The 114,022-nt window shown below is 74.1% G+C and carries 106 protein-coding genes and 1 pseudogene (2 of these 107 cut by a window edge); 57 read left to right on the top strand and 50 right to left on the bottom strand.

Features of this window, described 5'->3' with window-relative positions; genetic code table 11:
- From OIE12_RS03980 to OIE12_RS03965, 4 genes are all read right to left on the bottom strand, one after another.
- A protein-coding gene (locus OIE12_RS03980; protein WP_329141721.1) for a right-handed parallel beta-helix repeat-containing protein crosses the window boundary here: on the bottom strand, positions 1–171 show its 5' end (the start). 2,271 nt of this gene lie to the left of the window's left edge; 171 of the gene's 2,442 nt are visible here — the first part of the coding sequence; the start codon lies at positions 169–171; its stop codon lies beyond the left edge, outside the window.
- A gap of 107 nt (positions 172–278) precedes the next feature.
- Positions 279–884 carry an Rv1733c family protein gene (locus OIE12_RS03975; protein WP_329131772.1) on the bottom strand — a complete coding sequence of 202 codons (606 nt, stop codon included), beginning with the start codon at positions 882–884 and terminating at the stop codon, positions 279–281.
- 247 nt (positions 885–1,131) lie between these two features.
- Positions 1,132–1,959, bottom strand: coding sequence for an MOSC domain-containing protein (locus OIE12_RS03970; protein WP_329131770.1), 828 nt, complete (start codon positions 1,957–1,959; stop codon positions 1,132–1,134).
- Positions 1,960–2,091: 132 nt separating this feature from the next.
- Entirely contained in the window at positions 2,092–2,535 is a 444-nt protein-coding gene (locus OIE12_RS03965) for a DUF6643 family protein (RefSeq protein WP_329131768.1), read from the bottom strand.
- A gap of 298 nt (positions 2,536–2,833) precedes the next feature.
- Between OIE12_RS03965 and OIE12_RS03960 the strand changes: the two are divergent.
- Positions 2,834–4,190, top strand: a pseudogene (locus OIE12_RS03960) (TerD family protein).
- 4 nt (positions 4,191–4,194) lie between these two features.
- On the opposite strand, the gene OIE12_RS03955 reads toward OIE12_RS03960, so the two are convergent.
- The gene (locus OIE12_RS03955) at positions 4,195–5,376 is read right to left on the bottom strand and encodes a glycosyltransferase (protein ID WP_329131765.1); all 1,182 of its coding nucleotides are present in this window, start codon (positions 5,374–5,376) and stop codon (positions 4,195–4,197) included.
- A gap of 58 nt (positions 5,377–5,434) precedes the next feature.
- On the opposite strand from OIE12_RS03955, the gene OIE12_RS03950 reads away from it, so the two are divergent.
- Both OIE12_RS03950 and OIE12_RS03945 read left to right on the top strand, forming a co-directional pair.
- Positions 5,435–6,220, top strand: a complete 786-nt coding sequence (locus tag OIE12_RS03950) for a glutamate racemase (RefSeq protein WP_329131763.1) — start codon at positions 5,435–5,437, stop codon at positions 6,218–6,220.
- A 71-nt stretch (positions 6,221–6,291) separates the two neighbouring features.
- Positions 6,292–6,834: a hypothetical protein gene (locus OIE12_RS03945; protein WP_329131761.1), complete on the top strand. Its 543-nt coding sequence runs from the start codon at positions 6,292–6,294 to the stop codon at positions 6,832–6,834.
- Between the two features lie 75 nt (positions 6,835–6,909).
- Here OIE12_RS03945 and OIE12_RS03940 read toward each other — a convergent pair whose 3' ends face one another.
- A complete protein-coding gene (locus OIE12_RS03940; RefSeq protein WP_443053757.1) occupies positions 6,910–7,965 on the bottom strand; it encodes an O-antigen ligase family protein in 1,056 nt (351 codons plus the stop codon).
- 239 nt (positions 7,966–8,204) lie between these two features.
- On the opposite strand from OIE12_RS03940, the gene lnt reads away from it, so the two are divergent.
- From lnt to OIE12_RS03915, 5 genes are all read left to right on the top strand, one after another.
- On the top strand, positions 8,205–9,851 hold the full coding sequence (lnt, locus tag OIE12_RS03935; protein ID WP_329131759.1) for an apolipoprotein N-acyltransferase: 1,647 nt from the start codon (positions 8,205–8,207) through the stop codon (positions 9,849–9,851).
- Positions 9,852–9,876: 25 nt separating this feature from the next.
- Positions 9,877–10,353, top strand: coding sequence for an NUDIX hydrolase (locus tag OIE12_RS03930; protein WP_329131757.1), 477 nt, complete (start codon positions 9,877–9,879; stop codon positions 10,351–10,353).
- 132 nt (positions 10,354–10,485) lie between these two features.
- Complete coding sequence (locus tag OIE12_RS03925) at positions 10,486–11,154, top strand: hypothetical protein (protein ID WP_329131755.1); 669 nt, start codon at positions 10,486–10,488, stop codon at positions 11,152–11,154.
- Between the two features lie 203 nt (positions 11,155–11,357).
- Complete coding sequence (locus tag OIE12_RS03920) at positions 11,358–12,023, top strand: sigma-70 family RNA polymerase sigma factor (RefSeq protein ID WP_443053756.1); 666 nt, start codon at positions 11,358–11,360, stop codon at positions 12,021–12,023.
- Between the two features lie 149 nt (positions 12,024–12,172).
- On the top strand, positions 12,173–12,574 hold the full coding sequence (locus OIE12_RS03915) for an SseB family protein (protein WP_329131753.1): 402 nt from the start codon (positions 12,173–12,175) through the stop codon (positions 12,572–12,574).
- Positions 12,575–12,682: 108 nt separating this feature from the next.
- On the opposite strand, the gene OIE12_RS03910 is transcribed toward OIE12_RS03915, so the two are convergent.
- Positions 12,683–13,072 (bottom strand): MarR family winged helix-turn-helix transcriptional regulator, encoded by a 390-nt coding sequence (locus tag OIE12_RS03910; protein ID WP_329131751.1) that lies wholly within the window; start codon positions 13,070–13,072, stop codon positions 12,683–12,685.
- A gap of 58 nt (positions 13,073–13,130) precedes the next feature.
- Positions 13,131–13,484: a VOC family protein gene (locus tag OIE12_RS03905; protein WP_329131749.1), complete on the bottom strand. Its 354-nt coding sequence runs from the start codon at positions 13,482–13,484 to the stop codon at positions 13,131–13,133.
- A gap of 218 nt (positions 13,485–13,702) precedes the next feature.
- Between OIE12_RS03905 and OIE12_RS03900 the strand changes: the two genes are divergently transcribed.
- From OIE12_RS03900 to OIE12_RS03870, 7 genes are all read left to right on the top strand, one after another.
- Positions 13,703–13,954 (top strand): winged helix-turn-helix domain-containing protein, encoded by a 252-nt coding sequence (locus OIE12_RS03900; RefSeq protein WP_329131748.1) that lies wholly within the window; start codon positions 13,703–13,705, stop codon positions 13,952–13,954.
- A 287-nt stretch (positions 13,955–14,241) separates the two neighbouring features.
- The gene (gene crcB / locus OIE12_RS03895; protein WP_329131746.1) at positions 14,242–14,730 is read left to right on the top strand and encodes a fluoride efflux transporter CrcB; all 489 of its coding nucleotides are present in this window, start codon (positions 14,242–14,244) and stop codon (positions 14,728–14,730) included.
- On the top strand, positions 14,727–15,137 hold the full coding sequence (locus tag OIE12_RS03890) for a DUF190 domain-containing protein (RefSeq protein WP_329131744.1): 411 nt from the start codon (positions 14,727–14,729) through the stop codon (positions 15,135–15,137). The genes crcB (OIE12_RS03895) and OIE12_RS03890 overlap by 4 nt, the downstream gene beginning before the upstream one ends.
- Positions 15,134–15,505, top strand: coding sequence for a fluoride efflux transporter CrcB (gene crcB / locus OIE12_RS03885; RefSeq protein ID WP_329131742.1), 372 nt, complete (start codon positions 15,134–15,136; stop codon positions 15,503–15,505). Before OIE12_RS03890 ends, crcB (OIE12_RS03885) begins: the two co-directional genes overlap by 4 nt.
- A 214-nt stretch (positions 15,506–15,719) precedes the next feature.
- A complete protein-coding gene (locus OIE12_RS03880; protein ID WP_329131740.1) occupies positions 15,720–16,556 on the top strand; it encodes an undecaprenyl-diphosphate phosphatase in 837 nt (278 codons plus the stop codon).
- Between the two features lie 162 nt (positions 16,557–16,718).
- The gene (locus tag OIE12_RS03875) at positions 16,719–17,378 is read left to right on the top strand and encodes a FadR/GntR family transcriptional regulator (RefSeq protein ID WP_329141718.1); all 660 of its coding nucleotides are present in this window, start codon (positions 16,719–16,721) and stop codon (positions 17,376–17,378) included.
- A gap of 116 nt (positions 17,379–17,494) precedes the next feature.
- A complete protein-coding gene (locus OIE12_RS03870; RefSeq protein ID WP_329131738.1) occupies positions 17,495–18,469 on the top strand; it encodes an asparaginase in 975 nt (324 codons plus the stop codon).
- Positions 18,470–18,612: 143 nt separating this feature from the next.
- On the opposite strand, the gene OIE12_RS03865 is transcribed toward OIE12_RS03870, so the two are convergent.
- Positions 18,613–19,830, bottom strand: coding sequence for a D-alanyl-D-alanine carboxypeptidase family protein (locus tag OIE12_RS03865; protein WP_329131736.1), 1,218 nt, complete (start codon positions 19,828–19,830; stop codon positions 18,613–18,615).
- A gap of 159 nt (positions 19,831–19,989) precedes the next feature.
- Positions 19,990–21,162: a transcription termination factor Rho gene (gene rho, locus OIE12_RS03860; protein WP_329131734.1), complete on the bottom strand. Its 1,173-nt coding sequence runs from the start codon at positions 21,160–21,162 to the stop codon at positions 19,990–19,992.
- A gap of 504 nt (positions 21,163–21,666) precedes the next feature.
- On the opposite strand from rho, the gene OIE12_RS03855 reads away from it, so the two are divergent.
- From OIE12_RS03855 to OIE12_RS03845, 3 genes are read left to right on the top strand one after another with little or no spacing between them, the layout of a single operon-like run.
- On the top strand, positions 21,667–22,437 hold the full coding sequence (locus OIE12_RS03855; RefSeq protein WP_329131732.1) for an SDR family NAD(P)-dependent oxidoreductase: 771 nt from the start codon (positions 21,667–21,669) through the stop codon (positions 22,435–22,437).
- 3 nt (positions 22,438–22,440) lie between these two features.
- Complete coding sequence (locus tag OIE12_RS03850) at positions 22,441–22,905, top strand: VOC family protein (RefSeq protein ID WP_329131730.1); 465 nt, start codon at positions 22,441–22,443, stop codon at positions 22,903–22,905.
- Positions 22,906–22,916: 11 nt separating this feature from the next.
- Positions 22,917–24,449, top strand: a complete 1,533-nt coding sequence (locus tag OIE12_RS03845; RefSeq protein ID WP_329131728.1) for an MFS transporter — start codon at positions 22,917–22,919, stop codon at positions 24,447–24,449.
- Between the two features lie 183 nt (positions 24,450–24,632).
- Here OIE12_RS03845 and OIE12_RS03840 read toward each other — a convergent pair whose 3' ends face one another.
- The 8 genes from OIE12_RS03840 to OIE12_RS03805 form a co-directional block, all read right to left on the bottom strand.
- Positions 24,633–25,403: an SDR family NAD(P)-dependent oxidoreductase gene (locus OIE12_RS03840; protein WP_329131726.1), complete on the bottom strand. Its 771-nt coding sequence runs from the start codon at positions 25,401–25,403 to the stop codon at positions 24,633–24,635.
- An 81-nt stretch (positions 25,404–25,484) separates the two neighbouring features.
- Entirely contained in the window at positions 25,485–26,483 is a 999-nt protein-coding gene (locus OIE12_RS03835; protein WP_329131724.1) for a LysR family transcriptional regulator, read from the bottom strand.
- A 200-nt stretch (positions 26,484–26,683) separates the two neighbouring features.
- The gene (locus tag OIE12_RS03830; protein ID WP_329131722.1) at positions 26,684–27,649 is read right to left on the bottom strand and encodes a fumarylacetoacetate hydrolase family protein; all 966 of its coding nucleotides are present in this window, start codon (positions 27,647–27,649) and stop codon (positions 26,684–26,686) included.
- A gap of 3 nt (positions 27,650–27,652) precedes the next feature.
- Positions 27,653–29,041, bottom strand: a complete 1,389-nt coding sequence (locus OIE12_RS03825) for an FAD-binding oxidoreductase (protein ID WP_329131720.1) — start codon at positions 29,039–29,041, stop codon at positions 27,653–27,655.
- Between the two features lie 8 nt (positions 29,042–29,049).
- Positions 29,050–30,027 (bottom strand): cyclase family protein, encoded by a 978-nt coding sequence (locus tag OIE12_RS03820; protein WP_443054024.1) that lies wholly within the window; start codon positions 30,025–30,027, stop codon positions 29,050–29,052.
- Between the two features lie 8 nt (positions 30,028–30,035).
- Positions 30,036–31,085 carry an amidohydrolase family protein gene (locus OIE12_RS03815; protein ID WP_329131715.1) on the bottom strand — a complete coding sequence of 350 codons (1,050 nt, stop codon included), beginning with the start codon at positions 31,083–31,085 and terminating at the stop codon, positions 30,036–30,038.
- Positions 31,082–32,209, bottom strand: coding sequence for an FAD-dependent monooxygenase (locus OIE12_RS03810; protein ID WP_329131712.1), 1,128 nt, complete (start codon positions 32,207–32,209; stop codon positions 31,082–31,084). Before OIE12_RS03810 ends, OIE12_RS03815 begins: the two co-directional genes overlap by 4 nt.
- A gap of 51 nt (positions 32,210–32,260) precedes the next feature.
- Entirely contained in the window at positions 32,261–32,584 is a 324-nt protein-coding gene (locus tag OIE12_RS03805; RefSeq protein ID WP_329131711.1) for an antibiotic biosynthesis monooxygenase family protein, read from the bottom strand.
- 235 nt (positions 32,585–32,819) lie between these two features.
- On the opposite strand from OIE12_RS03805, the gene OIE12_RS03800 reads away from it, so the two are divergent.
- From OIE12_RS03800 to OIE12_RS03780, 5 genes are all read left to right on the top strand, one after another.
- Positions 32,820–33,794 carry a fumarylacetoacetate hydrolase family protein gene (locus tag OIE12_RS03800; protein ID WP_329131710.1) on the top strand — a complete coding sequence of 325 codons (975 nt, stop codon included), beginning with the start codon at positions 32,820–32,822 and terminating at the stop codon, positions 33,792–33,794.
- On the top strand, positions 33,791–34,726 hold the full coding sequence (locus OIE12_RS03795; protein ID WP_329131709.1) for a VOC family protein: 936 nt from the start codon (positions 33,791–33,793) through the stop codon (positions 34,724–34,726). The genes OIE12_RS03800 and OIE12_RS03795 overlap by 4 nt, the downstream gene beginning before the upstream one ends.
- 32 nt (positions 34,727–34,758) lie before the next feature.
- Positions 34,759–36,060 carry a histidinol dehydrogenase gene (gene hisD, locus OIE12_RS03790; protein WP_329131708.1) on the top strand — a complete coding sequence of 434 codons (1,302 nt, stop codon included), beginning with the start codon at positions 34,759–34,761 and terminating at the stop codon, positions 36,058–36,060.
- Positions 36,057–36,833: an SDR family NAD(P)-dependent oxidoreductase gene (locus tag OIE12_RS03785; protein WP_329131706.1), complete on the top strand. Its 777-nt coding sequence runs from the start codon at positions 36,057–36,059 to the stop codon at positions 36,831–36,833. Before hisD ends, OIE12_RS03785 begins: the two co-directional genes overlap by 4 nt.
- Before the next feature lie 110 nt (positions 36,834–36,943).
- Complete coding sequence (locus OIE12_RS03780) at positions 36,944–37,684, top strand: class I SAM-dependent methyltransferase (RefSeq protein ID WP_329131704.1); 741 nt, start codon at positions 36,944–36,946, stop codon at positions 37,682–37,684.
- A gap of 17 nt (positions 37,685–37,701) precedes the next feature.
- On the opposite strand, the gene OIE12_RS03775 is transcribed toward OIE12_RS03780, so the two are convergent.
- The 3 genes from OIE12_RS03775 to OIE12_RS03765 form a co-directional block, all read right to left on the bottom strand.
- Positions 37,702–38,670: an acetylxylan esterase gene (locus OIE12_RS03775; RefSeq protein ID WP_329131702.1), complete on the bottom strand. Its 969-nt coding sequence runs from the start codon at positions 38,668–38,670 to the stop codon at positions 37,702–37,704.
- A 140-nt stretch (positions 38,671–38,810) separates the two neighbouring features.
- Positions 38,811–39,398 carry an Rv1733c family protein gene (locus tag OIE12_RS03770; RefSeq protein ID WP_329131699.1) on the bottom strand — a complete coding sequence of 196 codons (588 nt, stop codon included), beginning with the start codon at positions 39,396–39,398 and terminating at the stop codon, positions 38,811–38,813.
- 370 nt (positions 39,399–39,768) lie between these two features.
- Positions 39,769–40,215, bottom strand: a complete 447-nt coding sequence (locus OIE12_RS03765; protein WP_329131695.1) for a MarR family winged helix-turn-helix transcriptional regulator — start codon at positions 40,213–40,215, stop codon at positions 39,769–39,771.
- A gap of 257 nt (positions 40,216–40,472) precedes the next feature.
- Here OIE12_RS03765 and OIE12_RS03760 point away from each other — a divergent pair, with 257 nt between their 5' ends.
- The 3 genes from OIE12_RS03760 to OIE12_RS03750 all read left to right on the top strand — a co-directional run bounded on the left by OIE12_RS03760 (position 40,473) and on the right by OIE12_RS03750 (position 43,941).
- Positions 40,473–41,249: a putative protein N(5)-glutamine methyltransferase gene (locus OIE12_RS03760; RefSeq protein ID WP_329131692.1), complete on the top strand. Its 777-nt coding sequence runs from the start codon at positions 40,473–40,475 to the stop codon at positions 41,247–41,249.
- Positions 41,250–41,337: 88 nt separating this feature from the next.
- Entirely contained in the window at positions 41,338–43,353 is a 2,016-nt protein-coding gene (locus OIE12_RS03755) for an NADPH-dependent 2,4-dienoyl-CoA reductase (protein ID WP_329131690.1), read from the top strand.
- A 42-nt stretch (positions 43,354–43,395) separates the two neighbouring features.
- A complete protein-coding gene (locus OIE12_RS03750; RefSeq protein ID WP_329131688.1) occupies positions 43,396–43,941 on the top strand; it encodes a PadR family transcriptional regulator in 546 nt (181 codons plus the stop codon).
- 24 nt (positions 43,942–43,965) lie between these two features.
- Here the strand turns inward: OIE12_RS03750 and OIE12_RS03745 are convergent, their stop codons facing one another.
- Complete coding sequence (locus tag OIE12_RS03745) at positions 43,966–44,520, bottom strand: hypothetical protein (protein ID WP_329131686.1); 555 nt, start codon at positions 44,518–44,520, stop codon at positions 43,966–43,968.
- 466 nt (positions 44,521–44,986) lie between these two features.
- Between OIE12_RS03745 and OIE12_RS03740 the strand changes: the two genes are divergently transcribed.
- Complete coding sequence (locus OIE12_RS03740) at positions 44,987–45,892, top strand: glycoside hydrolase family 75 protein (protein ID WP_329131684.1); 906 nt, start codon at positions 44,987–44,989, stop codon at positions 45,890–45,892.
- Between the two features lie 399 nt (positions 45,893–46,291).
- Here the strand turns inward: OIE12_RS03740 and OIE12_RS03735 are convergent, their stop codons facing one another.
- The 5 genes from OIE12_RS03735 to OIE12_RS03715 form a co-directional block, all read right to left on the bottom strand.
- Complete coding sequence (locus OIE12_RS03735) at positions 46,292–46,720, bottom strand: PTS-dependent dihydroxyacetone kinase phosphotransferase subunit DhaM (protein WP_329131682.1); 429 nt, start codon at positions 46,718–46,720, stop codon at positions 46,292–46,294.
- Complete coding sequence (dhaL, locus tag OIE12_RS03730; protein WP_329131680.1) at positions 46,713–47,312, bottom strand: dihydroxyacetone kinase subunit DhaL; 600 nt, start codon at positions 47,310–47,312, stop codon at positions 46,713–46,715. The genes OIE12_RS03735 and dhaL overlap by 8 nt, the downstream gene beginning before the upstream one ends.
- Before the next feature lie 47 nt (positions 47,313–47,359).
- Complete coding sequence (gene dhaK / locus OIE12_RS03725) at positions 47,360–48,352, bottom strand: dihydroxyacetone kinase subunit DhaK (protein ID WP_329131678.1); 993 nt, start codon at positions 48,350–48,352, stop codon at positions 47,360–47,362.
- 277 nt (positions 48,353–48,629) lie between these two features.
- Positions 48,630–50,243 (bottom strand): MFS transporter, encoded by a 1,614-nt coding sequence (locus OIE12_RS03720; RefSeq protein WP_329131676.1) that lies wholly within the window; start codon positions 50,241–50,243, stop codon positions 48,630–48,632.
- Positions 50,244–50,522: 279 nt separating this feature from the next.
- Positions 50,523–50,957: a MarR family winged helix-turn-helix transcriptional regulator gene (locus OIE12_RS03715; protein WP_443054022.1), complete on the bottom strand. Its 435-nt coding sequence runs from the start codon at positions 50,955–50,957 to the stop codon at positions 50,523–50,525.
- A 974-nt stretch (positions 50,958–51,931) separates the two neighbouring features.
- Between OIE12_RS03715 and OIE12_RS03710 the strand changes: the two genes are divergently transcribed.
- The 11 genes from OIE12_RS03710 to OIE12_RS03660 all read left to right on the top strand — a co-directional run bounded on the left by OIE12_RS03710 (position 51,932) and on the right by OIE12_RS03660 (position 65,149).
- Positions 51,932–53,770, top strand: coding sequence for an acyl-CoA dehydrogenase family protein (locus OIE12_RS03710; protein ID WP_329131671.1), 1,839 nt, complete (start codon positions 51,932–51,934; stop codon positions 53,768–53,770).
- 46 nt (positions 53,771–53,816) lie between these two features.
- Entirely contained in the window at positions 53,817–54,128 is a 312-nt protein-coding gene (locus OIE12_RS03705) for an acyl carrier protein (RefSeq protein WP_033224716.1), read from the top strand.
- Complete coding sequence (locus OIE12_RS03700; RefSeq protein WP_329131664.1) at positions 54,128–58,123, top strand: non-ribosomal peptide synthetase; 3,996 nt, start codon at positions 54,128–54,130, stop codon at positions 58,121–58,123. The genes OIE12_RS03705 and OIE12_RS03700 overlap by 1 nt, the downstream gene beginning before the upstream one ends.
- Positions 58,110–58,574, top strand: a complete 465-nt coding sequence (locus OIE12_RS03695; protein ID WP_329131662.1) for an SRPBCC family protein — start codon at positions 58,110–58,112, stop codon at positions 58,572–58,574. Before OIE12_RS03700 ends, OIE12_RS03695 begins: the two co-directional genes overlap by 14 nt.
- On the top strand, positions 58,571–59,872 hold the full coding sequence (locus OIE12_RS03690; protein WP_329131660.1) for a beta-ketoacyl-[acyl-carrier-protein] synthase family protein: 1,302 nt from the start codon (positions 58,571–58,573) through the stop codon (positions 59,870–59,872). Before OIE12_RS03695 ends, OIE12_RS03690 begins: the two co-directional genes overlap by 4 nt.
- Positions 59,869–61,086 carry a beta-ketoacyl-[acyl-carrier-protein] synthase family protein gene (locus tag OIE12_RS03685; protein ID WP_329131657.1) on the top strand — a complete coding sequence of 406 codons (1,218 nt, stop codon included), beginning with the start codon at positions 59,869–59,871 and terminating at the stop codon, positions 61,084–61,086. Before OIE12_RS03690 ends, OIE12_RS03685 begins: the two co-directional genes overlap by 4 nt.
- A gap of 144 nt (positions 61,087–61,230) precedes the next feature.
- Entirely contained in the window at positions 61,231–61,599 is a 369-nt protein-coding gene (locus OIE12_RS03680; protein WP_329131655.1) for a DUF6479 family protein, read from the top strand.
- 72 nt (positions 61,600–61,671) lie between these two features.
- Positions 61,672–62,022, top strand: coding sequence for a hypothetical protein (locus tag OIE12_RS03675; RefSeq protein WP_329131653.1), 351 nt, complete (start codon positions 61,672–61,674; stop codon positions 62,020–62,022).
- 121 nt (positions 62,023–62,143) lie between these two features.
- On the top strand, positions 62,144–62,530 hold the full coding sequence (locus OIE12_RS03670) for a ferredoxin (protein WP_329131651.1): 387 nt from the start codon (positions 62,144–62,146) through the stop codon (positions 62,528–62,530).
- Between the two features lie 137 nt (positions 62,531–62,667).
- A complete protein-coding gene (locus OIE12_RS03665) occupies positions 62,668–63,513 on the top strand; it encodes an oxygenase MpaB family protein (RefSeq protein ID WP_329131649.1) in 846 nt (281 codons plus the stop codon).
- A gap of 61 nt (positions 63,514–63,574) precedes the next feature.
- A complete protein-coding gene (locus tag OIE12_RS03660; protein WP_329131647.1) occupies positions 63,575–65,149 on the top strand; it encodes a phytoene desaturase family protein in 1,575 nt (524 codons plus the stop codon).
- Between the two features lie 55 nt (positions 65,150–65,204).
- Here the strand turns inward: OIE12_RS03660 and OIE12_RS03655 are convergent, their stop codons facing one another.
- On the bottom strand, positions 65,205–67,613 hold the full coding sequence (locus tag OIE12_RS03655) for a penicillin acylase family protein (RefSeq protein ID WP_443053755.1): 2,409 nt from the start codon (positions 67,611–67,613) through the stop codon (positions 65,205–65,207).
- Between the two features lie 213 nt (positions 67,614–67,826).
- On the opposite strand from OIE12_RS03655, the gene OIE12_RS03650 reads away from it, so the two are divergent.
- Positions 67,827–69,395, top strand: coding sequence for an acyl-CoA synthetase (locus OIE12_RS03650; protein WP_329131643.1), 1,569 nt, complete (start codon positions 67,827–67,829; stop codon positions 69,393–69,395).
- 93 nt (positions 69,396–69,488) lie between these two features.
- Positions 69,489–70,244: a nucleotidyltransferase domain-containing protein gene (locus OIE12_RS03645; RefSeq protein ID WP_329131641.1), complete on the top strand. Its 756-nt coding sequence runs from the start codon at positions 69,489–69,491 to the stop codon at positions 70,242–70,244.
- 57 nt (positions 70,245–70,301) lie between these two features.
- Here the strand turns inward: OIE12_RS03645 and OIE12_RS03640 are convergent, their stop codons facing one another.
- A complete protein-coding gene (locus tag OIE12_RS03640; protein ID WP_329131639.1) occupies positions 70,302–72,551 on the bottom strand; it encodes an MMPL family transporter in 2,250 nt (749 codons plus the stop codon).
- Between the two features lie 256 nt (positions 72,552–72,807).
- On the opposite strand from OIE12_RS03640, the gene OIE12_RS03635 reads away from it, so the two are divergent.
- Together OIE12_RS03635 and OIE12_RS03630 are read left to right on the top strand one after the other, a co-directional pair.
- On the top strand, positions 72,808–73,050 hold the full coding sequence (locus OIE12_RS03635) for a DUF397 domain-containing protein (protein WP_329131637.1): 243 nt from the start codon (positions 72,808–72,810) through the stop codon (positions 73,048–73,050).
- 47 nt (positions 73,051–73,097) lie between these two features.
- A complete protein-coding gene (locus OIE12_RS03630) occupies positions 73,098–73,595 on the top strand; it encodes a hypothetical protein (protein WP_329131635.1) in 498 nt (165 codons plus the stop codon).
- An 87-nt stretch (positions 73,596–73,682) separates the two neighbouring features.
- Here the strand turns inward: OIE12_RS03630 and OIE12_RS03625 are convergent, their stop codons facing one another.
- Together OIE12_RS03625 and OIE12_RS03620 are read right to left on the bottom strand one after the other, a co-directional pair.
- Positions 73,683–75,698: an N-acetylmuramoyl-L-alanine amidase gene (locus OIE12_RS03625; RefSeq protein WP_329131633.1), complete on the bottom strand. Its 2,016-nt coding sequence runs from the start codon at positions 75,696–75,698 to the stop codon at positions 73,683–73,685.
- A gap of 313 nt (positions 75,699–76,011) precedes the next feature.
- Positions 76,012–77,142 (bottom strand): aminoglycoside phosphotransferase family protein, encoded by a 1,131-nt coding sequence (locus OIE12_RS03620; RefSeq protein WP_329131631.1) that lies wholly within the window; start codon positions 77,140–77,142, stop codon positions 76,012–76,014.
- A 234-nt stretch (positions 77,143–77,376) separates the two neighbouring features.
- Here OIE12_RS03620 and OIE12_RS03615 point away from each other — a divergent pair, with 234 nt between their 5' ends.
- Positions 77,377–78,876: a DNA-binding protein NsdB gene (locus OIE12_RS03615; protein WP_329131628.1), complete on the top strand. Its 1,500-nt coding sequence runs from the start codon at positions 77,377–77,379 to the stop codon at positions 78,874–78,876.
- Between the two features lie 36 nt (positions 78,877–78,912).
- On the opposite strand, the gene OIE12_RS03610 is transcribed toward OIE12_RS03615, so the two are convergent.
- From OIE12_RS03610 to OIE12_RS03570, 9 genes are all read right to left on the bottom strand, one after another.
- Complete coding sequence (locus OIE12_RS03610) at positions 78,913–80,349, bottom strand: PP2C family protein-serine/threonine phosphatase (protein WP_329131626.1); 1,437 nt, start codon at positions 80,347–80,349, stop codon at positions 78,913–78,915.
- A 279-nt stretch (positions 80,350–80,628) separates the two neighbouring features.
- On the bottom strand, positions 80,629–81,642 hold the full coding sequence (locus tag OIE12_RS03605) for a Gfo/Idh/MocA family protein (RefSeq protein ID WP_329131624.1): 1,014 nt from the start codon (positions 81,640–81,642) through the stop codon (positions 80,629–80,631).
- Positions 81,643–81,708: 66 nt separating this feature from the next.
- Positions 81,709–83,493 carry an alpha/beta hydrolase gene (locus tag OIE12_RS03600; RefSeq protein ID WP_329131622.1) on the bottom strand — a complete coding sequence of 595 codons (1,785 nt, stop codon included), beginning with the start codon at positions 83,491–83,493 and terminating at the stop codon, positions 81,709–81,711.
- 146 nt (positions 83,494–83,639) lie between these two features.
- Entirely contained in the window at positions 83,640–84,836 is a 1,197-nt protein-coding gene (locus OIE12_RS03595; RefSeq protein ID WP_443053754.1) for an acyltransferase family protein, read from the bottom strand.
- Between the two features lie 227 nt (positions 84,837–85,063).
- Positions 85,064–85,327 carry a GlsB/YeaQ/YmgE family stress response membrane protein gene (locus OIE12_RS03590; RefSeq protein WP_329131618.1) on the bottom strand — a complete coding sequence of 88 codons (264 nt, stop codon included), beginning with the start codon at positions 85,325–85,327 and terminating at the stop codon, positions 85,064–85,066.
- Entirely contained in the window at positions 85,294–86,952 is a 1,659-nt protein-coding gene (locus OIE12_RS03585) for an NAD(P)/FAD-dependent oxidoreductase (RefSeq protein ID WP_329131616.1), read from the bottom strand. Before OIE12_RS03585 ends, OIE12_RS03590 begins: the two co-directional genes overlap by 34 nt.
- Positions 86,949–87,659, bottom strand: coding sequence for a class I SAM-dependent methyltransferase (locus OIE12_RS03580; RefSeq protein WP_329131614.1), 711 nt, complete (start codon positions 87,657–87,659; stop codon positions 86,949–86,951). The genes OIE12_RS03585 and OIE12_RS03580 overlap by 4 nt, the downstream gene beginning before the upstream one ends.
- Before the next feature lie 30 nt (positions 87,660–87,689).
- Positions 87,690–88,886, bottom strand: coding sequence for a lycopene cyclase family protein (locus OIE12_RS03575; protein WP_329131611.1), 1,197 nt, complete (start codon positions 88,884–88,886; stop codon positions 87,690–87,692).
- Positions 88,887–89,007: 121 nt separating this feature from the next.
- Positions 89,008–89,598, bottom strand: coding sequence for a sigma-70 family RNA polymerase sigma factor (locus tag OIE12_RS03570; RefSeq protein WP_329131608.1), 591 nt, complete (start codon positions 89,596–89,598; stop codon positions 89,008–89,010).
- A 353-nt stretch (positions 89,599–89,951) separates the two neighbouring features.
- Here OIE12_RS03570 and OIE12_RS03565 point away from each other — a divergent pair, with 353 nt between their 5' ends.
- Positions 89,952–91,211, top strand: a complete 1,260-nt coding sequence (locus tag OIE12_RS03565) for an NAD(P)/FAD-dependent oxidoreductase (RefSeq protein WP_329131606.1) — start codon at positions 89,952–89,954, stop codon at positions 91,209–91,211.
- A gap of 28 nt (positions 91,212–91,239) precedes the next feature.
- Here the strand turns inward: OIE12_RS03565 and OIE12_RS03560 are convergent, their stop codons facing one another.
- Both OIE12_RS03560 and OIE12_RS03555 read right to left on the bottom strand, forming a co-directional pair.
- Positions 91,240–92,610 carry a cryptochrome/photolyase family protein gene (locus OIE12_RS03560; protein WP_329131604.1) on the bottom strand — a complete coding sequence of 457 codons (1,371 nt, stop codon included), beginning with the start codon at positions 92,608–92,610 and terminating at the stop codon, positions 91,240–91,242.
- 44 nt (positions 92,611–92,654) lie between these two features.
- Entirely contained in the window at positions 92,655–94,235 is a 1,581-nt protein-coding gene (locus tag OIE12_RS03555; RefSeq protein WP_329131601.1) for an SDR family oxidoreductase, read from the bottom strand.
- Positions 94,236–94,562: 327 nt separating this feature from the next.
- Here OIE12_RS03555 and OIE12_RS03550 point away from each other — a divergent pair, with 327 nt between their 5' ends.
- From OIE12_RS03550 to OIE12_RS03525, 6 genes are all read left to right on the top strand, one after another.
- Positions 94,563–96,668 (top strand): MMPL family transporter, encoded by a 2,106-nt coding sequence (locus tag OIE12_RS03550; RefSeq protein WP_329131599.1) that lies wholly within the window; start codon positions 94,563–94,565, stop codon positions 96,666–96,668.
- 158 nt (positions 96,669–96,826) lie between these two features.
- Positions 96,827–98,395 carry a phytoene desaturase family protein gene (gene crtI / locus OIE12_RS03545; protein WP_329131598.1) on the top strand — a complete coding sequence of 523 codons (1,569 nt, stop codon included), beginning with the start codon at positions 96,827–96,829 and terminating at the stop codon, positions 98,393–98,395.
- Positions 98,392–99,420 carry a phytoene/squalene synthase family protein gene (locus tag OIE12_RS03540; protein WP_329131596.1) on the top strand — a complete coding sequence of 343 codons (1,029 nt, stop codon included), beginning with the start codon at positions 98,392–98,394 and terminating at the stop codon, positions 99,418–99,420. The genes crtI and OIE12_RS03540 overlap by 4 nt, the downstream gene beginning before the upstream one ends.
- A complete protein-coding gene (locus OIE12_RS03535; protein WP_329131594.1) occupies positions 99,417–100,448 on the top strand; it encodes a DUF5914 domain-containing protein in 1,032 nt (343 codons plus the stop codon). Before OIE12_RS03540 ends, OIE12_RS03535 begins: the two co-directional genes overlap by 4 nt.
- A 146-nt stretch (positions 100,449–100,594) precedes the next feature.
- Positions 100,595–100,774: a hypothetical protein gene (locus OIE12_RS03530; RefSeq protein WP_030377973.1), complete on the top strand. Its 180-nt coding sequence runs from the start codon at positions 100,595–100,597 to the stop codon at positions 100,772–100,774.
- A gap of 170 nt (positions 100,775–100,944) precedes the next feature.
- Positions 100,945–102,330: a phospholipase gene (locus OIE12_RS03525; RefSeq protein ID WP_329131591.1), complete on the top strand. Its 1,386-nt coding sequence runs from the start codon at positions 100,945–100,947 to the stop codon at positions 102,328–102,330.
- Between the two features lie 196 nt (positions 102,331–102,526).
- On the opposite strand, the gene OIE12_RS03520 is transcribed toward OIE12_RS03525, so the two are convergent.
- Positions 102,527–103,237 (bottom strand): dienelactone hydrolase family protein, encoded by a 711-nt coding sequence (locus tag OIE12_RS03520; protein ID WP_329141717.1) that lies wholly within the window; start codon positions 103,235–103,237, stop codon positions 102,527–102,529.
- 125 nt (positions 103,238–103,362) lie between these two features.
- Here OIE12_RS03520 and OIE12_RS03515 point away from each other — a divergent pair, with 125 nt between their 5' ends.
- Complete coding sequence (locus OIE12_RS03515; protein WP_329131589.1) at positions 103,363–103,767, top strand: VOC family protein; 405 nt, start codon at positions 103,363–103,365, stop codon at positions 103,765–103,767.
- A gap of 45 nt (positions 103,768–103,812) precedes the next feature.
- Entirely contained in the window at positions 103,813–104,901 is a 1,089-nt protein-coding gene (locus tag OIE12_RS03510) for an adenosine deaminase (protein WP_329131587.1), read from the top strand.
- 5 nt (positions 104,902–104,906) lie between these two features.
- On the opposite strand, the gene OIE12_RS03505 is transcribed toward OIE12_RS03510, so the two are convergent.
- Positions 104,907–105,422, bottom strand: coding sequence for a mycothiol transferase (locus OIE12_RS03505; RefSeq protein WP_329131585.1), 516 nt, complete (start codon positions 105,420–105,422; stop codon positions 104,907–104,909).
- A gap of 210 nt (positions 105,423–105,632) precedes the next feature.
- A complete protein-coding gene (locus OIE12_RS03500; RefSeq protein WP_329131582.1) occupies positions 105,633–106,541 on the bottom strand; it encodes a LysR family transcriptional regulator in 909 nt (302 codons plus the stop codon).
- A 138-nt stretch (positions 106,542–106,679) separates the two neighbouring features.
- Here OIE12_RS03500 and mgrA point away from each other — a divergent pair, with 138 nt between their 5' ends.
- Both mgrA and OIE12_RS03490 read left to right on the top strand, forming a co-directional pair.
- Entirely contained in the window at positions 106,680–107,672 is a 993-nt protein-coding gene (gene mgrA, locus OIE12_RS03495) for an L-glyceraldehyde 3-phosphate reductase (RefSeq protein ID WP_329131581.1), read from the top strand.
- Positions 107,673–107,964: 292 nt separating this feature from the next.
- Positions 107,965–108,375: a hypothetical protein gene (locus tag OIE12_RS03490; RefSeq protein WP_329131579.1), complete on the top strand. Its 411-nt coding sequence runs from the start codon at positions 107,965–107,967 to the stop codon at positions 108,373–108,375.
- Positions 108,376–108,390: 15 nt separating this feature from the next.
- On the opposite strand, the gene OIE12_RS03485 is transcribed toward OIE12_RS03490, so the two are convergent.
- The 4 genes from OIE12_RS03485 to OIE12_RS03470 form a co-directional block, all read right to left on the bottom strand.
- Positions 108,391–109,596 carry a streptophobe family protein gene (locus tag OIE12_RS03485; RefSeq protein WP_329131577.1) on the bottom strand — a complete coding sequence of 402 codons (1,206 nt, stop codon included), beginning with the start codon at positions 109,594–109,596 and terminating at the stop codon, positions 108,391–108,393.
- A gap of 61 nt (positions 109,597–109,657) precedes the next feature.
- Positions 109,658–110,080: a PRC-barrel domain-containing protein gene (locus OIE12_RS03480; protein ID WP_329131575.1), complete on the bottom strand. Its 423-nt coding sequence runs from the start codon at positions 110,078–110,080 to the stop codon at positions 109,658–109,660.
- Positions 110,077–110,664 carry a PRC-barrel domain-containing protein gene (locus tag OIE12_RS03475; protein WP_329131573.1) on the bottom strand — a complete coding sequence of 196 codons (588 nt, stop codon included), beginning with the start codon at positions 110,662–110,664 and terminating at the stop codon, positions 110,077–110,079. Before OIE12_RS03475 ends, OIE12_RS03480 begins: the two co-directional genes overlap by 4 nt.
- Entirely contained in the window at positions 110,661–110,807 is a 147-nt protein-coding gene (locus OIE12_RS03470; protein WP_329131572.1) for a hypothetical protein, read from the bottom strand. The genes OIE12_RS03475 and OIE12_RS03470 overlap by 4 nt, the downstream gene beginning before the upstream one ends.
- 230 nt (positions 110,808–111,037) lie before the next feature.
- Here OIE12_RS03470 and OIE12_RS03465 point away from each other — a divergent pair, with 230 nt between their 5' ends.
- The 3 genes from OIE12_RS03465 to OIE12_RS03455 all read left to right on the top strand — a co-directional run bounded on the left by OIE12_RS03465 (position 111,038) and on the right by OIE12_RS03455 (position 113,252).
- Positions 111,038–111,490, top strand: coding sequence for an ATP-binding protein (locus OIE12_RS03465; RefSeq protein WP_030377985.1), 453 nt, complete (start codon positions 111,038–111,040; stop codon positions 111,488–111,490).
- Between the two features lie 86 nt (positions 111,491–111,576).
- Entirely contained in the window at positions 111,577–112,815 is a 1,239-nt protein-coding gene (locus tag OIE12_RS03460; RefSeq protein WP_329131567.1) for a PP2C family protein-serine/threonine phosphatase, read from the top strand.
- On the top strand, positions 112,812–113,252 hold the full coding sequence (locus OIE12_RS03455; protein WP_329131565.1) for a response regulator: 441 nt from the start codon (positions 112,812–112,814) through the stop codon (positions 113,250–113,252). The genes OIE12_RS03460 and OIE12_RS03455 overlap by 4 nt, the downstream gene beginning before the upstream one ends.
- Positions 113,253–113,363: 111 nt before the next feature.
- Here the strand turns inward: OIE12_RS03455 and OIE12_RS03450 are convergent, their stop codons facing one another.
- A protein-coding gene (locus OIE12_RS03450) for an RNA polymerase sigma factor SigF (protein ID WP_329131563.1) crosses the window boundary here: on the bottom strand, positions 113,364–114,022 show its 3' portion. It continues 229 nt past the right edge of the window; the window shows 659 of its 888 coding nt (coding positions 230–888); its start codon lies beyond the right edge, outside the window; the stop codon is at positions 113,364–113,366.

The following is a 114,022-nucleotide window of genomic DNA, read 5'->3' as shown; positions in this document are numbered from 1 at the left end:
CGTCACCGCCCGCTGGACGACGAGGTTCTCCCGGTAGGTGCCCGGGGCGACGGTGAGGACGTCGCCGTCGCCCGCGGCCTCCAGCGCGGCGGCGAGGGACGCGTACTCACCCGTGCGGCGCCGCCACCGCGATGTACCGGTGTGCGTCACCTGGACCGTGCCCTGTGCCATGGCGTTGCCGTGCCCCCACCTCGTCGTACGCGGGTCGTTGCCGAAGAGTTCGGCCGGTCCACCGTAGCGTGCGCTGACCCGGTGGGCGGACCGGAGCGGAAGGCCGGTCAGGCGCCGGTGCCGGTCCGGCCCCAGTCCGGGCCCGCCTTCTCCCATGCCCGGTCCAGACGGGCGTACCTGCGGCGGACCATGCGCCACACCAGCAGCCGTCTGCCGCCCTCGACGAGCCCCGCCGCCGCGGCGGCCGAGCCGAAGCCCGCCAGGACGGCGTGGGTGGTGGCGGTGAGCGTGTCCAGCGGACGGGCCACGAGGTGGCCGTGGGAGTCCGTCCAGAGGGTGAAGTGGTCGCCGGGGCGCGGCTGTTCCAGGTCGGCCAGGACGGCGCCGTGGTGGGCCGTGCCGTCCGGGCCGGCCCAGTTCGCCAGGACGTGACTGTGCGCGTCCCGGGCCGTGGCGGTCTCCGGATCGGGGTCCAGGGGGCTGCGGTTGAGCCGTCTGACCACCGTGGCCACCACCTCGTGACGGGTGTGCCGCTGTTCGCGCACCGACCGCTGCAGCGCGCCCTCCGTGGCCGCCCCCACGGCGGCGCCGATCAGCGGCGCCACGACGAGGACCAGCACGAGGGCGACCAGCGCCAGCCATGCCTCGACCAGATCGGTCGTACGACGCAGTGGATTGCCCCGCCAGCGCCAGAGTCCGCGAACCGCTCGCACCGCGCCACCCCCTTCCGCTCCGTGATAACTCCGCGCACGGGCCGAATGCGCCCGGGCGCGGAGAAGAGAGAGCGACATCACGCCGCGGCGCTCCACGGATCTCCGGACATGTCTCACGGGTCCCAACGACCACGGACCCGGCGGGGGTTCCCTCCCCATGTCTTCCTCGTCCCGGGTTTCCCCGGCGGACCTCGCTCGCCGGGGCACTGACGCTGCCGGTCTTCGCCCGGCAGCCGGGTGGCGGGCTCTAGTCCAGCACCTCGACGGGGTCCCCCACCCGTATCGTCCCCGTGGTCAGCGGGACCAGGTTCTGGCCGAAGATCAGCCGGCCGGCGAACCGCCGGTGGCGCCCCAGTGTGCGCAGCGGTTCCTTGCCGCGGGCCCCGGTGGTCTGGTCCGTGGTCGTCACCACGCAGCGTCCGGACATCTTCGCTGCGCGGAGGACGACCTCGCCGATCGCCAGTTCCGTCCAGTCGTCCTCGGCCCAGGGTTCGGTCCCCGCGACGACGACGCTCGGCCGGAACCTGTCCATCGGCAGCGGCCCCTCGACCGCGTGATCCCCCTGTGCGATCAGCGAGTTGAGGGAGTCGAGGGAGGCGAGCGTCGTGAGCAGCAGGGGGTAGCGGTCGGCGAGGCCGACCATCTCGCCGGGGGAGGTGTACGGCGGATCGTCGATGGGGCGGCGCACGGCGGGATCGTCCAGATGGACCAGGTGTACGGCGTACCCCAGATGGGTGCTGAGCCAGTCGTCGGCCCCGGCGTCGGCGGGCACCAGCTCCACCTTGGTGCCGAAGATCCGTGCCGTCGTGGTGACGCCCGGCTCGGGCACGGCGACCGCGAGCGGTTCCAGGCCGGGCGCGGACAGCAGAACGCCGCCGCCGGGCAGTGCCTCGGCGGCGGCCGTCGCCAGACGCGGTTCCTCGCGCTGGGTGAGCACCTTGCCGGTGCCGTCCGTCACCGCCCAGCGCCGGTCCCCGGCCAGCCCCCATGGCTCGACCACGGCCGTGGGAAGCGTCTGGGCCCGCAGCGCCTTGACCGGGTGGATGTGCAGCGAGTGCAGCGCTGGTGTCGGCATGGACCCATCGTGTCAGCAACCACCGACGGCGCGGCCCGCCGAAGGGACCGTGACGGCCCGGACAGCCGTGACGGTCCCGACGGCCGCCGGGTCCGGTGTGCTCCGGAACCCGACGGCCTCGTGCCGGTGTGCTCAGTAGCCCCGGTACTGCTGCCCGTTCTGGTACGGGTCCTGGTACGGCGTCGGGGCCGGGCGCGGGGCCGCGGGGCGCATCGCCTCGTACCCCGTGCCGCCCATCATCGGGCGGGGCGGCTGCGGTGCCTGGGGGCCCGGGTAGCCGCGGGGGCCCGCCTGCTGCGGGATGTACGCGGTGGGCGCCGCCTGCTGCAGGGGTGTGGGCTGCTGGGTCTGCGGGTAGCCGTACGCGGGGCCCTGGGGAGAGGGACCGGCCGGCAGGGCGGGGAGCGCCGAGGGAAGCGCGGGCAGGTTGTTGCTCGGCTCGTAGGCCGAGGGAACCCGGATCGGGGCGATCTGCGGGGTGCCCCGCTCGGCCACGAGCGAGTCGTAGATCGGGGTGTCCGGGAAAGGCGACGCGGAGTAGTAACCGCCGCCATAGGTGGAGCGGGGGGAGGTCATGGCACATAAGTTAAGCCCACGATGTGCTGGTTGGGGAGACCGATAAGAGGGTTGTTTTCCGTGTCGGCTGGTGACGTCGGATCCCCAATCCGAGCGAACTCGGCAAAAAGGGGCGGCAACTGGCGCGCACATGCGCTATAGACCGAGCTGCGGGGCTGGTTACCGGTGGTCCGGCCCCGTTTTCCCGGGAAAGTGTCGCGGGGGGAGTTCCCGGACGGCGGCGCCGTAGATTTGGCTGGAAACTTCCGACGGACCCGCCTGTGGGCGGGCCGGTGCCGAGTGTGTGAGGGGGAGCTGCATGTCCATGCTCAAGGGGGCGAACGTTCCGGTGCCGACGGCGGCGCTGCGGATCGAACTCGGCCGGCGGTCCGGGCCCGGGGTGCCCGACGCGGACGCCTCGGCGCTGCTGCTGGTCTCCGGGAGAGTGCGCACCGACGCCGACTTCGTCTTCTACAACCAGCCCGCGCACTCCTCCGGCGCGGTGCGTCACGAGGGCAAGCGGACCACCGGCGGCGAGGTGACCGACGCGCTCCTCGTCGACCTCGCGCGCGTGGAGAGCGTCATCGACCGGATCGTCCTCGCGGCCTCCGCCGACGGCGGCACGTTCGGACAGGTGCCGGGGCTGTACATCCGCGTACTGGACACCCGCAGCGGCGAGGAGGTCGCACGCTTCGACGCCACCGCGACCGTCGAGACGGCCTTCGTCCTCGGGGAGCTGTACCGCCGTCAGGGCGCCTGGAAGTTCCGTGCCGTCGGCCAGGGCTACAGCAGCGGACTGGAAGGGCTCGCCACGGACTTCGGCATCACCGTGGACGAACCGCAGCAGCCGGCGCCCGCCGCCCCCGCGCACCGGCCGCCCGCCGCGCCCCCGGCCGCCCCGCGCGTCGACTGGCCGAGCCGCGCCCGTCACCGCACCCCCGCCCACCGGCGCCCCCGTGCCGCTGCCGCCCCCGGTGGGCGCGGCCCCGGCGGCACCACCCCCGCCGGCCGCGCCGCCCGCCGTGCCGTCCGCCCCCGTCCGGCTCAGCAAGGTGACGCTGACCAAGGAGGCCCCCTCGGTCTCCCTCACCAAGCAGGGCGGCACCTCCGGCGCCCTGCGCGTCAACCTCAACTGGGAGGTGCGCAAGCAGTTCTCCGGCTGGGGCAGCAAGCGCGGCCGGGCCGTCGCCCACCACCGCGACCTCGACCTGGACCTGTGCGCCCTGTTCGAACTCGCCGACGGCCGCAAGGGGGTCGTCCAGGCCCTCGGCAACGCCTTCGGCGCCCTGGACCGGCCGCCGTACATCCACCTCGACGGCGACGACCGCACCGGCGCCGTCGCCACCGGCGAGAACCTCACCGTCAACCTCGACCACCGGCAGGACTTCCGCCGCATCCTCGTCTTCGTGACCATCTACGAGGGCGCCCGCTCCTTCGCCGACCTGCACGCCACCGTCACCCTGCGGCCGCAGCACGGCGCGCCCGTGGACTTCTCCCTCGACGAGTGCACGGTCCCCTCCACCGTGTGCGCGCTCGCCCTGATCACCAACACCGGCGGCGACCTCGTCGTCCAGCGCGAGGCCCGCTATCTGATCCCGGACCGCGGGGTCAGCCCGCAGCGCACCGTCGACCGCGCCTACGGCTGGGGCATGAACTGGACCCCCGGCCGCAAGTGACCGCTCAGCCCTCCTCGGGCGCGGCCGCCGCATCGGGCCGGGCGTAGGTCCGGCCCTTCCAGGCGGCGCCGCGCCCCCGGTAGTGCCGCACCGCCGAGTCCACCGTCATCAGCAGGTACAGGAACGCGGTGAACGGCAGCAGCGGAGCGAGCCACGGCGGCCGGCCGTAGTAGCGCAGCATCGGCAGGTACGTCGCCGTCATCACCAGCCACGCGAGCCCGCCGGCCACCGCCGCCGCCCAGGACCCGGCGGCGAGGCCGGCGAGGAACGCCGCCGGCGGCACCAGATACACCAGGGCCAGTCCCAGGACGGTGCCGAGCAGCAGCAGCGGGTTGTGCCGCAGCTGCGCGTACGCGCTGCGCGCCACCATGCGCCACAGGTCGTGCAGGCGCGGATAGGGGCGGACGCTGTCGACCCGGTCGGCCAGGCCGAGCCAGATGTGCCCGCCGGTGCCCTTGACCGCCCGCGCCAGCGCCACGTCGTCGATGACCGCCTGCCGGATCGCGTCCGGGATCCGCGCCCGCTCGGCCGCCTCCGCGCGCAGCAGCACACAGCCGCCGGCCGCCGCGGCCGTGCGCCCGCCGCGCACCCCGATCCACCGGAAGGGATACAGCTGCGCGAAGAAGTAGACGAAGGCCGGGACGACCAGTTGCTCCCACAGGCTCTCCACCCGCAGCCGCGCCATCTGGGACACCAGGTCGTAGTTCCCGGCGCCGGCCGCCGCGACCAGGGAGCGCAGGCTGTCCGGGGCGTGCGCGATGTCGGCGTCCGTCAGCAGCAGGAACGCGGGCTCGCGGGTGCGGGCGAGGCCGATGCCGTGCCGTACCGCCCACAGCTTGCCCGTCCAGCCGGCGGGCGGCTCGCCGGGCGAGGCCACGGTCAGCGGCAGCCCGCCGTGGCGCCGGGACAGCTCCGCGGCCAGCTCCCCGGTGCCGTCGGTGCTGCCGTCGTCGACGAGGAAGACCTCGGCCCGCCCCGGATACTCCTGCGCCAGCAGCGTCGGCAGGCTCCGGGGGAGCACCTCCGCCTCGTCCCGGGCCGGGACGACCACGCACACCGGGGGCCACGCCTCCGGGTCCCGGCGCGGCGGCAGCCGGACGTCCGTGCGCCAGAAGAAGCCCTGGCCGAGCAGCAGCCACAGCCAGGCGAGAAGCGATCCCAGGGCGATCCACACAACGGCACTCACTCGTCGCAGTCTGCCCCACACCGGCGGCCGTACGACACGGATCGTCTAGGGTGACCGGGTGAAGATCGCGCTCATGGACTCAGGAATCGGACTGCTTCCGGCCGCCGCCGCGGTACGCCGACTGCGACCGGACGCCGATCTCGTACTGTCCTCCGACCCCGACGGCATGCCCTGGGGCCCGCGCACCCCCGAGGACCTCACCGCACACGCCGTGGCCGTCGCCGAGGTTGCCGCCGCGCAGCGCCCCGACGCCCTGGTCGTCGCCTGCAACACCGCCTCCGTGCACGCCCTGCCCACGCTGCGGGCCCGCCTCGAACCCGGGCTGCCGGTCATCGGCACCGTCCCCGCGATCAAGCCGGCCGCGGCGGGCGGCGCGCCCTTCGCCATCTGGGCCACCCCCGCCACCACCGGCAGCCCCTACCAGCGCGGCCTCATCGAGGAGTTCGCCGACGGCATGGCCGTCACCGAGGTCGCCTGCCCCGGCCTCGCCGAGGCCGTGCAGCACGCCGACGACGCCGCCATCGACGCCGCGATCGCCGACGCCGCCGCCCGCACACCGGACGAGGTGACGACCGTCGTCCTGGGCTGCACCCATTACGAACTGGTCGCCGAACGCATCCGGGCCGCCCTGCGCGGCCCCCGCCGCTCCCCGCTGGTCCTGCACGGTTCCGCCACGGCCGTCGCCGCGCAGGCGCTGCGCCGCATCGGCGCGCTCCCGGACCCGGAGGCCCCCGTACGGGGAGCGCTCACGGTGCTCCTGAGCGGACGCGAGGCCCCGCTGCCCCGCGAGGCCGGCGCCTACGAGGAGGGCCGCCTGCTGGACACGGTCAGCCCCGCGCGCTGAACCCACCCGCCGCCGGGGCAACCCTGCGCGAGCGACTGCCCGCGGAGCGGAATCGGGCTACCCTCTTGGACATGAGGGACCACCCCCACGGTGACCACAGGCACCCGGACATCTGGACCGGACGCGCCACCAACCGCGTCCAGTGGCTCGCGGCCCTCGCCGGCGCCGCCTGCCTCGCGCTCGGCATCCAACTGGCCATCGACTCCGCCTGGACGTCCGGCGTCGCCGCGCTGGCGATGTCCGTCGTGGGCTGCATCGCCGCCGGGCTGCTCATCCTCTTCGGCACCCTCGCCTTCGTGCACGTCGCCGTGAAGGTCGACGCGGAGTGCCTGGAGGTGCGCTGCGGCCACATCGGGCTGCCGCGCCGCCGCATCCCGCTGGCCCATGTGGCCGGCGCCGAGTTCGCACCCCGGGTCACCCCGCGCCAGTGGGGCGGCTGGGGTTACCGCTGGCGGCCCGAGAAGGGCACCGCCGTGGTCGTACGGCGGGGCGAGGGGCTCGTACTGCGGCTGTGGGACGGGCACGTGTTCACGATCACCGTCGACAACGCGGAGACCGCGGTGCGCGTCATCCGGGCCCGGCTGCGGCCGCCGGTGGCGGACACGACGGGCTGAACGGCCCCGGGCCGCGACCGGTTCACGTGTCGCCCCCACGCACTCCCCGTCACCCCTTCACGCCCTGTCGCCCCCTCACTCCCCGTCCCCGAACGGCCGTGCCGTCGCCACGCCCGCGAGTGCCCCGATCCCCGCGGTCACCGTCGTGAAGCTCAGCGCGTTGCCCGCCGTCGCCAGGACGCCGACCGCCGCCAGCGACACGGCCGCGCTGAGCACCACCGGCGTACCGCGCGGCGAACGCCACAGCGCGTACAGCACCCAGCCACCCGCGGCCGCCAGCAGCGCCAGCCCCACCAGCCCCTGCTCCGCCGCCTGCTGGAGGGCCGCCGAGTGCGGCCGGCCGTCGGAGGCGAGCGTCTGCGCGGCGGCCGGACTCAGCTCGCCGAACCGGCCCGGCCCCGCGCCGAGCAGGGGGTCACGGCCGGCCAGCGCCACCGCGTCCCGCCACAGCAGGACCCGGTACGCGCCCAACTGCCCCTCGGCCGACGCGGACAGCCCCTCCGGCAGGACGTCCTCGGCGAGCGCCCAGGCCAGGCCGCCCGCCGCCGCCACCGCGGCCGCGGGACCGGCGAGGCCCAGCCCCCGGTGCCGCATCCGCGTGGCGGCCAGCGAACAGAGCAGCACCCCGGCACACGCCGCGCACCCCGCCACCGACCCCTGCACGGCGGCGGCCACGGCGGTGCCGCCGGCCAGCAGCCACAGCGCGCACCGCAGGAACGGGGCCGCGGCGGCCCAGGCCGCACAGCAGGCGGCGCCCGCCGACAGCGTCAGCAGCGCGGCCGTGGCACCGGCGTGCCCGAGCGGCGCGGCGAGCCGGGGACCGGCCGTGGCGTCCGGGGCGCCGAGCGCCAGCCCGAGCCCGGCCAGCGCACCGACGGCGGGCGCGGTCACCGGCAGCAGGGCACCGGCGATCCGGCCCGTGGCGTACCCGGCGGCGACGGCGAGCACCGCGAGCAGCACCCCTTCGGGCCTGCCGTCCCGTCCGGCCGCCGTGACCAGCGCCCACGCCGCACAGGCGCCGAGCACCGCGACGCCCCACGCGTCCGCGCTGCCGCGCCGCTCGCGGACGGCCGTTCCGGTGGCCGCGGGGTCCGGCCCCGCGGCATCCACCTCGTCTCCTGCGGTCTCCACCCGTCGCCCCCGCCCTGTCGCGCGCGCCCCGGCCCATGACCGGTGCCCCGCCGCCCCTGAATGGCGGCCGGACGCGGCGGGCGACCCTCTGGACTGGGGCACACCGTAACGGCCGGAGACCGTTTTGTGTACGAGCTGTGCAGAAACGGTCCAGCCGGGGTGACGGCCGGCGCCGCGGACGCGGGGGACGGACCGGACCGAACTGTCGGCCCGCAGGTCACGCCCCGTAGACTCCCGGAGTGACCGCCACCGCCACCTCCGTGGACCGGCCCGACCGGCCCGACCGGCTCGCCCCCCGGGACACGCCGGCCACGCGCCCCCTGCGCCTGCTGCGCCGGCTCCTGCCGGCCGCCGCCGCGGCGCTCTGCGGAGTGCTCCTCTACGTCAGCTTCCCGCCCCGCACCCTGTCCTGGCTGGCCCTCCCCGCCTTTGCCGGGTTCGGCCTGCTGCTGCGCGGCCGTACCTGGAAGTCAGGGCTCGGCCTCGGCTATCTGTTCGGGCTCGGGTTCCTGCTGCCACTCCTGGTGTGGACCGGCGTCGAGGTCGGCCCCGGGCCGTGGCTGGCGCTCGTCGCCGCCGAGGCGGCCTTCGTCGCCCTGGTCGGCGCGGGCATCACCGTCGTCTCCCGGCTGCCCGCCTGGCCGCTGTGGGCGACCGCCCTGTGGATCGCAGGCGAGGCGGCACGCGCGCGCGTGCCGTTCGGCGGCTTCCCCTGGGGCAAGATCGCCTTCGGCCAGGCCGACGGCATCTTCCTGCCCCTCGCCGCGGCCGGCGGCACCCCGGTGCTCGGCTTCGCGGTCGTCCTGTGCGGCTTCGGCCTCGGCGAAGCCGTCCGCCTGGCCGTCGGCATGCGGCGCACCGGCGGGCTCCGGCGCGGGGCCGCCGCCGTCGCCCTGCTGAGCGTGGCCGTCCCCGTGGCAGGCGCGTTCGCCGCCCGGCTGCTGGTGAGCGACAAGGCCGAGAACGGCACCACCACGGTCGCCGTCATCCAGGGCAACGTGCCGCGCGCGGGCCTGGACTTCAACTCCCAGCGCCGGGCTGTCCTCGACTACCACGCGCGCGAGACCCGGCGGCTGGCCGCCGAGGTCGACGCCGGCAAGAAAGCCCGCCCCGACCTCGTGCTGTGGCCGGAGAACAGCTCCGACATCGACCCCTACACCAACGCCGACGCCTACGCCGTCATCGACGGCGCCGCCAAGGCGATCAAGGCCCCCATCTCGGTCGGCGCGGTCATCGAACGCGACGGCAAGCTCTACAACGAACAGATCCTCTGGGACCCGGAGAAGGGCCCCCAGGACACCTACGACAAACGGCAGATCCAGCCGTTCGGCGAGTTCCTCCCGCTGCGCGGCATGATCGGCGCGATCAACAAGACGTGGACGTCGATGGTGCGCCAGGACTTCAGCCGGGGTCACGAACCGGGCGTCTTCACCATGGCGGGCGCCCGCGTCGGCCTCGTCACCTGCTACGAGGCGGCCTTCGACTGGACCGTCCGCTCCACCGTCACCGACGGCGCCCAGCTGATATCCGTGCCCAGCAACAACGCCACCTTCGACCGCAGCGAGATGACGTACCAGCAGCTCGCCATGTCCCGGGTCCGCGCCGTGGAGCACAGCCGCACCGTCACCGTGCCGGTGACCAGCGGCGTCAGCGCGGTGATCATGCCCGACGGCCGGATCACCCGGAAGACCGGCATGTTCGTCGCGGACTCCCTGGTGCAGAAGGTGCCGCTGCGCTCCTCGCAGACGCCCGCGACCCGGCTCGGCACCCTGCCCGAACTGGCGCTCGTCCTCGTCGCGGCCGGCGGCCTCGGCTGGGCGGCCACCGTGAGGGTCCGCGCGCGGCGGGCCGACGGCACCCCGGCGCGGGCGGCCGACCAGGGCTGACAGCCGCAGCCCTTAGGGTCGCGGCATGGCCACTCCTGATTTCATCCGCACCCTCCGGGCCTCCGCGGGCCACCAGTTGCTCTGGATCCCGGGCGTCAGCGCCGTCGTCCTGGACGACGCGAACCGGGTCCTGCTCGGCCAGCGCGCCGACAACCGCGAGTGGGCGGTGATCGGCGGCATCCCGGACCCCGGGGAGCAGCCCGCGGAGTGCGCCGTGCGCGAGGTGTACGAGGAGACGGCGGTGCGCTGCGTCGCCGAGCGGGTCGTGTCGGTCGGCGCGAGCCGCGAGGTCACCTACGCCAACGGCGACATCTGCCAGTTCATGGACATCACCTTCCGCTGCCGGGCCGTGGCGGGCGAACCCCGGGTGAACGACGACGAGTCGCTCGCGGTCGGCTGGTTCGAGCTGGACGCGCTGCCGCCGCTGCGCGAGGGGCACCGCTTCCGGATCAAGCAGGCGCTCACCGACGAGCCGACCTGGTTCGGGACCACCGCGGAGTGAACCCGCGCCCCTGAGGGGCGCAGAAAACCGCGCGCAGTGGCCCGGATCACACCGCCCGGCTTGAGTGCCGGGTGGGGGCGCACGACGTACCCACTCCTGAGGACCGATGCCCGGATGCGACGATGGGGCGCCATGACGGCAGGGTGGGGTGCGCGCACGGTGCGGGCCGCGATGTTCGCGGCCGTCTGTGTGCTGCTCGCCGCCCTCGGACACGTCCTGATGTCCGGCCGCTCCGTCCCCTGGTGGGCGCTCCTCGCCGGCGCGGCACTGACCGCGGCCGCCGGGTGGTGCCTCGCGGGGCGCGAACGCGGGCTCAGGACGGTCGTGACGGCCGTCGTCGTGGCGCAGACGGCCCTGCACACGGCGTTCACCCTGGCGCAGATGCCGGGGTCCGGGACGACGGCGTCCCTGCCGACGCACGCCATGCACACCCCTCACCCGCACGGGGCGTCCGCGCACACGGGCATGGGAATGGGGATGGACATGGGCGCGGGGCCGGCGCCGCACGCCCTCGTGCCCCTCCCGGACGCCGCCACCTTCGGCATGTTCGCCGCCCACCTGGTGGCCGCACTGCTGTGCGGCCTGTGGCTCGCGTACGGCGAGCGCGCCGCCTTCCGTCTGCTGCGCGCCATGGCCGCGCGGCTCGCGGCACCGCTGCGGCTGCTGCGCGCGCTGCCCGCGCCGCCCGACCGCCCCCGCGTCCGGCCGTGCCGCCGCCGCTCGGGCCGGGCGCCGCGGCCGGACCCGCTCGTCCACACGATCACCACCCGGGGTCCGCCCGCGGGGACCGCTGTCGCCTGACGACAGCCGGAAACACCCGGGGCGCCCCTGTGCGCCCCGGGTCCGGGCCGCACGCCCCGGCGCCCGTGCACCGCACGCGCCCCGACGTACGGCCGTTCCCGCCCACCGGCTCCGTACCGCGGTGCGCCGTCGCGCGCCGTCACGCCCTCGCTCGGCCCGCGCACCCGCGGTCCGGACGCCGGACGACCCGAGAAGGACCTCCGGTGATCATTCCTGCCCTGCTCCCTGCGCCCACGACGGCGGCACCCTCCTGCGACCACGCGAGGACCGACCACGCGAGGACCGACCACGTCCACGCGGCGAACGACGAGTCGACGACCGCCTGGGCGCTGGCCGCCCGCACCGGCGACCCGGACGCCGTGGACCGTTTCGTCCGCGCCCTCCACCGTGACGTGCTGCGCTTCGTCGCCCATCTGTGCGCCGATCCGCAGGCCGTCGACGACCTCGCCCAGGACACGTTCCTGCGGGCGCTCGGCAGTCTGCACCGTTTCGAGGGCCGTTCCTCGGCCCGCAGCTGGCTGCTGTCCATCGCCCGCCGTGCGGTGGCCGACAGTTTCCGCCACGCGGCCGCCCGCCCCAGGCTCAGCGACGTCCCGGACTGGCGGCCGGTCGTCGAGCGGGCCCAGCCGCGCGGCCTGCCCGGCTTCGACGACGGCGTCGCGCTCCTCGACCTCCTCGCCACGCTCCCCGCCGAGCGCCGCGAGGCGTTCGTGCTCACCCAGCTCCTCGGACTGCCCTACGCGGAGGTGGCCGAGGTCAGCGACTGCCCGGTGGGCACGGTCCGCTCCCGCGTGGCCCGCGCCCGGGCGGCCCTCCTGGACCTGCTCGCCGCGGCCGAGAGCACCTCTGTGGCCCTGACCGCCGCCTGATGCCCGCGGCCTGATTTCCGCCGCCGGTGCGCACCGTGAAGGGCACGCACCGGCGGCGCATGGTCCGGTAGCGCCTGGGTAGGCGCCCCGGGTCCGATCGGGCTGTTCGAACACCGGACGGCCCGACCGCCACGACCTGGGAATTCGCCATGACCACACCCGAGAACCCCCGCACGACCACCGCCGTCCACAACGCGCTCAGCACGCTGCTGGTGGACGCGCAGGACACCGACGCGCTGGACACGCTGGCCGGGAGCGAGGTCCTGATCCCCGTGCCGGACGACGCCGCCGACCAGGACGCCACCGATCCGGGCACGGTGGCGCTGCCCGTGCTCGAACAACCGGGCGGGGAACCGACCGTGCCGGTGTTCACCTCGGAGGGGGAGATGGCGGACCTGCTGCCGTCCGTCTCCCGCTACCGCCTGGTCCCGCTCGGGGCGCTGGCGGCCCAGTGGCCGACCGACGAGCTGTCCCTCACCATCGACGCCGCCTCACCGCACGGCCTCACCCTCGACTCGCAGGGGGTACGGAGCCGGCTGGCCCGGCCCTGAGCCGGCGGCCACGGCCCCGGGCCGGTGGGCCGGCACGGCCTTGAGTCGGTGCCGGCCGGCACCGGTTCAGCCGGTACCGGCCACCCGCAGCCCCCTTGCGCCGTACCGTCAGCCGCTCAGCGTCCGCTCCAGCGCCGCCCGCTGGAGCGGACGCACCTCCGCGTACAGCGCCCGGCCCTTCTCGGTCAGGGCGACCCAGACCCCGCGCCGGTCGTGCTCGCAGACGGAGCGCGTCACCAGACCGTCCTTCTCCAGCCGGCCGATGAGCCGGGACAGCGCGCTCTGGCTGAGATGGACCCGGCCGACGAGGTTCTGCACCCGGCACTGCTCGCCCTCCCGCGGCGCCTGCGAGGCGAGCAGGTCGAGCACCTCGAAATCGCTGGCCCCCAGGCCGTGCGGGTGCAGCACACGGTCGATCTCGCACATCGTGCGCGCATGCACCGACAGGATGTCCCGCCACCGCTCCTCGAGCGGGGATGCGGCCGTCTTCGCTGACATACCCGAACGGTAACAGAATCCGGCCATTCGTTGACTATGCAACTAACTCTGGGTGCAACTAACTCTGGGTCGCGTCCTCGGTGAGGCCCAGCAGGTTGCCGTCCGCGTCCTTCAGGAAGGCGATCAGCTTCCCGCCGCCGACGTCCTGCACGTCCTGCAACACCTCGGCGCCGGCCTCGCGCAGCGCGGCGACGCGGGCCCGGATGTCGCTCACGTGCCAGTAGGGGACCGGGCCGGTCATCCCCCTGGCGTGCCCGTTGGGGTCGAGTCCGATGTCCTGACCGGCGTCCTTGAACCCCACGTAGTAGGACTCGTCGGCGTACGGCTCCGTCTCCAGCAGCGCCCTGAACACCGCCTTCGCCCGCTCGAGGTCCTTGACGGGGTAGATCACGGTCTGCACTCCACCGGTCATGGCGGCGACTCCTCGGTTCTCGTACGGTCCGCGGCCGTCCGGCCCCGGTGATTCCACGCTAGGCGGGGGAGCCGTCCAGCGGCTTCTCGAAAACTGACCGGTTCCGGGACCCGGGCCCACACCCGCCGCCCCTGGGCGACTTCGGCCCGTTACCCCCTCTGCGCGAACCCCCGCCCCACGTCACAGTGGGCAGCGCGAGGTCGTCGGGAAGGGGCGCCGTGCTGAAGTCACCCATGGGCAGCGGCGGGATCCGCCGTCGCATCCTGGAGCTGTTGGTGGACCACGACGGCGCCACCGCCCGCGGCGTCGCCGCGCGGCTCGGCATACCCCCCGACCTCGCCCGCGCCCATCTCGACCTCCTCACCGCCGCCCGTCTGCTGCGCACCGAGCGCGCCGGCGGGCGGACGCGCTACCACCGCGACGAGGCACGCATCGCTGAGGCCCGCGATCTGTTCGAAGCAGGGTGGTAGCCGCCCCCCGGCACCGGCGCCCCCCCGCCCCCGGCACTGGCGCCCCCCTTGCCCCCGGCACCGGCGCCCCCCCTTGCCCCCGGCACCGGCGCCCCGCGGCCCGGTCTCCCGGCGGCCGTTCGCACACCCTCCGCCCCGCGCGATAGCCTTGCGACCGGCCGCGATCCCGTGTCGCGGCGCGGCGGTGGGGCCCGCCGTACCCGAACCGCGGCACGGTCGCCGCCAACGGTCCCTACTTGCACCCGAGCGTGCCCGGCGGACCGGGCCCCGGCGAGTAGGAGCTGCCCATGACGGTCCCGCACCCCGACCGCGTCGACGACGAAGCCCCCGCGCCCACCGCCCCCACGCCCGTGCGCCGCCCGCCCGTGTGGCGCGGCCAGGGCCGCGCGGTGGCCGCCGTCGCGCTCGGCGGCGGCCTCGGCGCCACCGCCCGCTACGCCGCCGGCCTGCTGTGGCCGACCGCCACGGACGGCTTCCCCTGGGCCACCCTGTGGGTCAACGTCGTCGGCTGTGCCGTGATCGGCGTCTTCATGACACTTCTCGCCGAGGTGTGGACCGCCCACCCCCTGGTCCGGCCCTTCTTCGGCACCGGCGTGCTCGGCGGTTTCACCACGTTCTCGACGTACGCCGTCGACATCGAGAAACTCCTCGACGCGGGCCACCCCCGCACCGGCCTCGCCTACCTCGCCGCCACCCTGCTCGCGGCCCTGGCCGCGGTGTGGCTCGCCGCGACCGCCACCCACCGCCTCCTGCGTCCGACCGGGAGCCCCCGATGACCCTTCCCCTCCGCCGCGCGCTACGCCTGACCGTGATCGTCGGCGAGTGCGACACCTGGCACCACAGGCCCCTCCACGCGGAGATCGTGCACCGCGCCCACGCCGCCGGGCTCGCGGGGGCGAGCGTGTTCCGCGGCGTCGAGGGGTTCGGCGCCTCCTCGGTGATCCACACCTCCCGGCTGCTCTCGCTCAGCGAGGATCTCCCGGTGGCCGTCGTCGTCGTGGACGCCGAGGACCGGGTACGGGCCTTCCTGCCGACGATCGAGGAGCTGCTGACCGGGGGAGTCGCCGTCCTCGACACGTGTGAACTGCTCACCCCCGCCCGTCCGGGCGACGACGCAGGGGACGAGCGCGGCCGTGGACGACACCCGGACGAACCGGACCCGGAAGGTAAGAACTCGTTGTGAACTGGCTGTTGGTCGTCGTGGGCGCCATGGCCGGCGCCCCGCTACGCTATCTCACCGACCGTGCGGTGCAGTCCCGGCACGACTCGGTCTTCCCCTGGGGGACCTTCGTGGTCAACGTCGTCGGGTGCGTGGTCCTCGGCCTCCTGACCGGCGCCGCGGCCGCGGGCGCCGCCGGCTCCCGGCTGCAACTGTTGCTGGGCACCGGTCTCTGCGGGGCCCTGACCACCTACTCGACGTTCTCCTACGAGACCCTGCGGCTCGCCCAGGACGGCGCCCGCTCCTACGCGGCCCTCAACGCGACGGCGAGCGTGGCGGCCGGGCTCGGCGCGGCCTTCGCCGGTGTCTCGCTCGCCGGCGCCCTGTGGTGAGGCGGCGCCCTGCGGTGAGGCGGGCGGACCGTGGCGGTGAACAGGCCCGTACACACGTGTAGTAAGACTGTCCCCGCCACCCCCGCGCCGCCGGTACCCCGTGGGTAAGACACTCCCCGCCGAGTGCCTTGCCGCGACCCGTCGCCGTCCTTACGTACGCGTGCGTTCCTCATGTGTCCGCACTTTTCCTCTTCCGCGAGCAGAACTGGATCCCATGAGCGTCATCAACGTCGGTCAGGCCGTCGTCCTCGGAGCCGTCGAGGGGGTGACCGAGTTCCTGCCCGTCTCCTCCACCGGCCATCTGAAGATCACCGAGGGGCTGATGGGCATTCCCGTCGACAACGACGCCGTCGTCGGGTTCTCGGCCGTCATCCAGGTCGGTGCCATCGCCGCGGTGCTCGTGTACTTCTTCAAGGACATCGTGCGGATCGTCTCCGCCTGGGGCCGCGGACTGGCGAACAAGGAGGAGCGGTACCACCACGACTACAAGTTCGCCTGGTGGGTGATCTACGCGACGATCCCGATCGTGATCGTCGGCCTCGCCGCCAAGCCGCTGATCGAGGGGCCGCTGGCCTCGCTGTGGGTGGTGGCGGGCTCGCTGATCGTCGGCAGTGGGGTGATGTGGGCCGCCGACCAGATGGGCCGGCACAAGCGGGGCGAGGACGACACGTCGTTCAAGGACGCGATGCTGGTCGGCTCCTCGCAGATCCTCGCGCTGCTCTTCCCCGGCTTCTCCCGCTCCGGCGCGACGATGTCCACGGCACTCGTCCTCGATCTGGACCGGGTCGCCGCGACCCGGCTGTCGTTCTTCCTCGGCATCCCCGCGCTCACCGGCGCCGGTCTGTACGAGCTGAAGGACGCGCTGGGGGCCGGCGTGGGCGTCGCGCCGCTGGCCACGGGCACGATCGTGTCGTTCGTGGTGGCCTACGCGTCCATCTCCTGGCTGCTGAAGTTCGTCGCCAAGCACTCCTTCAACGCGTTCGTGATCTACCGGATCGTGGTCGGCGTGGCCCTGATGGGGCTGCTCGGCGCGGGCGTGCTCGACGCCTGACGCCCCTCCCGGGGGTGCGGGCCGTGTCGTCGGCACCCCCGGTCCCGTTTGACAGAAACGTTTCGGCGGACGCAGGATCGGCCCGTGAACCTGTCAGACAGCCAGACAGCGGGTCAGGCGCCCCGGCCGACGGCCGGGCAGGGCCCGCGGCGGGTCAGTGCGATGGAGGCGGTGCTCACCCATCTGCGCGGCGCGATCGAGCGCGGCGAGTACGCCATCGGCGAGCGGCTGCCCTCCGAGGCCGAGCTGTGCCGCACCCTGGAGGTCAGCCGGCCCGTGCTGCGCGAGGCCCTGCGGGCCCTGCAGACCATGGGGCTGACCGTCTCCCGGACCGGCCGGGGCACCTTCGTGGTCACCGACACCGTCGAGGACCCCACCTTCGGCGACTACACCGCCGCCCACCTGCTCGAAGTGCGCCGCCACGTCGAGATCCCCGTCGCCGGCTACGCGGCACTGCGCCGCACCCCGGACGACCTGGACCGGCTGACACACCTCCTGGACCGCATGGAGCGGGAGACGGACACCGTCGCCTGGGTGGCGATGGACACCCTGTTCCACCTCAGCGTGGCCGAGGCCGCCCAGAACCCGGTCTTCCGCCGGGTGATCGAGGAGATCCGGGACGCGCTGGCCCGCCAGTCGGCCTTCCTCAACGACCTGGGCGGCCGGCGCGAGCAGTCGAACCGCGAGCACCGCGCGCTCGTCGAGGCCCTCGCCGGCGGCTCGGAACAGGACGCGGTGCGGGCCATGTCCCACCATCTCGACCGGGTCGAGACGACTTTGACCGACATCGTGCGCCCGGGGCGCACGGGTACCCCCACGTGAGGCGGAGCGGAGCGTTGAGCGAGCAGCGGCAGTATCAGGGTGCCGGATCCGGGAACGTGCCCAGGGCTTCGGGGGCTTCCCGGCCTTCCGGGAGTGTCGTGGCCGACGCTCCCGCGGTGCGCGAGCCCCGTCACGCACCCGTCGCGCATGTGGTGCGCGGGGGCCTCGTCGAAGGGGTGCACTACGGGTCGGTCGTCGTCCTCGGCGCCGACGGGGAGGTGCTGCTGGACGTCGGCGACACCGAGGCCGCGTTCTATCCGCGCTCGGCGCTCAAGCCCGTCCAGGCGGTCGCCATGGTGCGCGCCGGGCTGCCGCTCGACGGGGAACTGCTGGCGCTGGCCGCGGCGAGCCACTCCGGGGAGGAGCGGCATCTCGACGGCGTCCGCCGCGTCCTCGGGCAGGCGGGGCTCGGCGAGGGCGAGCTGCGCAATGTGCCCGATCTGCCGTTCGGGGCGGGGGAGCGGGACGCGTGGATCCGGGCGGGGCGGAAGCCGTCGCGGCTCGCCCAGAACTGTTCGGGCAAGCATGCGGCGATGCTGTACACGTGCCGGGTGAACGGGTGGTCCCTGACGGACTACCTCGACCCCGGGCACCCGTTGCAGCGGGGGATCGCCGTGACCGTCGAGGAGCTGACCGGGCAGCGGATCGCCCGGGTCAGCGTCGACGGGTGCGGTGCGCCGCTGTTCGCCGTCTCCCTGCGAGGGCTGGCGCGGGCGTCGGCCCGGCTCACCACCGCGCCGGCCGGGACGGCGGAGGCACGGGTGGCGGACGCGGTGCGGGGGCATGCGGAGATGGCGTCCGGGCGGGGGCGTGATGTGGCGGCGCTGATGGAGGCGGTGCCGGGGGTGTTGTCCAAGGACGGGTTCGAGGGGGTGCAGGTCGCGGCGTTGCCGGATGGACGTGCGGTGGCGGTGAAGGTGTCGGACGGGGCGGAGCGGGCGAGGGTGCCGGTGGTGGCTGCGGGGCTGGAGTGGGCGGGGGTGGAGCGGGGGCTGTTGAAGGCGTTCGCCGGGGCGACGTTGCTGGGTGGCGGGCGGCCGGTGGGGGCGGTGACGGTGGTGCCGCCGTTGCCTGCGCCTGCCGGCGGGTGACGTCCAGGGCGATTCCTCCGGGAGGTGACTGGGGCTGTGCCCCGGTCCCAGGGGAGGCTTGGGGGCTGCGCGCCCTGACTCCCGGCCGGCCCAAGGGCGCGAGGAACTGCGCGATCAGCCGGACACGTCCCGTATCCGCCGGCTCACCGCACCCTCCGAGCTCTGCCGCGTGCCCGCGCCCTGCCCGCGGAGCGCAACGCCAGGGTCAGTGCCGTCACCGCCGTCAGTGCCGCCGCGCCGACCAGCAGGACCAGTCTCGGGGAGCCGGCACCGCTCCGGGCGTGGGACCGGGCCGGTGGGCCGGGGTGGGCCGGGGGCGGGGACGGCGCCGGGGACGACTTGCCGTGGCGTTCCAGGGAGCCCACCGCCGTGACGTGGCCCTCCGCCCCGAACCCCCAGTCGAGCAGCGCCCGCGCCTCCTCGTACACCTGGAAACCGCCGCCCACCCGGGGGTGGAGCACCGTCACGACCAGCGTGTGCCCGCCCCGGTGCGCCGCCGCGATCAGCGTGTTGCCCGCGTTGCTGGTGTAGCCGTTCTTGACGCCGATCAGACCCGGGTACGGCGCCACCCCGTCGGCCCCGGTGAGCAGGCGGTTGGTGTTCTGGATGCCGTACGGCTGCCCGTACCCGGGGAAGTACGCCTCGGGCGTGTCGCAGTAGCGGGCGAAGTCGGGGTCGTGCAGTCCGGCGCGGCCGAAGACGGCGAGGTCGTACGCCGAGGACACCTGCCCCGGCCGGTCGTAGCCGTCGGGCGAGACCACGTGGGTGTCGAGCGCGCCCAGTTCCCGCGCCTTGGCCTGCATCTGACGGGTGGTGGCCTCCAGGCCGCCGTTCATCGCGGCCAGGACGTGCACCGCGTCGTTGCCCGAGCTGAGGAAGACCCCGCGCCACAGGTCGGCCACGGTGTAGGTGAGTCCCTCGGCGACACCGACGAGGCTGCTGCCGGGGCCGATGCCCTCGAGTTCCCGCTCGCCGACGGTGTGCCGGGCGTCGCTCGGCAGCGCGGGGAGCACGGTGAGCGCGAACAGCGTCTTCAGCGTGCTCGCGGGCGGCAGCGGACGGTGCGCGTCGTGCGCGGCGAGCACGTCGCCCGTGTCGGCATCGGCCACCAGCCAGGAGAGCGCGGAAACCTCCGGCACCGCGGGCGCCCCCGCCCGCGGCCGAACCCGCGTGTCGGCCCCGCCGGTCGCCGCGCTCGCCGCGCTCGGCGCGGAAGCCGGAGCCGACGCCGAGGACGGGCTTGACGGCGGTGCCGACGGGCCCGTGTCGGCGACGGACGAACCCGGCGCGAGGGCGAGCGCGCCGACCGCGCAGACGGCGGCGCCGCAGACGGCAGTGCGGTGTGAGAAGCCGAGGGTCATACCGGCAACGCTCGGGAAAGGAGGCCCTCCGCGCCGGTCGGGCCGGTCCGAACGGGCGGATCCGGCACCCGGTTGCCGCAGCCGCCGCGCGCCGCACGGACGCCGGGCGGGCGGGATGTGCGCGGAGCCGCCGGTGCGGGGGCCGCCGTACGGCCCCGCTCACCCCTGCCGCAGCGTCGGCTGCACCTGGTGCAGGAACGTGGCGTTGTCCGGGGTCGCGCGCAGACGTTGCAGCAGTGTCTCGTAGCCGTTCGGCCCCTGGGCCTGGCCGTCGCGGGACACGAGCGCCCGGCGCAGGCCGCGTACGGTGGTCAACTCGCCCTGTGGGATGAGGAGTTCCTCACGCCGGGTGCCGGAGGCGGTGAGGTCCACGGCGGGGAAGACGCGTCGGCCGGCCAGTGTGCGGTCCAGCCGCAGTTCCATGTTGCCGGTGCTCTTGAGCTCCTCGAAGAAGTAGTCGTCGGCGCGGGAGCCGGTCTCCACCAGGGCGGTGGCCAGGATGGTGAGCGAGCCGCCCTCCTCGGCGAGCCGCGCGGCGCCGAAGAACCGCTTCGGGCCGAGCAGCGCCGCCGCGTCGACGCCGCCGCTGAGCGTGCGGCCGCCGGAGCCCGCCGCGTTGTTGTGGGCGCGGCACAGCCGGGTCAGCGAGTCGAGCAGGATCACCACGTCGCGGCCCTGCTCGACGAGCCGCTTGGCGCGCTCCACGACGAGTTCGGCGAGCGCGATGTGCTGCTTGGGCGTCCGGTCGAAGGTGGAGGCGTACACCTCGCCGCGCACCGAGCGCCGCATGTCGGTCACCTCCTCGGGCCGCTCGTCGAGCAGCACGACCATGAGGTGGCACTCGGGGTGGTTGCCGGCCACGGCCGCGGCGATCTGCTGCAACAGCACGGTCTTGCCGGTCTTGGGCGGGGCGACGAGCAGCCCGCGCTGCCCCTTGCCGACCGGCGCGAGCAGGTCCATCAGGCGTCCGGAGACCCCGCTCGCCGGGTGTTCCAGGCGCAGTCGCTGACGCGGGTGCAGCGGGGTGAGGTCACGGAAGTGCGGCCGCTGCCGGGCCTCGGTGGGCGTACGGCCGCCGACCAGGGTGACGTCTGTCAGGGCGCGGCGGTCGCCGAGCGTGCCCTCGACGTGGTCACCGGCGCGCAGTCCGTACCGGCGGACCAGCGCGGCCGGGACCTCGGTGTCGGCGGGCGTGGGCAGGCAGTCGCCGGTGCGCAGGTGCCCCTTCCCGTGCCGGTCGACGTCGAGGAGACCGGCGACGGTGCGCGTCCGCCGTGTCTCGGGGGGCCGTTCGAGGGTGGGTGTGATGGTGGATGTCGTAGTGGTCGTCATGGGAGAGGTCCTTTCGGAACGGACGCGGAAGCACGCGGAAGGGGAGGGGAAGCCACGAGGGGGAGGGCCAGTGGGCACGTCTCCACGGGGCGGCGGGAACGGCGTCCCGGACGCGGTTCCGCTACGGGAACCGCCGTGACGGCCGCGAGGACCGCCGGGTCGGCGGGATGCCTGGTGGGAAGCCACCGGCCGGTCGTACGACGACGGGCGGGGCGGCGGAACGGGAGTGAACAGTGGCACCGGCGCCCCGGACGGGGCGTGAACACAGGTGCTGTTCGCACTGTAGCACTGGCCGCGACGGCGTCAACGCCCCCACGGCCCGGCTTGTTCCCCGACCGCGGCGTCCGCGGAGGTGGCGGCCGGAAGTTTCGCCGACCCGTCGCGCATACCAGCCATACGAACGCCCGATGGCCCCGCGGTGCCCCTTTTCTTGTTCTCGCCAAAGGCCGTCCCTACGCTTCCAGCACCGCAAGACGGCAACACTGGACAAGGGACGTCAGCATCATGGGCCGACTGGCCGGAAAAATCGCCTTCATCAGCGGCACAGGAGCCGGAATAGGCCGGGCCGCGGCTCAGGTATTCGCCGCCGAGGGCGCCTTGGTATTCGGTTGTGACCTGGACGGAGAACGGGACCGGGAGACCGTCGAAATGGTCGGGAAAAACGGGGGAGTCATGCGTTCCGTGGCCCCCGCGGACCTGTCCACCGAGGACGGCGCGAAGGAATGGATCGAGGCCGGGATCGCGGCCTTCGGCGGCATCGACATCCTTTACAACAACGCCTCCGCGCTGCGCAACGGACCGTTCGAGACCCTGCCCGCCGAGGACTGGTACTTCACCATCAAGAACGAACTGGACATTCCCTACTTCTGCACCCGGGCCGCCTGGCCGCATCTCGTCGCGCGCGGCGGCGGCGCCGTCCTCAACGTGGCCTCCGTCGCCGCCGTGCGCGGCGCCCCCTTCCTGCCGATGGTGCCGCACGGCGCCGCCAAGGGCGGGGTGCTGGCGATGAGCAAGCACCTGTGCGCGGCCGGCGCCCCGCACGGCATCCGCGTCAACACCATCGCCCCCGGCATGACCCGCACCTCGGCGACCGCCCCCTTCCTCGACGACCCCGACGGCCCCAGGGAGCGGTTGGAGGCCCGGATCCCGGTCGGGCGCGTGGGCGAGCCGGAGGACATCGCCCGTGCCGCCGCCTTCCTCTGCTCCGACGAGGCCTCCTTCGTCAACGGCGCGAACCTCATGGTCGACGGCGGCGACAGCGCGATGGCGGGCTGAGCGATGACCACCCGACTCGACCACATCGGCGTCAACGTACGCGACCTGCCCGCGCAGACGGCCTGGTACCGGGAGGCGTTCGAGCTGAAGCCGGTCTTCGAGTTCCATCTCGACGGACCCGGGCTCGGCGGCGTCGTCCTCGAACACCCGCACGGCTGGCGGCTGGAACTCCTCGCCCGCCCCGGCTCCGCCCCCGGCCTGCGCGCCCCCGACCCGCTGACCGCCGCGCTCACCGAGGGCTACGGGCACTTCGCCCTCACCACGCCCGACCTCGACCCCCTCTACGCGCGCCTGCTGGCCCACGGCGCGGCCGAGGCCGTGGCCCCCGGGCCCTCGCCCGAACCCGGCGTGCGCATGGCCTGGGTCCGCGACCCCGAGGGAAATCTCATCGAGCTCATGGAAAAGAAAGAGTCCGAAAGAAAGCCCGAAGGAAGTTCCGCACAGCATTCCGTACGAAAGCCCGAGTGAGGACACGCATGATGACGGATTCGATCTCCTTGAAAAGACTGGACCGCGGCACGCTCCTCGCGTGCTGTCTCGCCGTGGCCGCGGCCCAGTTGTGCATCACCGTACCCTCGCCCATCAATGGGGAGATCCAGGCCGCTTTCGGGGCGTCCGGTTCCCAGGTGGCCTGGGTGACGTCCGCCTTCATTCTGCCCACCGCCATTCTGGAACTGAATTTCGGTGTGGTCGGCGACCTCTTCGGCCGCAAACGGCTGCTCGTGCTCGGCGGAATCGCCCTCGCGCTCGGTGAACTCCTCAACGCCACCTCGCAGAATGTCACCATGCTGTGGACCGGCCAGGCCGTGGCCGGCGTCGGCGCCGCCGCCCTCTTCCCCAGTTCGCTCGCGGTGATCGCCTCCGCGACCCCCGGGGAGAAGGACCGCGCGAAGGCCGTCTCCACCTGGGCGCTGAGCATCTCCCTCGCCTCCGCCGTCGGACCGCTCTCCTCCGGGGTGCTGGCCACCGTCGCCGACTTCCGCTTCGCGTTCGTGCCGCCCGTCGTGCTCGGCGTGGCCGTCGCCGTCGCCTGCTGGTTCCTGGTCACCGACTCCCGTGCCCCCGAGGGCCGTTCACTGGACTGGCCGGGTCAGATCACCGTCGCCGTCGGACTCACCGCACTGCTCTGGGGCATCATCGAGGGCGGCGACCGCGGCTGGAGCAGCCCTGTGATCGTCGGCGCGCTCGTGCTGGCCGCGGCCGGGCTCGTCGGGTTCGTCGTCGTGGAGAAGCGTGCCGCCTCGCCGATGTTCAACCTGGACCTGCTGCGCATCCCCTCCTTCGCCGCCGCGGCCGTGGTCGCCCTCGCCGGCATGTTCGGCTTCATCGGCACCGCCTACTGCGTCTCCATCCGCCTCGGCGCCGTGATGCATCTGAGCGCGCTGCGGGCCGGTATGCCGTTCGTCATCCTGCAACTGGTGCCGCTGCTGCTCGCACCGGCGCTGAGCCGGATGCTGACCCGGGTGGAACCCCGACTGCTGCTGATGGGCGGTCTGCTGCCCATGGCCGCCGGCCAGTTCTGGATTGCCGCGCTGCCCGTCACGACCACCTCCCTGGCCGCCTTCATCGGCCCGGTGCTGCTGCTCGGCATCGGCTTCATCTGCGTGGTGTCCTCGCTGACCTCGGCCGCCGTCAACGCCGTGCCGCTGCACATGACCGGCATGGCCAGCGGCGCCACCAGCCTGGTCCGCGAGTTCGGACAGGGGCTCGGTCCTGCGGTGATCAGCACCATCGCGATGAGCGCCGCCTCCTCCGCGCTGGTGGGCAAGCTCAGCGGCGCGGACGCGGGGATGGAGGCCGCGGCCGGGCCGCTCGCGGTCGTCAACGCCGGCAGCGACGGCGCCCGGGCCGCCGCCCAGTCGGCGCTCGGCCACGGCATGGCCCTCGGCGTGGTGATCTGCGGCTGCGCCTCGCTGCTCGGCGCGCTGGTCACCCTGCTGCTGGTCCGCAAGGACGGCGCCCGCGCGACGGCCGACGCGAACCACTCCGCCGTCCAGCCCGCGTCCGCGTGACCCGACCGGACGAAGCGGAGGAGGCCGGGGCACCAGCCCCGGCCTCCGGCACGTTCCGGCACGCTCCGGCGTGCTCCGACACCTTCCCGCGCGGCCTCCGGCCGGAGAGCAGGGCCGCCCGGCCCACCGCCGGCCGGGAATTCCGTGCGGCCCGGGCCGCTGCCCGGGCCCGCTCCGCACACGTCAGGAGCCGTCCAGCGCGTTCGTGATCGCCTTCACTCCGCCGTGTGCCGTGTAGCCGCCGTCCACGGTGATCTCCGCGCCGTTGACGTAGGACGACTCCTCCGAGAGCAGGTACACCACCAGGGGAGCCACCTCGTCCACCGTGCCGGGCCGGCCCTGCGGGGTCATCGACAGGTGGGCTCCGACGAACACCGGGTCGGCCGTCGTCATCAGAGGGGTGTCGATGTAGCCGGGGTGGATCACGTTGGTGCGGATGCCGTGCGGGGCCAGTTCCAGGGCGGCCACCTTCGACAGCCCCCGCAGCGCCCACTTGCTGGCCGTGTACGCGACCGCGTGGTGCGCGGTGAGTCCGGCGACCGAGCCGACGTTCACGATCGAGGACCCGGCCGGCATCAGCGGGGCCAGCGCCTGCGTGCCGAGCAGCGCACCGGTGGTGTTGACCGCGAACGCCCGGTTCCAGTCGGCGAGTCGCACCTCGCCGAGCCGGCCCCGCATGGGGATCCCCGCGTTGTTGACCAGGCCGTGGACGACGTCCAACGAGGCGGCCAGCGCCGCCCAGTCCTCGGGGGACGACACGTCCAGGTGCCGGTGGGTGACGTCCAGGCCCTCGGCGCGCAGCGCGGCGGCCAGTTCCTCGCCGGGCTCGTCGAGGACGTCGGTGGCGATCACCGCGGCGCCCTCCCGGGCCGCCGCCGTCACCTCCGCCGCCCCCTGCCCCCGCGCGGCTCCGGTGACGACGACGGTACGGCCCGCCAGACGCGAACGGCTCACGGTTCCTCCAGGTGGGTACGGGGTCTCCCCGCGCGGGAGCCGCCCCCTCGGGCCGCAGCCGCGCGGGCTCTCCCGGCCACGCTAGGAAACCGCGCTCAGCTCCGGAAACGCGTGTGCGGCATGGCTGTCATCCGTCCCGGCGATCTCCTGAGGACCGCGGGCGAGAGGCGCCGGCTCCGACAGTGACTCGCCCACGCGGCGCACCGTCTCGCGCAGCCAGCGGTGGGCCGGGTCCGCGTGCCGGTTGTGGTGCCAGTACATGGCCTCCACCAGCGGCACGTCCGGGAACGGCGTGGGCACGACCGCGCAGCGCGCGAACCCCTCGTAGCGCCGGGCGAGCCGCTCGGGCACCAGGGCGACCAGGTCGGTCCCGCTCACCAGGAACGGCAGCACGCTGAAGCCGGGCGTGCTGACCTGCACCCGCGGCACGATGCCGAGTGTCTCCAGCTGGCGTTCGGCGGGGGTGTGGCTCTTTCCGATGGCGCACGCGGCGTGCGGCATCTCGGCCAGGTCCCGCAGCCCGAGCCGGCCGTCGGCCAGCCGCGGGTTGTCCGGGTCGACCAGACAGACGAACCGGTCGTGCATCACGGCCTCGCTGACCCCCGGCAGCTGATAGCCCAGCGGCACGATCATCAGGTCGTGGCAGCGCAGATGCGTCTCGTTCTCCAGCTGCCCGTCCACGATGGGGTGGAAGTCGATCCGCACCCCCGGCGCCTCCTCGGCGATCACCCGCAGCAGCGGCTCCACCAGCACCGTCATCACGTAGTCCGACATGACCACCGAGAACCGCTGCCGACTGCGCCCGGGGTCGAAGTGCCGGGTCAGCGAGAGCGCCTCCTCGGCCTTCTGCAGCGAGGACCGGACGACGGGCAGCAGCCGCTCGGCGAGCGGGGTCAGCTCGTACTCGCGGCCCACCCGGATCAGCAGTTCGTCGTTGAAGTGGCGGCGGAGCCGGGCCAGGGAGCCGCTCATCGCCGACTGGCTGGTGTTGAGCCGGACGCCCGCGTGCGTGACGTTCTTCTCCTCCAGGAGGGCTTCCAACGCCACCAGAAGGTTGAGATCGATTGCCCCGAGACCCACGATGTCCCCTTCCGGCCACGTCATTGAAGGCTCGATGAAACCGGAGCGTAACGGCGGTTTCCGGTCAGGAGAAGAGCCGGGGAACAACTCACAGGGATGCGATGACAGTCATCGTCGCACGGGATGTGCGCAGGTCAGGAGGCCCGTACGGAACGCTTCCGCACGGGCCCCGGTGAACGCGGGCGACGCCGCGCGGCCGGTCACGGCCTCGGTGTGCGCCCCCGCTTGCGCGCCCGGGGCAGATAGGCGTCCGTGCGCCCCGGGACGACCGTGTTGCGCAGCGTGCCCAGCCGCTCCACGGCGAGCGTCACCACGTCCCCGGGCATCAGCGGCGGCGGGGTGCGCTCCCCGAGCCGCCCCCAGAACTCCGCCAGCGCCCCCCACCCGCAGGTGCCGGAGCCGAGGATGTCACCGGGCCGCACCCAGGCGTCCCGGGTGGCGTAGGCGATCATCTCCTCGAAGGTCCAGGAGACATGGGCGAGAGTGTCGCGGCCGATCAGCTCCCCGTTGAGGGTGACCGTCATCTCCAGGTCGAGGAAGCCGTCCGCGTCCCGCCTGTCTTCCACCTCGTCGGCGGTGACCAGGTAGGGCCCGAGCGTGTTGGCGAAGTCCTTGCCCTTGGAGAAGCCAAGGCCGAGGCTCTTCTCCGGTTTCTGCAGATCCCGCGCGGACCAGTCGTTGAAGACGAGGTAACCGGCGATGTGCTCGTGCGCCCGCTCCGGGGTGAGATCGCGGCCCGCGCGCCCGATCACCACGCCCACCTCCAGCTCGAAGTCGAGCACCGCGCACCCCGCCGGCACGGGCACGTCGTCCTGGGCACCGTAGGCCGCGTGCGGGTTGGTGAAGTAGAAGTTGGGCGCCCGGTACCACTCCTCGGGCACGTGCTCCAGCCCGTCCAGCGACTTGGACACGCCCTCGATGTGCGCCTCGAACCCGACGAAGTCACGGATCGACGGCGGCTCGAGCGGCGGCAGCAGCCGCACCCGGTCGACGGTCAACTCACTTGTCACGGCCAGCGCTTCGGCGCCCGCGCTGTGCAACTCCCCCCGCTCCAGCAGCTCCCGCACCGTCACCCCCTCGGGCAGCGGGTGGATCACCTCCCCGTCGACGGCACCGGCGCGCCGGACACCCTCCCGGCCCCGCTCCTCGTACGTCGCGAACCGCATGTCTCACCGCTCCCAGTGGTTGGTGTTGGTGACGGTCCCGGCGCTCAGGTACCCCGCGAAGAGACCCTTCGGGTCGCGTACGGCCCGGATCTCCTGGAGCCGCCGCCACTGCTCGTCCCCCATGAACTTCAGCTGCCGCACGGTGAAGTCGGAGTCGCCGAGGTACTGCCCGGCCGTGACCGGCTCCAGCTCCGCCATCGCCCCGTCCAGCCAGGCGCGCAGCTCCGCGTCGCGCCCCGGCTCGTCGTGGACGACGTACGAGGCGCAGTAGATCTCCGACTGCAGCGAGAACGCCATGTCGGCGGGCCGGCGCAGCGGGGCCATGGAGAACCAGATGGTGAACGACTGCGGCGTGGGCAGCCCGGTGTACACCGTCCGCATCGCCGGGACGACCTCCTCGGCCGGTCCGGTCAGCCAGGCGTTGTCCACGAAGTAGCGGTGGCCCTCGGGGTTGGCCACCCGCTGGGCCTCGATCTGCTCGGCGAGGGTGGTCGGCCGCGCCTCCACCCGGAACAGCGCCCGGTCCGCGTACGGACACGCGTGCAGCGGGGCCAGCGCCTCGTCGGCCTGCTCGGGGGTGTCGGTCATCGACAGCCCCGTGACCAGCAGCACCCGCTCGTCCCGGTCGGGCAGCGTCTGCGTCACCGCGACGATCTCCACCAGCTCCGAGACGGTGTGGTGCATCCCGTGCAGCCAGGTCATCACCTCGTCGAACAGGTCGAGCGGGTAGGCGTGCACGGTGTGCGCCAGATGGCCGGGCAGTGGGAGGGTACGCAGGTGGAACCGGGTGACCACGCCGAAGAAGCCGGGCCCGGCGCCGCGCGCCGCCCAGAACAGGTCGCTGTGGTGCGTCTCGTCCGCGCGCACCAGCTCGCCCTCGGCGGTGACGACGTCGAGCGCGACGACGTTCTCGGCCGCCCAGCCCCAGCCGCGCGCGTTCCAGCCCTGCCCGCCCTGGAGCAGGAAGCCGCCGATGCCGACGGAGGGACAGTGCCCGCCGTTGAAGAAACGGCCGAACCCGCCCAGATACGGGTTGAGTTCGTCGCCGCCCTTGACGCTGGGCGTGACCGTGGCGATCCCGGTGACCGGGTCGTACGCCAGCTCGCGGAAGTTCCCGAGGTCGATGAGGAGCGCGTCCCCGCGCACCGACCACACCGCCCAGCTGTGGCCGCCGGAGCGCACGGACACCTGCCAGCCGCGCTCCACGGCCAGCCGGACGCCTTCCACGACGTCCTGCTCGGAGGCGGCCTCCAGAACGGCGGCGGGCCTGCGGTCCGACGGGCGCCGGTGGTTGAACACGCGGCCGAAGCAGGCCTCCTCGAAGCCGGGGTCGCCGGGGAAGTACAGGGTGCCGGTGAACCGGCCGGTGTTCACGGGGGTGCTCGGGTTCATGGGGGCGCTCACTTGATCGCGATCGGATTGACGGGGGCGCCCACCGCGCCGGTGACCGGCAGCGGAGCGGCGACCAGGAGGAACTCGTAGACGCTGTCGGCGGCGCAGTCCTCGGCCAGTGCCTCCAGGTCCCACATCTCGCCCAGCGGCAGGCCCATGTTGGGAATGGCGATCTGGTGCAGCGGCGACATGGCCGGCTCCGTGAACTCGTAGGGGCGGACCTCGAGCCCCCAGGTGTCGGAGGCGATCGCGGCGATCTCGGTGCGGTGCAGCCAGCCGAGCGTGGTGAACGACAGCCCGGGCGCGTCCCCGGCCGCGTACCCGCCCCACTCGCCCAGCCGCCGCACCCGGCCCAGCTGCCCGGTGCGGACCAGGACGAGGTCGCCCCGGCGGACGGTCGACGTGGCGCCCTGGGCCTCGATCGTGGCCCGCAGGTGTTCCTCCCGGATGGGGAAGCCGTCGGGCAGTTCACCCCGCTCGCCGCCGACCGCGCGGCCCACGTCGAGCAGGACCCCGCGCCCGGTGAACGCGTCCCGCATGTGCTCGATGCCGGTCACCGAGTCGCCGTCGCCGTTCACGATGGTGCACGGACGGCCGTTCCACGCCTGTTTGTTGTCGTAGATGTGCCCGAGGCCGTCCCACTGCGTGGAGGCCTGCAACGGCATCACCACGTGGTCGTCGGCGCCGCCGAAGCCGTGCGGGAAGCCCTGGGTGCCGGCGGCCGCGTCGGAGCCGGTGTCCTTCATGTAGTGCACCGGGTTGATCCGGCCGCGGAAGCCCCGCTGCGGGCCCGACTCGTTGAACTCCTGTGCCAGCGAGAAGGACCGGCCGCGGCGCACCAGACCCGCCGCGTGCGCCCGGATCGCGTCGTCGAGGAAGTTCAGCGTGCCCAGCACGTCGTCCTCGCCCCAGCGGCCCCAGTTCCGGTACGCGGCACGGGCCTTGGCGAGCTCCTCCTCGACCGGGCCGAGGGGTGCGGGAGGCATCGGGTGTGTCATCGGGTGTGTCCTTTCCACAGCAGGTCAAGGGCGTTGCTCCCGGCGATCGCGGCCCGGTCGGCGGGCGCGAGCCCGGCCGCGTCGAGCCGGGCCACCGGGTCGGTGACGCCCATGTCGAAGGGGTGGTCGGTGCCGAGCACCACCCGGTCCGCGCCCACCGCCCCGACCAGATGGCGCAGCGCGTCGGGCGTGTAGACCAGCGCGTCGAACCACATCCGGCGCACGTAGGCGCTCGGCGGCTCCGCGCAGCCCCGCGCGTCCTCGCGCACCCGCCAGGCGTGGTCCGAACGGCCGAGGTAGGTGGGCAGATAGCCGCCGCCGTGCGCGGCCACCAGCCGCAGCCCGGGGAAGCGGTCCAGGACCCCGGTGAAGATCAGGTGCGAGAGCGCCACCGTCGTCTCCACCGGCTGGCCGACCGTGTTGCCCAGGTACCGGGTGGCGAGCCGCTCGCCGAGCGAGCAGCCCCACGGGTGCACGAAGACCACCGCGCCCAGTTCCTCCGCCCGCCGCCACACCACGTCGTGCGCGGGGTCGGCCAGTTCGCGGCCGTCGACGGTGGTGGAGACGCTGACGCCGTACAGCCCGTACTCGGTGACGGCCCGCTCCAGCAGCGCCGCCGCGAGCTCCGGATGCTGCAACGGGAGGGTGCCCAGGCCGTACAGCCGCTCCGGGGCGGCGGCGCAGTGCGCGGCCACGGCCTCGTCGACGGTGTGCGCGAGCCGTTCGGCCAGGGTGCGGTCGGCCCAGTAGTGGTGCATCGGCATGGGGCCGACCACCTGGATGTCGACGCCCATCGCGTCGAGGTCGGCGAGCCGGGCCGCCACGTCGGTCAACTTCGGTGCCAGTCGCCGCAGTTGTTCCTGGTTGACGGCGAGGGAGGCGGGGGAGTGGGCGCGTTGCTCGGCCGCCAGCTCGGCGGCGAGGCCGTCGGTGCCGGTGCACAGCGCGTCGGCGGCGGGGACGGCGAGGTGGCCGTGGAAGTCGACGGTGGGGGCGGCCGGGTGCACGCGGAAGCCGGTGGGCGTGCCCGCGCCCGCGCTGGTCATGCGGCCTCCACCAGGGAGGCGAGCGTCTCCGACATGATCCGTGCCGGGTCCGCGCCCGGCGTGCCCGGGTGGATCTCCCAGTCGGCCAGCCGCAGCGAGTTCTCCAGCACCATCCGCACCCGCGGCAGCCGCCGGGCCATGAACGACTCCAGCGCCCGCTCCACCGGCTCCTCGCCGCACACCAGGTCCGCGAGCAGCACCGCGTCCTCCGTGCACATGGCCGCGCCCTGTGCGATCAGCGGGGGACAGGCGTGCGCCGCGTCGCCGATCACGAGCGTCCGGCCGCGGTGCCAGGGCCCGTCGACGAGGACCGCCTCGATCCACCGGTAGTCGACCGCCGTGTCCTCCGGCAGCGCGTCCAGGATCGCGCCCCACATGCCGCCGTACCCGGCGCCGCGCTCCCGCAGCAGCGCCAGCGGGGCGCGCGGCCCGATCAGCGAGGCGTCGAGGTTCTCGTCCAGGAGGTAGGCGTAGCACGCGTCGGGCGAGACGGGGCTGTAGCCGGCCTTGAAGCGGGGGCCGCCGTAGTACACCTCCGCGCAGTCCATCCCCGGCGGGCGCTTCGCCACCACCCGGAAGATCGACATGCCCACGGGGCGGGGCCGCTCCGCGATGCCGATCAGCTCCCGCATCCGGGAGTTGATGCCGTCGGCGCCCACCACCAGGTCGTACGTTCCGGTGGAGCCGTCGGTGAAGGTCACCTCGGCCCGGTCGCCGCCCGGCGGGCCGAGCCGCGCCACGCTCAGCCCCAGCCGCACCCGTACCCCGTGCGCGCGCACCGCGTCGCACAGCGCGTCCTGGAGGTCCGCGCGCAGGGCGCCGGCCGTCGCCGGGAGGTCGGGGCCGCCGGTGCGCGGGGTGGGCAGCTCGGTGAGGAGCGAGCCGTCGGCGCGGCGCAGCCGCATGGAGTCGAAGGGCACCGCCCGAGCCAGCACCCGGTCCAGCACGCCCACCGAGCGCAGCGCCTTCAGCGCGTTGCCCTGGACGGTGATGCCGTGGCCCACACCGAACCACTGGGGGGAGATCTCGACGAGATCGACGCGGACACCGCGCCGGGCGAGCGCGAGCGACAGCACGCTTCCGGTGATGCCGCCGCCGACGACGAGCACCTTCTGTACGGGCATGGGCGATCCTTGCGAAGGGGTGGATGAACAGGGCAGGCGGGGCACGCGCCGTCAGCGCGGCACCGGGCCGTCCGCGCCGCGGCGCGGCACCGACTCCCGGTAATGCTCGACGGCCGGCGGCGCGACGAAGAACGGCCCGACCAGGGCCCGCCAGCGCCCGAACCGTTCGGAGGCACGGAAGCCGGCCGTGTGCGCCTCGACCGACTCCCAGCCGACCAGCAGCAGGAACGTTCCCGGCCGCTCCACGCACCTCAGCAGCTCGGCCCAGCGGAAGCCCTCGGCCCCGGCGAGCACCTCGCGCGCCCTGCCGAACACCTCCCGGAACTCCGCCTCCCGGCCGGCCTGGACGGTCAGCTCGGCATGCTCGACGACCACGTCGTTCTCCTCGTGTTCGGGGTGCGTCGAGCCTCACCGGACGCACCGCGCGGGGTCAACGGATCGAGGCATCGGCAAGGGGGACGTCATCCATCCCGCACGGCGATGGAGCCGCAGTTCAGCGCCGTGCGGCGGCCTGATGGCAGCCATCGCCAACGGCCATTTCCGCCGCCCGCCGCCGCTGCCTAGCGTCGAAGGCGAACCCCCGCCCGTTTCCGGACCAGGAGAGCCGCCCGTGCCCGAACCCCTTCCCTCCCACGCCGGCCCGTTCGCGCTCGGCACCTTCGGCCCCCGGGAACCGTCCGGCGCCGTCTTCCCCGGCCTGGTCACCGGCCGGCGCGTGCGCGACCTGTCCGATCTGGTGCCCTCCGTGCGCGCCCTCGTCGAGGACTGGGACGCGCTGCTGCCCCGCCTGCACGACATGGCCGGCTCGGGGGACGGCACCTGGCACGACCTCGCCGCACTGCGTGTGCACGCCCCGATCGAGCCCGGCCAGATCCTGCAGAGCGGCGCCAACTACCGCAAGCACGTGGTCGATCTGGTCGCCGCCGAGAAGGAGAGCGTGCACGGCGCCACCCCCGAGGAGGCCCGCGCCGACGCCGAGGAGATGATGGACGTCCGCGCCCGCGAGGGTGTCCCCTACGTCTTCCTCGGCTCCCCGCGCGCGATCTGCGGCCCCTACGACGACATCGTGCTCCCCGCCCTCGGCGCACAGCACGACTGGGAACTCGAACTCGCCCTCGTCATCGGGAAACCGGGACGTGACATCCCCGTCGAGCGGGCCATGGAGCACGTCGCCGCCTACACCGTCTGCAACGACCTCACCACCCGCGACCGTCTCTACCGGCCCGACCTCAAGGCCATCGGCACCGACTGGTTCACCGCCAAGAACGCCGACACCTTCCTGCCCACCGGCCCCTTTCTTGTCCCGGCCGCGTTCGCCGGCGACCCCGGGGACCTGCGGATCACCCTGCGCCACAACGGAGTCGTCCGGCAGGACGAGTCCACCAAGGACATGATCTTCGACATCCCCCGGCTGCTCTCCTACGTCTCCTCGACCACCACCCTGCGCCCCGGCGACCTGCTGCTCACCGGCTCCCCGGCCGGCAACGGCGCGCACTGGGGCGTCTTCCTGCAGCCGGGAGACCTGCTGGAGGCGGAGATCACCGGACTGGGCCACCAGCGCAACACCGTCAGGAGCCACGCATGAGCTTCCAGCCGATCACCCATCTGCGCCATGTCGACCTCGCCGTTCCCGACTTCGCACGGCAGCGCGCCTTCTACGGCACCACCTGGGGCCTGACCGAGACCGCGAACGACGACGGACTCGCCTTCTTCGCCGCCGAGGGCAGCCCCGAGCAGTACATCGTCCGCATCCGCCGCGACGCCCGCAAACGCATGGACCTCGTCGCCTTCGGCGCCGCCTCCCGCGCGGACGTCGACGAACTGGCCCTGCGGCTCGGCCGGGCCGGTGTCCAACTGATCGGCGAGCCGAGGCCGTTGGACACCCCGGGCGGCGGCTACGGCCTCCGCTTCTTCGACCCGGACGGCCGGGTCGTCGAGGTCTCCGCCGACGTCGCCACCCGCACCCACCGGAGGGTCGAGGAGCGCGAGGCCGTCCCCGTCCGGCTCTCGCACTGCGTGGTCAACTCACCGAACCCCGAGGCACTGCGCGACTTCTACGTCCGCCACCTCGGCTTCCGGCTCACCGACACCCTGTACTCCGCGCACATGGGCGACCTCATGTACTTCCTGCGGTGCAGCCCCCTGCACCACTCCTTCGCCATCGCCCGCGGCCCCCATGTCTCGCTGCACCACGCCTCGTTCGAGATGCGCGGGGTGGAGGAGTACATGCGCGGCACCGGACGCGCGCTGCGCGCCGGCACCCGGCTCACCTGGGGGCCCGGCCGCCACCTCGCGGGCGACAACACGTTCTCCTACTTCCACGACCCGCACGGCAACACCGTCGAGTACACCACCGAACTCGCCGTCCTCGAAGAGGACCTGTGGCACCCCGGCCGGCACGACGTGGACGACCCGCTCACCCAGGACCAGTGGGGCACCGCCGACCCGATGAGCGAATCGGTCGCCAAGGAACAGTTCAACGACCCCGACGTGCTGTTCACCGCCCCGCCCGTCTGATCCCGCCAACCCACCCGAGAAGGGCCGCCGTTGTGGCAACCATCCTGAAGCACGCCGTCCCGGGGGCGCAGGTCACCGCCTCCCTCGACCAGGTCCGCGAGACCGTGACCGGTGTGATCGCGGACATCCGCGCACGCGGCGACGAGGCCGTGCGCGCCTGCTCCGAAAAGTTCGACAACTGGAGCCCCGACTCCTTCCGGCTGTCCGAGGAGGAGGTCGAGAAGATCGTTGCCACCGTCCCGCAACAGGTCCTGGACGACATCCGCTTCGTCCAGGAGCAGGTGCGCACCTTCGCCCAGGCGCAACTGGACTCCCTGGGCAGCTTCGAGGTGGAGACCCTGCCCGGTGTGAAGCTGGGGCAGAAACACCTTCCCGTGCAGGCCGCGGGCGCCTACGTCCCCGGCGGCCGCTACCCGCTCACCGCCTCCGCCCACATGACCATCGTCACCGCCAAGGTGGCCGGCGTCCCCCGCGTCGTCGCCTGCACCCCTCCGATCCGTGGCGAGATCCCCGCCGCCACCGTCGCCGCCATGCACCTCGCGGGCGCCGACGAGATCTGGCTGCTCGGCGGTGTGCAGGCGGTCGCGGCCATGGCGGTCGGCACCGACACCATGCGCCCGGTCGACCTGCTCGCCGGACCCGGCAACGCCTATGTCGCCGAGGCCAAGCGGCAGTTGTTCGGCGAGATCGGCATCGACCTGTTCGCCGGACCCACGGAAATCCTCGTCCTGGCCGACGAGAACGCCGACCCGTTCGTGTGCGCGGTCGACCTGCTCTCCCAGGCCGAACACGGCCCCGACTCCCCGGCCGTCCTGATCACCACCTCCCGCGAGGTCGCCGAGCGGACGATCACCGAGGTCGAACGACTGCTGCCCACCATGCCCACCCGCGACTTCGCCGGGCCCGCCTGGCGCGACCACGGACAGGTGCACCTCGTCGACTCCCTCGACGAGATGTACGCGCTCGCCGACGAGTTCGCCTTCGAACACGTCGAGGTGCTCACCGCCGAACCCCGGCTCGCGCTGGAGCGCATGACCCAGTACGGCGCCCTCTTCCTCGGCGAGGGCACCTGTGTGTCCTTCGGCGACAAGGTCATCGGCACCAACCACGTCCTGCCCACCCGGGGCGCCGCCCGCTACACCGGCGGGCTGTGGATCGGCAAGTACCTCAAGACGGTCACCTACCAGGAGGTCACCGACACCGCCTCGCAGGCCCTCCTCGGCCGGCTGTGCGGACGGGCCGCACGCGTCGAACTGTTCGAGGGCCACGCCCGCTCCGGCGACGTACGGGCCGCCCGGGCGGCGGGCGACGACCTGCCCTGGAACACCGCGTGAGCGCGCTCCTCGACGGGCGGACGGCCCTGGTCACCGGGGGCGGCGGCCCGCTCGGCCGGGCGTTCGCCCGCGCCCTGGCCGACGCCGGGGCCCGGCTGGTCCTCGTCGGACGCGACACGGCCGCGCTCGCCGACACGGCGGCCCGCGTCGAGAAGGACGGCGGACACGCCCGCACGGCCAGGTGCGACGTGTCCGACCCCCGCTCGGTCGACGCGCTTGCCGCCGAACTCGCCGACGAGGATGTGTCGTTGCTCGTCAACAACGCGGGCGTCGCCGGACCGGTGCGCCCGCTGGTCGACATCGCACCCGACGAGTGGGACACGGTGTTCGCCGCCAATGTGCGCGGCGTCTATCTGATGTGCCGCGCCTTCCTGCCGCCGATGCTCGCCGCCGGGCGCGGCGACATCGTCAACATCGCCTCCGTCAGCGGCAAGCGCCCGCTGCTCCACCGCACCCCGTACACCGCCTCGAAGATGGCCCTGCTCGGACTGACCCGGACCCTGGCCGGCGAGGCCGGACCGCACGGCGTGTCCGTCAACTCCCTCTCCCCGGGCCCGGTACGGGGACCGCGCATGGACCGCAACTTCCGGTTGACGGCCGAACTGACGGGCCGCACCGTCCAGGAGGCCGAACGCGACTTCGCCTCCCGGGCCGCCCTCGGACGCCTGGTGGAGGAGCACGAGGTGGCCCGGGCACTGGTGGCGATGCTCGCCATGCCCGGCCTCTGCGGGGCGGACATCGACCTGTCGGCGGGGATGATCGCACCGGCGTAGAGCAGGGGAGAACCGAGCGGAACGGCGGTGACGGTGGTGCCCGGAACTGCTCCGGGCACCACCGTCATAGTCGAAGAGGCAGCGCACGGTTGCGCATAAGCTGTGCGGTGATGTTCTCTCCCCAGGGGCCCGGCCTCCGTGAACTGGCCGTCCAGGCGCTGTCGTCCGTCGAACACGGCTACGACCTCCTCGCGCCCAAGTTCGACCACACGCCGTTCCGTACCTCGGACACCGTCCTGGAGGCGGTCGCCCGCGCCCTCACGGACCTCGGCCCCTTCGACCGCGGCCTCGACCTGTGCTGCGGCACCGGCGCGGGGATGAACGTGCTCCGCACGGTGTGCGGTACGAGCGTCACCGGTGTCGACATCAGCGCGGGGATGCTCACGGTGGGACGGGAGCGGTCGGCCGGGGGCGCGGCCCCGCCCCCGCGCGTCGACTGGGTGCGCGGGGACGCCCTGGCCCTGCCCTTCGGGCCGGTCTTCGACCTGGCCGTCAGCTTCGGCGCGTTCGGGCACTTCCTGCCCCGGGAGCTGCCGGCGCTGTTCGCCCAGGTTTATTCCGTGCTGCGGCCGGGCGGGCGGTTCGCGTTCCCGATCGGCGCCCCGCCGCCCCTCGCCTCGCCCTGGTACTGGGCCCTGCTCGGCTTCGACACGGCGATGCGGGTGCGCAACGCGGTGTGGCGACCGCCGTTCGTCATGTACTACCGGACGTTCCGCCTCGGCGACGTACTGCGCGCGCTGGACGGCGCGGGCTTCGCGACGGAACTGCGCGCCCTGCCGGAGTTCGGGCGGCGGCCGGACGGCAGCCCGCGCGGGCGACTGGTCGTCGCGACGCGGGCCGCCGCCGGCTGACGTCCGAGGGCAGGGGCTCAGACCCGGGCCGGGAGCCAGGCCAGCTGGGCCGCCTGCTGGTACGGGCCGCCGCCCTCGTGGTCGTTGAAGTCGTACACCTCGATCGCCTTGTCCTCGCCCGCCCACGCGTTGAACGCGGCGAACACCGTGGACGGCGGGCAGGTCTGGTCCTCCAGGGCCGCCGAGAACAGGGCGGGGGCGGTGCCGCGGGCGGCGAAGTGCACGCCGTCGAAGTACGACAGGGTGCGCAGCACCTGCTCGGTGCGGCCGCGGCGGGTCTTGAGGTAGTTGCCGATCTCCCGGTACGGGTCGCGGTCCGTCAGCGTCGTCGCGCGCGGGAAGTCGCACAGGAACGGCACGTCCGGGGCGACGGCGGCGAGGTCGGGCACGAGGCCGCCCACCGCGAGCGTGATCCCGCCGCCCTGGCTGGCGCCGACGGCGGCGGTGCGGGCCGGATCGGTGAGGGGGTGGGAACGGGCGGCCTCCACGGCGCGGACGGCGTCCGTGAACAGCCGCCGGTAGTAGTAGTCCTCCGGGTTCTCGATGCCGCGCGTCATGAACCCGGGGTAGGCGGGGCCGAAGCCCACCGGGTCCGGGGTGTCACCGCCGCCGCCCCAGCCGCTGCCCTGGCCGCGGGTGTCCATCACGAAGTGGGCGAAGCCGGCGGACGCCCACAGCAGGTGCGTGTGCGGCAGGCCGCGGCCGCCGCCGTAGCCGATGAACTCGACGACGGTCGGCAGCGGGCCGTTGGCCCACGCCGGGACCGTCAGCCAGCCCTTGACCGGGTGGCCGCCGAAGCCGGCGAACGTGACGTCGTGCACGCGGACGGTCTTCAGGTGCGTCTCGACGGGCTCGAAGCGGGCGTCCAGGTCGTGGGCGCGGGCCTCGTGCAGCGTCTTCGCCCAGAACGCGTCGAAGTCCTCGGGTGCGACGGATGCGCTGCGGTAGTCGCGGAGCTCGTCGAGGGGAAGGTCGAACAGGGCCATCGAGGACCGCCTTCTGCGACGTCGGGTGCCGGCCCGGGTGGCCGTACGCGGGTGATCACACGGTACGTGGCGGGCGGGGCGTGCAGAAGGGGGTTTGGAAAGGGCTTTCACCCGGCTCTCGGAGGGCGGGCGGGGGCCGGTCACGGGGTCCGGTTGCGCCACTCCGGTTCCGTGCGCTCCCACTCGCGTTCCCACTCCGCCATGCGGTGCCGTTCGCCGACGCGGCGGAGGGCGAGCCTGCCGACGAGGAGCACGGTGGCGGCGCCGCCGGTGGCCCAGATGCCGGTGGTCAGCGCGTGCTGCCAGACCATCGTGTTCGTCATCGGCGCGTCCACGCCGTGCCCCTGGCGGTCCAGCCAGACCTCGGCCCGGTCGCCCTGTTGGCTGCCGGCCGGGACCAGGGCGCGGCCGGTCCGCGTGGTGTCCGAGTGGGGGACGGTCCACCGCACCGCCACGCGGTACAGCGGCTGCTTGCCGCCCTCCGTGGAGGAGACGGCGGCGGGCGCGTCCTCGAGCAGGACGGCGGAGACCTGGTGGCGTTCGGCGCGCTGGGTGGTGGCCTGGGCACGCGCGTCGTCGTACGCGCGCAGGCCGGTGACGGCGCCCGCGAGAGGCGCGCCGACGAAGAGGAGGACGGCGACGATCAGGGCCGCCCATGCCTCGAAGACGTCCGAGCGGCGGCGCAGCGGATTGCGACGCCAGCGCCAGCCGCGCACCCGGGTTCGCATCTCGACCTCCTCGCCGCTCGGGTCCGCCCCGGCCGGCGTCCCACGCCGGGGCGACGGCGTTCGGCCCCCCTGTCGATTCTCCGCCCCGACCGAGGTACGGCGCACCTGCGGAGTGCCCGCGCGGGGCCACCCCAAACGGGGCGCCTCCGGCGGTGGGGCGGCGGGAGAGCGGAGGTCGGCCCCTCCGCACCCGGCCCCGGCAGGCCGGTGGCACACCCCGTGGGCGGGGGCCGGGGCCGGGTTTCCTCGCCCACGCCGCCCCTACCCGTCCCATCCCCGGGGGCTGCGCCCCCGGACCCCGGGAGGGGGCGTGGTCGGGTGCCGGTCCGTCGTGGCTTGTCGCGCAGTTCCCCGCGCCCCTTGGAAGCAGTCAGTCGGCAAGGTCAGGGCCTGCCGCGGACGGCGTGTTGTAGCGGGCCAGGTAGTCCGCGAACCGCGCGAGGTCCTCCTCGGGCCAGTCGGCCAGGCGGTCCCGGAACGCCTCGCGCCGCCGCTCCGTGACCTGCGCCAGGATGCGCGTCCCCGCCTCCGTCAGATGGAGCTCCTGCACCCGGTGGTCCTCCGCCGCGAGCCGCCGCTCGATCAGCCCGGCCCGCTCCAGCGCCGTGACCTGCCGGCTCACCGTCGACTTGTCGAGCGCGTAGTGCGCGGCGAGGTCGGTCGCCCGGCACCCCCCGCTGTCCTCGAGATGCCCCAGCAGCGTGTACGACACCAGGGACAGCTCCGGATGCATCCGCCCCGCCGACGCCCTGGCCCGGCGGGCGAACGCCGTCAGCTCACGGTGGATCGTCTCGACGGACCGCTCGGCCGCACTCAACGGAACGGAACCCCCTTCGGTTGCGCAGTACAACCAGCCTACGGCCCCCGCCGTGGAGGTCCAGGCCCGGAGGCCACGGCCCGGCTGCTAGGGTGACCGTCCCGGCGCGGACGGCCCCGCCGGAACCGGACGAGGAGGTGAGACCCATTACCGCAGTGTCAGGTCGGGTGCTCTCACCCCCGCGCGGCGCACACTGCTAGCCGCGGGCCGGGAAGGGGAGCGCCTTCGGCTCACTTCCGAAAGGCCCCTTGGCTGTCATGCCTTCCCCTGTACGTGCCTCCGTCGTCACCACCCTGCGCGCCGCCGGCTGCGTCTTCGCCGAGGACGAGGCGGAGTTGATCCTCGCCGCGGCCCGTACACCCGCCGAGGTCACCGCCATGGTCGACCGCCGGGTCGCCGGCGAGCCACTGGAACTCGTCGTCGGCTGGGCCGGGTTCCACGGTCTGCGGATCACCGTCGAACCCGGCGTCTTCGTCCCCCGCCGCCGTACCGAGTTCCTCGTCGACCAGGCCCTCGCGCACGCCCCCGGCGCACGTCTCGTCGTGGACCTCTGCTGCGGCTCGGGCGCGGTCGGCGCCGCCCTCGCCGCGTCGCTGGACGCACCGGAACTGCACGCCGCCGACATAGAGCGGGCGGCGGTGCGCTGCGCCCGCCGCAACATCGCCCCGTACGGCGGCCACGTCCACGAGGGCGATCTCTACGCGGCCCTGCCGGACGGCTTGCGCGGACGGATCGACGTGCTCACCGCCAACGTGCCGTACGTGCCCAGCGACGAGGTCCGCCTGCTGCCGGCCGAGGCGCGCGAGCACGAACCGCTGGTCGCGCTGGACGGCGGCGCCGACGGTCTCGACCTGCTGCGCCGGGTCGCCGCGGAGGCGCCCCACTGGCTGGCCCCCGGCGGCGGACTGTTCGTCGAGACCAGCGAGCGGCAGGCCGCGGCGGCCGCGGCCGCCTTCGCCGGTGCCGGGCTCGACACCCGGCTCGCGGAGTGGGAGGAGTTCGGGACGACGGTGGTGATCGGCCGCCGGGGGTGAGGCGTGAGGAAGGTTGTGCAACTAGTTGCACAATGAGGGTCGCGTCGTCTACAACGGAGGCGTCCACCCGTGTGTCCGGAGGGTCCCGATGAGCCGTTACCCGCACCTGCTGAGCCCCCTCGACCTGGGCTTCGTCACACTGCCCAACCGCGTGCTGATGGGCTCCATGCACGTCGGCCTGGAAGAGGCCGAGAACGGTTTCGCGCGGATGGCGGCGTTCTACGCGGCCCGGGCCCGTGGCGGCGTCGGCCTCATCGTCACCGGCGGCATCGCGCCCAACGAGGCCGGCCGCCCGTACGAGGGCGGCGCCAAGCTGACCTGCGAGGCCGAGGCCGACCAGCACCGGGTGATCACCGACGCCGTGCACCGCGAGGGCGGCCGTATCGCCCTGCAACTGCTGCACTTCGGCCGGTACGCCTACCACCGGGACCTGGTGGCGCCGAGCCCGCTCCAGGCGCCCATCAGCCCCCATGTGCCGCGCGAACTCACCGACGCGGAGGTGGAGGAGACCGTCGAGGACTACGTCCGGGCCGCCCGGCTCGCCCGCCGGGCCGGCTACGACGGCGTGGAGATCATGGGCTCCGAGGGCTACCTCATCAACGAGTTCGTCGCCGCGTGCACCAACCACCGCACCGACCGCTGGGGCGGCCCGTACGAGAACCGCATGCGCTTCCCCGTCGAGATCGTGCGGCGGGTGCGGGAAGCGGTCGGCGAGGACTTCCTCCTCGTCTACCGGCTCTCCATGCTCGACCTCGTGCCCGGCGGCTCCACCCCGGAGGAGGTCGTCACCCTCGCCAAGGCGGTCGAGGCCGCCGGGGCGACGCTGCTGAACACCGGCATCGGCTGGCACGAGGCGCGCATCCCCACCATCGCCACCTCCGTGCCGCGCGGCGCCTACACCTGGGTCACCGAGCGGCTCATGGGCCAGGTGTCCGTGCCGCTCGTCACCACCAACCGCATCAACACCCCGGAGGTGGCCGAGCGGGTGCTCGCCGAGGGGCGTGCGGACATGGTGTCGATGGCCCGGCCGTTCCTCGCCGACCCCGACTTCGTCGCCAAGGCCGCCGCCGGGGCGCCCGACACCATCAACACCTGCGTCGGCTGCAACCAGGCCTGCCTCGACCACACCTTCAGCGGGAGGATCACCTCCTGCCTGGTCAACCCGCGCGCCTGCCACGAGACCGAGCTGGTGCTCACCCCGACCCGGCGGCGCAGGCGGGTCGCCGTGGTCGGCGCCGGGCCCGCCGGTCTCGCCTGCGCGGTCTCGGCCGCCGAACGCGGTCACGAGGTCGTCCTCTTCGACGCCGCCGGGGAGATCGGCGGCCAGCTCAACGTCGCCCGCAAGGTGCCCGGCAAGCAGGAGTTCGACGAGACCCTGCGCTACTACCGCACCCAGCTCCGGCTGCGGGGCGTGGAGGTACGGCTGAACACGTGGGCCGGGGCCGAGGACCTCGCGGAGTACGACGAGGTCGTCGTCGCCACCGGAGTCACCCCGCGCGTCCCCGAGCTGCCGGGCGTCGACCACGGAAGCGTCCTCGGCTACCTCGACGTGCTGCGCGACGGCGCCCCCGTCGGCGAACGGGTCGCGATCCTCGGCGCCGGCGGCATCGGCTTCGACGTCGCCGAGTACCTCACCGACGGCGGCGAGGGCGCGAGCGCGGACCCGGCGACGTACTTCCGCCACTGGGGCGTCGACATGGAGTACCGCACGCCCGGCGGACTCACCACGCCGAAGCGGCCCGCGCCGCCGCGCACCGTGCACCTGCTCCAGCGCAGGACCACCAAGGTCGGCGCCGGGCTCGGCAAGACCACGGGCTGGATCCACCGCACGGAGCTGAAGCACCGCGGCGTCACCATGGTCCCGGGCGTCACCTACCGGCGCATCGACGACGCAGGACTGCACGTGAGCGTCGACGGCGCCGACCGCGTCCTGGAGGTCGACACGATCGTCCTGTGCACCGGGCAGGAACCCCGCCGCGAGCTGTACGACGCCCTGGCCGCCGCCGGACGCACCGCACACCTCATCGGCGGCGCCGACGTGGCCGCCGAGCTCGACGCCAAGCGGGCGATCCAACAGGGCACCGAGCTGGCGGCGGCCCTGTAGGGGCGGCCCCTCTCCGGGGAGGGCTCTTCCTAGGATGACGTCATGTCACTCCCGCACGCGATCCTCACCGCCCTGCTCGAGAAGCCCTCGTCCGGGCTGGAGCTGACCCGCCGGTTCGACATGTCGATCGGCTACTTCTGGTCGGCGACGCACCAGCAGATCTATCGCGAGCTGGGAAAACTGGAGGGCCAGGGACACATCAGGGCGCTCCCGGCCGAGCAGCCGGCCCGCGGGCAGAAGAAGGTGTACGAGGTCCTGCCCGCGGGCCGCGCCGAACTGGCCCGCTGGACCGCCGGGTCCCAGGACCCCAAGCCGCTGCGCGACACCCTGCTGCTGCGGCTGCGTGCCGCCGCAGTCGTCGGCACCGACGGGATCGAGGACGACCTGCGCCGCCATCTCGTCCTGCACGAAAGGCAGTTGGCCGAGTACCGGGAGATCGAGGAGCGCGACTTCGGCCCCGGCCGGGACACCGCCCAGGACCGGCTGCGCCATCTGATCCTGCGCGCGGGCATCGACCTGGAGACCTTCTGGATCGGGTGGCTCGCCCACGCCCTGGAGGAGTTCGGCCGGCTGCCCCCACCGGAATAGGGGCCGGTGAGAGGTGTCCGGCGGTCAGAGGTGGTGCGGGCGGCGGGTGCGGCGGCGCAGGTACCACGCGGTGGCGCCCACCCCGGCCGTGACCAGGAAACCGCCCGCCACCTTGGTGAGGGTGCCGTAGTCGCGGACCGATCCGCCGATCCCGCCCATGACCCCCAGCGACGGGGACACCGCGGGCGAGGGGGTCGCGGGGGAGGGGGTGGCGGGTCTGCTGGTGGCCGACGGCGAGACGATGATCGGCTGGGTGCCCGCGGTCGAGCCGTTGGCGCACACCACGACCACCGTGAACGTCCCGCGGCCGACGTTCGACCAGGCCGCGGACTGGGTGCCGTTCGCCTGCGACAGCGCGGTCTGCCGGCCCTGGGCGAAGTTCGACTGCCCCGGAGAGAGCAGCGAGGCGTTGCCGAAACTGCCGTTCACCTGCTTGCAGGCGGTGGTGGCCACCGACACCGTGGACCCCGCGGTGCTGACCGAGATGCCCGCGGCGGTGGCGGGCGAAGCCAGGGCCAGCGGCAGCGCGGCGGCGGCCGCGGCCAGGCCGGCGCGGGCCGATATCTGAGATCTACGCATGGGACTGCCCTCCAGCGGCACGGCCGGCGGCACACCATTGCGCCGCCGGGATCGGGGAACGTTCGTGCCGCCTCGAAGCGATCTCAGACGCCCCGGGGGCGGACCGCATCCGGACGGCCCCCGGCCAGGTGAACCTTTCCGTCGTCCGGCGCACGGTTTCGCCGCGGGATGGACATGGGCGGGGCGGGCGCCGGGGCGCGGACGGCGGGGGAGTGTGCGGCGGACCCGCGCGGCTTCGTATGCTGAACCCCCACGGGGCGTGAACTCCGCCGTCCGCGACGGCAGTTCGCGCCCACGGCGCGGACCGCTGTCGTCGCTGAGCCCGCGCCGGCGCGGACGGCCGGGGGCCGTGGCCGGGTACGGCCCGGCCCCCGGCCGGTCACCCGAACGGCTCCGGCCGGTGTCGGGGAGCGCTCCGCCGGGCGGTGCGTGATCGGCGCCGTCCGGCGTGAGAGGGTCCGTAGCCGTGCGTTACACCACCTCGTTGTCGCTGGTGGCGGCCAGTGCCGCCCTCCTCGCCCCGGCCGGACCGGCTCCGGCCGGGCCCGTCGCGGCCGTCCGCCCGCAGGCGCCCGCACCGCTCCCGCCGCCCGGGGCGGCGGAGCACGGTGCCGGCCGGGGGCACGCCCCGGTGCCGCGGGGTGACGGGGTCCCGTCGCGCTCCCCGGTCTTCCACGACCGCGATCGCGGCCGGGAGCGGCCGGTCCTCGGGCGGCGCGGGGAGCGCGAAGCCGGAGAGGGGCGCGAGGGGCGGGTAGCCGCGGCCGATCTGCTGGCCGAGACCCGGCACTGCACCCCCGTCTCCCACGGGCGTTTCCGCAGCGACGCGGGGGCACGCGCCGACATCCCCGTGTGCGGCCGGCACGGTGCGGTGTTCTGGAAGGCCGACATGGACATCGACTGCGACGGCCGCGCCGGGCGGCGCTGCAACCGGCGGACCGATCCGCAGTTCACCCGGTCCACCGCGTTCCAGGGGCCGGACGGGCGCCGGCTCGACGCCGAGAAGGTGCCGTACATCGTGGTTCCCGAGCCGAGCCGGCTCTGGGACCACCGGGCGGACGGGGTCCGCGGCGGTTCCGTCGCCGCGGTGATCCACGGGGACCGGGTGCAGTACGCGGTGGTCGGCGACACGGGACCGCGCGACATCATCGGCGAGGCGTCCTACGCCACGGCCAAGAGCCTCGGCATCCGCCCCGACCCCCGCGGCGGCGGCACGGACGACGACGTGACGTACGTCGTCTTCCCCGACTCCGGGGTGCCCTCCGCCGGCGACCGCGAGACGACGGCGGAACGCGGAGAGGAACTCGCCCGCGAGTTCCTCCGGAGGTCGAGCGGCACCCACGCACCGGGGGCCACCCCCCACACCCCCTAGCAAAGCGAGGGGCTCCGCCCCACCACCGGGAACCTCCGGGGCTCCGCCCCGACCCCGGCGGGGGCCGCGCCCCCTGCACCCCCCCCACAGACGTGAGGGGCTCCGCCCCCGAGCCCGCTCCCGGGCTCCGCCCGAACCCCCGAGGGGGCTCCGCCCGAACCCCCGAGAAAGTCCGGGGCTGCGCCCCGCCCCGTGGCCCTCCGGGGCCGTACGCCCCCGGCCCACCCCGGCCAACTCAGGGGCGCGGGACCGTATCGATGTGCGGCTTCGCCGCGTGGGCGCGACCAGCCACCCCGCCACCCGCACCCGCCGACGCACCGCACCGCACCGCACCGCCGAGCTCTCCCGCAGGGGTGCGCCCGGCCAATCAGGGGTGCGGGCCCCGGCAGGAACGCCCCCTCACTCCTTCCGGTAGGAATACGCCTCCGCCGCCGCGGACTCCACCGCGGCCACGTCCGCCCCGGCCGACGCCGTCACCACCGCCGCGACCGCGCCCTCCACGAAGGGGGCGTCGACCAGGCGGGTGTCCGGGGGGAGTTCGTCGCCCTCCGCGAGCAGCGCCTTGACCGTGAGGACCGCGCTGCCGAGGTCCATCAGGATCGCGACGCCCGCGCCGCGGTCCACCGACGCCGCCGCCGCGGAGATCAGCTCCGCGCTGGTGCCGAGGCCGCCGTCCGCCGTGCCGCCCGCAGGGGCTACGGGCGCCGTCGGACCGCCGCCCGCGAGACCCTTGGCCAGCTCCGCCACCGACGCCGCCACCGCCGCGCTGTGCGACACCAGCACCACCCCGACCAGCCGCCGCTCCGTACCTCCACCGCTCTCACTCACCGCGCGCCTCCTGAAGTGCCGCGATCAGCAGCGCGGCCGAGGTCGCGCCCGGGTCCTGGTGCCCGACGCTCCGCTCGCCGAGATAGCTGGCCCTCCCCTTGCGGGCCCGCAACGGTGTCGTGGCGACGGCACCCTCCTCCGCCGCCGCCCCGGCCGCGGCGAACGACTCGCCGAGCGCCCCGACCGCCGGCACCAACGCGTCGATCATGGTCTTGTCACCCGGCGCCGCCCCGCCCAGCTGCCGCACCGCGTCCACGCCGGTGCCCAGCGCCTCGGCGAGCTGCGCCTCGGAGACCTCGGCGGCGTCGCCGAGCGCCTTGCCGGTGCGCCGCAGCAGCGTCCCGTACAGCGGCCCGGACGCGCCGCCGACCGTGGAGATCAGCTGCCGTCCGGCCAGCGTGAGCACGGCCCCGGGCGTGTCCGGCGCCTCCTTGTCGAGTACGGTCACCACGGCGCGGAACCCGCGTTGCAGATTGCTGCCGTGGTCGGCGTCGCCGATCGGCGAGTCGAGGGCGGTGAGCCGCTCGGCCTCACGGTCGACGGACGCGGCGGTCGCCGCCATCCAGCGGCGGAAGAAGTCGGCGTCGAGCATGGATCTCCTTGCGTGGTACGGATGTTGCGGGCGGCAAGACGTGGGGGCTACCTGCCCCAGCGCAGCCCCGGCGTGCTCACCGGCGCGTCCCACAGCCGCAGCAGCTCCTCGTCGATCTGGCACAGGGTGACGGACGCGCCCGCCATGTCCAGGGAGGTGACGTAGTTGCCCACCAGCGTGCGGGCCACGGCCACGCCCCGCTCGGTGAGCACCCGCTGCACCTCCGCGTGGAAGCCGTACAGCTCGAGGAGCGGCGTCGCCCCCATGCCGTTGACGAGCACCAGGACCGGGTTGCGCGGCTCCATGTCCTCCAGGATCGCGTGCACCGCGAAGTCCGCGATCTCCCGCGAGGTCATCATCCCGCGCCGCTCGCGCCCCGGCTCGCCGTGGATGCCGATGCCCAGCTCCAGCTCCCCGGCGGGCAGGTCGAAGGTGGGGGTGCCCTTGGCGGGGGTGGTGCAGGCGGACAGGGCGACGCCGAAGCTGCGCGCGTTGTCGTTGACCTGCCGGGCGAGCGCCTCGACCCGCTCCAGCGGCTGGCCCTCGTCCGCCGCCGCGCCCGCGATCTTCTCCACGAACAGGGTCGCGCCGGTGCCCCGGCGGCCCGCGGTGTAGAGACTGTCGGTCACGGCGACGTCGTCGTTGACGAGGACCTTGGCCACCTGGATGCCCTCGTCCTCGGCGAGCTCGGCCGCCATGTCGAAGTTGAGGACGTCGCCCGTGTAGTTCTTGACGATGAAGAGGACGCCCGCGCCGCTGTCCACGGCGGCCGCGGCCCGCACCATCTGGTCCGGGACGGGGGAGGTGAAGATCTCGCCGGGGCAGGCCGCCGAGAGCATGCCCGGGCCGACGAAGCCGCCGTGCAGCGGCTCGTGCCCCGAGCCGCCGCCGGAGACGAGGGCGACCTTTCCGGCAACCGGCGCGTCCCGCCGTACGATCACCCGGTTCTCCACGTCGACGGTGAGCTCGGGGTGGGCGGCGGCCATCCCCCGCAGCGCGTCCGCGACCACCGTTTCCGCGACGTTGATCAACATCTTCATGGGTACCTCCGGTGAGCCGGGCAGGCCTCGCTCCGGCCTGCGTGCTGGGCCGCTCCTATCGGCAGTATCTGCCCCGGAACGGCGAAGGTCACCTGTGACGACGGTGGGGGAGGTGCCCGGCGGGCCGGATGGGCCGGCACCCGTCCCTGCCCGGCGGGCCGGGAACGCCGACACCCCCCTGGAGGTCCCAGGGGGGTGTGGAGCGGTGGAGAACCGTCCCGGTGGCGCGGGGGATGTGACCACCGGGACGGTGTCGGGGGGAGAGGCGCCGGGCCTCTCAGGCGGGCGCGCCCACCGCGACGTCCGTGGCGTCGTCCGGGCGCACCTGGCCGTCCTCGTCGAGGTCCGGCGGGACCGTCGAGAGGGCGCTGGCGTGCAGGTCCTTCGTGCGCAGCATGGTGAAGCCGATGACCGCGGCGACGAAGCCGAGGATCGCGCTGAAGGTCATGGCGCCGTGGAAGGCGTTCATGAACGCGTCCTGGCCGGCCACGAGGACCTTGTCGCGGAGCGGGCCCGCGGCCTGCGCGACGGCGTCGAGGCCACCGGCGCTGATGCCGTGCGCGGCCTCGTTGGCGGCGTCGTCACCCATCTGCTGCCCCACCGCGGAGCCGGTGAAGTCGTCGGCCACGCTGTGCTGGAAGTAGGCGCCCACGGCGGCGATGCCGACCGCGATGCCGACCTGCTGGAAGGTCTCGTTGATGCCGGAGGCGACACCCGACTTCGCGGGCTCGGTGACCCCGATGGCCAGGGCGGCGCGGGCCGGGTTGAAGGCACCCATGCCGAAGCCGGAGATGACCAGCGCCGGGATGAGGACCGTCCACTTGGAGTCGGCCTCGGTCATGTTGAGGAAGAGGATGCCGACGGCCATCACCAGGGTGGAGCCGCCCAGCAGGATGCGGAAGGGCACCTTGCCGATGAGGCCGCCGCCGAGCGCACCGGCCACGAACATCGCGCCGGTCAGCGGCAGGAAGCGCAGACCCGTGCCCCACGCGTCCACGTGCAGCATGTTCTCGATGTAGCTGGTCTCGAAGAACACCGACGGCAGGGCGCCGGCGTTGCCGATCATGGCGACGAGGGAGATGCCGATGAAGGTGGGGCTGCGGAAGAACGCCAGGTCGATCATGGCGCGCTCGCCCAGCCGCTTCTCGATGAACACGAACAGCGCGAGGAACACGGCGCTGGCGGCGTAGAGGCCGAGGGTGGTGGCGCTCTTCCAGCCCTCCACCGGGCCGCGGATGGTGGCGTACACCAGGGCGGCCAGGGCGACGCTGAAGGTGGCGAGCCCGGCCCAGTCGGTGGGGTGGGCCTTGGGGTTGCGCGACTCGCGCACTCGCAGGGCGCCGATGACCAGGGCGATCACGCCGACCGGCACGTTGATGTAGAAGATCCAGCGCCAGGACAGGGAGTTGATCAGCGAGCCGCCGATGAGCGGACCGGTGGCCACGGCCAGACCCACGGCCGCACCGAACGCGGTGAAAGCGGTCGCGCGCTCCTTGCCGTGGAACTCGTGGCTGAGCATGGCCGGGCCGACGGCGAACATCACGGCGGCGCCGACACCCTGGATCGCGCGGAACCAGCTCAGCGCGTTGGCGCCGTCCGCCAGACCGCAGGCCAGGGAGGCGACGGTGAAGACGGCGAAGCCGACCTGGAAGAGCTTCTTGCGGCCGATCCGGTCGGCCAGCGAGCCCGCCGCCACCAGGAAGATCGCCAGCGTCAGGGCGTAGGCGTCGAACACCCACTGCAGGTCGGCGAAGCTGCTGCCCAGGGACTCGTGGATCTGCGGCAGCGCGATCGAGACCACGCTCAGGTCGAGCATCAGCATGAACGAGCCCAACGCGACGATCCCGAGCGTCCACCACCTCGTGGGGGACGGAGCGCGTTCTGCGGACATGCGGGGAACCTTCCAATCAGCTGGCGTTGTAGATGATGGAAATCTAGATGATTGGAAAGCGATGCGTCAACGCGGGTCCGCCGAACGGGCCGTGAACGGTCATCGGCCGGGCGGCGAGGGGGAGTTGGGGGAGCGGAGCGACCGGCCCCGGACGTGGGAGAACCGGTCGCGGGTGGGCTGAACCAGGCCCCCGGACATGCGAGAAGGGGTGCCCGGCCGAGCCGGACACCCCTTCGCAGGGTTTCGTGGGGGCCCGCGGGGCCCCGCGGACGTCTCGCGTCAGTCGGAACAGACCGACGCCGGCCAGCGGCCCGCGAGGAGCCTGCCGAGCATGCCGCGCAGCGCCTCGCGCTCGCCGTCCCCGAGCGCGCCGAAGAACTCCGCCTCCACCTCGGAGGCCACCCGGTCGGCGGTCGCGAGCGCCTCGCGGCCGGAGTCGGTGAGGATCAGGTTGTAGCGCCTGCGGTCGGCGGGATTGCGCCGCCGCTCGACGTGCTTGTTGCGCTCCATCTCGTCGATCACGGTCACGACGGTGGTCGGGTCCAGGTTGAGCAGCCGGCTCAGGTCCTGCTGGGAGAGCTCGGGTCCGCCGGCCAGGGCGGCCAGCACGAAGAAGTAGCGGATGCGCATGCCGACGTCGGCCAGCGCCTTCTCGGCGTCCTCGACCAGCACCAGACCCGCCTTGTGCAGCAGGTAGCCGGGGCGCTCCGCGATGAGGAAGTCCTCCCGCAGGGACTGCCGCGCCTCGGGCCGTTCGGCGTTGCCGGTGCGCGCCATGAACCCGCTCCTCTCGATCATACGAAACTTCTACCATCAAGATAGCAATGTTTCCCGGGAGAGATCCAGTCCCGCCGGCCGCGGGGTCCCGGGCGCCCGGTCCGCCGCCCGCGTCGGGGCCCGCGGACGCCGGGGACCTGCGCGGTTTCCCGGCCCGGCGACGCTCGCGCGCGCCCGATACCCCGCCCGCGGCCGCCGCACCGGCGGGGGCCGGCGGCCCGGCTTGTTCACACCGCTGTTGCAAAGCCGGCGGCCGTCCACCCATGAAATGGCAAAATCTGCCGGGCTCCCGGGCGGTCCGGCGCGCGGTGGAATCTCTGGTTCACCCGCGCCCTGCCAGGTCGGTCGGCTATCCGGGGCGCGCGGTATTGCCCCGCCGAACTGTCTCGGTAAACCGGAACGTGACCTGGGTCACATGATTTCGGAATAGCGGCCCTGCTACGCTCTCGCCCCGTTGGCCGGAACGTCACGCACAGTGGCTTACGGAAGTGCATTGTGTAGGCTCGATTTCGAGTCACGGGCCGTCGACCAAAGAGTCCGTACCTGAGGCAGCGGGGGTAGCTTCGAGAGAAGTGACGGGGAATAGCACAGAGGAGTCTTTGTGACCCGTCGTGGGGTCACGGGGGAAGAATCAACACCACACCATCAATTGCAGGCTGTCGTCAGGCATCGTGCTGACGCCGGGGTTCCGCGCGCCCGTTTGCGCTGGTCAGCCCTGGTGTAGATGCCCTCGTTCGGCCTCCCACACTTCTCGTCGTCATGCGTTGCGCCCGGTGTGCACCGCTTTTCGGCGTGCGCTGTTTCGATGTTCCCGGCCGCCCGTCGCCGTCAACAGGTCGGCCGGCCGATCCGCCCTGCCCTTTCGTCAGATGAATCCCACACCTCTTGCGCGAAACGGAATCAGACGCGTTATGACCCAGTTAGAAGCCGAGTCACCCACCGTCACGTCCCTCGCATTGGCGGAGTCGCTCGAGAAATGGTTCGGGGACCCCGGCACGGAGTCCAACTCCCTCAATTTTTCCTCAGCTCTGGAACTCGACGAGCGCAATGAACTGCCGGCCGCGGGAATCGATCGGCTACGTAGGTTCGGATTCAACCGCTTTTTCGTCCCGGAGCAACTCGGCGGTAACTTGCGGGCCGCCGAGGACATCCTCATGCTGACCCGTGCCATCGCCCGCCGGGACATGAACGTCGCCGTCAGCGAGAGCACCCAGGTGTGGATGATGCTCGCCTGGATCGGCGGCACCCCCGAGCAGCAGGCCAAGCACGCGGCCACCGTGCTCCAGGGCGGAGTCATCCCGTGCCTCGCCTACTCCGAGCCGGAACACGGCGCCGACCTCGCGGCCAACACCTTCCGCGCCACCCCCGACGGCGGCCAGTACGTCCTGTCCGGTGAGAAGTGGCCCATCAACCGCGGCCGCACCTCGACCCACGTCGTGCTGCTCGGCACCACCGGCGACGAGACCACCCCGGCCAAGCGACAGCAGTCCATGTTCCTCGTCGACCGCTCCACCGTGCTCTCCGGCGAGGTGACCGGCGTCCCGCGCGTCCCCACCTACGGCCTGCGCGGCTGCGACATCAGCGGCGTCGCCTTCGACGAGGCCCGGGTGGACAGCTTCGCCCGGCTCGGCGCCGAGGGCGAGGGCCTCGAACTCGCCCTGCGCGGACTGCTCATCACCCGCACCTTCTGCACCGGTCTCTCCCTGGGCACCGGCGACACCATGCTGCGCACGGTGGGCGACTTCCTCTCCGAGCGCGTCCTGTACGACGGACCGGCCAGCGAGATCCCCTACGTCAACGAGTCCCTCGCGAGCGCCTACCTCAGCCTGCTGGTGGCCGAGTGCGAGAGCCTCGTCGCGATGCGCGGACTGCACCTGTACACCGAGCAGTTCAGCATCTGGGGCAACCTCGCCAAGGTGCAGGTCGCCCGCCTGGTCGACTTCAGCGCCAAGGCACTCGCCCGCACCCTGGGTGCCCGCTACTTCATGCGCGCCCACGAGCACGTCGGCACGTTCCAGAAGATGTACCGCGACAGCGCCGTCGTCTCCGTCTTCGACGGCAGCGAGCCCGTCTGCATGGACAGCATCGCCCTCCAACTGCCCGCCCTGGCCAAGGCACACGGCCACGACCGGGACGAGGACTGGCGCCCGCTGTACGACCTGCGCGCCGAACTGCCCGTCTTCGAGCCGCACCGGGTCAGCGTCTTCGGCCGCGGCCGGGACGCCACCTTCGCCAGCCTGCCCGCCCTGATCGACCGCCTCGCCGCGCTCACGCCCACCGCCGGCTGCGACGCCGAACGGCTGGCCACCCTGCGCGCCCGCGCCGAAGGCCTGTGGGACGAACTGGACGCGCTGCTCGCCCGGGTCCAGGAGGCCCGCCGCACCCCGGCGGACGCCACGGCGACGACGTCCGCCAAGACCACCTCGCCCGCCCTGATCCGGGTGGCCGAGGAGCTGAGCGCCCTGCACGCCAAGGTCGCCGCGCTCGGCATCTGGCTGTTCAACCGCGACCACCTCGGCGCGTTCTTCGCCGACGGCGTCTGGCTGGAGGCCGCCCTGGCCCGCGAGCAGGTCCACCAGTACGGCACCGGCGACCTCGACCCGGCCGCCGCCCGGACCCTCGCCGCCGAGATGCACCGCCAGCGCACGGCAGGCGAATACTTCTCCCTGCTCACCGTGCGCATGGCCGCACCCGGCGCCCCCGAGGAGGGCGGCACCGACACGCCGGCCTCCCCGCCCACCGCCGCCTGACCGTCACTCACCCCCACCCGGACCACCGGAAAGGTTCCGAACCGAGATGAGCACCACGGACATGACGCTGGACGACGTCCGCAACGTACTGATCAAGGCGGTGTCCGCCGAAGCCGGCGTCGCCCCCGCCGAGCTCGCCACCGACCAGCCCTTCACCTCCTACGGCCTGGACTCCATGGCGGCCCTCACCGTCGGCATGGAGATAGAAGACTCCTGCGGCCTCACCGACCCGCCGGTGGACCTGCTCTGGGACCACCCCACGGTCGACTCCCTCGCCGAGGCGCTCTGGGCGCTGATGAACGACGGCACGCCGGCCGACGGCGCCGTACCGGCCCGGGCCGCCGCGGACGGCCAGTGATGAGCGCGCCGATACCCGCCAACCACCAGCAGGCCGGGCTCTGGTTCATCCACGAGACCGACCCCGGGTGCGCGGCCTACCACATCACCTTCGCGGCCGAGGTCACCGCCGACCCCGAACTCGGCCCCCGCGTCCTGGACGTCGTCGAGGACCTGACCCGCGAGCACGACGCCCTCCGGATCGCCTTCCGCGGCGGCCCCGAGGGACCCGAGCAGTGGGTGTCCGACACCGTCCGCCCCGACATCCGGCACGCCGACGTGCGCGGCACCGACCCGGACGTACTGCGCCGCCGCATCCGCACCGACAGCCGCGAGCCGTTCGACCTGGCCCGCCCGCCGCTGTGGCGCGTCCACCTCTACCGGACCGCCGAGCGCACCTGGGTGTTCACCGTCGTGATGCACCACATCGCGATCGACTTCTGGTCGCTGGCGCTCCTGCTGTCCGAGGTGCGCAGCCGGCTGGAGGGCACCGAGAACCGGTTCACCCTGGACGGCGGCGCCTTCGCGGCCTACGCCGAGCAGCAGCGCACCTTCCTCACCGGCGAGCGGGCCGCCACCCTGCTCGCCGGCGAGGCCGAACGGCTCGCCGACGCGCCCCCCGCCCTCGACCTGTACGGCGACCGGCCCCGGCCGCCCGCCCCGTCCTACGACGGCTCCTCGGTGCCGTTCGGCCTGAGCGCCGACACCACCGAGGCGGTACGGCGACTGGCGCGCGAGTCCGCCACCACGCCGTACACCGTGCTGCTCGCCGCCTACCTGGTGCTGCTCAGCCGGCTCAGCGGCCAGGCGGACGTCATGGTCGGCACGCCCACCTCCGGCCGGGTGCAGCGGCAGTTCCGCGACGCGCTCGGCAACTTCGTCAACACCGTCGTCGTCCGCGGCGAGGTGGACGAGGAGTCGACCTACCGTCAGCTCCTCGCCTCCGCCCGCGAGCGGGTGCTGCGGGCCACCCGGGCGCAGGAACTGCCCTTCCCCTGGCTGGTCCGGGAGCTGGCGCCGCCGCGCGACCCCAGCCGCACGCCCCTGTACCAGGCCGGTTTCGCCTGGGACCGGCTGCCGTTCCTGAACGACATGGACGACTTCTTCCTGCTGGAGCCCGGCGAGGGCACCGAGCTGGAGCTGGCCGGCGCCACCCTGCGGCCGTACCCGCTGCCGCAGCAGGAGGGCCAGACCGACCTCTGGATCGAGATGGGCGCGGAGCGCGCCGGCGCCTACGCGGGCGTCCTGCGCTTCAACACCGACGTCTTCACCGCCGAGACGGCCCGCGAACTGGCCGCCTCCTTCGTCACCACCGTGGAGACGCTGGTCACCCGCCCCGACGAGCCGCTGGGCAGCCTGCCCCGGGGCGACGAGGGACAGCGGGCCCGGATCGCCGCCTGGGGCACCGGCCCCGACCGCGCCGTCCCCGAGGCCGGGCTGCCGCACCTCTTCCGGGAACAGGCCACCCGCACCCCCGACGCGATCGCACTGGTCGCCGGGGCCGCCGGGGAGGAGCAGTGGAGTTACGGCCGGCTGCTGCACGAGGCCGAGACGATCGCGGCGGCGCTGCGGGCCGCCGGGGTCGTCACCGGTGACCGGGTCGCGGTGATGGTCGACCGCGGGGCGCCGCTCGTGGCCGCCCTGCTGGGCGTCCTGGAGGCCGGGGCCGCCTATGTGCCACTGGACCCGAACCTCCCCGCCGAGCGGCTGGCCTACATGGCCGAGGACTCCCGCGCCCGGCTGCTGCTCAGCCGGAGCGCACTGGCCGCGAGCCACCTGCCCGGGCTGCCCGTGCTCGACCTCGACGAACTGCCGGCCGCCGCCCCCGGCGGCGAGCGCGCCGCGGTCGGGGCGGGCGACCTCGCCTACGTCCTCTACACCTCCGGCTCCACCGGCCGGCCCAAGGGCGTGGCGATCCCGCACCACGCCCTGACCAACCTGCTCCTCTCGATGGGCGAGGACACCGGCTTCACCGCCGCCGACAGCCTTCTCGCCGTCACCACGGTCTCCTTCGACATCGCCGGCCTGGAGCTGTACCTGCCGCTCCTCACCGGCGGCCGGGTGATCGTCTGCGACAGCACCACCGCGGCCGACGGCGCCGCGCTCGCCGTCCGGATCGAGGAGTCCGGCGCCACCTGGATGCAGGCCACGCCCACCTCCTGGCGCATGCTCCGGGACGCCGGCTGGCAGGGCTCCGAGCGGCTCAACGTGCTCTGCGGCGGCGAGGAACTCCCCCTGGAACTGGCGGAGTTCCTGGGCTCGCGGGTGGCGAGCCTGCGCAACGTCTACGGGCCCACCGAGACGACCATCTGGTCCACCTCCGGCCGCGTCGACCCCGCCCGGGGCATCGACATCGGCACACCGCTGGCCAACACCCGGCTCTACACCCTCGACCCGCAGGGCCGGCAGGTGGAACCGGGCTTCCCCGGCGAGCTGTGGATCGGCGGCGACGGCCTCGCGCTCGGCTACTGGGACCGCGAGGAGCTGACGGCGGAGCGGTTCGTCACCGGACTCCCCGCCGCCCCCGGGGACCGGCTCTACCGCACCGGCGACCGGGCCCGCTTCACCAGCGAGGGCCGGCTGCTGCACCACGGCAGGCTGGACAACCAGGTCAAGCTGCGCGGCTACCGCATCGAGCTCTCCGAGGTCGAGACCGTCCTCGAAGCGGTCGACGGGGTCGCCACGGCCGTGGTCGTCGTCCGCGAGGACCGCCTCGTGGCCTACCTGGTCGCCGAGCCCGGCGCCGAACTCAAGCAGGCGGACGTCAAGTCGGCGGCGGCCGTCTCCCTCCCGCCGTACATGGTGCCCGGCGTCGTCATGGTCCTCGACGAACTGCCGCTGACCGCCAACAAGAAGATCGACCGCAACCGGCTGCCCGAGCCCGTCGTCACCTCCGACGCCGGATTCGCCAAGCCGCGCGACGCCACGGAGATCACCCTGGCGCGAATGTGGTCGGAGATCCTCGGCCTGTCCCAGGTCGGCATCCACGACAACTTCTTCGACGTGGGCGGCCACTCCCTGCTCGCCGTCCGGCTCAGCGCGGCCATCCGCGAGGAGTGGGACGTCGAGGTGCCGATCTCCGTCATGCTCCGCCAGGGCACCGTCGCGGAACTTGCCGCCATCGTCCGCCGCGGCGGCCAGGACAGCGAGCGCGTCCCGGTGGTCACCCTGCGGGAGGGCGACCCCGCCCACCCGGACCAGCGGCCGGTGTTCCTGTTCCACCCCTTCGGCGGCACCGTCTTCTGCTACGTCGAACTCACCCGCCATCTGCCCGAGGGCCGGCCCGTCCTCGCCATCGAGGCGCCCGGCATCGAGAGCGAGGGCGAGGCCGAGGTCAGCGTCGAGGCCATGGCCACCCGCTACCTGGAGTACATCAAGGACGTGCAGCCGGCCGGCCCCTACTCGGTGGGCGGCTGGTGTTTCGGCGGCGTCATCGCCTACGAGGTCGCCGTCCAGCTGCGCGCGGCGGGGGAGGAGACCGACCTCCTCTTCGGCATCGACAGCCGTGCGCCCATCGAGGAGAACATCCCGGAGTCCTCCGACGACGCGACGATCCTGTCGTGGTTCGCCCGGGACCTCGCGGTGCCCTACGGCAAGACGCTCGACATCCCGGCCGAGCTCCTGCGCGAACTCGGCGGCGACGCCGCGTTCGACCACATCCTCAAGGAGGCCGCCGACCTCGGCGTCCTCGCCCAGGACGCCGACCGGGCGCAGATCCTGCGCTACTTCGAGGCCTACCTGGCCAACGGCATCGCCCTGCAGACCTATCTGCCGGAGCCCGCCGACGTCGACCTGGTGCTGCTGCGCGCCGTCGACGAGACCACCGACTACGGGCCCGCGCTCGGCTGGCAGTCACTGATCGAGGGGTCCCTGGACGTCATCGACGTCCCCGGCGACCACAACTCGGTGATGTACCCGCCGCACGCCGAGCAGGCCGCCCTGGCCGTCGGCCCCCACCTGCACACGCACCCGGCCGCCGGCCACGGAGAGGGAGACACCCACGATGACCAAGGATGAGACGGTCCGGGCCGAGTACACCTTCAGCGTGCCCGTCCCCCCGCAGGAGGCGTTCGCGCGCATCTCGGACCCCGAGCAGGACCCGGTGTGGCAGGCGGCCGTCGTCGAGGTCACCCTCCGGGGCGGCGAGCCGCGGCCCGGCTGCCGGTACGACATCGTTTTCCAGCTCATCGGCAAGCGCATGGAGTTCACCGTCGAGATCGACGAGTTCGAGCCGGGCCGCCTGTCGACGTTCCACACGCTGAGCGGACCGGTGAGCTACCAGGGCACCTACGCGTACACCGCCAACGCGGACGGCGGCACCGACGTGCACTGGACGTTCGATGTCCAGCCCGGGGACTACTTCGGCATCATGCCGAAGACCCTGCTGCGCAAGGTGCTCGTCAACTCGGTCAAGAAGGACTCCGGCAAGCTCGCCGCCCGGCTCGGACAGGAGGCACGCACCCGATGAGCACTTCCCAGGAGCAGGCCAAGGTCGTCGTCACCGGCCTCGGCGCGACCACTCCGCTCGGCGGTGACGTGGCCGCCACATGGGACGCGCTGCTGCGCGGCGACAGCGGCGTCCGCGTGCTCGACGACGAGCCGTGGACCGAGGAGATGCCGCCCGTCCTCGGCGGCCGCGTCAAGGTCGAGCCCGGCGCCGCGCTCGACCACCAGCAGCGCCGCCGCTTCAGCCGCTCCGCACAGCTCGCGGTCACCGCCGCGGCCGAGGCATGGAGCGACGCCGGGCTCGACGACGCCACCCTCTCCCCGCACCGGGTGGCCGTCGCCGTCTCGGCCGCGCTGGGCGACATGAACGCCATCATCAACGGCTGGGAGGCGCTCAAGGACCGCGGCTGGCGGCGGGTGCCGCCGATGACCGTGCCGATGTCCATGGGCAACGGCTCCGCCGCGGCCGTGGCCCTGCTGGTCAACGCCCGCGTCGGGGTGCACGCCAGCGTCAACGCCTGCTCGTCGGGCACCCAGGCGCTGGCCACGGCCGCCGAGCTGATCCGCCGCGGCGACGCCGACGTCGTCGTGGCGGGCGGCACGGAGGCCCCGCTGCACCCGCTGGTCCTCGCCTCGTTCTCGGCCATGCGGGCACTGTCCGCGCGGGTGGACGACCCCGGCTCCGCGCCCCGCCCCTTCGACGCGGACCGCGACGGCATGGTCCTCGGCGAGGGTTCGGGCGTCCTCGTCCTGGAGTCCGAGCGGCACGCCCGCGAGCGCGGCGCCCGGATCTACGCCGAGCTGGCCGGGGTCGGCATCACCTCCGACGCCTACCACATGGTGCAGCCGGACCCGGAGGGCGCCGGCAGCGCCCTCGCCGTACGGGCCGCGCTGAAGGAGGGCGGCGTCTCCCCCGAGGAGGTGGCCTTCTTCAACGCCAACGGCACGGCCACGATCCCCGGCGACGCGGCCGAGGCCAAGGCGGTCCGGGCGGTCTTCGGCGAGAGCGGCCGGCTCCCGGCGCTCACCGCCCTGAAGTCCATGACCGGGCACAGCCTGGGAGCGGCCGGCGCCATCGAGTCCATCGCCACCATCCTCAGCCTGCACCACGGGCTGGTGCCGCCGACCCGCAACTTCCGCCGCCTCGACGACGGTGTCGAGCTCGACGTGGTGCACGGCTCGCCGCTCAAACTGGGCGACGAGCAGAACGCCGCCGTCAAGAACTCGGCCGGCTTCGGCGGCCACAACGTCGCCCTGCTCTTCAAGGGCGGCGCACGGTCCGACCGGTCCGCGGAGCACACGAAGGAGAACGGCGGATGAGCCGGGACCCCGGCGTCGTGATCACCGGTCTCGGCGCGCTCACCCCCCTGGGCGCGACCGCGGCCGACTCCTGGCAGGCGCTGCTCGACCAGCGCTCCGGCGTGCGCGCCCTGCCCGGGGACTGGCCCGAGGACCTGCCCGTACGGATCGCCGGGACGGTCACCGCCGACCCGGTCGACGTCCTGGGCCGGGTGCAGGCGCGCAAGCTGGACCGCGGGGAGCAGCTCGCCGTGGCCGCCGCCCGGCAGGCCATGGAGGATGCCGGGCGGCCCGAGGTCGAGCCCGAACGGCTCGCCGTGGTCGTCGGCACCGGCATCGGCGGCGTCCTCAGCACGCTCGGCCAGAACGAGCTGTACGAGAACTCCGGCATGCGCAGGCTGTCCCCGCACGCCGTGCCCATGCTGATGCCGAACGGTCCCGCCGCCTGGGTCAGCCTCGACCTGGGCGCGCGGGCCGGGGCGCGGGCGCCGGTCAGCGCCTGCGCCTCCGGCGCGGAGGCCCTCGCCCTGGGCCTGGACCTGATCCGGCTCGGCCGCGCCGACGTGGTGGTCGCGGGCGGCACCGAGGCCTCGGTGCACCCGTTCATCGTGGGAGCGTTCGCCCAGATGAAGGCGCTCTCCCGGGACGACGGCGACCCGGCCGCCGTGTCCCGGCCCTTCGACGCGGACCGCACCGGCTTCGTGATGGCGGAGGGCGCGAGCGTCATGGTCCTGGAGCGCGCGGACCTCGCGCGCGCCCGGGGCGCCCGCGTCTACGGCGCCCTGGCCGGGGCCGCCGTCAACTCCAGCGCCCACCACATCTCCGCCTCCGACGCGGAGGGCCAGGTGCAGGCCATCCGCGCGGCGCTGCGGGACGCGGAGCTGGCGCCCGGCGACGTCGAGCACGTGCACGCGCACGCCACCTCGACGGAGGGCGGTGACCTGGCGGAGGCCGACGCGATCGCCAAGGCGGTCGGCGACCACCCGACGGTCACGGCGACGAAGTCCATGACCGGGCACATGCTCGGCGCCTCCGGGGCCTTCGGCGCCATGTCCGCCCTGCTCGCCGTCCACCACGGGGTCGTCCCGGCGACCCGCAACCTGCGGACGGTGGACCCCAGGATCCACCTGGACGTCGTCGCGGGGGAGAACCGCGTGGACCGCCCGGCGGCGGCCCTGGCCAACTCCTTCGGCTTCGGCGGGCACAACGTCAGCCTCGTGGTGACACGGGCCTGAGCGGACGAGCGGCGGGCCCGTTCTCCTGGCGTCACGTCAGGAGAACGGGCCCGCCGCTCGTCCGGTGCGCGGGGCGGCGGCCGGTTCACCCGCTCGGACAGGTCCCCCCGGGTTGGGTGGGGACACCCGGGGTACCCGGGAGCCATGCATACGGAATGGACGGTAACCACCGCGGCCAGTGGCTTCTCCGTCATCGGGCCGATCGTCGCCGGCGTGGTCGTCGTCGCGCTCCTGATCGGAGCGGTCTGGAAGGGCTACCAAATCCGCCGGCGCGAGCCGGCCCCGCCGCGCCCCGAGGAACAGCCGCGGATGCCGGAGGGCGGCCCCGTCCGCGAGGAGCAGCAGGTGCGCGAGCCGCACGAGATGCCCCACGACGACGAACACCGCCTCACCCCCCACGAGATGCCCGCCCACGGCAACCCCTCGTCGCAGACGGACCCGGAGCAGAAGCGGCCCCGCTGGAACGAGGGCAGCAGCGGCTCCTTCGGCAGCGGCGGCCCCGGCGGCACCTGACGGACGACGCCGGGCTCCGTCGGCGTACGACGGGGCCCGCGCCTCCGCACGGCACTCCGAGAGGAGAGAACCATGACCGACTCCGCGCACAGCACCCTTCCGCTGCCCGACTACGACCACCTGCCCCTCGGTGGCCTGGAGAGCCGGATACGGTCGCTGAGCAGCGACGAGGTCGAGACCCTGCTGGCCTACGAGCGGGCGCACGCGCACCGCGTTCCCGTGGTCGAGCTGCTCGGCACCCGGCTCGACCGGCTGCGCGCGGGCGCCGAACCGACCTCCGGCGACCCCGGCGCCGTCCGCCCCGAGCAGGGCGGGCACCGCACGGGCTCCCCGGTCTCGCCGGCCACGTCGCCGCAGCCGATGAGCCCGCCGCCGCACGGCACGCCGGACCAGCGGGGCCGCCCGAAGGGCAACCGCACGTAGGGGGCCGGCACTGCATGAGGGGCCCGCGCCGTCCTGGCGCGGGCCCCTCACGTGCGCCCGCGCACCCGGCCCCCGCCCCGGCCGGTGGTTTGGGGCCCCGGGCCCCGGCTACCCGCACAGGGTGACTACGACGACAGCAAGGACGACGACTCAGGAGGAGCTCTTCCGGTTCCTGGAGGACCGCTTCGCGTGCGCCCAGACGTGCACCGAGTGTGCACGCGCCTGTGCCCTGCGCGCGAGCCTCGTGGACCCGGGCGGGCCGGAGGACCAGGAAGCGGTGCGCCGCAAGGGCATCATGTGCGCCGAGGTGTGCGACGCCACCTGCCGCGTCCTGTCCGAACAGGGCAGTCAGGACGAGACGGCGCTCCGCGTCCAGGTGGAATGGTGCCGCGCGGTATGCCTGGAGAGCGCCCACGTCTTCGACGACCACCCCGGCGCGGAGGACACGGCCAAGGCCTGCCGGGAGTGCGCCCAGGCCTGCACGGACTTCATGACGACGCTGGCGTGAATCCGGGCGACGGTGGCGCCAGGGGCGGGGGGTGCGGCCGAGTGCGCGGCTGCGGGCACGTCGTGGTTGCTCGCGCAGTTCCCCGCGCCCCGGAAAGAAGGGGCGGCGGGGGCGAGAAACCGCGTTAGCCTGACCCCGTGGACACCGACCCCGGTCTCTTCACCCCCCGCTCCGTGACCTGGCAGGCCCACGGCGACCCCATGATGTGGGTCGCCGGCATCCGCGCCCTCTACCTCCAGGCCCTCCACCCCCGCGCCGTCCACGCGGTCGTCGAGAACAGCGACTTCCGCAACGACGCGTGGGGCCGCCTCCGCCGCACCGCCGACTTCGTCGGCACCACCACGTACGGCACCACCACCGCCGCCGAACACGCCGGCGCCCGCGTCCGCAAGATCCACGCCATGCTCCGCGCCACCGACCCCGACACCGGGCACCCGTACCGCATCGACGACCCCGACCTGCTCCTCTGGGTGCACTGCGCCGAGATCGACTCCTACCTCCACGTACTGCGCCGCTCCGGCCTCCCCCTCACCGACGCCCACGCCGACCAGTACGTCGCCGAAGCCCGCGTCAGCGCCCGCCTCGTCGGCCTCGACCCCGCCGCCGTACCCGGCAGCCGTGCCGAACTCGCCGCCTACTTCACCTCGGTACGGCCCGTGCTCACCGCCGGACCCGACGCCCGCGAGGTCGACGACTTCCTGCGCCGCCCGCCGGTCCACCCCCTGCTCGTCCCCGCCCGCGCCCTGCTCTGGCGGCACGTGGCGCACCTGGCCTACGCCGCCCTGCCGCCGTACGCCCACGAGCTGTACGGCCGCCCCGCCCCGCCGCCCGTGACGGTCACCCGCCGGCTCCGCCGGACCGGCACCGTGCTGCGCACCATCCCCGCGCGGGTGCGCTGGCAGCTCCCCCCGAAGCACATCCTGCGCGCCACCGCCCGCCTCGGCCCGGGCACCCGCCCCGACCCCCGCCGCGCGGCCCTCTGAACACGGGGCCCCGGCACCCACGCCCCCTGGCCCACCCCCGCCCCGCGTGCTACCAAGGACCATGCCCGCACCCCGGGGACACCCCGCCGACCGCTACGACGCCGTCATCGTGGGCGGCGGCCACAACGGACTGGTCGCCGCCGCCTACCTCGCCCGGGCCGGCCGCTCCGTGCTCGTCCTGGAGCGCCTGGACCACACCGGCGGCGCCGCCGTCTCCACCCGCCCCTTCCCCGGCGTGGACGCCCGCCTGTCCCGCTACTCCTACCTCGTCAGCCTGCTGCCCCCGAAGATCGTCCGCGATCTCGGCCTGACCTTCCGCACCCTCCCGCGCACGATCTCCTCGTACACCCCCGTCGAACGCGCCGGCCGCCCCACCGGACTGCTGGTCGGCGGTGGCGAGGCCCGCACCCGCGAGGCGTTCGCCCGCCTCACCGGTTCGGAGCGCGAGTACGCGGCCTGGCGGCGTTTCTACGACCTGACCGGCCGCGTCGCCCGCCGGGTCTTCCCCACCCTCACCGAACCCCTCCCGACCCGCGCCGAGCTGCGCCGCCGCATCGACGACGAGGAGGCCTGGCGGGCCCTGTTCGAGGAGCCGGTCGGCGCCGCGATCGAGGAGCGGTTCGCCGACGACACGGTCCGCGGCGTCGTCCTCACCGACGCCCTCATCGGCACCTTCGCCGACGCCCACGACCCGTCCCTGAAACAGAACCGCTGCTTCCTCTACCACGTGATCGGCGGCGGCACCGGCGCCTGGGACGTGCCCGTCGGCGGCATGGGCGCGCTCACCGACGCCCTCGCGGCCGCCGCCCGGGACGCGGGCGCCGAGCTGCGCACCGGCCGCGAGGCCGTCCGCGTCGAGACCGACGGCCGCACCGCCGAGGTCACCCACCGCGGCCCCGACGGCGAGGCCACCGTCGCCGCGCGGCACGTCCTGGTGGGTGCCTCGCCCGAGGAACTGGCCCGGCTCACCGGCGACGTCCCGCCCACCCCCGCCGAGGGTGCCCAGCTCAAGGTGAACATGCTGCTCACCAGGCTGCCCCGGCTGCGCGACGCCTCCGTCGACCCGCGCGAGGCGTTCGCCGGCACCTTCCACATCGCCGAGGGCTACGAGCAGCTGGCGACGGCCCACGCCCAGGCCGCCGCCGGGTCACTGCCCACCGCGCCGCCCTCGGAGATCTACTGCCACTCGCTCACCGACCCGAGCATCCTCGGCCCGGACCTCGCCGGCCGCGGCCACCACACGCTCACCCTCTTCGGCCTGCACACCCCGGCCCGGCTCTTCGCCGCCGACAACGACGGCGTGCGCGAGGAGTTGCTGACGTCCACCCTCGCCCAGCTCGACGCCCACCTCGCCGAACCGCTCGCCGACTGCCTGGCCACCGACGCCGACGGCCGCCCCTGCGTCGAGGCCCGCACCCCCCTCGACCTGGAACGCGACCTCCGGCTGCCCGGCGGCAACATCTTCCACCGCGCACTGTCCTGGCCGTACGCCGAAGAGGGCGCCACGGGCCGCTGGGGAGTGGAGACCGCACACGCCAACGTCCTGCTGTGCGGGGCGGGCGCGGTGCGCGGCGGCGGGGTGAGCGGGGTCCCGGGCCACAACGCGGCCCGGGCCGTACTGGAGGACACCGCCTGACGGACGCTCCGGGCGGCGGTGGCGGACCCGACGCGGGCCCGCCACCGGCCGTCCCTCAGCCCCTGACCCGCACCACCTTCAGCGCGGGCGAGGAGCGGATGTCACGCTCGCAGAAGCGGAAGTCCACCCACTTCTCCTGGGAGAACAGCCGGGTCTGGTCGGCGTAGTGCGCCGAGTTCGGGTTCGACGACTGGGAGTAGGTCAGAAGTGTCCGGGCGACGGGGCAGCGGCTGCCGTCCCAGCCGACCGCCTGGATGTGGCTCGACCCGGTGACGACCTCCGTGTAGCCGCCGGCCGGCGCGTCCCACACCGACTCGACCTTGTTCCACACCCCGAGCGCCTCGGTCCCGCCCGGCACCGGGATGCGCGTGCCGCCCCGCACCACGAACTGGTGGGCGCCCAGCGGTTCGTCGAGCCCGATCCCGGCCCCGTCGAGCTCCTGGACCGCGTCGGCGAGGGCGGTGGCGAAGGCGGGCGTGGCGGTGTCGAGCGTGCGCGGGGTGTTGAGCGGGTCGGCCGCCGAGAACGGCACCTTCCACAACTGGCCCGGCGGCACAGTGGAGTTCAGCTTCCGCCAGAAGCGGTCGAAGAGCAGTGCCCCCTTGCTGTCGGTGTCGGCGGTGCGGTTCCAGCCCGCGAGGACCCGGCAGGCCGCACCGACCTCCACGGCCGCCCCGTCGGACGCCGTCGCCGTGCCGTCGGGCAGTGCGGCGCAGGCCCTCGCGGTGTCGGCGGCGGCCAGGTCGGCGATCGGCACCCGGTCGGCGAACTGCTGCCGTTGCAGGTCACGCACGGTCAGCCCGCCGCGTGCGGCCATGGCGGACACGTCCTGCACGGCACCCCGCGTGCGCGGGCTGATGGGCGTGGCGACCGTGCCGAAGATCCGCTCGTAGCCGTCGAGCGGCCGGTCCGCGTTGGCCAGCCACGCGCTGTCGTTGCTGTTCTCGGCGTACGGCGCGTCCTTCAGCGTCGGCATCCGCGAGGGTCCGAAGATGCCCGGCTGGACGGCGTCCTCGTCCCGGCCGAGCGCGCACGCCGAGCGGGAGCCGTCCAGGACCGCGAGGCCCGCCGAGGGATAGGTGGCCCTGCCCAGAGCCGTGGCGCAGCGTGCCGCCAGGTCGTCGGTGATGCGGGGCAGCACCTGGGACTGGGTGAACAGGGAGTGCCCCGAGGAGTCGGCGGCGATGGTGTTCACCCACGGCAGTCCCTGGTTCCGGTCCAGGGAGCGCCGTACGTCCGCGGTGCTCCGCGCCTTGGCGAAGCCGAGGGAGGTGTCGGCGAAGCGGAGGTTGGCCGCGTTGGGGTCGTTCAGCGCGTACGCCGTCGTCGCCGTCCAGGGCAGTGGTATCTGGGACCCCATGGAGGTGAGGACGGGGCCGTAGCGCGTCCACCACTGGGTACGGGTGACCGGCGGGCCGTCCTTGACGGCGACCGTCACCGTCCGCTTCGTCATCCGCTCCCGCTTGCCGTCGACCAGGTAGACCGTGGGGTCGGACGGGTCGAGGGTGAGCTGGTACAGGTTCTCCGGGACCCCGGTGGCCACGGTGTGGCTCCACGCCATGTGCGCGTTGAAGCCGATGGAGGTGATCGGCAGGCCGAGCAGCGAGCCGCCCGCCACGTCCAGCTTGCCCGGGATGGTCAGCTGCGACTGCCAGAAGCGGCGGCCGCCCTGCCACGGATAGTGCGGGTTGCCCAGCAGCAGACCCCGGCCGTTCGCCGTGGTGGCCCCGCTGAACGCGACCGCGTTGGACCCCATGTCACTGGTGTCCTGCGCGAACATCTCCCGCGCGGCGGCGGCCGCCGCCCGCGGATCGGGAGCCGCCGCGGAGTCCCCGCCCGTGGGCGGCCGCGCGGTGGTGACCGAGTCGATCACGCGGCCCTGGCCGGCCAGGACGACCACCGCGTAGCCGCGCACGGCCACGTCGAGCGAGGTGATCGGCCGCACCCAGTCCGCGCCCTTGCACGCCGGGTCGGTGATCCGGTGCCGTGCCAGCCAGGCGTTGTACCCGGCCGCCCAGCCGCGCATCAGGTCCCGTACCTCCTGGCTCGGGCCCAGCGGCGCGCGTTGGGCGAGCAGTTTCTCCACGGTGTGCGTCCGGCGCACGCCGCGGAAGTAGAGGTCGCTGGTGAGGTTGGTCGACGCCGAGGACAGCGAGCCGTCGGGCTCCCCGTCGGCGCCGAACCAGCGTGAGCGCTCCCCGCGCAGCGTCACGAAGCCGTCGGCCAGCGTGCAGACCTGGTCGGCGGCCTGGGCGTAGCCGTTGCCGAAGCCGAGGCCCGCGTAGTCCTTGGCCACGATGTGCGGAATGCCGTACTCGGTGTAGCGGATCTCGGCCGACAGCCGGCCGACGGACGGATGTTCCCGGTGGTGTGCCGCGCCCTCGGCGGCGGTCGCGGGCAGGGTCCCCGCGGCGGCGAACAGGACGGCGGCCACGACGGCCGGCCATCTCCGACGGATACGCAAAGTGCCCCCCAACTACAGTGGCGGAAGGGAGCGTTGAGCCTAACAAGGGACACGTCGTCCGGGACGGGGTTGCCGGGACCCGGTTCCGGGTTGACCGTGATCGCGCCATGTCCGCCCCCGCCGCACCCGCGCACCCCCGAGGCCCGATGCTTGACCCCGCCCCCGCCGCACCCCAGGATCACGGGCAGTACGGGCCGGACGGAGGGACAGGGCATGACGACAGGCGCGGGGGCAACGGCAGGAGCGGCGGACCGGGGCGGCACGGCCGGCCGGAGCGCCACCGTGGACGGCGTGCTGCGGCGCAGCGCCCGCCGCACCCCCGCACGCGTCGCCCTCCACTACGCCGACCGGCAGTGGACCTACGCCGACCTCGACGACGCCGTCTCCCGCGCCGCCCGGGCGCTGCTCGACGCCGGACTCGCCCCCGGCGACCGGGTCGGCGCCTACGGCCACAACTCCGACGCCTATCTGATCGGCTTCCTCGCCTGCGCCCGGGCCGGACTGGTCCACGTGCCCGTCAACCACGCCCTCACCGGGGACGACCTCGCCTACCTCGTCGCACAGTCCGGCTGCTCAATCGTCCTCGCCGACCCGGACCTCGCCGGGAACCTGCCCGACGGCGTCCGCGTCCTGCCGCTGCGCGACACCGAGGACTCGCTGCTCGACCGGCTCGCCGCGACCGAGCCGTACGACGGCCCCGAACCGCGCGCCGAGGACCTCGTCCAGCTCCTCTACACCTCCGGCACCACCGCCCTGCCCAAGGGCGCGATGATGACGCACCGCGCGCTGGTGCACGAGTACCTCAGCGCGATCACCGCCCTCGACCTCCAGGCCGGCGACCGCCCCGTGCACGCGCTGCCGCTCTACCACTCGGCCCAGACCCACGTCTTCCTGCTGCCCTACCTCGCCGTCGGGGCCGAGAACATCCTCCTCGACGCCCCCGACGGCGATCTGCTGTTCGACCTGATCGAGTCGGGCCGCGCGGACAGCTTCTTCGCCCCGCCGACCGTCTGGATCGCCCTGGCCGGCCGCCCCGACTTCGCCACCCGCGACCTCGGCGGACTGCGCAAGGCCTACTACGGCGCGTCGATCATGCCCGTCCCGGTCCTCCAACGGCTCAAGGAACGGCTGCCGCACCTCGCCTTCCACAACTGCTTCGGACAGAGCGAGATCGGCCCGCTCGCCATGGTCCTCGGCCCCGACGAGCACAAGGGCCGCATGGACTCCTGCGGGCGCCCGGTGCTGTTCGTCGAGGCCGGGCTGGTCGACGAGGAGGGCCGGGAGGTGCCCGACGGCGAGCGCGGCGAGATCGTCTACCGCTCGCCGCAGCTCTGCGAGGGCTACTGGGACAAACCCGAGGAGACCGCCGAGGCCTTCCGGGACGGCTGGTTCCACTCCGGCGACCTCGCCGTGCGCGACGCCCACGGGTACTTCACCGTCGTCGACCGGGTGAAGGACGTCATCAACTCCGGCGGCGTACTCGTCGCCTCGCGCCAGGTCGAGGACGCGCTCTACACGCACGAGGCGGTCGCCGAGGCGGCCGTCATCGGGCTGCCCGACGCGACGTGGATCGAGGCCGTCACCGCGGTGGTCGTCCCGCGCGGCGAGGTCACCGAGGAGGAACTCCTCGCCCACGCGCGGGACCGGCTCGCCCACTTCAAGGCGCCCAAGCGGGTGCTGTTCGTGGACGGCCTGCCGCGCAACGCCAGCGGCAAGATCCTCAAGCGGGAACTGCGGGAGCGGTTCGCGGACGTACAGCGGCCCGGCGCGCCCGGCGAATAATCCGGTGACCGCACCCGCCGCCGCTCACCACAATGGGCCTCTCCAGCACAGGGATTCCGGCACGGGGACTCCCGCGAAGGGAGCAACCCGCCCATGTCCGCCACCCATGACACCCACGGCGTTCATGACACCCATGACACGGATGTCACCCACGTCCTGCTCTCCGGCGCCGTGGGCTCCACCGCGTACGGACTCGCCCGCGCGGGCTCCGACGTGGACCGGCTCGGCGTGTTCGCGGCCCCCACCGAGGAACTGCACGGCCTGCACCGGCCGAAGGAGTCCCATGTCACCACCACCCCCGACCGCACCCTGCACGAGGCGGCGAAGTGGTGCCGGCTCGCCCTCGGCGGCAACCCCACCGTGCTCGAACTGACCTGGCTCCCGGACGAGTTGTACGAGGTGCGCACCGGACTCGGTGACGAGCTCATCGGCCTGCGCTCCGCCCTGCTCTCCGCCCCGCGCGTGCGCGACGCCTACCTCGGCTACGCCGCCCAGCAGTTCCGGCGGCTCCAGGCACGCGGCGACGGTTCCCTCTCCGCCGACCTGCGCAAGCGCACCGCCAAACACGCCCGCCACCTCAAACGCCTGTGCCACCAGGGTCATGAGCTGTACGCCACCGGCCGGCTGACCGTCCGCGTCGAGGACCCGGAGGAGTACCACCGCTTCGGCGAGCGGGTCGCCGCCGACCCGTCCGCCGCGGAACCACTCCTGCGCCACTACGAGGACGCCTTCGCCACGACCCGCACCGTGCTGCCCGCAGAACCGGACGAGGCCCCCGTCGAGGCCTGGCTGCGCCGCGTCCGCGCCCACTTCCACACCCGGCCGGACGACGTCCGGACCGGCCACTGACCCGGAAGGGAGACCCGCGGGGGAGACCCGGCAGAGAGACCCGGAAGGGACCCGCCCTCACCCGCGCTCGCCCTCCGGGTCGATGTGCGGCAGCACCCGGTCCAGCCACCGAGGGGTGCGCCACGCGTGCCGCCCGAGCAGTGTCATCACCGCCGGGACCAGCAGCAGGCGCACCACGGTCGCGTCGATGAGCACGCTCACCGCGAGCCCGAGCCCCAGCATCTTCACCACGATGTTGTCGCTGACGATGAACGCGGCGAACACGCTCACCATGATCAGCGCGGCACAGCTGATCACCCGCGCGGTGATCTCCAGCGCGTGCGCCACCGACCCCTTCGCGTCGCCGGTGCGCAGCCAGGCCTCGTGAACGCGGGAGAGCAGGAAGATCTCGTAGTCCATGCTGAGCCCGAAGATGATCGCGAACATCATCATCGGCACATAGCTCTCGATCGGCACCGTCCCCGACACCCCCAGCGCGGGCCCGCCCCACCCCCACTGGAACACGGCGACGACCACCCCGTACGAGGCCGCGATCGACAGCACGTTGAGCACCGCCGCCTTCACCGCCACCAGCAGGCCGCGGAAGACGATCAGGATGATGAGGAAGGCCAGCGCCACCACGACGGCGATGATCCACGGCAGCCGCTCGGCCACGATGTCCCGGAAGTCGACCTGCGCGGCCGTCGTCCCGGTCACGTACCCCTTCGCGGCGGTCCCGGAGACGGCGTCCGGGAGCGTGGTGCGCACCAGGGTGTTGGCGAGGTCGTTGGTCGTCGCGCTCTGCGGCGACTCCTCGGAGTAGACCGTGCCCACCAGCACGTCCCCGTCCTTGGTGGTGGTGAGCGGGGTGACCAGGGCCGCGCCCGGCGCGCCGGCCAGCTTCTGCTCCGCACGGGAGGCCAGGCCGGAGCGCTGGTCCGCCGGCACGTCCGACTGGTCGACGACCACCGTCAGCGGGCCGTTGGAGCCGGGGCCGAACGCGTCCGCCATCAGGTCGTAGGCCCGCCGGTCGGTGAACGACGTCGGATCGGCGCCGTCGCCGATGTGCCCCAGCCGCAGCGAGAACACCGGGATCGCCAGCACGGCCACGGTGAGCACACCGCCGGCCAGGAACCACCACGGCCGCCGCTCCACCCGCCGCGCGTAGCGGTGCCAGGTGCCGTGCGCGGCCCCGCCCGGCTCCGCGTCGGTCTCGGCGACCGGCCGGCGCACCCGCAGCCGGTCGATCCACCGGCCGAGGAGCCCGAGCAGCGCGGGGACGAGGGTGAGCGCGCCCACCACCGCGGAGATCACCGTCACGGCGGCGGCCACGCCCAGCAGCGCGATGAACGCCACCCCGGAGACGGACAGCCCGGCCAGCGCGATGATCACCGTGCAGCCGGAGACCAGGACGGCCCGGCCGCTCGTGGCCGCCGCCCGCCCCGCCGCGTGCACCGGGTCCGCGCCGTCCCTCACGTGCTGCCGGTGGCGGGTGATCAGGAACAGCGCGTAGTCGATGCCGACTCCGAGGCCGATCATCGTGGCCAGGGTGGGGGAGACGGTGGCGAACGTGAACGCGGCCGCCAGCAGCCCCAGGCACGCCAGCCCGCCCACCACGCTCACCAGCGCGCTCAGCAACGGGATCCCGGCGGCGAGCACACTGCCGAACCCGACCAGCAGCACCACGATCGCCACCGCGAAGCCGATCAGCTCGCTGATCCGGTCGTCGGGCGCGGGCCGGGCCAGTTCGCCCAGCGGCCCGCCGTACTCGACCCGCGCGCCGGCCGACCGCAGCGGCCGCACGGCGTCGTCCACGCCGTGGAGGTACCCGTCGCCGAGCGTCGAGGGCTGCACGTCGAACCGGACGGTGATGTACGCCGTCCTCCCGTCCTTCGACAGCGGACCCGCGCCCCCCGACTGCTGACCGGACGGCTGCTTCCCGGGCGGCGGCAGCGGGTTCTGCGCGGACAGCACGTGCGGCAGCTTCTCCAGCGCGCCGACGGCGTCCGAGACCTGGCCGCTCAGCGAGGTGAGCGGCTCGTCCTCGTCGTGCAGCACGACCTGAGCGCTGTAGCCGCCGGCCGCCGGATCGTGCCGCTTCAGCACGTCCAGGCCCTGCTGGGACTGGGTGCCCGGCAGGGCGAAGTCGTCCGAGTAGTCCCCGCCGAAGGAGTGCTGCAACACCTCCAGGACGAGCAGGGCGACCAGCCAGCCCACGATGACCACGACGAAGTGCCGGGCACACCACTCGCCCAGGCGGTGCAGCCGCCCGGGCGCGGGCCCGCCGTCCCCCGGCGAGGACGAGGTCGACAGCACGGTCGACGGCATGGGGCGCTCCACGGGCGGCGAAGGGACGCGAACGGACGGCCGGGGGACGATCGCGGGACGACGAGGACGCCCGGACGCCTTCATTGAATGCCGGGCGGCCCCCCCTGTCCTGCCGGGTACGTCCGCGCGGGCGCCGCCCGCCCCGGCACCGCGGCCCGCCCGGGGATCCACGAAGCCTCCCCCTCACGTGCTCTGTCGGTGCCCGGACCCGGTCGCTAGGCTGGCCGCGGACGACGCAACCGGGAGGAGCACGGCCGTGGCCGAGAGCACCATCCAGCAGCACCCCCTCGCGGGCTGGGACAAGCCCGACCTTGACCTCAGCAACGCCGAATGGCAGTCCAGCAGCAAGGGGCGCGGGGATGTCCAGATCGCCTTCGTCGAGGGCTTCATCGCGATGCGCAACAGTGGCCGCCCCGAGAGCCCGTCCCTGATCTTCACCCCCGCGGAATGGGGCGCCTTCGTCTCCGGCGCGCGGGAGGGGGAGTTCGACCTGACCTGAGCACCGGCCCCAGGTCCGTCGCGGGCGCGGGCACGTACCATGGCGGCATGTCCTTCCTCCGCCGCCGCAGCGCCACCCCCGCCGGGCCCGAATTCGACGTACTGGCCATGGATCCGGGCGACTGGCCGGGCAACCTCGGTGCCGGTCTGCTGCCCGCCCCCGACGGCAGCTGCCAGGGCGTGTTCCTGCGCTACGACCTCTTCGGCGGCCGGGGCCCCGCGATGATCATCGGCAATCTCCCGGAGGGATCTCCCGCCCGGGAGGTCGACGAGGACGAGATTCCCTTCGAGGTGGCCCAGCTCCTCCTCGCCCTGGAGAACGACGAGGAGGTCACCGTCGTCGGCACCGAGGACGTGCCGGTGCTCCAGGGCGACAACCTGCTGGTGGTGCGCCGCCTCAAGCTCTCCGAAAGCCGCATCTCCTGCGTGCAGTTCGACCGCAGCGACAACGTCCTGGTGACCATCGCCGCCTGGGACCGCCCCATCACCGACGACCTCTACGCCCTGCTCAAGCCGCTCCCCGCCGAGCTGTTCCAGCAGGGCTGACCGCCGGAAGCCGCTGACAGCAGGCGCAGGACACACAGGGGCCGGGCCCGCCTCCCCGCGGACCCGGCCCCTGAGCATGCCCCGCGGCTACGAGCCCGAGGGGAGTACCGTCACGTCGGCCGCCCGGACGAAGCCGACCCGGTGGCCGTACTGGATCTCGTAGTACGTGTCCTTGCCGGTGACGACCTTGTGCGAGGCCTCGTCGAACGTCACCGCGTAGTAGTACTGGCCCGGCATCTCGTCCCCGACCACGTACTTCTGGCCCGCCGGGATCCGGTACGGCAGCGGCGACAACGACTGCGCCGGGACGCCCGCCGGGTACGCGGCGGCCTCCGGGTAGGCGCGGCCGTAGACGGGGATGTCGGTCGCGCCGGCCTTCGGCGTCACCACCGTGCCCTTGGCGTGGACGGCCGTCGGCTGCTTCGCCGGGTTCTTGAACCAGGCCTTCTGGCCCAGGTACCAGATCGCCGTCCAGTCCCCGTCCTGGCCGGCCACCGCGTACTGCTGGCCGGTGGAGACCCGCGAGGCGAGGTCGTTGACGTCGATCGTGGATTCGCCGCCGCCCGGCCGCAGGCCGATGTCCTTGATCAGCGGCGCGTTCTCGTCCGGCGCGCTGTACAGCCGCACCTCACTGGAGCCGTGCGCCGCGCAGGGCTCGTCGCCGTCGGTGCAGCCCGTGTACCGCGGGGTGTTGGCCGCGTAGTCGGGCCGGATGGTCACCAGGCCGCCCTTCGCGTCGGCGGTGCTCTTCAGCGGCGCGCCCAGCAGGTCGAAGTAGTGCCGCCAGTCCCAGTAGGGGCCCGGGTCGGTGTGCATCCCGGGCACGGTGGAGGTGGTGGGGCCTGGCACGTTGTCGTGGCCGAGCAGGTGTTGGCGGTCCAGCGGGATCGTGTACGTGTCGGCGAGGTACTTCACCAGCCGGGCCGAGGAGCGGTACATCGCCTCCGTGTACCAGGCGTCCGGATCGGCGAGGAAACCCTCGTGCTCCAGGCCGATCGAACGGGAGTTCACGTCCCAGTTCCCGGCGTGCCAGGCCACGTCCTTGGCCTTCACGTGCTGGGCGATGTGCCCGTCGGTGGAGCGCAGGGTGTAGTTCCACGACACGTAGGTCGGGTCCTGGACGAGGTTGATGACCCCGTCCCAGGCGCCCTCGGTGTCGTGGATGACGATGTACTTGATTCTTTGCGAGGCGGGGCGGTCGCCGAGGTCGTGGTTGCCGTAGTCGTCGTCCCCGAACTCCTCGTACGGCGCCGGGATCCACTCGCACGCCACGGTCTTCGGGCACTCGGTGCCGGCGGCGTGGCCCTTGTGCAGGCCCGCGCGGCGCAGCGGCGCCTTGTCGGGGGCCAGGCCGGGGCGCGCGGCAAGGGTGACCCGCTCCCCGGTGTCGGTGGTGCGCCGTTCGCCGGTGCGGAGCACGTCGTAGACGTCGTCGGCGTACGCGGCGGCGGTCGCCGTGTCGTCCGCGCCGGAGAACGCGGCGACGGCCCCGTACCAGTCGGCCGGGTCCGCGCTGAGCGGTTCGCCGAGACGTTTCTGCGCGGCGGCCAGCAGGGCGGCGCCACCGCGGATGTTGGCGGCGGGGTCGCTGCGGAGGGTGGCCGCGGGGATGCCGGTGAGCCCGGCGGCCTTCGTGAGCGTCTCGAGCCGGGCCGGGAGGGCGGTGGCGGCTGGGACGCCGGGTGCGTTGGCGTCCGGGTGGAGTGCGGGTCGGGCCGTGTCCCCGCGAGCGTCCCCGGCCTTCTTCAGGTGCGCCGTTGCGGTCTGTTCCGGGTGCGTGGCCGCGTGGGCGAGCGCGGTGCGGGCGTCCGTGAGGTGCATCGGGCCGTAGCCGCCGGAGACGCTGGGCGCGCCGGCGTGGGTGTCCCAGCGGGACTGCAGATACGAGACGCCGAGCAGCACGCCGCGCGGTACGTGGTACTCCGCGGCGGCGGTGGCGAAGGCGTGCTGAAGCGTGGTGGTGCGGGTGCCGGGTGCGGTGGTGCCGCCCTGGCCGGACGCCGGGCCGGCACCGAGCAGGGGGAGCAGCAGGGCGGCGGAGGCGGCGGCGCCGGCCGCCGTCCTGCGGGTGGGTCTGTGTCCGGTGGTGGGGGATCCTCGCAAGGCATGCCTCCTGGGCGGTCTGGCGCGATGGGGCGTGCGGGGCCGAACGTGCGTCTGTGGTACCGGCTCCTTGACGTTCCGTCAATCATGCGCGGGGGACCGGGCTTGCCGGGGGCAACGGCGCGCGGGTGTTCGGCGAGCCGTTGCGTTGTGCGGTGCGGTGCGGTGCCTTGTGGGGTGGGGCGCCTTGGGGGGTGGGGGGTGCGGTGTGTTGGCGGGTGCGGGTGCGATGTGGCTTGTCGCGCAGTTCCTCGCGCCCCTGGGTTGGTCGGGCTTGGCCGGGGTGTTCAGGGGCGCTGTCCCGGAGGCTGTGTCAGCGGGTGCCCACCGCTGCGCGGAGGGCACGGCGGGTCAGTTGGCAGTCGTCGTGGAGGCGGCGGAGGAGGAGGCGTTGTTCCTCACCGGAGGGGGTGGCGCCCGGGGGTGTCGTCGGGGAGCTGTCGTGCATCGAGCGCTGGACGGCCGTCTCGTACGTGCGGATCTCCCGGGTCAGTACCAGCATCAGGTTGACCAGGAACGCGTCCCGCGAGGCCGGGCCGGCCGACTGGGCGATCTGGGCGATCTGCCGCCGTGCCAGCGGGGCATCCCCGAGGACCGTCCACAGCGTCGCCAGGTCGTACCCCGGCAGGTACCAGCCCGCGTGCTCCCAGTCGACCAGGACCGGGCCCGCGGGGGAGAGCAGGACGTTGGACAGCAGTGCGTCGCCGTGGCAGAACTGGCCCATGCCCTGGCGGCCCGCCGCGTGCGCGATGCCGTGCAGCAGCTTCTGCAGGTCGCCCATGTCCCGGTCGGTGAGGAGGCCGAGGTCGTGGAAGCGGGAGATGCGCTCCGCGTAGTCCAGCGGGGCGTCGAACGTGCCCGCCGGCGGCCGCCAGGCGTTCAGCCGGCAGATAGCGCCGAGCGCCGCCCGTACGTCCGCGCGTGGCGGGGCCTGCGCCGGGTGCCGGTGCAGCGCGGCGACCCGACCGGGCATCCGCTCGATCACCAGCGTGCAGTTGTCCGGGTCCGCCGCGATCAGCCGTGGCACCCGCACCGGCGGGCGGTGCCGGACGAACGCGCGGTAGGCCGCTATTTCGTGCCGGGTCCGCTCGGACCACATCGGCGAATGGTCCAGTAAACACTTGGCGACGGCCGTGCTGCGCCCTGTCGTGCCCACCAGCAGCACCGAGCGGCCGCTGCGGCGCAGCACCTGCACCGGGGTGAACTCCGGGCAGATGCGGTGCACGGAGGCGATCGCCGTGCGCAGCTGCGCACCCTGGGGGCCGGACAGGTCGAGCCTCCCGCTGAGGGGCGCGCCGGCCAGTCCGGGCACGCGCCGGGGCCGGCCGGCCCCGTGCACGGGGGGCTGGGGGCGCGCGGGGTCGAGGTAGGGGCCGCCCGCTCCCGGCCGGCGGGTGCGCAGCGACGGAGACGGGGCGGACACGGAGGACGATGCTGCGTACATGGGTGAACACGGATCCCTTCGTGTGCCGGTGAATTGCCGCGCCGCTCCGGCCCGGCCGCCGCGGCGCACCCTGGGGAATGCCCCTGGGCGACCGGGTCGGGGTGGCGCATTCCTACCTGACACCCGGGACCGGTGGGCACACCATCTGGCGCACCCTGGCGAACCCTGGCGAATAGTCCCGCAGCAACTGACAGGCGGCTACTGTCAACTCAGCCGAGTACCTGGGGGCTTGACGTGAGCGGACAACCCAACACCCGTCTGGCGGACCTCTTCGGCCTGACCGGATGGTCCAAGGGAGAACTCGCGAGGCTGGTCAACCGGCAGGCGGCGGCCATGGGCCACCCCCAGCTGGCGACCGACACCTCCCGCGTTCGGCGCTGGATCGACATGGGAGAGATCCCGCGCGATCCCGTGCCACGGGTGCTGGCGGCCCTGTTCACCGAGCGTCTCGGCCGTGTCGTGACCATCGAGGACCTCGGTCTGGTCCGGCACGGGCGTACGGGGAAACGGCCGGGCGGCGGGGACGTGGAACATCCCGACGGAGTGCCGTGGGCGCCCGAGCAGACCGCTGCGGTCCTCACCGAATTCACGGGAATGGACCTCATGCTCAACCGACGCGGTTTGGTGGGCGCGGGCGCCGCGCTCGCCGCGGGCTCCGCACTCAGCAGCGCCATGCACGACTGGCTGCACACCGATCCGGCCCTCACGGCCGACGCCCCCGACCTCGATCACCCCCTGCACGCCGACCCCGCCGGGTACGACCGCTATGAGGCCGCCCCCATCGGGACGCAGGAGATCGAGGAACTGGAGCGCTCGGTCGAAGTGTTCCGCGCCTGGGACGCGGCCCGCGGCGGCGGGCTGCAACGCAAGGCGGTGGTGGGCCAGCTCAACGAGGTGGGAGGCATGCTCTCCTACCGGCACCCCGACCATCTGCAGCGGCGCCTGTGGGGCGTCGCCGCCAACCTCGCCGTCCTGGCCGGCTGGATGTCGCACGACGTCGGCCTGGAACCCACGGCCCAGAAGTACTTCGTCATCGCCGCCCACGCCGCACGGGAGGGCGGCGACCGGCCCCGCGCCGGGGAGGCGCTCTCCCGCGCCGCCCGCCAGATGGTGCACCTGGGCCGGCCCGACGACGCCCTGGACCTGATGAAGCTCGCCGAATCCGGCTCCGGCGACGAGGTGCTGCCGCGCACCCGGGCCATGCTCCACACCATCGAGGCCTGGGCGCACGCGTCGCTGGGCCGCGGCCAGGCCATGCGGCGCACACTGGGACAGGCGGAGGAACTCTTCGTCTCCGACAAGGGGGACGTGCCCCCGCCGAGCTGGATGCAGCTGTTCGACGAGGCGGATCTGCACGGCATGCAGGCCCTGGCCTACCGTACCCTCGCCGAGCACGAGCCTGACGCGGCGGCCATCGCCCAGCAGCACGCCAGGAAGGCGCTGCACCTGCGGGAGAGCGGGCGCGACCGGTCGAAGATCTTCGACCACCTCACGCTCGCCTCGGCGTGCTTCCTCGCCGACGACCCCGACCAGGCCGACCGCTACGCACGGCTCGCCCTGAACTCGATGGGGTCGAACTCCTCCCACCGCACCTGGGACCGGCTGCGCGAGATGTACCGGCTCACCGCCCAGTACTCCAGTTGTCCGAACGTGCAGAACCTGCGCGAGGAGATCGAACTGGCCATGCCGCCGGGCTGGAAACGCAAGGGAGGCAGCAGGACCGCCCGGGCCTGACCCCCCGTCCGCCCTCGCGCGTCCGCGGCGGATACGTCAGCCGGTGACCCTGGCCACCAGCACGCAGGCGTCCTCCTGGCGCTCGGTCCCGCCGAACTCCTCGACGACGGCCCGTACGCAGCCCTGTGCGCCGCGGGCCGCGCCGAACCGTGCGGCCAGACCGAGCAGCCGCCGGGCGGCCTCCGGGCCGGGGTGCCGGGGGACCAGCCCACCGGTGTACAGAAGCAGCACGTCACCCGGGTGCAACGGCTCCTCGGCCGCGCCGTAGGAGGCACCGGCGGTCGCCCCGAGCAGGACGCCGTCCGGCGCCGTCAGCGCACGCCCCGTCCCGTCGCGGAACAGCAGCGGGGCGGGGTGTCCCGCGCGCGCCCACCGCAGCGTGCGCGAGGCGGGCCGGTACCGGCAGCAGAGCGCACCGCCCAGCGCGGGCTGCGCGAGGGAGGCGTCGAGCAACTGGTTGAGCCGGCCGAGGAGTTCCCCCGGCTCCGCACCCGTCACCGCCATGCCACGGACGGCACCCAGCAGCATCGCCACCCCGGAGGTGGCCGCGACACCGTGCCCGGCCAGCTCGCCCACGCCCAACAGTGTCCCCCCGTCCGGGAGTTCCAGCGCGTCGTACCAGCCGCCCCCGACCGGCGCGCCGGCGGACGACGGCAGATAGCGGGCGGCCAGGTCCAGCGCGCCGGGGCCCTGGCGCGGGAGCCGCAGGGGACCGCGCCACGGCGGCAGCACGGCCTCCTGCAGCTCGACCGCGACCCGGTGCTCGGTCTGCGCGAGCCGGCGGCGCTGGTGCAGCGAGTCACGGGTCTCGCGCACGGTGCGCCGCCGGCGGCGCAGTTCGCTGACGTCCCTGAGCACCGCCCACATCGAGACGGTGGAGCCGTCGGCGTCGAGCACGGGTTCGCCCATCATGTGCACGGTGCGCTCCGCGCCGTCGGGGCGCAGGACGCGGAACTCCCCGTCGATGGGGCGGGCGTCGATGAGACAGTCCGTGACCATCGTGGTCAGCCGCGCGCGGTCGTCCTCGTGCACGAGGGAGGGGAGTTCGTCGAGGGTGAGGGCGGGGGCCGCGGGGTCGCGGCCGAGAATCCGGTACAGCTCGCCGGACCACGCGGCCCGGTCGGTCAGCAGATCCCACTCGGCGGACCCGACCCGGCCGAGCAGTGGCCCGCCGGGGGGCCGGGGCTGCGGGGCGGCCGGCGGGCCCGTCGCGGGGGCGTGGGTGGCGGTGAGGGGCGGGGGGCCGTCACGGAGCTGGGCCAGATGGGCGTCCAGATCGGCGAGCTGGTGCAGCGCCAGATCGTACAGAGCGCGCTGCCAGCGGGCCTCGGGATCCGCACCGTCCGCGGGCGCCTCGCGCCGTACGGCGTCCATGTCGCCGCGCAGCCGCCGGGTCCGCGAGAGCAACGCGTCGACCGCGCCGCGCCGGGGCGGCGGCGCGGCGGAGCGGTCCGCGGACGGAGGGGGCGACATGGCGTACTCCGGGTGACAGTGCGACCGACTGGTGAAGAAGGACCGTTACGACTGTCGCACAGCGCGTCGCACGCTGTAAGGGATTTGCCAACATGGAACCCGTGGATGCGCCTGGCATATGACACTGTCCCCGCGCCCCTGGGGCCCCGCAGGGGCCCTTAAGGGGCGCGGGGCTGTATCAATCTGCGGCTCCGCCGCGTGGGCGCGACCAGCCACAACAGACCCGCACCCGCCAACAAACCGAACTCCCCCACCGCTTAGGCGCCCGCACACCCAACCTCACGCATACAACGCCGGCCGCGGGGCCAACTCCACCCCCACACGCGCCCCCGTACGCGCGGACCGCACGCCCGCCTCGGCAGCCGCCGACGACGCATACCCGTCCCACGCACTCGGGCCGCCGACGCGGCCGGCCCGGCACGCGTCCACCCACGCCCGCACCTCCCGGTCGTACGCGTCCGCGAACCGTACGAGGTAGTCCTGCGGCACCTCCCGGGACTCCCGCCCCGGTGCCGTCACCGTCATGCCGTGCTCCTCGCCGATCCGCGCGCTGCCGCCCTCGCAGACCGCCTCGCACCGCACCTGGTAGCCGAAGCCGGTGTTGACGAAGATCTCCACGTCGACCAGCACGCCCCCGTCGGTCTCCAGGATCACGAACTGCGGGTCGACGAGTCCTTCGGGTGCCCGCCCCGTGCTGCCCGGACGCAGCACGGTCACCGCGACCGGTTCCTGGCCGAGCAGCCAGCGGGCCGCGTCGATCTCGTGCGACACCGAACTGTCCACCAGCATCGCGGAGGTGAAGCCGGGCGGTGAGGAGACGTTGCGGTGGACGCAGTGCAGCAGCAGCGGGCGTCCGAGCCCGCCCCCGTCCAGCAGGGACTTCAGCCGCAGGTACTCCGCGTCGTAGCGGCGCATGAACCCGACCTGGACCAGCCGCCGGCCGTGCTTCACCTCCGCCTCGACCACCCGCAGCGCCCCCTCCGCGTCGGGTACCAGCGGCTTCTCGCACAGTACTGGCAGATCGCGGGCGAACGCCTCGTGCAGCGCGGCCTCGTGCGCGGGACCCGGCGAGGCGATCAGCACCGCCTCGACACCCGGCGCGTCCAGCGCGGCGGCCACCTCGGCGTGCGCCGACGCGCCCTCGATGCCCGCCACGGCCGCCTCGGCCCGCGCGGTGTCCGGGTCGGCGACCGCCACCACCCGCGCCCCGCTCACCACCCGGTCGAGCCGGCGAATGTGATCGGCCCCCATGTGACCCGCACCCAGTACCGCGACACCCAACAGCCCGCTCACGTCCGCACACCCCTTCACGATCATCGCCTCGGCGTAGCGTAGGCGGCCGGGACGCGTAGGGGGAGATCAGCCGTCCTCCTGCTCCGGCCCGCACGAACTGCCGTCCGGGGGCAGGGTGCCGTACAGCAGGAAGGTGTCGACCTTGCGGTGCACGCACGGCGAGGAGGCGTAACCGGTGTGTCCCTCGCCCCTGTTGTCGAGCACCACGGCGGAAGGGCCGAGCCGTTTCGCGGTCTCCACCGTCCAGCGGTACGGGGTGGCCGGGTCGCCGCGCGTGCCGACCAGCAGCATCTTCGGCGCGGGCACGTTCCGCACGTCCTCGCGCACGAAGTCGGTGCCCCGGGGGCGGCCGTAGCACATCAGCACCTCGGCCAGCCGGTAGCGGCCGAAGACCGGCGACGCCTCCTCGTACCGCGCGCGCAGCCGGCCGAGGTCGCCGACCACCTGGGCGGCGGTGCGCCGGTCGGGGTCGTCGGCGCAGTTGACGGCCATCAGCGCGGCCGGGAGGTTGTCGGCCGGCACGTCCTCGGGGTCGACGAGCCCGCCGCCGGCCCGGGCGCCCCCGGCGGCGGGGGCAGTGTCCTCGCGCCCCGGCGCGGGGCGGGAGCCGGTCAGGTCCGCGTACCCGGGGACCGGGCCGGGGCGGGGCGGCTCCACGGGAGCGGGGGGTGCGGCGGGGCCGGTGGCGCGGGACGGCGCGGCGGGGCCGTCGGGTGCGGCGGTCCGGGGTGGTACGACCGTGCCGCCGCCGGTGAAGCCCGTGAGGCGGCCGGCGTCACCGCCCTGCGTCAGGTCGGCGAGCGCCTGTTCGAGCGCCGGCCAGAACTCCTTGCTGTACAGCCCCTGTCCGATGGCCGCGACCAGGTCCTGCCCGGTGAACCGTCCGCCGAAGTCGGTCGGCAGCGGATCCTCGTCCAGCGACCCCACCAGCCGTACCACCTGCTCCCGGGCCGCGCGGGCGTCCTGTCCGAACGGGCAGGCGACGTCCTGGACGCACCAGGCGAGGAAGTCCTCCAGCGCCCGCTGCTGTCCCGCCGCGCTCACCACGCCCTGCTCGTCCAGCGGCTCCGTGAGGGTGTCGACGCCGTCGAACACCATCCGCCCGACCTTCTTCGGGAACTGTGCCGCGTACACCGCCCCGAGCCGGGTGCCGTAGGAGAAGCCGAGGTAGTTGAGCCGGTCGTCGCCCAGCGCCTGGCGCATGACGTCCAGGTCGCGGGCCGCGTTCACCGTGCCGATGTGCCGCAGCACCGGCCCCGAGTGCGCGGTGCACTGGGCCACCGCCGAGCGCAGCGCCTTCAGCGCGGCTTCGGGATCCTGTCCGACGGCGCCGTCCTCGGTCGCCGCCAGCATCTCGTCGGTGCCCTCGCCGCAGCTCACGGGGGAGGAGCGGCCGACGCCGCGCGGGTCGAAGGTGACCACGTCGTAGCCCTCGGTCAGACCCATGAAGTCCTTGCCGCCCAGGGCCAACTGGGGGACGCCCGGGCCGCCGGGACCGCCGAAGTTCAGCAGCACCGAACCCCGGGACGGGCCCGACGCGCGGTAGCGGGCCATCGCCAGGTCCAGCGTGCCGGCGGCGGGGCGGGCGTAGTCGAGCGGCACGGTGACCTTGCCGCACTGCAGGTCGGACGGCATGCCGTCGCCCTCGCACACGGACCAGGCGACGCGCTGCCGGTAGAAGCGCGAGAGGTCGGGAGAGGAAGGGGAAGAGGGGGTGGTGCGAGTCGTGGTCGGTGACGGGCCGGTGGCCGCCGCCGGGGCCGACGGGGCGCCGGCCGGGCCCAGCAGGGCGAGTGCCGTCGCCGTGACCGCCGCCGCGGCGGCCGGCCGGCATCCGAACATCGGCAGCATGCGGCCTCCCGGTACGCCCGGCTGCGCACCGGGAACTCCCCCTGTTCGAGCCGTGCCCGCCCCCGGCTCACCATAGGCGGGCCGGGCCCGCGCCGCCTCCGGACGACGGGGGAGGGGCGGCGGGCCGTACGTCGGCGGGGTGTACGTCAGCGGGTCGCGCGGGACGGGTCCGGTGCGGGTCGGCGCTCCTGGCGGTCCCGCGGTGTGCCGCCGGCCGCCGGGCGGGGGACGAACGCCCAGTCCATCCGGGGCTCGACGACGTGCCGGAAGGCGGCCCGTACCGGCGCCGAGCACAGCGCGGTGATCATGCCGACCGCGAGCGCGGTGACCAGCAGCTCACCGGCGGGCGTGTGCAGCCAGGGGTGGTCGTACCAGCCCCAGAAGCGCGAGGACTTGATCAGGAAGCCGTGCAGCAGATAGCCGTACATCGTGCCCGCGCCCAGCGTGGTGAACCACATGTGGCGGCGCGGCACCCAGGCGAGGAAGCACGCCGTCAGCGCCAGCGCGAGCACGAACAGCGCGGGCGTGGTCAGCAGCCCCGCCCAGGCGGGGGCGCCCTGGCCGGTGACCGCGCCCCGGTGGTACAGCCAGCCCGCGTCGAACGACGGGGCCGCCCAGTACGCCACCGCCAGGACGGCCGCGAACACGGGCAGCGCCAGCAGCCGGGCCCGGCGGGTGCGCAGCCGTTCGAAGTGCGCCGGGCGCAGGGTGAGGCCGAGGACGAAGTACGGCAGGAAGCCGAGGACGCGCTGTATCGACAGATCGCCGCCGAGGTCGGGGGAGCAGGCGGCGAGCATCGCCAGGGCCATGGCCAGGGGCAGCGGGTGACGCAGCATCAGCCACAGGGGGGTGGTGAGCCGCCAGATGAACAGCGCGACCAGGAACCACATCACGTACCAGGGGTCCAGCAGGCTCAGCGGGTAGCCCGGGTCGTCCTGTGCCCACCGGTAGAAGAGCGTGTACGCCGTCTCGAAGATCAGGTAGGGGACCACCACGCCGGTGATCAGCCGCTTGAGGCGGCCGGGGGCCATGTCGAAGCTCCGCGAGAAGTAGCCGGAGATCAGGGCGAAGGCGGGCATGTGGAAGGCGTAGACGGTGAGGTAGGCGGCGTGTGCGGTGCGGCTGCCGTAGGTGAGGGGTTCCCAGGCGTGGCCGCAGGCGACCAGCACGATGGTGAGGTATTTCGCGTTGTCGAAGAAGGGGTTGCGGGGGGTGGGCTTGGTGGGGGCCTTGGGTTCGCCGGCTTCCGCGGGGTGGGGTGGTGGGGGTTGTGGGGTGGGGTGCGTGGGTACGGGTGGGGATGAGTGGGGGGCCTGGGGGGTGTCGGGCACCGCATCTCCCATGCGCGGGGACGTTGGACGGACCAGGCGCGCCTGCCCCGTCGTGTACGGGTCATTCATGGGGGCGGCCAAGGCCGCCCCAATGGCGGAACGGGTTTCTCGCCCCCGCCGCCCCTACCCGTCCCGTTGCGCGCCCACGCGGCGGAGCCGCATGTCGACACAGCCCCGCGCCCCTTTTTGGGGCGCGGGGAACTGCGCGATCAGCCACTACGCACCCGCGCCCCCGGAACTCAGCGGCGCGCCATGCCGCGGTCCAGGGCCGCGATTCCCAGTGCCGCCAGGGCGATCTGGATCAGCCATTCGATCCAGTCGACGCCGTTCGTGTCGGCGACGCCGAGGGCCGCGGCGAGGGCGGAGCCGATGAGTGCGGCGACGATGCCGACCAGGATGGTCAGCAGGATGCCGATGTGCTGGCGGCCCGGGACGACGAGGCGGCCCAGTACGCCGATGACGATTCCGATCACGATGGCGCTGACGATGCCCGCGATCTCCATCTCTGCCCCTCCTTGTGAAGTCCTGTAGGGAGTCGCATGCCCGCGTCGGTGGGGAGTATCCGTTCCGGTCCGGCGAGCCGGGCCAGTGCGCGCAGTACGGGCGTACGGCCCCGGCGCGGCACCGTCCAGAGTGTGTGTCCGCGTACGCCCCATCGCGCCAGCAGCGCGCTCGCGGCGAGGAAGCCCGTGGTCGCGGCGCGTTCCATCAGGGCGACCGGCAGCGCCGTGCGCACCAGGTCCCCGGCGACCACCACGGCCGGGTCGGGCGTGCGCACGGTGGGCCGGCCGGCGTGGGTGCCGACGGCGAACAGCGGGCAGTCCGCCCGCCATTCGTGGCGCGCGTCGACGATCCGGGCGTCCCGTGTCTCGGGGTACACCCGGTGCAACTGCTCGACCAGCCGCCGCTGTTCGGCCTCCCGGCCGGCGCCCTCGCCGGGCAGCGCGTACGCGTGCAGTTCGACGACCGAGCCACCGGTCCGCGCCGCCCACCGGGCCGCCTCGCCCTCCCACCGCTCCAGCACGCTGACGTTGTCCAGCGACCCGTACCCGCTGGTGCCGAGGAAGCCCGGCCGGTCCGGCGTCACCGGCCGGTCCAGCCACAGCCGGCTGACCAGGAACGGCGGCGCGGTGCGCAGCCGGGCGATCCCCGCCCGCCACTCCCCGGTGACCAGCCGCGGCGACCCCTCGACGACCGCCTTCAGCCCGCCGGTGTCCAGCGCGAGCACGAGCCCGTCGTACCGCGCCGGGCGGCCCCCGGCCGCGCGGACGACGCACCCGCCGTCCGGCGCCGGATCCACGCCCTCCACCGCCGTCCCGGTACGGATGTCCACGCCCAGGCCGGCCAGATGGCGGGCCAGCGGCTCCCAGAGCGCGGTGGGGAACGGCTCGCGGGGGACGTCGAAGAGGAGGCCCTCGGCGGAGCCGAGGAAGTAGATGTGGAACATCAGCACCATCTCGGCCGCCGACAACTCGCGCGGGTCGGCGAAGAAGCTGCGCGAGAACACCTCGAACGCCAGGTGGTGGGCGGCGGGCGGGAAGCGGATGGAGGCGAGGAAGTCGCGGGCGCTGACGCCGTCCAGCCGCTCGTAGACCTCCGGCACGCGCACGTCGAGCAGGGGCAGCGCGGCTCGCGGCCGCATCCGCAGCAGGTCGCGGCCGCGGAAGGCGGGGCTGAGCGCGGCGAAGCCCAGCGCGCTCCACGGGGGCGTGCGCGGCACGTGCCGGAAGCCGTCGCGCAGGCCGTCGGCGTGCACGAGGGGGTAGTCGGGGAGGCCGGTGAGCAGGTCGAGCCCCGGGTCCGTCCGGCGCAACAGGGCACGCAGGTTGTAGTACTGACGGAAGAACGCGTGGAAGCCGCGGCTCATCGTGACCCGGCTGCCGTCCGCCAGCGCCACCGGGTGTCCCGCCAGCCGGCCGCCGAGCGCCGGCTCGCGTTCGTACAGCGTGACGCGCACGCCCCGTTCGGCCAGCCCGGTCGCCGCCGCGAGCCCCGCGATGCCGCCGCCGACCACCGCGACCGACGGGGCCTCGCCGGTGACGCGGGGGCGGCCGGGCGCGGGATCGAGACGGACCGCCCGGCGGTCCCGGCCGCGCCCCGGGGAGACGGCGCCCGCCGGGGGCCTCACGCGGGCACCCGGCCCACGAACGTGTGGGTGATCCCCGTCTGCCAGCCCGGCAGCGGCAGCACCCGCACCTCCGCGAAGCCGGCCCGCGAGAGCCGCTTCCCGAACGCGGCCGCCGTGTCGAAGCCGACGACGCTGCGCCACAGATGGCGGTAGAGGGCGCCGTCGCCGTACGCGCTGCCGAGCGGGGCGACGAGGCCCCGGCACACGGCGTCCCAGACCAGCCGGTGCGCCCGCCGGCCGCTGAGCGCGTACTCGTGCACCGCGAGCCGCCCGCCCGGCGCCAACAGGCCGCGCACGTCGGCGAGTACGGCGTCCGGATCGGCCACGTTGCGCAGCAGGTACGCCGCGAACACCGCGTCGAACGGTCCGCGTACGCCCTCCTCTGCCAGACGTTCGGCGGGTGCGTGGACGAACGTGACGGGGGCGGCCCACGGTTTGCCGGCGGCGCGGGCCAGCATCCCCGCCGACGCGTCCACCGCGGTGATCTCCGCCCGCGGCAGCACGGCCCGCAGCGCCGCCGTCGACGCGCCCGTGCCGCAGCCCAGGTCGAGGACGCGCGCCCCGGCCCCGCCGTCGGGCAGGCCGAGGCGGCGGGCGGAGCGGCGCAGATGGGCGTGGTAGCCCGGATTGAGGGCGACCAGCGCGTCGTACCGGGGCGCGGCCCGGTCGAACGCGCCGGCCAGCGCCTCGTCGCGCAACAGGGTCATGGGAACTCCTCGGCGGGTGGGGGAGCGGGGTCAGGGGGCGGGAAACGGGCGGCGGGCCAGGCGGGGCAGTTCCGCCGCCGTGCGCAGCATCGGGCGCACGGGGGCGTGCAGGCCGACGGCGAGATCCTCGTACAGGCCGGTGCCGCCGTCGAGGAAGCGCAGCAGCCGTGGCGTCGGCACCCGTTCGAACAGGCGGCTGAAGAACTCCGCGCCGTCCACCCGGCCGGTGTCCAGCGCCCGCAGCAGCACGGCGTCCATCGCCCGGGACCGGGCCGAGTGCGCGGGCGGCGGCAGCGGCCGGCGGCCCGCGCGGACGGCAGCGGCGATCGCGCGGGTCTGCCGCTGCACGGCGGCGAACGTGTACCCCGTCGACGGGCGGGTCGCGCCGCCCGCGGCGCCGATGCGGAAGACGGACGCGCCGGTCGTGCGGGCGAAGGGCGCGTCGGTCATCGGGATGACGCCGGACTCCGTCGCCACCACCTCCAGCGGGCCGAGCCGCAGCACGTCCTCGGTGTACGCGCGCAGCGCCGCGTCGTACGCCGCCCGGGACAGGACGGCGCGGGAGAACTCGGTGTACTCCACCAGCGCTTCGTGCGGCCCGGTCGGCAGGACGTAACCGAACGCCAGTCCGTGCGCCGGGCGGGGGACGCGGAAGTCCATCAGCTCCACCACGGTGGGGTCGAACACGGGGCGGGCGGTGCGGACGAACCACCCGCGGAAGTGCTGGAGCAGGGTGGTGCGGGCGGCGGGCAGGCCGGCGAGCGGCCGGGAGTCGAACACCCAGCGGGCGCGGACGGTGACGGGGGCGCCGCCCGCGTCCGTGCCGAGGAGCTCCGCGCCCCCGCGCACGCTCCGCACCGTCTCCACGGCCATCTCCCGGCGCCGGACCGCGGGGCGCTCGGCGAGCCGCCCCTGCGCGAACGCCTCGAACGCGTCGGAGCGCAGCATCTTGTAGCGCAGCGGGACGGTCTCCCCGACGGTCGCCCGCCCCGTCGGGCCGTGCACCCGCAGCCGCTGCCAGGTGGCGGTGAGGGCGCTGTCGTACGGGCCCGGGCCGCGCTCCCAGTAGCACCAGGTGCGGGGCGGGGGGCGCAGCGGGCCGGGGGGCGCGTCGAGGAGCAGTACGCAGCGGCGGGCGGCCGGTGCGGCGGTGGGGGCGGAGAGCCGGAGGGCGAGGGAGAGGCCGGCGGCGCCCGCGCCGACGATCACCACGTCCGCGTCGTTCACCCGGGGCCTCCTTGTCGCCTGTCCCGCTTGTACCGCACCGCTCGCGTCAGGGATTCCGTCCGGGCGCCGCCTCCGGATGCGGGCGGGGACCCGGAGTTTCGGCCGGCGTTCTCCTTCGCCCTCAGACGTGCCGCTCCTCCGCGTCCCCCAGCCCGTGCCGCAGCCGGCGCAGTCCGCGCCGGGCGTGGCTCTTGACCGTGCCGAGCGGCCAGCCGGTGCGCTCGGCGATCTGGGCCTGGGTCAGGTCCTCGTAGAACGCCAGGCGCAGCACCCGCTGCTGCGCGGACGGCAGTCCGGCGAGCGCGCGGCCGACCAGCACGCGGTCCAGGACCGCCTCGCACGGCTCGTCGGCGTGACCGCCGGGGGCGGTGAGCGGGGTGGCCGAGGCGACGGAGGCGAGCAGGTCCAGACGGCGGGTCCGGGCGGTGAGGGCGTCGGCGATCTTCCGCCGGGCGATGCCGACGATCCAGCCCGCCATCGCCCCCCGCTCGGGACGGTAGCCGTGCCGGCCGCGCCACACCCCGAGGAACACCTGCTGGGTGACGTCCTCGGCCTCGCGCACGTCGCCGAGCGAGCGTGCGGCGAGTCCGTGCACCAGGGCCGACCAGCGGTGGTACGCCGCGGCGAGACACGCCTCGTCCCCCTCGACGAGACCACGGGCCAACTCCTCGTCCCCCGGCCCGTCCTCGACCGGTACCGGCGGTGCGGTCATGGCGGCGGCTCCTCGTATGGCGTATGGGCGACTGCGGTGTACCCAGGTCGCCCCTCGCCATTCTGCGAGGGGGCTCGCGCGTTTTCGTGCGACATGCGGCGCGAGTGTCGCCCCGCGGTCCCGAAGCCGTGCGGGGCTCCGCCCCCGGGGGCAGCCTCGGGGCTCACGCCCCACCCCCGAGGGGGCTCCTCCCCCTGGACCGGGGCTTCGCCCCCCGCCCCCGAGAGGTGTGCGGGGCTTCGCCGCTGCCTCCCACACGTCCGAGCCGTCGGGTTCACCCGGCTGCCGGGGTTCGGGCCGGGAAATCCGTGGGACTCGGAGGGCCGGGCCCTGCCCGGTGAGAGGAGGCGCGCATGTCCGCGACACCCGAGCGCACCGACGTCCTGGTGGTGGGAGCCGGCGTCGCCGGGCTCGCCTGTGCCCGGGACCTCGCGGCTGCCGGCCGCTCCGTCCTCGTCGTCGAGGCCTCCGACGACGTGGGCGGCCGCATGCGCTCCGACCGTCTCGACGGCTTCGTCGTCGACCGCGGCTTCCAGGTCTTCAACACTTCCTACCCGCAGGTCAAACGCCGCCTGAACCTCCGCGACCTGCGCCTGCGCCCCTTCACCCCCGGCGTGCTCACGCACACCGACCACGGCAGGCTCCGCCTGACCGACCCCAGCCGCGACGCCCGCTCCCTCACCGACCTGCTGCGCGGCCGGCTCGCCGCCCCCCGGGACCTGCTCGCGCTCGGCACCCTGTCGGCCCGCGACATGCTCGGCCCGACCGTCCTGCTCAGGCGCGCCGAGGACCGCACCACCCGCACCGCGCTCGCCTCCGCCGGGTTCTCCGAGGAGTTCGTGGAGCGGTTCTTCCGGCCGTTCCTCTCCGGGATCTTCCTGGAGGACCAGCTGGAGACCTCGAGCCGGTTCTTCCACATGGTGTGGCGCAGCATGCTCCGCGGCACCCTGTGCCTGCCCGCCGACGGCATCGGCGCCGTACCCGCGGCGCTCGTCACCGCACTGCCCGCCGGCAGCGTCCTGCTCGACACCCCCGTCGCCCTGCTCACCGACGACGGTGTGCAGACCGCCCACGGCGACCGGCTGGCCGCCCGGGCCGTGGTCGTCGCCACCGGCAAGGGACCGGCCTCGGCCCTGCTGCCCGGCCTCGACGTACCCGCCGGGCGCGTCGTGACGACGTACTACCACGTCGCCCCGCGCCCACCGCTCGCCGAACCCACCCTGCTCACCGACGCACGGCTCCGCTTCCTCAACACCTGCGTACTCAGCGAGGTCGCCCCCACCTACGCGCCCGCGGGGCACGCCCTGATCGCCACCTCCGTCCTCGGCGAGGACAACCCGCAGGCGCGCAAGACGGTGACGTCGGCGCTGGAGGAGGTGTACGAGACCGACACCGCCGGCTGGGACCTGCTCACCGCCCGCACCGTCCGCGACGCGCTTCCCGCGATGCCGCCGCCCCAGCCGCTGAGCCGCACCTCCCGCGTGGCTCCCGGCCGCTACGTGTGCGGCGACCACCGGGCCACCGGCTCGGTCCAGGGCGCCCTCGCCTCCGGCGCCCGCGCCGCCCGCGAGGTGCTCGAGGACCTGACCGGGCGGCGGCACCGGAGGCGCTGAGCGCGCTCGTCCCCGGCGCCCGGCACCCTCACGCGCGCGCCCTGCGGAACCGTTCCAGGCCCTCCGCGAGGTCCACGACCCGCTCCGGATAGTCGCGGGCCGCCTCCCGGTCCCGGCCCCGCAGCTTCCACGGCTCGTGCACCGCGCCCGCCCGCACCTGAGCCAGCTCCGGCACCCAGCGGCGTACGTACGCCCCGTCCGGGTCGAACCGCCTGCCCTGCACCACCGGGTTCAGCACCCGGTTGGGACGGCTGTCCGTCCCCGTACCGGCCACCCACTGCCAGTTCAGCTGGTTGTTGGCGAGGTCGCCGTCGACCAGCAGGTCCAGGAAGTGCCGGGCGCCCACCCGCCAGTCCACGTACAGCGTCTTGGCCAGGAAGCTCGCGGTCAGCAGCCGGCCCCGGTTGTGCATCCAGCCCTCGTGCCGCAGTTGGCGCATCGCCGCGTCGACGACCGGGTAGCCGGTGCGGCCCTCCCGCCACGCCTCGACGTCCTCGCGGGCGCCCCTGGCGGTGCGCCACCGGTCGTGCCGGGTGCGGTAGTCGGCGTGCGCGGCGGCGGGCCGGGCCGCCAGCACCTGCCGGTGGAAGTCCCGCCAGGCGAGCTGCCGTACGAACGCCTCGGCACCCGGCCCGCCCCTGGCGTCCGCCTTGTGCACCACTTCGACGGGGGAGAGGGTGCCGAAGTGCAGATGCGGGGAGAGCCGGGAGGTCGCGTCGCCCGCGAGGTCGTCGTGCCGGTCCTCGTAGTCCTCGACGCCGCCGCGCAGCCAGTCCGCGAGCCGCTTGCGCCCCGCCCGCTCACCGCCGGACGCGAGCCCCGGCGACAGACCGGACAGGGCACCGCGCGAGGGCGGCTCCTCGGAGCCGACGCCGTCCGGGACCGGCACCGTGCGAGGGGCGCCGAGGACGGGCCGCCGACGCTGTTCCGACCAGCGCCGGAGGTACGGCGTGAAGACGGCGAAGTGGTCCCGGCCGCCCGGCGTCACCGCGCCCGGCGCCAGCACGGTGGTCACCGTGTCGTGCACCAGCAGCCGTCTGCCTCCCGCCTCCAGCGCGGTGCGCAGCCGGTCCTCGCGCCGGCGCGCGTGGGCGCTCACGTCGGCGGCCATGTGCACCTCGCGCGCGTCCGCCTCGGCGGCCACCCGGCACACCTCCTCCACCAGGTCCCCGGAGCGCACCACCAGCCGCCCGCCGCGCTCGCGCAGCCCGGCGTCCAGATCGCGCAGGCAGTCCGCGAGGAAGGCGAGCCGGTTGGGCACGGCGAACCCGGCGGCGTCCACCGCGCGGTCGCGCACGAACAACGGCACCACGGCGGACGCTCCGTCCAGCGCGGCGCGCAGCGGCGGATGGTCGTGCAGCCGCAGGTCGGCGGTGAAGAGGACGACGGCGGTGGGCATGGAGGACTCCAAAGGAGACGAGGGCCGGGGGACGGGTGCGGTGCTCAGCGGGGTCCGGGGCGCCGCGGCCGCCGCCGTCGCCGCGGCCACTGCCGTTGCTCCGGCCGCTCCGGGCCGTCGGGTTCAGGTGCGGCCCCGGCGGCCGCCCGCGCGATGTTGCGGGCCATACCGCCGAACACCACCGCGTGGAAGGGCGAGACGCCCCACCAGTACAGATGGCCCAGCAGCCCGTGCGGATGGAACAGGGCCTGCTGGCGGTAGCGGGTGCGGCCGGCGTCGTCCGTGCCGACGTACATCTCCAGCCAGGCGAGCCCCGGCAGCCGCATCTCGGCGCGCAGTCGCAACAACCGTCCCGGCTCGATCTCCTCCACCCGCCAGAAGTCGAGCGAGTCCCCGGCCCGCAGCCGGGCCGCGTCCCGCCGGCCCCGGCGCAGCCCGACCCCGCCGACGAGACGGTCCAGCAGGCCCCGTACGGTCCAGGCGAGCGGGAAGGAGTACCAGCCGTTCTCCCCGCCGATGCCCTCCACCACCCGCCACAGCGCCTTGGGGGAGGCGTCGACGGTCCGCTGCCTGCGGTCGGTGTAGAGGCTGCCGCCGGCCCAGTCGGGGTCGGTGGGCAGCGGATCGCTGGGGGCGCCGGGAACCGAGGCGGAGGACCAGCGGGTGGTGACCTCGGCCTGCTGGATCCGCCGCAGGGCCAGCCGTACCGCCTCGTCGAAGCCGACGGGCCGGCCGGGGGCGGGCGGCAGATACCGTTCGATGTCGTGCTCCCGGCACACCACCTCGTGCCGCAGCGACTCGGTGAGCGGACGCGCCAGGGCCGCCGGCACGGGTGTCACCAGCCCCACCCAGTGGCTGGACAGCCCCGGCGTGAGCAGCGGCACCGGCAGGATGAGGCGGCGGGGCAGCCCGGCGATCCGCGCGTACCGCAGCATCATGTCGCGGTACGTCAGCACGTCCGGGCCGCCGAGGTCGAAGGCGCGGCTGACATCAGCGGGCATCCGTCCGGCGGCGACGAGCGCGCGCAGCACGTCCCGTACCCCGATCGGCTGGATTCGGGTGTGCACCCAGCTCGGCGTGACCATGACCGGCAGCCGCTCGGTGAGGTACCGCAGCATCTCGAACGAGGCCGAGCCGGAGCCGAGGATCACCGCGGCCCGCAGCACGGTGGTGGGCACGCCCGAGTCGAGCAGGATGCGGCCCACCTCGGCGCGGGACCGCAAGTGCGGCGACAGCTCCTCCTCGGGCACCCCGGCGGGGGTGAGACCGCCCAGGTAGACGAGGCGCCGTACGCCGGCCGCGCGCGCCCGTTCGCCGAAGGTGCGGGCGGCCTCGCGGTCGGTGCGCTCGAAGTCGCGGCCGGTGCCGAGGGCGTGGACGAGGTAGTAGGCGACGTCGACGCCGTCCAGCGCGGCGGCGACGGACGCGGCGTCGGTGACGTCGCCCTGCACCACCTCGACGTCCCCCGCCCAGGGGTGGTCGCGCAGCTTGCCGGGGGAGCGCGCCAGTGCCCGCACCCGGGCCCCCGCGTCGAGCAGTTCGGGCACCAGCCGGCCGCCGATGTACCCGGTGGCACCGGTGACCAGACAGAGCGGCCCCTCGTCCCCGCCGTTCCCCGCACTCATCCCGTCGGCTCCTCTCACCCGGCACCACGTCCTCTCACCCGGCATCAGGCCCGCCACCGGCACCGCGTCCGGTCACCCGGCACCACGTCCGGACGGCACTCCTGCCCCGCCACCGCATCCTTCCGCCCCGGACCGACGGGCGGATGCGGTGCCCGCGCCGCCCGCGCGCCGTCGACCGGGGACCGGACCCCGGCCGCCCGGTGATCCCCTGCCGCATCCGGTGGCCGGTCCGGGGCAGAAGAGGAGGCATCCCGTACCGCCGGACGTGTGGCCGACGGTCGTCCCCCGGCCGGCTCCGGCCGCCCGTGCCGAAGCGCCTGGAGAGTGATGTCGTTCCCCGTGCGGCGGGTCCGCCGCCTCGTTCCCGTCCTGCTGATCGTCCTCGTCTGGCTCTGCGTCGGCGGGGCCCTCGGTCCCTTCGCCGGGCGGCTCGGCGAGGTCGCCACCAACGACCAGGCCGCGTTCCTGCCGCGCAGCGCCGAGTCGACGGAGGTCATCGCCGAGCAGAAGGCTTTCCAGCAGCAGGAGACACTTCCCGCGATCGTCGTGTGGACGGCCGAGGACGACGGCGCGGTCGCGTCCCGGCGGGCCGACGCCACCCGCGCCCTCGCCGGGCTCGCCGGTGCGCCGGGCGTGGCCGGCCGGCCGTCGCCCGCCGTCGTCTCCGGGGACGGGCGGGCGCTCCAGGGCGTCGTCCCGCTGCGGCCCGACCTCGGCGACCGGCTGCCCGCCGCCCTGGACCGGGTGCGCGACGCCGCCGGGCGCGTACCCGGCACCACCGTTCAGCTCGCCGGGCCGGCCGCGACCCAGGCCGACCTCTCCGACGCCTTCTCCGGCATCGACGGGCTGCTGCTCGGCGTGGCCCTGGTCACCGTCCTGGTCATCCTGCTGCTGGTGCACCGCAGCGTGCTGCTGCCCCTGGTGATCATCGTCGGCGCGGTCTTCGCGCTGGGACTGGCCTGCGCGGTCGTCTACGCACTCGCCGACCACGGCGTCGTCCGGGTGGACGGACAGGTGCAGGGCATCCTCTCCATCCTCGTCATCGGCGCCGCCACCGACTACGCGCTGCTGCTCACCGCCCGCTTCCGGGAGGAACTCGCCGCCCACGACGACCGGTTCGCCGCCGCGCGCGCCGCCCTGCGCCGGTCCTGGACGACCATCCTCGCCAGCGGCGCGACCGTCGCCCTCGGGCTGCTCGCCCTGCTGCTCAGCGATCTGACGAACAACCGTGCGCTCGGCCCCGTCGGCGCCGTCGGCATCGTCTGCGCGCTGCTCAGCGCCCTGACGTTCCTGCCCGCCGTCCTCGCCCTCCTCGGCCGCGCCGCCTACTGGCCCGGCGGGCGGGCGGCGCACCGCGGGAAGGACGACGCCGGGCGCGGACCGTGGCCGCGGGTCGCCGCGCTCGTGGACCGGGCGCCGCGCCGGGTCTGGGCGCTCACCCTGGCCGGGCTCCTCGCGTGTGCCGCGTTCGCACCGACCCTCTCCTCCAAGGGCGTCCCCCTCGACGAGACGTTCGTCAACGACGCGCCCTCCGTCGCCGCCCAGCAGACGCTCGGCCGGCACTTCCCCGGTGGCGCCGGCAACCCCGCCGTGATCATCGCGGACGCCGGCCGGTACGACGCCGTCCTCGCCGCCGCCCGGCACACCCGCGGCGTCGCCTCCGCCGCCGGAGTGAGCGCCTCGGGCCGCCCCGGCGGGGAACCCCGGACCGTCGACGGCCGGGTACGGATCGACGCCACGCTGGAGGGCACCGCCGACGGCGAGGACGCGCGGCGGACGGTCGCCCGGCTGCGCGACGCCGTCCACGCCGTGCCCGGCGCCGACGCGATCGTCGGCGGCTACACCGCCCAGCGCTACGACACCCTGCGCACCGCCGAGCACGACCGGACGCTCATCGTGCCGGTCGTCCTCGCGATCATCCTCGTCATCCTCATGGGACTGCTGCGCTCCCTGGTGATGCCGGTGCTGCTGGTCGCCACCGTCGCGCTCAGCTTCCTCGCCACGCTCGGGGTGTCCTCCCTGGTCTTCACGCACGTGTTCGGCTTCACCGGCACCGATCCGTCCGTGCCGCTGTACGGATTCGTGTTCCTGGTGGCACTCGGCGTGGACTACAACATCTTCCTGATGTCCCGGGCCCGCGAGGAGACCCTCCGCGCCGGCGTACGGCAGGGGGTGCTGCGGGCGCTGGTCGCCACCGGCGGGGTGATCACCTCCGCCGGGGTCGTGCTGGCCGCGACCTTCGCCGCCCTCGGGGTGATCCCGCTGGCCTTCCTCGTCCAGGTCGCCTTCATCGTCGCCTTCGGCGTGCTCCTGGACACGCTCGCCGTGCGCTCGCTGCTCGTTCCCGCGCTCGTGCGGGACGCCGGGGCGCGCGCCTGGTGGCCGGCCCGGTTCGGCGGATCGGCGGAACGTGGGGACCGTACGCATCCGTGACGGCCCTTCGTGCGGAAGACCTTCATGGAGAACCGAAGACCCGCACAGAGACACGAGCCCGCCTCCGCCCCCGCGAGAGGAACCGCGATGCATCCCACCCTCCGGCACGCCACACTTCGCCACCGTGCCGCCCCCCGCCCGCCCGCCGGAGCCGTCCGGTGAGCGGCGCGGTGCGCACCGTCCCCGGGCCCACCGACCACGTGGTCGTCGTCGGGGCCGGGCTCGCCGGGCTGTCCGCCGCGCTCCATCTCCTGGGCGCCGGGCGGCGGGTGACGGTCGTGGAGCGGGCGGACGGGCCCGGCGGGCGGGCCGGGCTGCTGGAGCGCGGCGGATACCGGTTCGACACCGGGCCCACCGTGCTGACCATGCCGCACCTCGCCGAGGCCGCCTTCGCCGCCGTCGGCGAGACCCTGCGCGACCGGCTCGACCTGATCCCGCTGCACCCCGCCTACCGCGCCCGCTTCGCCGACGGCAGCGGACTCGACGTGCACACCGAGCCGGACGCCATGGAGGCCGAGGTCGAACGGTTCGCGGGACCGGCCGAGGCGGCGGGCTACCGGCGGCTGCGGCACTGGCTCGAACGGCTCTACCGCGCCCAGATGCGCCGCTTCATCGACGCCAACTTCGACTCCCCGCTGCACCTCCTCCACCCCGACCTCGCCCGGCTCGCCGCCCTCGGCGGCTTCGGCCGGCTCGACGCCGCCATCGGCCGCTTCCTGCACGACGAACGGCTGCGCCGCGTCTTCTCCTTCCAGGCCCTCTACGTCGGTGTGCCGCCCGCCCGCGCGCTCGCCGCCTACGCCGTCATCGCCTACATGGACACCGTCGCCGGGGTCTACTTCCCGCGCGGCGGCATGCACGCCCTGCCCCGCGCCATGGCCGACGCCGCCGCCGACGCGGGCGCCGACCTCCGCTACGGACACACCGTCACCGCGCTGGAGCGCAGCGGCAGCCGGGTCACCGCCGTCCGCACCGACCAGGGCCGCATCCCCTGCGACGCCCTCGTCCTCACCCCCGACCTGCCCGTCGCCTACCGCCTCCTCGGCCGCACCCCCCGCCGCCCGCTGCGGCTGCGGCACGCGCCCTCCGCCGTCGTCCTGCACACCGGAACCGACCGCACCTGGCCCGGACTCGGCCACCACACCCTCTCCTTCGGCCACGCCTGGGAGGGCACCTTCCGTCAGATCACCCGCACCGGAGAGCTGATGTCCGACCCGTCGCTGCTGATCACCCGCCCCACCGCCACCGATCCCGGGCTCGCCCCGCCCGGACGTCACGTCCACTACGTCCTCGCCCCCTGCCCCAACACCGACCTCGGCCCCACCGCCGCCGAGTGGAGCGACCTCGCCCCCCGCTACCGCGACCGGCTCCTCACCGAGCTCGAACGCCGGGGACTGCCCGGCCTCGGCGCCGCCCTGGAAGAGGAGTGCCTGGTCACCCCGGCCGACTGGACGGCCGGCGGGCACGCGGCCGGCACCCCGTTCTCCGCCGCGCACACCTTCGCCCAGACCGGCCCGTTCCGGCCCCGCAACCTCGTGCGCGGCACCGACAACGCCGTCCTCGCCGGCTGCGGCACGACTCCCGGCGTCGGCGTCCCGACGGTCCTCGTCTCCGGCCGGCTCGCCGCCGAACGCGTCACGGGCGTCACCGCCGAGCGCCGCACGGGCGGCCGCACCGTACCGGCCCGCCGCCGTCCGCGCCCCGCCGGACAGGGGACCACCCCGTGACCCGGCGCGAGCTGGACGCGGCCGGCATCACCGACCCCGCGCTGCGCGCCGCGTACGCCACCTGCCGGGAGCTCAACGCCCGCCACGGCCGTACGTACTTCCTCGCCACCCGGCTGCTGCCCGCCGAGCGCCGGCCCGCCGTGCACGCGCTGTACGGGTTCGCCCGCTGGGCCGACGACCTCGTCGATCTCCCCGACCCGGCCACCGGCCTCGCGGGCAGCGCGGCCGCCCTGGACCGGCTCGAACAGCGTCTGGTGGCCGGGCTGCGCGGCGGCGACAGCGACGAACCCGTGGTCCGCGCCCTCGCCGACACCGCCGGGCGCTACGCCATCGACCACCGGCACTTCACCGACTTCATGGCGTCCATGCGCAGCGATCTGACCGTCACCGACTACCCCACCTACGACGACCTGCGCGGCTACATGCACGGTTCGGCGGCCGTGATCGGGCTGCAGATGGTGCCGGTCCTCGGCACCGTCGTCCCGCGCGCGGAGGCCGAGCCGTACGCCGCCGCGCTCGGCCTCGCCTTCCAGCTCACCAACTTCCTGCGGGACGTGGGCGAGGACCTCGACCGGGGCCGCATCTACCTCCCCGCCGACCTGCTGGCCGCCCACGGCGTCGACCGCGTCCTGCTGCGCTGGAGCAGGGACACCGGCCGCCGCGACCCCCGCATCACCGCCGCGCTGCGCGCCGCCGAGGACCTCACCCGGGGCGTCTACCGGCAGGCGGTGCCCGGGCTCGCCCTGCTCGACCCGGTGGCGCGGCCGTGCATCAGGACCGCGTGCGTGCTCTACGGCGGCATCCTGGACGCCGTCGCCCAGGACGGCCACGCCGTGCTGCACCGCCGGGCCGTCGTCCCCCGGCGCCGCCGGCTCGCCGTGGCCGTCGACGGCCTGACCCGGGTGACGAACGCCCGGCTGCGCGCCCGCCGTGCCCGCCGTACCGGCACCGGCTCCGACGGCATCCCGTACCCCGCCCTCGTGGCCCCCGCATCCGAGGAGCCCAGAGAGAAGGAGACCGTATGACCCCCGCCCCGGGCGGCGGGAGCCGTCCGCCCCGTGCCGCCCGGCTTCCGCTGCGGCTGCGGCGCCACGCCCCCGCCTGGGCGGCGCAGCGGCCCACCTGGCAGGACGCCAAACCCGCGCTGATCGGCGGGCTGCTGAAGGAGGCGCTCGCCCGCCCCGCCGGCAACTGGTTCGTCGTCGGCGCCTCCCGGGACGTCCCCGCCGACCGCCCCCTCGCCCGTACCGTCGCCGGACACGAGGTGGTCCTGTGGCGCGACGCCGAGGGCGCCCTCGTGGGCGGCCCGGGCAGCTGCCCGCACCTGGGCGCCCCCCTGCGCGAGGGCCCCGTCCGCTGCGGCACCCTGGTGTGCCGCTGGCACGGGCTGGCCCTGGACGGCACCGCCCGCGCGGGCTGGCAGCCGTACCCCGCGCACGACGACGGCGTCCTGGTCTGGGTACGCCTGGACGACGCCGGCGGCGAGGACCCGCTGCCCGCCCCGCTCGTGCCGCCCCGCCCCGCCACCGCCCGCGCGCTGGCCGCCGTCCACGTCGCCGCCGGCACCTGCGAGCCGGAGGACGTCGTCGCCAACCGGCTCGACCCCTGGCACGGGGCCTGGTTCCACCCCTACTCGTTCGTCGACCTCACCGTCGTCTCCGTGCCCGACGCCAGGAGCGCGGACCCGGACGACGGACTGGTCGTGGACGTGGCGTTCAAGGTGGCCGGACGGCTCGTCGTGCCGGTCCGCGCCGTGTTCACCGCGCCCGGACCCCGCACCGTCGTCATGCGCATCACCGAGGGAGAGGGCGCGGGCTCCGTCGTCGAGACGCACGCCACCCCGCTCGGCACCGACGCCCGGGGCCGCCCGCGCACCGCCGTCGTCGAGGCCGTCGTCGCCGTCTCCGACCGGCCGGGCTTCGCCCTCGCCCGCCGCGCCGCTCCCGTCGTACGGCCGCTGATGCGCGCCGCCTCCGGACGGCTGTGGCGCGACGACCTCGCCTACGCGGAGCGCCGCTGGGAGCTGCGCGCCACCGGCCGCTTCCCGGGCTGAGGCCCAGCCCCTGCCTCCGACCCTCCGTCAGCAACCGAGGACGAAGGCCGTCGTGACCCGCACATGTCCAGGCGGAACCGGGGCAAGCGGAGGAATACGAGGGTGGACGGCAGGAAACGGAAGTCGAATCGGAGGTGGCATCCGCGATGAGCGCGAAGGTGCTGGAGTGTTTCCCCGCAGGGGCCCCGCGCGGATCGTGGCCGGCGGAGGAGTTCGCCGCCCAGCGCCGCGCCGAGGGCGAGGCGGCGACCGTGGTGATGGACCTCGAACAGGACGCGTTCCTCGTGGTGGTCCCCGCGGCGGAGGACGAGCAGCGACCGGCGTGACCCGGACAGGGGGGAGGGGCGTCCGTACCGCTGACGGACGCCCCTCTCGCATGGTGTCATGTACCTGATCTGACGCCCCGGATCCGATCCCACCGGATCCGATCCCACCGGATCCGGTCCCGCCGGCTCCGGTCCCCCCGTCATGCACCGCCCCGCCGAAGGGCCCCGCCATGCGCACCCCCCGCACCGTCGCACTCGCCGCGACCTCCGGCGCCGCCGCACTGGCCGCGCTGCTCACCGCCCCCACGCCCGCCGCCTCCCTGCCCGCCGGCACCGTCCCCACCGCCGGCACCTACTACGTCCAGAGCGCCACCACCGGACTCGCCGCCGCCGACGCCTCCGGCACCGTCGCCCAGCACAACCCGCGGGGCGACGAGGACCACCAGCAGTGGACCCTGCGCGCCGACGGCTCCGCGTACCGCCTCGAGAGCACCGACACCGCGGGCAGTTGCCTGGGGCGCGCGGGCGACGCGGCGAGAACCGTCGCCTGTACGAGCGCCGACGCCGCCTGGGAGATCACCCCGGCCGACGATGACACATACACCCTCAAGGCGCCCGGCACCGAGCGGTACCTCACCGTCGCCGCCAAGCCCGCCGGCGCGAACTATCCGGCCCCGCTCGCCCTCGGCGCCTCCGGCGAACTGGCCTCCTGGTACCTCACCCCGGTCACCTCACCCACCCGCCCCATGCCGCCCGCCGACCAGCGCACCCTGGACCAGGTCACCTTCCTCACCGCGCACAACGCTTACGCCAACGGCGTCGACGGCGGCTTCGCCCCGCCCTTCGTCAACCTCGTGCCCAACCAGACCCGCGGCATCGACCAGCAACTCGCCGACGGCGTACGGGGCTTCATGCTCGACCTGCACCAGACCCCGGACGGCGCGATCCTCTGCCACGACAGCTGCACCCTGGTCAGCCGGCCGGTCGCCCTCTGGGTGGACCTTCAGCGCATGGTGGACTTCCTCGCCGCCCACCCCGACCAGTTCGTCACCGTCTTCATGGAGGACTACGTCGACCCCGGCGTCCTGCGCGCCGAACTCGCCCGCGTGCAGGGCCTGTCCGACGTCCTCTACCGCCCCGACCGGACGGGCGTGCGGCAGAACGGCTGGCCCCGCATGGCCGACCTCGTCGCCGCCGGTCACCGGCTGCTGCTCTTCACCGACCACAGCCGCGCCGCCGACGAGTCCGCCGGACTCACCCGGGACAGCTTCGGGGTGATGTACCAGCGGGAATGGACGGTGGAGAACTACTGGTCCATGGGGTCCGGGATCGGCTCCTCCGACTGGTCCTGCTACAGCCGCTGGTACGACGCGGGCACCACGCTCCCGCTCACCCGCACCGAACCCGGCTTCCGCCCGCTGTTCGTCATGAACCACTTCCGGGACGCCACGATCACCTCCACCGCCCGCACCGACAACACCAAACTCGCCGACCGCGCCCGGCGGTTCTGCCAGCCGGCCGCCCGCAAGAAGCCCACGTACCTCGCCGTGGACCGCTACGACCTCGGCGATCCGGCGGCCGCGGTGAACACCCTGAACACGTACGTGTATCCGTGACGCGGGCGTGATGCGCGGGCGGTCAGGTGCGACCGCCCGCCGCTGTCCTGCGCGTGCGGGACGACCGTCGGCAGGCCGCCGATCCGGGCGCGTTCCGGCGGTGCGACCGGGGCCGCACCGATGCGGGGCTCGGTCCCGGGGCCCGCACGGCCGTGACGCACGCGCACGTGACCGCCCCACCCCCGCCCGCCGGGGACTACCCCAGCCGGCGTCGGAGGAACGCGAGCGTGCTGTCCCACGCCGCCCCCGACGCCTCCGCGTCGTACGCCTCCGGCCGGCCGTCGTTGAAGAACGCGTGACCCGCGGGGTACACCCGCAGATCCGGCTCGACGCCCGCGCCCCGCCGGATCGCCTCCGCCAGCTCCTCCAGCCGCTCCCGCGGAATGCTTTCGTCCCGCTCCCCGTAGTGCCCCAGCACCTCCGCCCGCAGCCCGGAGAAGTCCGGCATCTCCCCCTGGATGACGCCGTAGAACGGCACCGCCGCGCTCACCCGCGGGTCCGCCGCCGCCTGGTACAGCACGAACCCGCCGCCCATGCAGAACCCGACCGACCCGACCGTCCCGGAGGTCACCTCCGGGAGCCCCAGCAGATGGTCGACCGCCCCGGACAGCAGCTCCACCCCGCGCGCCACCGGCAGCGCCCGCATCATCCGCAGGGCTTCGTCGCTGTCGTGGGCGACATTGCCGCCGTACAGATCGGGGGCGAGGGCCACGAATCCCTCCGCGGCCAGCCGGCGGGTGACGTCGGCGATGTGGTCGGTCAGCCCCCACCACTCCTGGATGACGACGACCCCGGGCCCCCGCCCGGACGGCGGGAGGGCCAGATACCCGTGGGCCGTCGTACCGGCGCTCGGGAAGGTCACGTTCTGATGGGCGGGGGCCCCGGTGGACTTCGGCAGTTCGGACAACGTGCTCAACTCCTGTGGGGGGAGGCGGTGAAGGACGCCTTCGCTGCGGGCGCCGGGACCGCACGCCCCGGCGTGATCTTCAACCATGCCACGCACTCGCACCGTGTTACGTATAACCTGTGCCCATGAACCGCATCGCCCTGGTCACCCTCGTCGTAGCCGACTACGACGAGGCGATCCGCTTCTACACCGACGCCCTCGGCTTCCGGCTCGTCGAGGACGCGCCCCGCCCCGACGGCTCCCGCTGGGTCGTCGTCGAACCCGCCGGGACGCCCGCCGGCGGCACCGGGCTGCTGCTCGCCCGCGCCAAGAACGACCCGCAGCGCGCTCGCGTCGGCGACCAGACCGGCGGCCGCGTGGGCCTCTTCCTGCACACCGACGACTTCGCCGGCGCCCACGCCCGGATGCGCGCCGCCGGCGTCACCTTCCTGGAGGAGCCCCGGCACGAGCCGTACGGCACGGTCGCCGTCTTCCAGGACCTCTACGGCAACCGCTGGGACCTCCTCCAGCCCGCCACCCCCACCACCTGAACAACGACCTCACCGACCACTCAGAGACAGGCAGTACAGACCGGCATGACCACCACCCTCGAACCCGTCACCCTCGACACCGCCACCCTCCGCCGGCTCCCCAAGGCCGTCCTGCACGACCACCTCGACGGCGGGCTGCGCCCCGCGACCGTCGTCGAGCTGGCCGCACGCGTCGGCCACCCCCTGCCCGCCACCGACCCGGCCGCCCTGGCCGACTGGTTCCGCGCGGCCGCGGGCTCCGGCGACCTCGTGCGGTACATAGCCACCTTCGAACACACCCTCGCCGTCCTTCAGACCCGCGAGGGCCTGCTGCGCGCCGCCGAGGAGTACGTGCTCGACCTCGCCGCGGACGGTGTCGTCTACGGCGAGGTCCGCTACGCCCCGGAGCTGATGGTCGACGGGGGACTGGGCCTCGCGGAGGTCGTGGAGACCGTGCAGGAGGGCCTCGCCGCCGGCATGGCGAAGGCGGCGGCCGACGGCACCCCGGTCCGCGTGGGCACGCTGCTCTGCGGGATGCGCATGTTCGACCGCTGCCACGAGGTGGCCGAACTGGCGGTGGCGTACCGGGACGCGGGCGTCGTCGGCTTCGACATCGCCGGCGCCGAGGACGGCTTCCCGCCCGCCGACCACCTCGACGCCTTCGCCCTTCTGCGCCGCGAGAACATGCCGTTCACCATCCACGCCGGTGAGGCCCACGGACTGCCCAGCATCCACCAGGCGCTCCAGGTGTGCGGCGCCCAGCGCATCGGCCACGGCGTCCGCATCATGGACGACATCGTGGACGGCCGGCCCGGCCGTCTCGCGAGCTGGATCCGCGACCGCCGCGTCGCCCTGGAGATGTGCCCGACCTCCAATCTCCAGACCGGCGCGGCCGGCTCGATCGCCGGGCACCCGATCACGGCCCTGCGCGACCTCGGCTTCCGGGTCACCCTCAACACCGACAACCGGCTGGTGTCGGGCACGACGATGACCCGCGAGATGGAACTGCTCGTCCGGGAGGCCGGCTGGACGGCCGCGGACCTGCGGGCGGTCACGGTCGACGCGCTCGAGAGCGCGTTCCTGCCGTACGACGAGCGGCGCGCGCTCATCGAGGACGTGGTGCTGCCGGGGTACGCGGCCGTGCTCCGGTCCTGACCGCCTCAGCCCGCCGAGGCCTCCAGCAGCCCCCGTACGTAGGCGGCCTGGCCGGCGTGCTGGAGGTCGTCGGAGACCACGCTCACCAGGCGCGCACCCAGCGTGACGGGCGGGTCCCAGCGCTCGTCCACGATCCGGTCCAAGTCCTGGGCACCGATGCCGTGCAGGTAGGCCAGGGTCTGTTCGTGGACGGCGTCGTAGTAGCCGGTGAGCAGGTCGGCCGAGTCGACCCGCACCTTGGCGACCTTCGCCGGGGTGTGGCCGTAGCCGGTGTCCTGGGCGGGGAGGCCGAGGGCGAACCGCTTCTGCCAGTCCGCGCAGAGCCAGACCTGCTCGCGTCCGGCGACCTCGGCGACGTGGTCGTCCTGGACGCGGGTGAGATGCCAGACGAGCCAGGCGATGGAGTTGGTGGAGTCGGCGGGGGGCGCGTTCAGGGTGTCGGGGGAGAGGCCGTCAACGGCGGCGTGGACCTCTTCCCGGATGCGGCTGTACGCGTCGATGAGAATGTCCTTCGCATGCATACGTCCACCATGACCCATCCGGGTACGCGACGCGACCATCGGCGCCCCCGAAAGGGGCGCGGGGAACTGCGCGAGCAACCACCCCTCACCCGCAGCCCCCACACAACCCCACCCACCTGAGCTCTCCCGGGGTCCAAGGGGCGGAGCCCCTTGAAGGGATGGGACGGGTAAGGGCGGCGGGGGCGAAAAAAGCCCGTCCCGCCCCCCCACTCAGCCACCCCCGCCGGGGGTCTCGTTCCCACTCCCCTCCAACAACCCCATCAGCGCCCGCGCGGCGGGACTCGTCGCCGCCTCCGCCGGCAACAACGCCACCGTCTCGTACGCCCGCTCACCCACCCCCTTCAACGCCAACGACACCAGCCCCCCGGCCTCCCGCTTCGCCCCGAAGTGCCGCGGCACCACCGCCACCCCCAACCCCTCCTGCACCAACTCCAGCAGACTGTGCACGTCGCTCACCTCCAGTGCCACCGTCCGCCGCACCCCCGCCTCCCCGAACACCGCGTCCGTCGTCCGCCGCGGCCCCCAGTCCGGATGGAAGTCCACGAACTCCTCCCCGCCCAGCTCCTCCGGCGTCACCGGCCCACCCCCGGCCAGCCGGTGCGCCGGATGGCACAGCACCGTCATCGGCTCCGCCGCCAACGGCACCGACCGCAGCTGGTCCCCGGCCACCGGCGTCCGTACCGCGAACGCCAGATCGACCCCGCCCGCCGCGACCTCCTCCGCCAGCGCCCCCGACCCCGCCTGCCGCAGCCGTATCTCCACGTCCGGATGGCGCCGCCGGAACCCGGCGAGCAGCCGCGCCACCCGCACCCCCGCGATGCACTGCTCCGTCCCCACGCACAGCGTGCCGCGCAGCACGCCCTGCACCGCCGCCACCGCCTCCTGGGCCGCCCGCACCCGGTCCAGGATGCGGACCGCCTCGGCGTACAGTGCCCGCCCCGCCTCGGTGAGCGTCACACTGCGGGTGGTGCGCACGAACAGCGGCGCCTGCAGCTCCCGCTCCAGTGCCCGTACGGAGGCGGACAGACCCGACTGCGAGACCAGCAGCCGGTCCGCCGCGCGGGTGAAGTGCCGGTCCTCGGCGACGGCCACGAAGTGCCGCAGATGGCGCAGTTCCATGATTGAGAAGCGTAGCCGCTGAGTTCCATCCGATTCTTCTGTTGGACCGCTGGCCGTCGGCGGACGAGAGTGGAGCGCGCCCCGGTGCCCACCCCGCGCCGGACCCATGACGAGACAGACAGCCTTCCTGGAGTGCACGTGTACACGGCAGATCCCGCACGCTACGAGGCCATGCCCTACCGCCGCACCGGGCGCAGCGGCCTGAAGCTGCCCGCGCTCTCGCTCGGCCTGTGGCACAACTTCGGCCCCGACCGGCCCGTGGAGACCCAGCGGCAGATCCTGCGCCGCGCCTTCGACCTCGGCGTCACGCACTTCGACCTCGCCAACAACTACGGCCCGCCGCCCGGCGCCGCCGAGTCCGCGCTCGGCGAGGCCCTGAAGGCGGACTTCACGCCGTACCGCGACGAGCTGGTGATCTCCACCAAGGCCGGCTATCTGATGTGGCCGGGCCCGTACGGCGAATGGGGCTCGCGCAAGTACCTGCTGTCCTCGCTCGACCAGAGCCTCACGCGGATGGGCCTGGAGTACGTCGACATCTTCTACTCGCACCGCCCCGACCCGGAGACTCCCCTGGAGGAGACGATGGGCGCGCTGCACTCCGCCGTGCGGCAGGGCAAGGCGCTCTACGTCGGCGTCTCCAACTACTCCCCGGAGCAGACCCGCGAGGCCGCCCGCATCCTCGGCGAGCTGGGCACCCCGCTCCTCATCCACCAGCCGCGCTACTCCATGCTCGACCGGCGCCCCGAGGACGAGGGGCTCCTGGACACGCTGGACGAGCTGGGCGTCGGCTCCATCGCCTACTCGCCGCTGGAGCAGGGCCTGCTCACCAGCCGCTACCTGGACGGCATCCCGGAGGACTCCCGCGCCGCGGGCGACAGCCCGTTCCTCACCGCCGACAAGGTCACCGAGGACCTGGTGAACCGGCTGCGCGCGCTCGACGGACTCGCCCGCGACCGCGGCCAGAGCCTCGCGCAGCTCGCGCTCGCGTGGGTGCTGCGCGGCGGCCGCGTCACCTCGGCGCTGGTCGGCGCGAGCAGCGCACGGCAGCTGGAGGACAGCGTGGCGGCCACGCGCGCGCTCGACTTCGACGCGGAGGAACTCGCCCGGATCGACGAACTCGTCAAGGGCTGAAGGCCCGAAAAACCGTCGCGGGCCGATGAGTTGACCAGCGGCGGGAGGGGGCGGCGCCCCTCCCGCCGCTTTTCGGCCATCGCCGCCGCGGAATATGTCAGGAGACTGGCCGAAACCGCATGGTGACAGTGAGTCAGGAGTGACGATACTCGAACTCAGGGCAATTCGGCGACGATCGGAACGCGCTGCGGCTTTTCACCGTCGGCCCGCACAGGCCCTGGGTGCACAGCGAGCGAAGACGAGGGAACGACGGGCCTGACCCGGCAGTGAGCGCCGCACTGGGGGAACGAACGTGCACGACGAATTCCTGTGCCATGTGACCGCCTACGGCATCTGCGGCGGCAGGCGGGTCGGAGTGCCACTGGGCACCTACCGGGCCCCCACCCTGGCGTTGGCCCTGTGGTGGATGCGCGACCGGGCGTTATGGATCGCCGAACGTCTCGATCCGCACCCCGACAACCCCCTCTATCCGCCCAACGCCATCGCCCCGGTCGGCGAGACCGTCCCCGACGTCCCTACCCTGCTGCGCGGCTGGTGCGGCGACGACGGCCAGCAGGAACTCGCCGCCGACGAGCTGGCCGCCGGGCACCTCGTCCGGATCGCCACCAGCGACGACACCACCGAGTACGAGCTGCTGGCCGAGTCCGTCGACGCCCTGCGCATCCAGCGCTTCGCCTCCGCGCTGTCGACGCCGGCGGCCTGACCGGGGCCGCTCCGCTCACGTGGAACGGCGCCCGCGCACCCGCCGGGCCGCGAGCCCGCCCAGCAGGCCCGCGACCAGCCCCCACCCCAGCGCGAGGCCGACCGCGGGCCACAGCTCGGGGCGCAGGAACAGGACACCGGAGAGCCCGCCGCCGAGGTCGCCGATCCCGATCAGTGACAGTCCGTAGTGTGCCGAGATCCGGGCCATCAGACAGACGGCGAGGACCGTGAGCGCCAGCGCGACCGCCGTCCGTACCGCGTGCCGCCACAGCGGGGTCCGGGCGGGGGAGCGGACGGCGGCCGCGTACGCGGCGGACAGCACCAGTACCGCGTCCACCACGACCAGCCACCAGACGCGTCCGTCGTGCCGGGCCAGGGTGGTGAGGTTCAGGGTGGAGACGTCGGGGGTGCGCAGCACCTCGTCGAGGAGGCGCGGCATCGGCAGTCCGAAGGGTCCGTCCACCCTGCCGTGCCAGGTCGCGCCGAGGCCGAGAGTGAAGACCGGCCATACGACGTTCGGCAGCCCCAGCAGGATCACGGCGAGGGTGCGGGCGGGGTGACCGCGGGTGCCGGCCACGACCAGGGCGATCACGGCGCCGAGCGCGACGCACGCGAGCAGCAGCCCCACCATCGTGTACGCCGCCGGGCGCGCCCCTTCGCAAGGGCGCGGCAGCGGCACCGCACGGGACACGGCGACGGCGAGGACGAGGACGCCCGCGAGCCAGAGCATCCCGAACAGCACGGTCACCGGCACGTCCGTCGTGAAGCCGGCCTCGGGGGTGAGGCCGAACAGTTCGCCCAGGTCACCGAGGGTGCCCTCGCCGAGGGGGACCTCGAAGGTGTGGTGCGCGGTGAGGGCGAGGGCGAGCAGAGCGGGCAGCCAGAGGACGGCGATACGGGCGGCGTGGGCGGCGGGGGGTGCCGTACGGGCGTGGCGACAGAACGCGGTGCCGAGGACGAGGGCGCCGACGAGGGTGACCGAGAGCGGCATCAGGGTGAGCCCGGCGCGGGAGCCGGCCAGGTCGCCGGCGTGGCCGTCGAGGGTGAGGGCGCCGCCCACCGCGGCCACCACGGCGGCCTCGACGACGCGCGGGTAGGCGCCGGCGGGCAGCCCGGTCGCGCCGGCCGCCGCGAGACCGAGGGCGGCGGTGACGGCCATGGCGAGGAGCGCGCCGAGGACGGCGGCGAGGGCGTGCAGCCAGTGACGGAGGGGGGTGGGCACGGGGTCACGGTATGTGCGGGGGACGGGTGGCGCGCGTCGGCTTTCCTCGCCCCCGCCGGAATCAGCCGGCCGCGATCACCCACGCGTAGTCGCCCAGCCCCCGCACCGCCCCCGCCGGGACCTCGCCCAGGTCCGTGAGGAGCTTCTCCAGGCGGCCGGTCACCGCGTCGAACGCGACGTCCGTCACCACGCCCCGTTCCTCCCCCTCCTCCGACAGCACCCGCAGCCCCACCGGCTTCGGCACGGCCCCCCGCCACCGTTCGCCCTCCGCGCCCGCCCCGGACTCCACCAGCACCGCGTCCGCCCCCACCGCGTGCAACGCCGTCCACGGCAGCACCGTCGTCCCCCGCCCGCGCCCCGAGACCCGCACCCCCGCGATCCCGCCCCGCGCCACGTCCACGTCGAGCCCCGCCACCGTGCCGAGCTCCGCCGCCTCGCCCAGTGTGACCACCGGCAGCCCGACCACCCCGGAGTACAGAATCACGGATGGATCTCCTTCCCGTCCCGCACCCGGTACGCCGCCACCTGGTCCGCGAACTCCGCGAGGTCGTCCGCCACGAAGCGGGTCGCGTCGGCCGGGATCACCAGCGCGCGCCCGGACACCGCGAGGGTCTCCCCGCGCGGCAGGTACACCTTGCGCCGGCGCCGCCGCGACCCCGGCACCACCGCGTCCCGCGCCGACACCCGGAAGCCGACGACCCGTCCGCTGATTCCGCCCTCGACCACCACGTCCAGCACCACCCCGACCTCCGCGCCGGTGTCCGTGAGCACCCGCGCGCCCAGCACCCGTCCCCGCGCCGCCTCCTTGCGCGCCACCACGGCGGCCGGCTCGGCGAGCACCTCCCGGCCGCGGATCATCACCGCGTGCGGGCCGAGCGCGTGCACCGCCGTCCACGGCAGACTCTGCCGCAGCGGCCCCGCCAGCAGCCCCCGGCCGCTGAGCGTGAACCCCGTGACCCGTCCGGCCGGGCCGTCGAAGACCGTGTCCTTCACCTGGGCGACCGCGTCCCCGCCCAGCGTCACCACCGGACGCCCGGACAGCCGTCCCGCCTCCATCAGCGCGCTCATCGCACGCCCCACCTCCCGCCCCGGCGCCCCCGCTGCACCGCGATGACGGTCCCCGACCGCCGGCTCGCCTGCAGCCACAGGAGGAGCCCGGAGAACACCGCCACGGCCACGACCGCGACGACCAGCCACACCCACCAGCCCATCGCGCACCTTCCTCACCCCGGCCCGGCACCCGCCGGCCGGACGCGTCACAGTGCGTCTGCCCCGCCCGGGCCGCCCGATGCGCCACGGACGCGGCACGCCGTGCCAGGACGTGACGTACACGGCATTACTGGTGGGACTGCCCCGCCGATCGCTGGGTACGAGCACTCGTGCGGCGCCTGTGGACGCGGGTGCCGCACGGCACGGAACAGGCCCGGCGAGAGAGAACCGAATGACCGAGTATCTGGACGGAGCGGTGATACCGACTGACTTCGACATGCCCGTCGAGCCGCTGCGACGGGCCGCGCACTACTCGGGAGAACCGGGCTCCATCGCCGAGGCCCGGACCTTCGCCGAGCAGTTCCTCGGACAGCTCCGCTCCGAATGGTGCGCACCGGTCGACAAGCGGGCGGTCGGCGACCTGCTCCTGGTGGTGAGCGAACTCGTCACCAACGCGGACCGGCACAGCCACGGCCCGTACATCCTCGAACTGGAGGGCACCGACTCCGACGTGACCGTCGCGGTCTACGACAGCAGCGCCGCCCTGCCCCGCCGCTTCCCCCGGGACCCCGCACGCGTGGGCATGCACGGACTGGAGATCGTGCACGCCGTCGCCGCCCGGGTGACCGCGGAACGGGTACCGGTCGGAAAGTGCGTCAGGGCCGTCGTCGCACTGCGCCGTTGATCCGACCACCCGACCGTCCGACCAGTATGCTCACGTCATCGACAGGAGGCGCCGGCACAGGGCGCCGGCCGTCCGAGGGAGTGAGCGTGGCGGACCGTCCGCTGCCGCACGGCGGGTTACGGGTGGGCACGGCGGATCCCGTGTGGGTACTGGACCCCACGGCCGCTCTGCTGCTGGTCGAGGACGACGCCGGGGACGCCCTGCTGGTGCGCGAGACGCTCGCCGACAGCGGGCTGTCGATGGACGTCACCTGGTGCAGGACCCTCGCCGAGGCGCGCGCCTTCCTGGAGCGGCGCCGTCCGTCGCCCGTCTGCGTCCTGCTCGACCTGCACCTGCCGGACACCCAGGGCGTGGACGCCGTACGGCTCGTGCGCGAGGGCCACTCCGAGGCCGCCGTCGTGGTGCTCACCGGGCTCGCCGAGAACGAGGCCGGGCTCGCCGCGGTCGCCGCGGGCGCGCAGGACTTCCTCGCCAAGGACGGCCTCGGCCCGGAGGCCCTCGGCCGCGCCGTGCGCTACGCCCTGCAACGCAAACAGGTCGAACGCTCCGCCGCCGAGGTCCAGGCCGGCCGGCTGCTCGCCCGGGAGAACGCCCGGCTGGAGCGCGGGCTGCTGCCCGTCCCGCTGCTCCGCTCCGACCGGCTGAAGGTCTTCTCCCGCTACAGCCCCGGCCGCGACCACGCGCTGCTCGGCGGGGACTTCTTCGACGTCGTCGAGACCGCCGACGGCACCCTGCACGCCGTCATCGGCGACGTCTCCGGGCACGGCGCCGTCGAGGCCGCCCTCGGGGTGTGCCTGCGCGTGGCCTGGCGGGCCGCCGTGCTCACCGGCTGCGTCGGCATCGAACTGGTCCGCCTCCTGGAGGAGATCCTGTGCGCCGAGCGCGGCGAGGAGTACCTCTTCGCCACGGTGACCGTGCTCCGGCTCGACGCGGACCACCGCCGGCTGCACACCCTTCGCGCCGGTCATCCCGGCCTGCTCGTGCGCACCGGCACCGGGACGGAACTCTACGAACCGGCGCCGGGCCCCGCGCTCGGCGTGGTTCCCGGGTACGTCCACTGGCCGGAGACGACCCGGCCCGCCGCGGACATCGAGGCGGTGACCCTGTTCACCGACGGCCTCTTCGAGGGCGTCGTCGCCCCCGGCCGACGGCTCGGCGAGGACGGGCTGCTCGCCGTGGCCCGCTCCCACGCCGGGCTGCGCGGCCGCGCCTTCGTCGACGCCGTCGTCGAAGAGGTCGCCACCCGCACTGCCGGCCACGGCGGACTCGCCGACGACATGGCTGTCCTGCATCTGACGAAGAGCACCGAAGGAGCACGTCCGTGACCGCATCCGTCGAACCCATCCAGGTACTGCTCGTCGAGGACGACCCCGGCGACGAGCTGATGACCCGCGAGGCGTTCGAGGACAACAAGATCAACAACACGCTGCACGTCGTCCGGGACGGCCAGGAGGCCCTCGACTTCCTCTACCGCAACGGCACGTACGGCGACGCGCCCCGTCCGGACCTCATCCTGCTCGACCTCAACCTGCCCAAGTACGACGGCCGGCAGGTGCTCCAGCGGATCAAGTCCGACGAGGAACTCGCCCACATCCCCGTGGTGGTCCTCACCACCTCCTCCGCCGAGGAGGACATCCTGCGCAGCTACCGGCTGCACGCCAACGCCTACGTCACCAAGCCGGTCGACCTCAACCAGTTCATCGCGGCGGTGCGCCAGATCGACGAGTTCTTCGTGTCGGTGGTGAAGCTGCCGCGGAACTGAGCGGCCCGGGCGCGATGCGCACGCGGACGCGGGTGGTGCCGGCCCCTCATCCGACGATCGATGAGGAACCGGCACCACCCGCGCGTGAAGGCGTTCTCGCGAAAGCTCCCGTCAGGCGGACTCGACCCGCTGGACGTCGGCCAGCATCCCGGTGCGCAGCTGCTCGATGATCCGCTTGATCAGCCGCGAGACGTGCATCTGCGAGCAGCCCAGCTGCGCGCCGATGTCGGCCTGCGTGGCCTCCTCCACGAACCGCATGTGGATGATCCGGCGGTCGCGCTCGCTCAGCTCCGCGACGAGCGGGGCCAGCGTGTGGAAGTCCTCGACGAGGCCCATCGCCTCGTCCTCCTCGCCGATGAAGTCCGCCAGCACGGCCTCGCCGTCCTGGTCCTCACCGGAGAGGGCGGCGTCCAGCGAGGAGGAGTTGTAGCCGTTGGCCGCGATCTGGGCCTCGACGACGTCCTTCTCGGGCAGGTTCATCAGCGTGGCGAGCTCGGCGACGGTCGGGTCGCGGTCCAGCCGGCTGGACAGCTCCTCGCGCGCCTTGGCCAGCTCCACGCGCAGCTCCTGGAGCCGGCGCGGGACGTGCACGGCCCACGTCGTGTCGCGGAAGAACCGCTTGATCTCGCCGACGATGTACGGCAGCGCGAACGAGGTGAACTCCACCTCGCGGGAGATCTCGAACCGGTCGATCGCCTTGATCAGACCGATCATGCCGACCTGGACGATGTCCTCCATGTCGTCACCGCGGTTGCGGAAGCGCCCCGCCG

This window comes from Streptomyces sp. NBC_00670 (assembly GCF_036226765.1).
Taxonomy (GTDB): domain Bacteria; phylum Actinomycetota; class Actinomycetes; order Streptomycetales; family Streptomycetaceae; genus Streptomyces.
This window is presented reverse-complemented; position numbering and strand designations above follow the sequence as displayed.

Excerpts from the sequence above, each read along its gene's own strand:
- OIE12_RS03970 (WP_329131770.1), bottom strand. The coding sequence starts at position 1,959 with ATGCCGACACCAGCGCTGCACTCGCTGCACATCCACCCGGTCAAGGCG.
- OIE12_RS03965 (WP_329131768.1), bottom strand. The coding sequence starts at position 2,535 with ATGACCTCCCCCCGCTCCACCTATGGCGGCGGTTACTACTCCGCGTCG.
- OIE12_RS03945 (WP_329131761.1), top strand. The coding sequence starts at position 6,292 with ATGAGGGACCACCCCCACGGTGACCACAGGCACCCGGACATCTGGACC.
- OIE12_RS03930 (WP_329131757.1), top strand. The coding sequence starts at position 9,877 with ATGGCCACTCCTGATTTCATCCGCACCCTCCGGGCCTCCGCGGGCCAC.
- OIE12_RS03925 (WP_329131755.1), top strand. The coding sequence starts at position 10,486 with ATGACGGCAGGGTGGGGTGCGCGCACGGTGCGGGCCGCGATGTTCGCG.
- OIE12_RS03915 (WP_329131753.1), top strand. The coding sequence starts at position 12,173 with ATGACCACACCCGAGAACCCCCGCACGACCACCGCCGTCCACAACGCG.
- OIE12_RS03910 (WP_329131751.1), bottom strand. The coding sequence starts at position 13,072 with ATGTCAGCGAAGACGGCCGCATCCCCGCTCGAGGAGCGGTGGCGGGAC.
- OIE12_RS03905 (WP_329131749.1), bottom strand. The coding sequence starts at position 13,484 with ATGACCGGTGGAGTGCAGACCGTGATCTACCCCGTCAAGGACCTCGAG.
- crcB (WP_329131746.1), top strand. The coding sequence starts at position 14,242 with ATGACGGTCCCGCACCCCGACCGCGTCGACGACGAAGCCCCCGCGCCC.
- OIE12_RS03890 (WP_329131744.1), top strand. The coding sequence starts at position 14,727 with ATGACCCTTCCCCTCCGCCGCGCGCTACGCCTGACCGTGATCGTCGGC.
- OIE12_RS03880 (WP_329131740.1), top strand. The coding sequence starts at position 15,720 with ATGAGCGTCATCAACGTCGGTCAGGCCGTCGTCCTCGGAGCCGTCGAG.
- OIE12_RS03875 (WP_329141718.1), top strand. The coding sequence starts at position 16,719 with ATGGAGGCGGTGCTCACCCATCTGCGCGGCGCGATCGAGCGCGGCGAG.
- OIE12_RS03865 (WP_329131736.1), bottom strand. The coding sequence starts at position 19,830 with ATGACCCTCGGCTTCTCACACCGCACTGCCGTCTGCGGCGCCGCCGTC.
- rho (WP_329131734.1), bottom strand. The coding sequence starts at position 21,162 with ATGACGACCACTACGACATCCACCATCACACCCACCCTCGAACGGCCC.
- OIE12_RS03855 (WP_329131732.1), top strand. The coding sequence starts at position 21,667 with ATGGGCCGACTGGCCGGAAAAATCGCCTTCATCAGCGGCACAGGAGCC.
- OIE12_RS03850 (WP_329131730.1), top strand. The coding sequence starts at position 22,441 with ATGACCACCCGACTCGACCACATCGGCGTCAACGTACGCGACCTGCCC.
- OIE12_RS03845 (WP_329131728.1), top strand. The coding sequence starts at position 22,917 with ATGACGGATTCGATCTCCTTGAAAAGACTGGACCGCGGCACGCTCCTC.
- OIE12_RS03830 (WP_329131722.1), bottom strand. The coding sequence starts at position 27,649 with ATGCGGTTCGCGACGTACGAGGAGCGGGGCCGGGAGGGTGTCCGGCGC.
- OIE12_RS03825 (WP_329131720.1), bottom strand. The coding sequence starts at position 29,041 with ATGAACCCGAGCACCCCCGTGAACACCGGCCGGTTCACCGGCACCCTG.
- OIE12_RS03820 (WP_443054024.1), bottom strand. The coding sequence starts at position 30,027 with ATGCCTCCCGCACCCCTCGGCCCGGTCGAGGAGGAGCTCGCCAAGGCC.
- OIE12_RS03815 (WP_329131715.1), bottom strand. The coding sequence starts at position 31,085 with ATGACCAGCGCGGGCGCGGGCACGCCCACCGGCTTCCGCGTGCACCCG.
- OIE12_RS03810 (WP_329131712.1), bottom strand. The coding sequence starts at position 32,209 with ATGCCCGTACAGAAGGTGCTCGTCGTCGGCGGCGGCATCACCGGAAGC.
- OIE12_RS03795 (WP_329131709.1), top strand. The coding sequence starts at position 33,791 with ATGAGCTTCCAGCCGATCACCCATCTGCGCCATGTCGACCTCGCCGTT.
- OIE12_RS03780 (WP_329131704.1), top strand. The coding sequence starts at position 36,944 with ATGTTCTCTCCCCAGGGGCCCGGCCTCCGTGAACTGGCCGTCCAGGCG.
- OIE12_RS03775 (WP_329131702.1), bottom strand. The coding sequence starts at position 38,670 with ATGGCCCTGTTCGACCTTCCCCTCGACGAGCTCCGCGACTACCGCAGC.
- OIE12_RS03770 (WP_329131699.1), bottom strand. The coding sequence starts at position 39,398 with ATGCGAACCCGGGTGCGCGGCTGGCGCTGGCGTCGCAATCCGCTGCGC.
- OIE12_RS03760 (WP_329131692.1), top strand. The coding sequence starts at position 40,473 with ATGCCTTCCCCTGTACGTGCCTCCGTCGTCACCACCCTGCGCGCCGCC.
- OIE12_RS03755 (WP_329131690.1), top strand. The coding sequence starts at position 41,338 with ATGAGCCGTTACCCGCACCTGCTGAGCCCCCTCGACCTGGGCTTCGTC.
- OIE12_RS03750 (WP_329131688.1), top strand. The coding sequence starts at position 43,396 with ATGTCACTCCCGCACGCGATCCTCACCGCCCTGCTCGAGAAGCCCTCG.
- OIE12_RS03745 (WP_329131686.1), bottom strand. The coding sequence starts at position 44,520 with ATGCGTAGATCTCAGATATCGGCCCGCGCCGGCCTGGCCGCGGCCGCC.
- dhaL (WP_329131680.1), bottom strand. The coding sequence starts at position 47,312 with ATGCTCGACGCCGACTTCTTCCGCCGCTGGATGGCGGCGACCGCCGCG.
- dhaK (WP_329131678.1), bottom strand. The coding sequence starts at position 48,352 with ATGAAGATGTTGATCAACGTCGCGGAAACGGTGGTCGCGGACGCGCTG.
- OIE12_RS03720 (WP_329131676.1), bottom strand. The coding sequence starts at position 50,243 with ATGTCCGCAGAACGCGCTCCGTCCCCCACGAGGTGGTGGACGCTCGGG.
- OIE12_RS03710 (WP_329131671.1), top strand. The coding sequence starts at position 51,932 with ATGACCCAGTTAGAAGCCGAGTCACCCACCGTCACGTCCCTCGCATTG.
- OIE12_RS03705 (WP_033224716.1), top strand. The coding sequence starts at position 53,817 with ATGAGCACCACGGACATGACGCTGGACGACGTCCGCAACGTACTGATC.
- OIE12_RS03700 (WP_329131664.1), top strand. The coding sequence starts at position 54,128 with ATGAGCGCGCCGATACCCGCCAACCACCAGCAGGCCGGGCTCTGGTTC.
- OIE12_RS03695 (WP_329131662.1), top strand. The coding sequence starts at position 58,110 with ATGACCAAGGATGAGACGGTCCGGGCCGAGTACACCTTCAGCGTGCCC.
- OIE12_RS03690 (WP_329131660.1), top strand. The coding sequence starts at position 58,571 with ATGAGCACTTCCCAGGAGCAGGCCAAGGTCGTCGTCACCGGCCTCGGC.
- OIE12_RS03685 (WP_329131657.1), top strand. The coding sequence starts at position 59,869 with ATGAGCCGGGACCCCGGCGTCGTGATCACCGGTCTCGGCGCGCTCACC.
- OIE12_RS03680 (WP_329131655.1), top strand. The coding sequence starts at position 61,231 with ATGCATACGGAATGGACGGTAACCACCGCGGCCAGTGGCTTCTCCGTC.
- OIE12_RS03675 (WP_329131653.1), top strand. The coding sequence starts at position 61,672 with ATGACCGACTCCGCGCACAGCACCCTTCCGCTGCCCGACTACGACCAC.
- OIE12_RS03660 (WP_329131647.1), top strand. The coding sequence starts at position 63,575 with ATGCCCGCACCCCGGGGACACCCCGCCGACCGCTACGACGCCGTCATC.
- OIE12_RS03650 (WP_329131643.1), top strand. The coding sequence starts at position 67,827 with ATGACGACAGGCGCGGGGGCAACGGCAGGAGCGGCGGACCGGGGCGGC.
- OIE12_RS03645 (WP_329131641.1), top strand. The coding sequence starts at position 69,489 with ATGTCCGCCACCCATGACACCCACGGCGTTCATGACACCCATGACACG.
- OIE12_RS03640 (WP_329131639.1), bottom strand. The coding sequence starts at position 72,551 with ATGCCGTCGACCGTGCTGTCGACCTCGTCCTCGCCGGGGGACGGCGGG.
- OIE12_RS03630 (WP_329131635.1), top strand. The coding sequence starts at position 73,098 with ATGTCCTTCCTCCGCCGCCGCAGCGCCACCCCCGCCGGGCCCGAATTC.
- OIE12_RS03620 (WP_329131631.1), bottom strand. The coding sequence starts at position 77,142 with ATGTACGCAGCATCGTCCTCCGTGTCCGCCCCGTCTCCGTCGCTGCGC.
- OIE12_RS03610 (WP_329131626.1), bottom strand. The coding sequence starts at position 80,349 with ATGTCGCCCCCTCCGTCCGCGGACCGCTCCGCCGCGCCGCCGCCCCGG.
- OIE12_RS03600 (WP_329131622.1), bottom strand. The coding sequence starts at position 83,493 with ATGCTGCCGATGTTCGGATGCCGGCCGGCCGCCGCGGCGGCGGTCACG.
- OIE12_RS03595 (WP_443053754.1), bottom strand. The coding sequence starts at position 84,836 with ATGGGAGATGCGGTGCCCGACACCCCCCAGGCCCCCCACTCATCCCCA.
- OIE12_RS03590 (WP_329131618.1), bottom strand. The coding sequence starts at position 85,327 with ATGGAGATCGCGGGCATCGTCAGCGCCATCGTGATCGGAATCGTCATC.
- OIE12_RS03580 (WP_329131614.1), bottom strand. The coding sequence starts at position 87,659 with ATGACCCTGTTGCGCGACGAGGCGCTGGCCGGCGCGTTCGACCGGGCC.
- OIE12_RS03570 (WP_329131608.1), bottom strand. The coding sequence starts at position 89,598 with ATGACCGCACCGCCGGTACCGGTCGAGGACGGGCCGGGGGACGAGGAG.
- OIE12_RS03565 (WP_329131606.1), top strand. The coding sequence starts at position 89,952 with ATGTCCGCGACACCCGAGCGCACCGACGTCCTGGTGGTGGGAGCCGGC.
- OIE12_RS03560 (WP_329131604.1), bottom strand. The coding sequence starts at position 92,610 with ATGCCCACCGCCGTCGTCCTCTTCACCGCCGACCTGCGGCTGCACGAC.
- OIE12_RS03555 (WP_329131601.1), bottom strand. The coding sequence starts at position 94,235 with ATGAGTGCGGGGAACGGCGGGGACGAGGGGCCGCTCTGTCTGGTCACC.
- OIE12_RS03550 (WP_329131599.1), top strand. The coding sequence starts at position 94,563 with ATGTCGTTCCCCGTGCGGCGGGTCCGCCGCCTCGTTCCCGTCCTGCTG.
- OIE12_RS03535 (WP_329131594.1), top strand. The coding sequence starts at position 99,417 with ATGACCCCCGCCCCGGGCGGCGGGAGCCGTCCGCCCCGTGCCGCCCGG.
- OIE12_RS03530 (WP_030377973.1), top strand. The coding sequence starts at position 100,595 with ATGAGCGCGAAGGTGCTGGAGTGTTTCCCCGCAGGGGCCCCGCGCGGA.
- OIE12_RS03525 (WP_329131591.1), top strand. The coding sequence starts at position 100,945 with ATGCGCACCCCCCGCACCGTCGCACTCGCCGCGACCTCCGGCGCCGCC.
- OIE12_RS03515 (WP_329131589.1), top strand. The coding sequence starts at position 103,363 with ATGAACCGCATCGCCCTGGTCACCCTCGTCGTAGCCGACTACGACGAG.
- OIE12_RS03510 (WP_329131587.1), top strand. The coding sequence starts at position 103,813 with ATGACCACCACCCTCGAACCCGTCACCCTCGACACCGCCACCCTCCGC.
- OIE12_RS03505 (WP_329131585.1), bottom strand. The coding sequence starts at position 105,422 with ATGCATGCGAAGGACATTCTCATCGACGCGTACAGCCGCATCCGGGAA.
- OIE12_RS03500 (WP_329131582.1), bottom strand. The coding sequence starts at position 106,541 with ATGGAACTGCGCCATCTGCGGCACTTCGTGGCCGTCGCCGAGGACCGG.
- OIE12_RS03475 (WP_329131573.1), bottom strand. The coding sequence starts at position 110,664 with ATGAGCGCGCTGATGGAGGCGGGACGGCTGTCCGGGCGTCCGGTGGTG.
- OIE12_RS03470 (WP_329131572.1), bottom strand. The coding sequence starts at position 110,807 with ATGGGCTGGTGGGTGTGGCTGGTCGTCGCGGTCGTGGCCGTGGCGGTG.
- OIE12_RS03465 (WP_030377985.1), top strand. The coding sequence starts at position 111,038 with ATGACCGAGTATCTGGACGGAGCGGTGATACCGACTGACTTCGACATG.